The sequence below is a fragment of the Capnocytophaga canis genome, assembly GCF_043187445.1.
In the GTDB taxonomy this organism is placed as follows: domain Bacteria; phylum Bacteroidota; class Bacteroidia; order Flavobacteriales; family Flavobacteriaceae; genus Capnocytophaga; species Capnocytophaga canis.
The window spans coordinates 1-115343 of the sequence record NZ_CP171121.1; the positions used below are offsets into that span (position 1 = coordinate 1).

Consider the following 115343-nt stretch of genomic DNA (forward strand, 5'->3'; position numbering starts at 1 on the left):
AACTAAATTATTGAATTTAAACGCTTTGTAACTGAAAAACGTATCTCAGTATCGTGCTCAATATGAGTAATTTACTATCGGAAATGAAAAATAAAAACATTAAAACTTAAAAATAAATAATAGATGAATAAATATTTGTTAATCCTTTTAGTGGGGTTTGTACTTTTCCAAAGTTGTAAAAATAATTCGAATCCAAAGGAATTGATTGATGAAATCAAATCACGTGAGGTGTTTGAAAATAACAAAACAATCTCATTTTCAGACACTACAGAGGTTTCTTTTGAAAGAATAACTGTAAAAGATAAAGAAGTATTAGCGGAATTAAAAAGTTTTTATTCTCAAAATGGCTATAGTACACGTTGGCTTTACGAAAAAAAACCGACTAATTTGTTTTATGGCTATATGAAAGTATTGGAAAAATCAGAAAATTACGGATTGAATCCAGAAACGTACCGTTATAAATCTTTGCAGCATTTGGTAGACAGTCTCTATTCTAAAACAGTTGATTTTATGCAACTTGAACAAGCTGATAAAGAAATAACGGCTTCTTTTTTATTGTTAACGAAGCATTTAGGTAGCGGACGTGTATCTAAATTATCACATGGTCAACACGTTTGGAAGAAAATCAAACACAATCGAAACGATCTTGAAATTCTATTAAAATTAGAAGATACGGATGATTTGGTAACCGTGATTGATGCTTTACATCCCAACCATCTCCTGTACAAGCGAATGAGTGAAAAATACGCTGAATTGAGAGCTGATACTCAGCCGGATTCAATCATTAAAGTTGCTTTTGAGAATCCAAAGTTATTTGTTGAAGGGTATAAGCATTCGGCAGTGGAGGCTATGCGGCATAATTTAAAACAGAAAGGTTATGAAGTCACTCCGTTGGTTTCGACAAATGTGGTTGATACCGTTTTGTTAAATGCCCTCAAAAAGTTTCAGGAAACCAAAGGCATTACCCCTGACGGTGTTCCAGGGAAGACAACTCTCTATCACTTAAATATGACCAAGGCTCAAAAAGTGGAACTTCTAAAACTTAATATGGAGCGTATGCGTTGGTTAAACAATGATTTGGGTGATGATTATCTCATTGTGAATATTCCTGATTTTAAGTTATTTGTATATCATAAAGATTCAATGATTCATCAAATGAATGTGGTAGTAGGCAGGGAATATACCGCAACTCCTGTCTTTGTTGATTCGATTCGTTACGTAGAATTTCGACCTACTTGGACGGTGCCACAGAGCATTATTCACAATGAAATGATTCCACAAATGGTGTCGGAGAATGATGCCGAAAAATACCAAAAACGAGGCTATACCATTTATGAAAATGGTGAAAAGATTGATCCGAATAGTGTAGATTGGACAAATCCTGAAATCAGAAAGCGTAAATTTCGTTTTGTAGAAGCTCCATCGGCTCGGAACTCATTGGGGCTGGTGAAATTTATTTTAACCAACGATATGAGTATTTATCTACACGACACTCCTTCAACACGATTGTTTTCACGTGAAGAAAGAGCTTTTAGCCATGGTTGTGTGCGTGTGGAACAACCTGCCGAATTGGCGTATTTACTGCTTAAGAATCAAGATGAATGGACACGTGAGAAGGTAGACCAAGCAATGCAATCGGGGCCCAATCAAAATCGTATTACTCTAAAAAACAGATATTTAATCAGTTTGTTGTATATTACCGCTTGGGTTGATGAAAATAATCAGCTTATTATCAAAAATGATATTTATGGTTTTGACCAACAGCAACTTAAAGAGTTGAAAGTATATGAATAGACTTAAAATTTCGTAGTATGGCAATCCGATTTACAGTTATTCGAGAAAATATAAAAATTGCTTTAGAGTCAATCAAAAGCCAGTTGTTGCGTACAATTCTTACGGTGCTAATCATTGCTATCGGTATAACGGCATTAGTCGGGATTTTGAGTGTTATCACAGCACTCCGCAACACTTTGGAAGGTAACTTTTCAAAAATGGGATCCAATACATTTTCTATTACACGCTATCAGTATACCCAACGAGTTCAAGGCAGCGGAGCTAATGAGAAGATAAATCCGCCCATTAGTTACCAAAATGCAATAGCGTTCAGAGAACAATTACAAAATCCGTTTGCACAAATCAGTATTTCATTGTTTTCATCTGCTTCGGTTGAAGTTAAATACGAAAATCAAAAAACCGATCCTTCATCAAAAGTGATTGGAGTGGATGAGTTCTATATTAAAAATTCGGGCTTAGAACTTGACAGTGGTCGGGATTTCAGTAAGTTAGATATTGAGAATAATGCAGAAGTTTGTATTATTGGAGCTGATTTTACAAAAAAATTATTAAAAGATGTCAATCCTATTGGTAAGGTTATTTCTATTAAAGGACATAAATTTACAATTATTGGCGTATTGGAGTCAAAAGGTTCTACATTTGGAAATAATGAAGATATGCAAGTGTTGATTCCATTAGGGATTGCTCGTTCGGTTTTTACGCTCCAAAATCCGAATTTTGCAATAAAAGTAAAGGTAAATGATAAAGGTAAGCTAGATGTCGTTATGGATGATGCACTTATTGTTATGCGTAACATTCGAAGCCTTAGACCATTGGATGAAGATAATTTTGGTATGGAACGCAGTGATGATTTATTGCATCGTATTGAAAGTATCACACAAGGCATTGGAATTGCAGGGTTTGTGATTGGATTGATTACTATTTTAGGATCGTCGATTGCTTTGTTGAATATTATGCTCGTTTCTGTAACTGAACGTACCAAAGAAATTGGTATTCGCAAGGCTTTAGGAGCTCATCGTAAGGCAATTACAATGCAATTTTTCACTGAAACAGTTATCATTGCACAATTGGGAGCCATGGCAGGAATTGTTTTAGGCATAACATTAGGTTACTTCATTTCACTCGTAGCAGATTTTGATTTTATAATTCCATGGGGAGTCATTTTTGTGGCCATTTTGATAGCCTTTGTAGTAGCCATTATTTCAGGGTTATACCCTGCGATGAAGGCTTCCAAGTTAGATCCTGTTGAAGCTCTTCGTTATGAATAATTCTTTTTTGATTTTTGATGGTGATTGCCTTTTTTGTAATCGGATAGCTTATCATTTAGCAAAATCCGACAAGCGGGATAGTTTTAAATTTGTGTCAAGCACCTCTGAAACGGGACAGTATTTTATCGTGAAATATCAATTGCAAAAGTTTGTAGATAAAACAGTTATAGTTCGAGTAGGGGAGGTGTTTTATATGAAATCAAAAGCCATTTATATGTTTTTGAAGGAAAGCAATATGTATCCATTGCTTCGATTTCTTATTTGGATAACTCCTACATTTATAGCTGATTTTGTGTATGACATTATTGGAAAACATCGTAGGAAACTCATTAAAAAAGAATGCCCCATACTGCCTCCTGAAATTCGTAAAAAGTTTTTGAATTAATTTGGTTCAAGGCTCTACGAGTTGCGTGTTTTCGGTATTTTTCTCATTCTTAGAAAGAAACATTTTTCATCTTCTCGATATCTATTTAATAACGGGAGTAAAATAAAAGAAATTCCTCCGAAAAAGAGAGTCATAAAGAACTGTGCTGTCCATACAATCCAACCAAAAGCGGTACCTGACACTAAAGGTATGCCAAAAAGTAGTAAAATTTCTGCTATAAAAAAGGGATATGAACCAAAGCCACCATTAGTAAAAGCTATGGCAAAACTGCCTACTACAAAGGATGTTAGTACCGTTCCTATGCTAACGTAGGAGGTCTCAGGTAGAGCAAGAAACGGAAGATAGAACATCAAAACGTACATTGTCCAAATGAAAATTGTATGCAATAAAAAAGCTCCTCGTCGCCGTAGTTTAAGTATGGAAAAAATACCTTCTTTAAGTCCTGCTACAAAATTGCGTACCTTTAAAGCAATGAAATGTGTTGATTTATAGACCCATATAGAAAATAATACTCCAAGAACTAATACAATTCCTAAAAGAAAAATCAATTTTTGGAAAGGAATTATCGACAGTAAAAACTCGCTAATTAAATTAAATTGAAGTAGAAAAGCAGTCAACGTGAACGATAGTAATAGGATTAGATCAACTACTCGTTCCGAAATTATGGTTCCTATACTTTTGTCAAAAGGCACACCATCATAACGATTTACTACCAAAGCTCTTGATATTTCCCCAGATCTTGGGATAGTAACGTTTACTAAATATCCGATAAAAACTGCCATTATCCGATTATAGCTACGAGTTTTGTATCCCATAGGGTTGAGTAATAATTCCCATCGTAAGGCACGTGAGACATTGCTCAAAAAACCGAGTAAAACTGATAATATAATATAAAAATAATCCGCTTTTAAGAATTTTTCTTTGATTTCATTCAGCTGCTCATCAGTGAATTGGCTGTAGGCATACCAGCACAGAAAAACACCTAAAAATAGCGGAAGGATAGTTTTTATTAACTTCATTATCAGTATTTTATGTTTTATTTATTCTATTTTATTTGTCTTTTCATTGGGGAAAATAATCCAAGGTTTAAAGGTCTTAGCTTCCTCAAAATCTAAAATTCCGTAGGAAATGATGATAATGATATCGCCTCGCTGTACCTTCCGAGCTGCAGGCCCGTTAAGAATTACCTCTCCCGAACCTCGTTTTCCTTTAATAATATAGGTCTCTAAACGTTCACCATTGTTTACGTTTACGATTGCAACTTTCTCTCCTTCAATCATATTGGCCGCTTCCATCAAATCTTCATCGATTGTGATGCTTCCTACATAATTTAGGTCAGCTCCAGTAACTGTAACTCGGTGAATTTTAGATTTTAATACTTCTATTTGCATTTTGTAAATCATTAAAAATCGGGCAAAGATACTAAAAAAAGAAATAATTAAAGTTTTCCATAAAAATTTTATCACAAATTTGAATTCGTATGATTGTTATTCCTTTTAAAGAGTAGGGGACAGCGATTATTCTTGTTAGATAGAACCTCTTCGATGAAAAATACATTGGATAATACAACCTCAGCAAAAAAATATTGACCAAAATAAAAAATAAAAATCCGTTAATGGAAGTCGTTTTTTCAGGATTTATTTTATAAAGTTGACTGCGAATATATCTGTAAAATTTTACAGTTTAAATAATTGGTAATAAGTAATTTATATATCAATATATAAATAATAACTTTAATATATATAAAAATATATTTTTGAAGAAGTATTAATGTAATTCAAATATCTGTAAATCAATCATTTAAAAAGAAACATCAGAATAACTGCCAAAATGTCATATATTAATAAATTGTTACTAATATTAAAGTATTAATTTATAAATTAATATATAAGTGTTTTATAATCATTATTTTATATATAAAAAAAATTATTTCATTTTTTTATCTTATTTTATCAAGAAAAATAGTATATATTTCAAATGATTTTTATGAGGTAAAAAATAAACTTACGTTCGTAAAAACCATTTTTGGACGCTGAATTAGTATGGAAAATAACTTCTTACTATGTTATCTAGGAAAGAAAAAGCGAATAAAAAAAGGGAAGTAGATTTCTAATCTTGATATTTTCCTATTGTAGCAGTTCTGATGAGCAGACATCATCTGAGAATAGGAATTTTGTAAGATGAAACGTGAGGTGGTTATCACAGCATGACATATTTAGGAAAGTATAAAAAATTGATGTCAATGTCAAGTGTTTGACCTGATGTAATACCACCTACAATTTGTTTTTACATGTACAGACTTTAGTACCAATAACACGAGAGAAAAGAGGTAGCACAGTAAATTGTCACCATCCCAATGAATTTAAGTGCAAAAAAATAATTTGTTTACAAAAGTAAATTAATTTTCGAAAACCTCAAAGCTATTATCGTCATAAAAAAAGATAATCTTCTTCAATTGTTTTTTATTGTTTACTTTTGTAACAGGTGTATTTTCTACAACTTTGGAGATTGGTGAAATCTGTTGATAAGAAATTTCGCTTTCAGGTTCTTTTACTTTTGCTACGTTTTGAGGTGGGCTTTGTTTTCTTTTAGTAGTAGCAGATTGTTCGGGTTCATCACCAAAAAGATTTGTTTGCATAATAGACTTTTTTTCTTCAATTTTAGTTACAGAATTTTCTTTAGAAGGAAAATTACCTTTTCCTTGTGTTATCCAGTGAAAATTAACTTCAGGAAACTGCTCTATGAGCTTCATTATGAACTCTAAACTAGGTTTATTACGTTCAGACAATAAATGCGAAATACTTGATCGTTGTATGTCAAGTATATCAGCTAAAGAAGAAGCATTAAGGTCATAGTGTTCCATAATTTCTTGTAACCTTTTAACGAAATCAGGGGTGTTTATCATTGTAAAGTCTTTTTAAAATTAAAGATAGCACAAATGTAAACTATTTTTTTGAAACATACAAACATTAAAAGTAATGAACAAAGTTTATTGCAAGTACTCTAATTTACAATTGTAACGCAAAAACTGTGAATTATATTCATATACACAAATGTAAACACGAATTAGATTTATTTAGTAAGTACAATTTTGATAATTAATTTTCTCTCACAACTATCCTAAACTTTTTTCATAAAAATTGCCTGAGAATGCCTTATATTTGTAAAAATCTAACTCCCGTCCGAAAGTTTTTAATTTTGGGACGGGAGTATGTTTTTGTGTAAAATCTTTGCAAAATCCCAAAAAAAGGTGTACATTCGTCCGAAAAAATATAATGAAACAGATACATAAAAAAACTTTCGGAACATACGCAGGTAAAAACGTAACACTCATCACGTTAGAGAATAGTAAAGGTATGGAAGTCTCCATTATGAACTATGGAGGTATCATCACTTCTATAAAGTATCCTGTGAATGGAAAAAAAATAGAAACAGTCTTAGGATTTGATACTTTTGAAGAATACTTAAGTGAGGCTTATCGCAAGGAATATCCTTATTTCGGGGCTATTATTGGACGAAATGCAGGGCGTATTAAAGGAGGAAAAACAACGCTTAATGGTAAAGAACTTCAGTTGACGGTGAACCATGGAGCAGCTCAATTGCACGGTGGTTTTCAAGGATTCGATAGTAAAGTTTGGGAAATTGTTGAAGTTGGTGACAACCAGAATTTATTCGTAGTCTTAAAATACATTTCACCAGATGGAGAAGAAGGCTTTCCAGGCGAAGTCGTAGTAAACGTTACTTATTCACTCAACGATGATAATGAACTTCGTGTGGATTATCATGGAAAAACGGATAAACCAACTATTTTAAACCTGACACAACATACGTATTTTAACTTTAATAGTGATTCAAAAAATATATTGAACCATCTTTTACAGGTCAATGGCAATCGCTACTCGCCATTGAATCCCGACTACTCTCCAACTGGTGAATTGCTTCTTGTAGAAAATACACATTTAGATTATAGAAAACCGGTAACTGTACATCCAGATATAGACAATGCTTTTCCTCGTCAAGTATCTGAAAATGAAGTTGTAGGTTCGTTGATATGTGAAGAAAGTAACATCCGAATGGACGTAAGAACCAATCAGCCTGTACTGCATATTTATGGAGGATACTACGTGCCAGAGCTACATCCAGAAGGCAGAAAATCAACAGGACAAAACGCAGGAATATGCTTTGAATGTCAAGGATTTGCTGATGCTCTGAACTATCCGCAGTTTCCGTCAACGCAATTGAATCCTGAGGATGAATATTCCTATTTTGCAACATTCCACTTTTTTGAAAATAAATAGGTCAAAATGCTACCTATATTTTACATATTTTTAAAATGAATTTACAACAACGAGACGAACGCCATCTATGGCATCCTTACACTCAACATAAAACAGCCATGTATCCCATCGGTATTGTTAAAGGAAAAGATGCCTTACTTTGGGATGAAAACGGTAAACAATATATAGATGCTATCGCCAGTTGGTGGGTAAATGTATTCGGACATGCTAATCCTCATTTAGCCGAGGCAGCTTTCAAACAACTCTCGCAACTGGAACATGTGCTCTTTGGTGGATTTACTCACGAACCAGCTGTAAAACTCGCCGAAAAACTAATTGAATTATTGCCTGAAAATCAACAAAAAATATTCTTTTCTGATAATGGTTCAACGGCAGTAGAAGTAGCTATAAAGATGGCTATTCAATATTTTTTTAACAAAGGACAAAAAAAGCATGTTATTGTAGCCTTTGAAAACGCATTTCATGGTGACACCTTCGGAGCAATGGCAGCTTCAGGGATTTCTTTTTTTACCGAATCTTTTAAAAATCAGTTACTTGAAGTGGTTCGTATTCCAATTCCTGAAAAAGGAAAAGAACAGGATTCGGAGAGAAAATTAGCTGAAGTCATAAAGAAATACAATCCTGCGGCTTTCATTTTTGAACCTTTAGTGCAAGGAGCTGCGGGTATGCGAATGTATGCACCTGAAGCATTGGATAGATTAATTCAAATAGCTAAAAATGAAAAAGTTATCACAATAGCTGATGAAGTAATGACAGGATTTGGCAGAACAGGAAAAATATTTGCCTGTGATTATTTGAATGAAAAGCCAGATATCATTTGTTTGTCCAAAGCCTTAACAGGAGGTACGATTCCACTTGCAGTAACTTCAACTACTCAAGCTATTTTTGATGCTTTTTGTAGTGATGATGTTAATAAAGCATTTTTTCACGGGCATACCTATATGGCAAATCCTACAGGTTGTGCTATTGCTTTGGAAACCATTCGAATTTTGCAAACTAATGATTGTGGCCAAAACATACAGCGAATATCAGATTTGCATAAACAGTTTATAAATAAAATGAAAAGCAACTCAAAGACAAGCGGTTGGCGTAGTTTGGGAGTAATTTTAGCTTTTGAAGTGAATACTAATGCAGGAAATGAATACTATGGCAGTATACGCAATCAGCTATATGATTTTTTTATTTCTAAAGGAATTATCTTGCGTCCTGTTGGAAATACAGTATATGTATTTCCTTCCTATGTTATTACAAATCAGCAGTTAACGCAGGTCTACGATGCTATTGAAGAAGCCATTGAAAAATTTGGAATTGAATAAATAGGGAAATACATATTTAGCACTGTTTGAAACTATCAGTTTCGGTGGTTATTTTTCAATTTTCATTAATTTGTAATCACTCCCGTCCGAAAGTTTCTAATTTTCGGATAGATATTTTGCTATAATACTTTGATATTGTGCGTTTTATCTTCGGTAATATTGACCATTTCAGGCAGTCCAAATTGGTCGTTCTAAATGGGGAAATTTTGAGTTCGCCTAATGCTATATCCTTTATTTATCAATAAACCTTTGGTAAAGCCAAATATTCTTGTAAATTTGTGGCATATTATTTTTACGTAGAATATAAATTTCAATATATAACGACATGTATTTCAAGAAAATATTAATCGCTATTTCAATTATTGGTTTAATTATTTTAGGTTTCTTTTCCTACTCAATTTACAATCTTATTTTAGCTCCTAACACCAATTTTGAGGAGCGTGAAATTGAAATATTCATTCCAACAGGAGCTTATTTTAGCGATGTTACGCATGTGCTAAATCCATATTTATCTGATATAGAATCATTTATACAGGTAGCCAAGCAAAAAAAATATGTTGATAACATCAAGGCGGGTCGTTATATCATCAAAAAAGGAAGTAGTAATAATGACATAATCAATGTATTACGCAGTAAAAATAGACCTATAAAATTGACTTTCAACAACCAAGAGACGTTAGAAAATTTAGCAGGACGGGTTGCACAGCAAATTGAAGCGGATAGTATTTCGCTGTTGAATGCTTTCTTAGATCCCCAATTTTTGACTGAAAATGAATTTACATCGAAAGATGTGTTAGGAATGTACTTACCCAACACGTATGAATTTTTTTGGAATACTTCAGCTACGCAGTTTAGAGATCGTATGCTCAAGGAGTACCGTCGTTTTTGGAATTCAGACAGAATAGAAAAAGCTAAAAATCAAAATCTTACGCCAAAGCAAGTGAGTGTTTTAGCTTCGATTGTGCAAAAAGAAACAGCGCAAGTATCGGAACAGAGTAGGGTAGCGGGGGTTTATATCAACCGCTTAAGAAATAATATGCTCCTTCAAGCCGATCCTACGGTTATTTATGCCATCAAGGAACACACCGGTAAGCATGATACTATCATAAAAAGGGTGTTAAATCGTGATTTGACAATCGAATCTCCGTATAACACCTATAAGTACGCAGGACTGCCACCAGCTCCTATCGCCATGTCGGATATTTCAGCAATTGAAGCTGTATTAAGCCCTGAAAATCATGATTTTTTCTATTTCGTAGCAGATGTTGAAAAACCTGGGTTTCACAAGTTTGCGTCTACCTACTCGCAGCATCTGATTAACAGTCGAGCTTATCACGAGTGGATTAATGCACAAGGAATTAGAAGATAAACGGATGAAGCATACCTCAAATTCTTTGCTTATATCATAAAATTATATTACCTTTGAGGTCGCTATATTTTCAGAATTATGACACGAAAAAATAAAATACAAACAACAATTCATTTATCGAAAGAAGATATTTTAACAGACTATAGAACAGCAGTAATTAGCCGTGAATGTAGTCTTCTGGGTAGGAGAGAAGTCCTTACCGGAAAGGCCAAATTTGGTATTTTCGGAGACGGAAAAGAAGTACCTCAATTGGCAATGGCTAGAGCGTTCCAAGATGGTGATTTCAGAAGTGGTTACTACCGTGATCAAACTTTTATGATGGCCATTGGAGCATTTACTATTGAAAACTTCTTTGCAGGACTCTATGCTAATCCTGATATCGAAGCAGATCCAACCAGTGCAGGACGGCAAATGGGAGGGCATTTTGCCACTCACAGTTTGGACGAGAACGGCAATTGGAAAAATTTATTACAACAGAAAAATAGTAGTAGCGACATTTCTCCCACTGCTGGACAAATGCCACGTTTACTTGGATTAGCTCAGGCTTCAAAAATATTCAGGGAAGTACCCCAAACAGAAAAAGAAAAATTTTCAAACAACGGAAATGAAGTAGCTTGGGGAACTATCGGAAATGCCAGTACCAGTGAAGGTCATTTTTTTGAGACCCTCAACGCTGCAGGGGTGTTGCAAGTACCTATGGTAATTTCGGTTTGGGATGACAACTATGGAATTTCGGTACCTGCTAAATATCAAACTACTAAAGAGAATATTTCCGAAATATTGAAAGGATTCCAGCGTGATGAGAATAACAATGGTTATGAAATTTTCGTTGTGAACGGATGGGATTATCCTGCTTTGTTGGAAATTTTTGAAAAAGCTGGAAAAATTGCTCGTGAAGAACATGTCCCTGTACTGATTCACGTTCGGGAACTCACACAACCTCAAGGACATTCAACCTCTGGATCGCACGAACGTTACAAAAGTACTGAGCGACTGGAGTGGGAACGTGAATTTGACTGTAATCTGAAAATGCGTCAGTGGATTGTTGAGAGTGGCATTGCTACCGAAGAAGAAGTAGCATCCATTGATGCTGAGGCTAAGAAAATGGTTCGGGATGGGAAAAAACGAGCTTGGGAAGCTTATCAAAATCCTATTTTCAGGGAAAGAAACAGTTTAATTGAAATTATAGAATTATCTGTAAATGAATCATTTAAAAATTATAATGCTGTTCAAAGCATAAAAAACCATTTAGCCTCTATTTCTACCATTTCACGCCGAGATGTAGCAAGTGCCGCACGTAGAGTATTGCGATATGTTGCCACTGAAACGACAACTAACGCAGAAACCTTACGTAGTTGGATCAATGATTATTTTGCTGAAAATCAACCGAAATATAGCAGTCATTTGTATATTGAAAATGAAAAAAATCCAACATTGGTCACAGAGGTAAAACCTATCTACAAAGAAAATGCTGAACTGGTTGATGCTAGGGTAGTGCTACGCGAAAATTTTGACGGATTATTTGCTAAATATCCAAATTTACTCATTTTTGGGGAAGATACAGGAAACATCGGTGATGTAAATCAAGGATTGGAAGGTTTGCAAAAGAAATATGGAGAGCTGAGAGTTGCTGATACTGGTATTCGTGAAGCTACCATTATTGGACAGGGTATTGGTTTGGCTATGAGAGGGTTACGCCCAATTGCCGAGATTCAATACCTAGACTATATTTTATATGGATTACAAACGATGAGCGATGATTTAGCTACGGTACATTATCGAACCTTAGGTCGGCAGATGGCTCCGCTGATTGTCAGAACTCGTGGACACCGTTTGGAAGGAATTTGGCATGCAGGTTCGCATATGGGAGCTCTGTTGCATTTATTGCGTGGCGTACATATTCTGGTACCTCGAAATATGACCAAAGCGGCAGGTTTTTATAATACCTTATTAGAGTGTAACCAACCTGCAGTAGTCATCGAATGCCTGAATGGATATCGACTTAAAGAGCAGTTACCGAGTAACTTAACAGAATTTAAAACTCCTGTAGGAGTAGTAGAAACGGTACGTGAAGGAAAAGATATTACTATAGTTTCCTATGGTTCAACATTACGAATCGTCTGTCAGGTTGCTGAAGAGTTGTCTGAATTTGGAATTGACGCGGAAGTTATTGATATTCAGTCTTTATTGCCGTTTGATTTGAATCATGATATTGTAAAAAGCATAGCTAAAACGAATCGTTTGCTAATTATTGATGAAGACGTTCCAGGCGGAGCTTCGGCATACATCATGCAAAAAATATTAGAAGAGCAAAATGCGTATCAGTATTTGGATTCTGCACCTCAAACTCTTTGCTCAAAAGATCATCGACCTGCTTATGCTAGTGATGGAGATTATTTTTCAAAACCGAATGCAGAAGACATCTTCGAAAAAATTTATGAAATCATGAGAGAGTCAAATCCTGCAAAATTTCCAAAAATTCTTTAGTTCAGTAGGAAATTTAAAATAACGTTATTAAAATCTCCAAGGTTTATCATAAGGTAGAATTTAGGAGATTTTTCTTAATTTTAAAAATTCTATTTTACATAATGTAAATTATAATACAAAAATATGAAAAGAAAAAAATATTACAAAACAACGATAATCAGATAAAATTATATAAAATGAACTCGTCTTGACTTTTTATTTTGCTTAAATTACTATCTCAAAGTACCAAAAATATGAAAATCATTAAGTTAAATCTTCTTTTTATGGATTTTTAACGAAAGAATCATTACATTTACTTTTTAATGATTATTTTTTTCAAATAAGTCGAGATACCTTCAATGTTTAAAAAGAAATGTCACTTAAATTCCATTAGTAAGTGCAATTTTTTGGGATCGTTTTTCTCTTTTTTCTTTGGGCTGGCTCAAAGAGCAAAATTCTTCCAAAAACCTCAATCAATTTCAATGATTTTTATACGGAACTGCCGAGGAATCAGGTCTAAAATTTGTCCGATTACTGGTTTATTTGTACCTTTGCTTCGTTTGGATGGTACTATAATTGATAAAATTCGGCATTTTTTTAATATACAGTATTCTCAAGTAACTTTTATTTAGAAAGTTTCGGACGGTTATGAAAGTATTTATAAAAGAAAACATATACAAATGACAATCAATTGCAAAGGAATTTTAGTTTCATTAGAACGTCCGAAAGTGATGGGAATTTTGAATGCTACACCCGATTCATTCTATGAAAACAGTCGGATTACAGAAACAGAGGTGTTGAAAAAAGCTACGCAAATGTTGGTAGATGGTGCTGACTTTTTGGATGTTGGTGGATATAGCTCACGTCCAAATGCGGATGAAGTTTTAGAAATTACTGAATCACAACGCGTTGTTCCAATCATTCGTAGTCTAGTCAAAGAGTTTCCAAATTTGCCAATTTCCGTGGACACATTTCGTAGTGAAATCGCACGACAATGTTTGCTTGAAGGTGCGGCAATGGTAAATGACATTTCAGCAGGACAGTTGGATGAAAAGATGTGGGATGTTGTGGCTGAATTCCAAGTTCCCTACATTGCAATGCATTTGCGAGGTACTCCACAAACTATGAATCAATTTACTGATTATGAAAATATTGTCACTGAAATGATTCATTATTTTTCCAAAATAAAAGCTAAAGCACAGCTGTGGGGTATCAATGATTGCATCATTGATCCTGGTTTCGGTTTTTCAAAAACCTTAGATCAAAACTACGAAGTTTTACAAAAAATGGAATTATTCCAATCGTTGGACTCACCTATTCTGGTAGGATTTTCAAGAAAATCAATGCTATATAATCTTTTGGGAGTCGATTCTTCTAAGGCTCTGAATGCAACCACGGTAGTTAATACAATAGCTCTGATGAAAGGAGCTTCTATTTTGAGAGTTCACGATGTTAAGGAAGCGGTAGAATGTGTAAATATATTTAATAAAACATCTGAAAATGAATAGATTAATTATTTTAATACTTGCTCTTTTACTTTGGTCGTGTAACGAACGTAGCGTACAGTTACCCCAACTTTCACAGGCTCAACTTCCTACCGAGGTTACGGATTATTCACCCATCTATATCTTTTTTAATGAAAATTCTGGATTAGCCGACTTGAACAGAAAGAACATGATTTCAACAACCCATTGGGTATTTAACATTGATAAGCGATTACCTCTGTCTGAAGTAGGAAAAACAATGTTAACAATGCAGAAAAAACGGGCTACGATGAGTTTTCACAGTAATCCTGATGCAAAAAACTATTTCACTATAGCCGATATGCATGATCATAAGTATAAATTTTTAGAGTTTACTACTACCCAATTTGAGGTAATTACTGAAATACAAAATCAAGATAAAATATTAGAAATAAGTGATTTTAAAAACATAAAACACCTTATAGAAACACTAAAAGCTAATCCAAGTGAAACAATTTCCATGGATGGGAGTATATCGTTTCAAGATTTTGTTGTATTTTTACAGAAGATACAAGAAGTAGGTCTTTTTTTTAAGACAATAACCATTCTTGATATTGATAAAGTCAAATAAAGAAAGGTAAAAAAGGTTCTACTAAAAACCTAATCAGAAAGTAAAAAGGATATGAAATTATTTGAGATTTTAGATTTTTCAATAGCCGATGCTATTGATATTCTTTTAGTTGCGATGTTGCTTTACTATGTGTATCGGCTTATTCGTGGTACAGTGGCAATTAATATTTTTTTGGGAATTGTCATCATCTATTTAATTTGGAAAATAACGGAAGCCTTACAGATGCAATTGCTCAGTAGTATTTTAGGTCAATTCATTGGTGTGGGGGTTTTTGCTCTAATTGTTGTTTTTCAGCAAGAAATACGAAAATTCTTACTTACCATAGGTTCAACAAATATTACAGCACGAAACAAATTTCAAAAGTTTTTTGGCTTTTTGCGTCTGACAAAAAAAGAATCCGCATTGGATGTGAAAGGATTGATTGCCGTATGCCGAAAATTAGGGGCTAACAATACTGGAGCGTTAATTGTACTGGAACGGAACATGTCATTAGAATTCGTTCGAGAGACGGGCGATAAAATGAATATCGAATTTTCGCAACCCATAATTGAAAGTATCTTCTTTAAAAACAGTCCTTTACATGATGGTGCTATCATCATAAAGGGAAATTTTATAGTAGCAACCCGTGTCATTCTGCCTGTAGCAGGAGAAAATAAATTGCCTAAACATTTCGGATTACGACACCGAGCGGCTGTGTCTATTTCGGAAAAAACGGATGCTTCAGCATTAATCGTTTCAGAAGAAACAGGACGTATTTCGTACGTAAAAGGAGGAGATTTTATCAAATATAAAAATGATGAAGAACTCTTCCTTTTGATTAATAAGGACTTGGGATAAAATCAAAATTTTCAGATTTGATACTTTGAATTTTTGATAACTAACCTCTGAGGATTGAATCTCTACTCCTGTTACTTTAAATATTTAAAATAATATACTGATTTACAACAACTTAGATTCATGTTTTTATTAATCCATAATTTAGGTTAGGAATTACTTGGATTTTGTTAATTAAGATTGCTCTATGAAAGAAGATTTTTTGCAGTACCTTTGGAAACATAAAATAGTTCCTCAAGTTTCTACGCTCACTTCTGGTCAAAATCTTGTTATACATTCTTTTGGAACACCAAACAGACTTTCAGGGGCTGATTTTTTTAATGCTCAATTACAAATTGATGAACAACTATGGGCAGGAAATGTGGAGTTACACGTAAAATCATCCTATTGGTATGCCCATCGACATGAGCAAGATCCTGCTTATCAAAACGTTATCCTACATGTGGTTTGGGAACATGATGTGGAAGTTTTTGATTGCAATCAACGTCCTATCCCTACTTTAGAACTTCGACACGTTATTGATCAAAATATCGTAAAACGATACGAAATCTTATTTTCTAAATCTCATACATTCATAAATTGTGATAAAAACTATAAAAAAGTACAAGAATATATCTTTTTTTCATGGAATGAGCGTCTTTTTGTTGAAAGATTAGAGCAAAAATCCTTTTTAATTGATAAATTATTGACAGAATCACATTCAGATTGGGAGAAGGTATTGTTCTTAATGCTCCTAAAAAGTTTTGGAGGGACTGTTAATGGAGAAAATTTTCTAAATATTGGGAAAACAATTGACTTTTCCATTATTCGGAAAGAGAAAAATAACCCGCTGTATGTAGAAGCTCTACTTTTTGGACAAGGTCAATTACTTTCAAAACCTACTGAAGGTGCATATTTCCAAACACTATTGGCTAATTATGACTACCTAAAACGAAAATATAATCTGAAAAACAATAATTTGCATCTTGAATTTTCCAAACTCCGACCACAAGGTTTTCCAACCATTAGGCTTTCGCAATTGGGACAAGTATATGAAAAAAACGAAGGATTATTCTCAAAAATAATAGAAACTAAAGACATACAACAACTCAAAACTGTACTTACTGTCGAAACATCGCCTTTCTGGGAAACGCACTATACCTTTGGAAAAACGTCTAAAAAAGTAAAAAAGAAAATCAGCAATTCGTTGATTGAACTGATTTGGATAAACGTCATATTGCCTGTTAAATATATATACTTCAAATATTTAGGTAAAGACATTTCTGAAGAACTTATGGAAAGTCTACGGCAAATGAAACCTGAAAAAAATACGATTATTGACCATTTTGAAAATATAGGAGCATATCCAACTTCAGCATTTGATACTCAAATTTTATTACAACAATATAACCAATACTGCAAAGAGAAAAAATGCTTGAATTGTGCAGTAGGGATATCTTTATTAAAAGAAGAAAAATAGAGAATCTACTATTCTTCTGTTATAAAATTAATGATTGTCAATAAATATTTTACTAATATTTTTTATATCTTTGTAACTTTAAAACATAATAAATGAAACTAAAAGCAGGAGTTTTAGGAGCTGGACATTTAGGAAAAATACATCTACGATTGTTGAATCAATCTGAGAAATATGAATTAATGGGGTTTTATGACCCTGATAAAGAAAACGCTCAAAAGGTGAGTCAAGAGTTTGGTTATCACTGTTTTGATAGTATTGATTCGCTGATTGAATCTTGTGATATGGTCGATGTGGTTACCCCTACTTTGAATCATTTTGAATGTGCTGAGCGAATCATTACGAGGGGTAAGCACCTGTTTATAGAAAAACCAATAGCTAACACGGTTGAAGAAGCGGAACACATTATCGCTTTGGCAAAAAAACATAATGTTAAAGGTCAAGTCGGGCATGTAGAACGGTTCAATCCTGCTTTTTTAGCAGTGAAAAACAGCATTAACAATCCAATGTTTATTGAAGCTCATCGTTTAGCTGAATTTAACCCTCGTGGTACAGATGTTCCCGTTGTGTTGGATTTAATGATTCATGACATTGATGTAATTCTAAGCATTGTACAATCAAAAGTAAAACATATTTCTGCAAGTGGAGCTTTAGTTATCAGTCAATCACCAGACATAGCCAACGCTCGTATTGAATTTGAAAATGGTTGTGTTGCAAATCTTACGGCAAGTCGTATTTCAATGAAAAATATGCGAAAATCGCGATTTTTCCAGAAAGACGCCTATATATCAGTTGATTTTTTAGAGAAAAAGGTCGAAGTAGTCAAAATGAAAGACGCTCCCGAAATAGCAGGTGATTTCGATATGATTTTGCAAAATGCAGAGGGTGAAAAGAAACAAATATATTTTGAAGTCCCTGAAATTAAGGGAAATAATGCTATTCTAAACGAATTGGAAGTATTTGCCGATGCTATAAATAATAATACTACACCTGTTGTAACCCTAGAACAAGGTACGGAGGCTTTGCGAATAGCCAAACAAATCATCGAAAAATTGTAGATATGAATATTGCTGAGAATCTGAAAGGACTACAACAATCAATCCCTGAATGGGTTACGCTAGTTGCGGTCTCTAAATTCAAACCAATTGAAGATTTGCAAATAGCCTACGATGCTGGGCAGCGTATTTTTGGGGAAAGTAAAATTCAAGAAATGACCCAAAAAGAGGCTCTTATGCCAAAAGATGTACAATGGCATTTTATCGGGCATGTACAACGCAACAAAGTAAAATATATGGCACCTTATGTGAGCCTGATTCATGGTGTTGATAGCTTAAAACTGCTCGAAGAAATTAACAAACAAGCACTTAAACACAATAGAATTATTGATTGTCTGTTACAAATTCACATAGCTCAGGAGGAAAGTAAGTTTGGATTTGATCCTCAGGAAATTTTTAACCTTTTGGAAAATCCTACATTTGATAAATTACAAAATATACGTATAAAAGGTATCATGGGAATGGCTACCTTTACAGAAGATAAAAAACAAATAGCTTCTGAATTTCAATCACTTAAATCTGTTTTTGACTTACTAAAAAACAAACAACATCCTCTTTTGAATGTTGAAATTTTATCCATGGGGATGAGTGATGACTATCCAATAGCCATTGAGTGTGGGAGCACCATGATTCGTGTGGGGAGCAAAATTTTTGGATCTCGATAGAAAACTTTTACTCAGAAAATACTACTTCAGAAGTTACAAAATAGATTGATATATAAAAAACTGTCTACAGAAAATTTTCACTTCTATAGACAGTTTTTATTATTTTGTATTATATTGGATTATAAGTTTTTAACCAATAATTCTTTAATTTCAGGAGATGATGGTCTCGGTGCGTCTGCAGATATTATTTTACCTTCTTTATCTAATAGAATGAATCTTGGGATAGACGAAACGGAATAATCTTGTATAAAATTTTGCCCCTCTGTTGTCATTTCAGCATACAATTGGATACCTTGTAATTTGTTTTCTTTCATATATCCCAACCATTTATCTTTATCTTGGTCAATAGAAATGCTCACAAAAGCAATATCTTTCCCATGAAATTCTTTCTCAAGAGCTTGTAATGCAGGAATTTCATTGAGACAAGGCTTACACCAAGTTGCCCAAATATCAATATAGACTAATTTCCCCTTCAAATCATCCAATGAAGTCTTTCCTCCTTTAAAATTTTCGTATTCAAATTTTGGAGAAATAACTCCTGCTTTTAAACTTTTCAATTTTTCCAATTCGGCATAAAGTTGCTCAGCATGTTTCAAATAATCTTCTTTGGTAACATTATCTTTTATAACCTTGTAAATGAATTCATTAGTTTCAGAACCATTTTGTGGATTCAAGGTAAAAACCAATTGCTCAGCAAACACACTTCTAATTTTAGCTGGTTTCACAGCTTGAATTTCTTCAGCCATAGCTTTCCAATCAGGCTCTTGGTTCATGTATTTCCCGAAGAAATTTTCCATAACCAACGCTTTGTATGTTTCAAACAACTCAAAATCAGTTTCGTTGGTATAATCTACTTTATCTAATTCGGCTTTAAACTCAGCAGGCATCTCAATTTGTCTTCCGCTGAATTGAGACTTAACACGTGGGTACAATGCTTTCAATTGCAAGTCAAAATAATGGTTTGATTTCTCTTCCAACTTAACAAATTCTTTCGGAAGCCCTTTATAGTTTGCTAAAAATTCATCATTTTGTTTTTTGATATCAGCAACTGTCGTTTTGAATCCATCCAGCTCCTCACTCAAGATTGTTTCTAAATTTTGTCGAGTTTCATTTATTTTTTTGTTTTTCTCACGTAAAAAGACTTGTATGATGGTGTCTTTTCCTGAGAAAGTTACTTTTTCAAGACTGATATTAATCCCTAATTCGTCTCCTTTTTGCAAATACAAAGGAACCATAGCCGTTTGTTGAACCAACAAATTGTAGTAGTTCGTACTGATTGTTAAAGTATCGGCAAACGTTCCATCAGATTTTACATTCAACGTATGACGTTCTGTTCCACCGATAAGTTCTACTGGCATTCCCATATAGCCATCTATTTTTCCTGAGAGAATCACATGGTCAGCCTTCTTTCCACACGCTACAAATCCGAGAGTAGCGAATGATACAATAAATAATTTTTTCATTTTCTGTATGTTACAATTAATATTAAAAAATCGGTGCAAGATACAATATTTTTCCGATGTATCTTATTTCTTTCCTAAGAAATTTTACTCCGAATCCGTATTAGAAAAATAAGCATTAAGAAACTCATTACCATAGAAGAAATAAAAAGTTGATATACAACAACGGTTATTGCATTATGAGATTATAGCTTATTAATAGTTACCTTCCTCTAATCTCCCTAAAATTATTTCTTTTCCTGCTACAGATTCTGTAAAAATTAAATAACGATTACCTCCTTCTTTAATTTTGTATTTTTTCTTGATTTCTTCCACTGAAAGAGGATAATTTTTGGAGATAATATTATATTTAGCTCCTTTTTCGATATTTTTTGCAGAAATTACTTCTGATTTAAGCGTACGACCTGGAAAATTAGGTGTTTTTATATCAGATGTATATAGATGTGTATTTGGGTGTAGCTTTTCTAGTCCAAAATGAACAGCTATATGACTAAAAGCTCCCGATTTGAGCAAAGCATTATTCGGAATATAGATAAAATTCTTCACTTTTGAGAAAGCAACATTTTTTTCATACTTTTCATCGAAGAAAAATGTAAAAATGGGATCTTCATTGCCTAAGTTTATACATCTACACTCTGTTTTTGCTTCTATCTTATACCTATTTTGTATGATAAAAATTTCTTTAACTTCGTTTTTTACTGCAATAATATCTATTCGCTCCACGAAAGGAAGCGTTTGTATCAAATAGGTCAAGTCAATCAACGGGGAGAGCTTTACTAATATTTTATCGGAAATATTCCACAACTGTGGTTGCAACTCCAAAAGATTGGGAGAAAGATCTTCCAACAAAAATTTCTTCTTGTTATGAATATCTCGACGAGCGGGATCAATATAAATAACATCATATTTTTGTTGGTTTTCAGCCAGAAAATCAGTTGCATTTTGCAGATGAAAATTTGCATTCCTACCTAATATTTGCCAATTGTGTTTAACCAAGGACAGAAGTTCTGGATTTTGTTCTACCAAATGCACTTCTTCAAATCTTTTTGATAGGAAAAAGGCATCAATTCCCAGCCCACAGGTGAGGTCTAAAAATCGTTTTCCTCTAAGATTCAAGGATTTAAATTCGGCTGTTTGTTGCGATGAAGCTTGTTCCAAATTCAGCTGTGGAGGAAAAATAATATTCTCATGGAGCAAAAAAGTAAATTTTCGCGAAGCCACGTTTCGTCCCACTATTTGCTGAGCTAATTCTTTATTGGTAACAGATTCAAAGATAGGCTTTTTGAGTAGTAGTTCTGAGATATTTATATCCTGATTAGTAAGAATAAAATTTTGAACTTTAGGATCTAAAATATTCATATATAACAAATTATACACAAACTTTATCCGATTTAGGAATGTTCTATTTTTAGGTTAATAATACTGTCAAATACTATTGTTTCTAATCAGAGTTTCTGCATTTTAGTAGCTAATGTTTCAATAAATTTTGAAATCGGATTTTTGACCATCATTGCCATCATTGGATTAAAACTTCCTTCAAATAGTAATTGAACTTCACTTTGATTTTCAGCTATTTGAACAATGTTAGTAATCAGCGTAAAAGGTATTTTATCTCCTACAGCTCCCATAACAATTTGTGTATAAGGTGTTTTGCTTTTTTTCTGCAAAGCAATTTCAGGCATTCCTTTCAAAGCAAAAACAAATGAATTTTCATCAATAACTTCAAATTTACTGATAGATTCAGGCATTAATTTTTTAAAGTTACGAAGATCTTCCAACATCGTAAACAGTTCTTGAGGGTTTTTGGAAACCACTACTTTTGGGCTTTCTAAATTCATCTTATGACTTTTATAAATAGATATATATAAAGCAAGATTTACAATAAAAGTACTTTCATTGTAAATCTTATTATTACATTGAAAAACAATGTTTTACAAAAAAGTTTCTTAAGTAATATCTTACCTAAGTTTTTCATAATCCCAGAAAAACTTGCTCTATTTTTCTCTGTAAGATTTTACCGCCTCCACAAAAGCTTTTGCGTTTTCAACAGGAATGTTTGGCAGAATTCCGTGTCCTAAATTGACGATGTAGTTGTCTTTCCCAAAATCGTCAATCATTTGATGTACCATTCTTTTGATTTCCGAAGGCGGAGAGAGTAATCGTGAAGGGTCAAAATTTCCTTGCAACGTAATTTTACCTCCCGTAAGTTCTCGAGCTATTTTCGGAGTACACGTCCAATCCACACCAAGTGCAGAAGCTTTCGATTTTGCCATTTCAGCAAGGGCAAACCAACAGCCTTTTCCAAAAACAATCACTTTAGTAAGCGGTGCTAACGCTTCTACAATTTGATTGATATATTTCCAAGAAAATTCCTGATAATCAAGAGGTGAAAGCACTCCCCCCCAACTATCGAAAATTTGTACAGCATCAACTCCTGCTTTCACTTTTTCTTTTAGATACAAAATGGTCGTATCCGTAATTTTTTGCAACAATTTGTGTGCTGTTTGTGAATCTGTAAAACATAACTCCTTGGCAATGTTAAAGTCACGCGAACCTTTCCCTTCTACGGCATAACAGAAAATCGTCCACGGAGACCCCGCAAACCCAATAAGGGGCACACGATTGTCAAGCATTTGTTTGGTAAGTTTGATACCCTCCATCACGTATCCTAAAGTTTCGTGAATATCAGGAACTATCACATTTTCAACATCTTTAGCAGAACGAATCGGATTAGGAAGCCAAGGACCTACTCCTGATTTCATTTCCACTTCAATATTCATCGCCTGTGGAACAACCAAAATGTCTGAAAACAAAATAGCTGCATCAGTACCTACAATATCAATAGGTTGTACTGTGATTTCGGCAGCTAATTCAGGAACTCGGCAACGCGTAAAGAAATCATATTTATCGCGTAAAGCCCTAAATTCCGGCAAATATCTACCCGCTTGACGCATCATCCAAACTGGCGGACGCTCCACAGTTTCGCCATTCAAGGCTCTTAAAAATAAATCGTTTTGTAACATTTGTTAGTGCTTAGTGATTAGTAATCAGTGGTTAGTACAATTACTAAATAACTAACCACTAATCACTAACTGCTATGAATTAAATTCCGTTAATAATTGCGATAAAATCATCGGCTTTGAGTGATGCTCCTCCAATAAGTCCGCCATCAACGTCTGCTTTTGCAAAAATTTCTTTGGCATTATCAGGTTTTACGCTACCTCCGTAAAGAATTGAAACGCTGTCGGCTACTTCTTTTCCGTATTTATCAGCGAGTGTCTTACGAATAAATGCGTGCATTTCCTGAGCTTGTTCAGGTGAAGCGGTTTCACCCGTTCCGATTGCCCAAACAGGTTCGTAGGCTAAAACGATATTTTTCCACGCATCAGCAGACAAGTGGAACAATCCATTTTTAATCTGATTTTCAACTACTTTAAAATGATTATTTGCTTTTCTATCTGCCAATTCTTCTCCGATACAAAATACCATTCGGATATTGTGTTTCAAGGCTGTATCTGCTTTTTTAGCCAATGACTCGTCAGTTTCGTTAAAATAAGCACGACGCTCCGAATGTCCTAAAATTACAGTTTTTACGCCTATGCTTTTTAACATTTCAGCTGAAATTTCACCTGTGTAAGCTCCGTTTTCAGCAAAATGCATATTTTGAGCAATTACTTCAACTGCAGTTCCTTTTGCGGCTTCAGTTGCGGGAATTAAATTCACAAAAGTAGGAGCTACCATCACTTCTGCTTCTGTTTTAGGTAATTTTTTTAATAAATCAGCGATTAATTCTGTTGATTTTTTCAGGTCATTGTTCATTTTCCAATTTCCTGCTACAATTTTTTTTCTCATATCTTGTATTTTTACGATAAATAACTAATGCAAAACTAGCCACAAAAATACAATTTTTTATGAAATACATCAAGACATCCCGAAATTTATTTTAAAGCGAGAATGAATCGATATATTTGGAGAGAAATAAAAAGCTACCCTTTTTGGATAGCTTTATCTTATAGACGATTTTAGGTATTTAATCTTTCATACGTTCGACATACGTACCTTTTTCGGTCTCTACCTTAATGCGGTCACCCTCATTAATAAAAAGAGGTACGTTTACGATAGCTCCTGTTTCAACTGTAGCTGGTTTTGTCGCGTTTGTTGCTGTATTTCCCTTTACACCCGGTTCTACATGAGTCACTGTAAGAATTACGTTTGCAGGCATTTCTACTGACAATGGAGATTCATCCTCAGCATTAAAAATAATCATTACAATTTCACCTTCTTTCAACAAATCAGGGCTTTCTAACATGTCTTTTCGAATATGTACTTGGTTGTAATCTTCGGTGTTCATAAACACAAAATTATCTCCCTCCTCATACAGATATTGGAATGAACGTGTCTCAACACGTACATCTTCAATTTTGTGTCCTGCTGAAAAGGTGTTATCCAAAATTTTTCCCGTAGTAACGCTTTTCAATTTCGTACGAACAAAAGCTGGTCCTTTTCCAGGTTTAACATGTAAAAATTCAATGATTTTGTAAATGTCATGATTGAAACGAATGCACAATCCTTTTTTGATGTCTGCTGTTGTTGCCATTTATTTTAGTTCTTGTTTCTATAAATTTTTAATATTTTTTAAAGTGTTGATACTCCCATGTATCCTTTCATAATCCCTCGTGATGAATTTCGGATAAAATCTAAAATTTCATCTCGTTCAGGAGTAGCCTCCATTTCAGCTTCCACGATGGATAAGGCTTGTCCGATGTTGTATTTTTTTTGGAAGATAATTCGGTAAATATTTTGGATTTCACGTATTTTTTCAGCGGTAAATCCTCGTCTGTGTAGCCCTACTGAATTAATACCAACATAGGACAACGGTTCACGAGCTGCCTTCACGTATGGAGGTACATCCTTTCGAACTAACGACCCTCCTGTTACAAAAGCATGATTACCGATGTTTGCAAATTGTTGAACAGCTACCATACCTGCCAAAACCACAAAATCGCCAACAGTAGTGTGTCCGGCCAATGTTGTGTTATTTGAAAAAATGCAATGATTTCCTACAAAACAGTCATGAGCAATATGGCTGTATGCCATAATCCAACAATTTTCACCTACCACTGTTTTCATTTTATCAGAAGTTCCTCGATTGATAGTCACACATTCGCGGATGGTAGTCCCATCACCGATGATGGCTACAGTTTCTTCATTCTGAAATTTTTTATCTTGTGGGATGGCCGAAATTACAGCACCAGGAAAGATCGAACAGTTTTTTCCGATACGAGCTCCTTCCATAATGGTTACATTTGAACCTATCCAAGTACCTTCACCAATTTCTACGTTATTATGAATAGTCGTAAAAGGTTCTATAACAACATTTTGAGCTATTTTTGCCCCTGGATGTACGTATGCTAAGGGTTGATTCATCACTTTGAGATTAAGATTCTTTAACTTTAACAATTTGAGCCATCAGCTCTGCTTCGGTCGCTAATTTTCCATTTACATAAGCATATCCTTGCATATGACAAATACCTCTTCGGATTGGGGTAAGCAATTCCAACTTGAAAATTAAGGTATCTCCTGGCATTACTTGTATTTTGAACTTCACATTGTCAATTTTCATAAAATAAGTTAAGTAATTTTCAGGATCTGGCACAGTACTCAGAATTAAGACCCCTCCAGCTTGAGCCATTGCCTCAATTTGCAATACTCCTGGCATGACAGGAGCTCCAGGGAAATGCCCTACAAAAAAAGGTTCATTCATTGTTACATTTTTCAAACCAACTACGTGCTTATCTGAAAGTTCATAAATTTTATCGACCAATAAAAACGGAGGACGATGTGGTAATAATTTTGATATATCATTGATATTCAGTAAAGGAGGTTGGTTGATATCAATTGTAGGAACATTGTTTCTACGTTCATTTTTGATAATTTTGGACATTTTCTTTGCAAACTGTGTGTTCGTAAAGTGTCCTGGCTTAGTAGCTATAACTTTTCCTCGGATGCGTGTCCCAACCAAAGCTAAATCACCAATAACATCTAATAGTTTGTGACGTGCTGCTTCATTGGAATAGTGCAAGGTTAAATTGTTCAAGATTCCATTTGGAGTCACAGAAATGTCCTCTCTATTAAAAACCTTTTTCAACTTTTCGATGGTCTCTTCTGAAATCTCTTTGTCTACATACACAATGGCATTGTTCAAATCACCACCTTTGATAAGCCCGTGATCAATAAGCATCTCCAATTCGTGCAAGAAACTGAAAGTACGTGCATTAGCGATAGTATCTTTAAATTCAGACAATCGATACAAATAAGCGTTCTGGGTTCCTAAAATTTTTGTACCGAAATCAACCATGGTTGTAACCTGATATTCATCGGCAGGAATTAAGGTTATTTCACTTCCTGTTTCTTCATTTACGTATGAAATAACTTCTTTGACAATATATTCCTGGCGAGGAGCATCTTGAGCTTCAATACCCGCTTTTTCAATGGCTTCCACAAAAAGACGAGACGAGCCGTCCATAATAGGGGGTTCAGAAGCGTTTAGCTCAATGATAACATTATCCAAATCCATCCCTACTAAGGCTGCTAAAACGTGTTCACAGGTTTGAATGCGTACACCTTTTTTCTCTAAAACAGTACCTCTTTCGGTATTGGTTACGTAATTTACATCGGCTTCAATTACAGGATTTCCTTCCAAATCAACACGAACAAACGTAAATCCATTATCAATAGGAGCAGGTTTTAACGTCATTTTTACGTTTTGCCCTGTATGCAATCCAACTCCTTCTAAAAAAACTTCCTTAGATAAAGTATTTTGGTTTACCATACTTTCTTTATGTCTTATTTAATTTTACTTTCTAGTTGTTCTATTTTTTTTAAAATATCGGGGAGTTTTCGGAAAACCACGTACGCTTTATTGTACTCCGCATAGCTCAACGCGGGGGTTCCTTGTAAGGTTTCCTCATCCTTAACATTACGACCAATTCCTGTTTGAGCTTGAATTTTTACGTGATTTCCTATAGTCAAATGCCCAGCAATGCCCACTTGTCCGCCAATCATGCAACTCTCCCCTATCTTGGTTGAACCTGCTACCCCTGTTTGCGCGGCTATGACTGTGTTCTTTCCAATCTCAACATTATGAGCGATTTGCACTAAATTATCTATTTTTACTCCTTTTCCAATAACAGTAGATCCTAAAGTAGCTCTATCAACTGTTGCTCCTGCACCAATATCAACATAGTCTTTAATGATAACATTACCTATCTGTGGTACTTTGTTGTAGAATCCTTCTTGAACAGGGGCAAATCCGAATCCATCAGCACCCAAAACCACTCCGGCGTGTAGAGTGCAATGCTTTCCAATAACTGTTTCTGAGTAGATTTTACAACCAGCAAAAATAGTGGTATTATCATCAATAGTTACATTATCACCAATATAGGTGTTAGGATATATTTTTACATTGTTTCCAATTTGTACATTTTCCCCAATATAAACAAACGCACCTACATAAATATTTTCTCCCAAAGTTGCTGATGATGAAATGAATGAAGGATTTTCAATGCCCACTTTGTTAAGTTTAATTTGGTTGTAATATTCCAATAATTTTGAAAAAGCGGAATAGGCATCTTCTACTTTCACCAGCGTCACTTCAAGTGGACTATCTGGGTAAAATGATTTATTAACTATAGCAATAGATGCTTTGGTAGTATATATGTGGTGTTTGTATTTTGGATTTGCCAAAAAAGTGATACTCCCCTCCTCGCCTTCTTCAATTTTTGCAAGTTTATAAACTTCAACATTCGGATTTCCTTCAACCTCCCCGTTCAGTATATTGGCTATTTGTAAAGCTGTAAATTTCACCTTTATTTATATAATTAATTGACTATCAACTTTATATATAGAAAAAGAACCGAAGAATTAGGATTCTTCCTCTTTAAAACACACGGTTTTCGCAACAAAAGTATAAAAATTATTTAAAAAAACAGCGTTTTAAAGAAACTTATTTACAAGTTTTCTTCCCGAGTGAAAATAAAACTAATAGGCTTTATAGTATGGTTCTAAAAAATTTTCTTCTTTGTTATGAGGCGTAGTCATGTATTCAAAATTACGACTTCTTTTGTTCTAAATGTATATTTTTTTCTGAATATCTATTCAAAAATATTTTTTACTATATATTTTTTCCTTACCTTTGTGTTTAGTTTTTTCCTCAGTGGACAACCGAAAAGATAAATACTAACTTAAAATAATAAAAATAAAAGGATAATATGATGAAGATGGAAAACCAACTTCCGTTGGAATATGTGATGCGAGAGCCTTTGAAAAAAGCAAGACGTTCGCCTGTGATTTTTATGCTACATGGATACGGAAGCAATGAAAAAGATCTATTCTCTTTTGCAGATGAATTGCCTGAAGAATATGCAATCATTTCTATTCGAGCACCTTATGAGCTATCTACGTTTGGCTATGCTTGGTTTTCGCTTTATTTTGATATTGAAAATACCCCACATGCTGATAACGAAGAAGCGATAAAATCACGTGATTTAATAATGCATTTCATTGAAGAGGCATGTAAATTACATAAATTGGATGCGAAAAATGTAACTTTAATCGGATTTAGCCAAGGGAGTATTTTGAGTATGGCTATTGCAATTTCTTATCCCCGAAAAATACGCAATGTTATTGCATTGAGCGGTTATTTGAACATGGATATTCTCAAAGAAAGTTATAAAAAACAAAAGCATTTTCCAATAAATTTCTACGTATCACATGGAACTAGTGATCAGGTAATTCCAATTGATTGGGCGAGAAAAATCCCTGAGTTTTTAAAGAAAATCAAAGCTGATTTTGTGTATGAAGAATTTCCTGTGGGACATGGCGTGGCTCCACAAAATTTCTACTCATTCCGAGAATGGTTGAAAAAGCGAAGTGCTGCTGATAATTAACGGAATTAACTTACAAATAACATATTAAAACAAAAGATGCGAGGTGTTTTTAAATCTAAATACGACATTTTAAAGCAAAAAGCTTACGTAATTATCTACGGAACAAATACCCCTTTGGGGAAGCTTTTTGATATAGTACTGCTCATTCTCATTTTTTTGAGTGTGATCATGGTGATGTTGGAAAGTGTGAAAGATATTGACCATCAAGCACATGGAGTTTTAGTATTTTTGGAATGGGTAATCACCGTTTTTTTTACTTTGGAGTATATTTTACGAATCATTTCCAATAAAAAGCCTTTGCAATATATTTTTAGTTTTTATGGGATTATTGATTTGATTTCGATTCTCCCAATGTACTTGTCGTTTTTTATTCCAGGGTCAAAAGCACTTTCGGTAGTAAGGGCATTACGTTTGTTACGGGTGTTCCGTATTTTGGATCTGGTCAGCTTTACCAATCAGGGAAATGAGTTAAAAATGGCTTTGCGTACTAGTAGGAATAAGATTATTGTGTTTATTTATTTCGTATTAGTAATTTGTGTGTTATTAGGTTCAGTAATGTATGTTATTGAAAGTGAGGAAAGTGGTTTTACAAGTATCCCTAAAAGTATTTATTGGTGTATTGTAACTTTAACTACGGTAGGGTATGGCGACATTGCTCCTACCACCATTCTGGGACAAATGATAGCTTCGTTTGTAATGATTTTGGGGTATGGTGTCATTGCTGTTCCAACAGGGATTGTAACGGCTGAGTTTTCACGTACTAGGACTAAATTCAGAGCTACTATTTCTGAACAGAAAACCGATCAAGTTCAAAAAAAATGCCAATCTTGTGGACACACAAATCATCAGAGACAGGCGAAATTCTGTTGCCAATGTGGAACTTCGTTGAAAAATGCCGATGTTTAAAGAAAAGAAACTTATCACAGTTGTAGGGCCTACAGCCGTTGGAAAAACACGTTTAGCAATTACCTTGGCTAAACATTTTAACACTGAAATCATTTCGTGTGATTCTCGACAATTCTTCAAAGAGATGTCTATCGGGACGGCCGTTCCTAATTCATTTGAGTTGGAACAGGCTCCGCACCATTTCATCCAACATAAGAGTATCCACGAGCCTTATTCTGTAGGTGATTTTGAGCGTGATGCTATTGAACTACTCAATCAATTATTTGAAAAGCAAAATATTGTGATCATGGTTGGTGGCAGTGGCTTGTATGTCAATGCTGTTACACAAGGACTAGACGATTTTCCCGAAGTTTCGTCGACAATTCGTGAGGAACTCAATCAGAATTATGCACAGCAAGGAATTGGCTACTTGCAAGAGCTCCTTAAAAAATTAGACTTTCAGCAATATCAGAAAATGGATATTCAGAATCCACAACGAATGATACGTTCTCTAGAAGTTTGCTTGGCAAGTGGAAAACCATACTCTTCATTTTTGAAACAAACGGAAATAAAACGTAATTTTTCAGTCATCGAAATAGGGTTGACTGCCGACAGAGATATTGTTTATGATCGTATTAACCAACGCGTGGAATTAATGCTTGAACAAGGACTGCTATGTGAAGCTCAGAATTTATATCCGTACAAGCATCTAAACGCTTTGCAAACTGTAGGCTATCGTGAGTTGTTCGATTTTTTTGATCGTAAATGCTCTTTTGATTTTGCAGTTGAAGAGATTAAAAAAAATACCCGTCGATTTGCTAAACGACAATACACATGGTTTCGGAAAAATACAAATGTACAATGGTTTGATTATAAGGTAGATATAAGAGATGTTTTTGAATATTTACTTAACTATTAATTCAACAAATGTATTTTCAAAATTGCTGAAATTTTTAAATTTAAACGTTATTTTACTGTTTTTCAGATAGAAATGTGAAAACTAAAATCGTCAAGTTATTTCATATTTGAGTTTAAATAGAATAAAGAGCCGATGTACAATATGATAGCAAAATTTTTAAAAGAAAAAAATATAGAAATCAGCTTGAAACGCTATGGCATTGATGCTCTTAATGCTATGGCATTAGGGCTTTTTGGATCGTTAATTATTGGTTTAATTCTCAAAAATATAGGAACTTGGACAGGTTTTGATTGGTTAGTTGGTGCAGGAAATCAAGCACAATCAGCAATGGGAGCTGCTATTGGTGTTTGCGTAGCTCATAGGTTATCGGCTTCAATTTTAGTTATTGGAGCTACTGCTGTGGTCGGATTGTCAGCTGCTTCGTTAGGTGGCCCTATGGGATGTTTTGTAGCTGTACTTTTTGCAGTAGAATTCGGAAAATTAGTTGATAAAACAACTAAAATTGATATTATAGTTACGCCCCTCACTACGATATGTATAGGGTTGGGAATATCACAACTTATTGGAGAGCCTATACAGTTGGTAATGAATAAAATAGCAGAGTTCATCACATGGTCAGTAGCTTTACATCCTGTAATAATGGGAGTTATAATTTCGGTGGTTATGGGAGTAATTTTAACCTTACCGATTTCGAGTGCAGCAGTAGCTATTTCTTTATCTCTCAGTGGCTTAGCTGCAGGGGCTGCTACTGTAGGATGTTGTGCTCAAATGGTAGGATTCGCCGTGATGGGCTATAAAGAAAATCGAATGGGTGGATTATTGAGTATAGGATTGGGAACGAGTATGTTACAGATGCCTAATATTATTCGAAATTGGAAAATATGGCTTCCTCCCATCATAACAAGTGCCATTTTAGGCCCTGTTGCTATACTTGTTTTTGGTATGCAAAACGTACCCTCAGGTGCAGGGATGGGTACAAGTGGGTTGGTAGGACAAATTGGCACTTTTGATGCAATGGGAAGTGGTTGGCAAGTAATTTTAGCTGTAGTGTTACTGCATTTCCTATTTCCTGCTTTAATATGTTGGTTATTAAGTGTTTGGTTTCGTAAAAAAGGATGGATCAAAGAGGGAGATTTATTGTTAAGATAGGAAAAAGAGACTTTTGGGTTAATAATAAATATCCAAAAATCTCTCTTTTCTATTAAGAATATTCGTTTTTTTATGCCTGATGCGTTTTCTTAAGTAAATCGTTGACTGTTTTCACAGGGTTAAATGTGATAAGTGGTACTTCAACAAAAATAGTAATCCAATTTGCCATCGAACCATTCCATAATCCAGGGCGTTCAAGGGCTTTTAGTGGTTTCCCCATATAGGTTTTGTTTGTAATAAAAGCTTGTTTGGGGTCCACGAACTGATGTAAGTCGAACTTTTCTCCTTTAAAGTTTTTTGTGCCACAAACCAAATCTACTGGATTAAAATGCGTAGCTTGTTGGAAAATTTCTTTCTGTTGCGGATTATTCAGGTCAACTTGAGCTGATTCAATAATTTGTAAACTTAAATTTCCATCCGAATTTCTAACCCAGAAAGGGCCACCTCCTGGCTCACCTTCGTTTTTTACCATTCCACATACACGAATCGGTCGGTTGAGTTGCTCTTCTATAAATTCTAAAGCGTAATGACGTTTAAATTTATACAGATAATCAGGCACATAGATATTTATTTCCTTTAAGAAATTTAGAATTTTAGTTACTTCTTTCTTCTTAACTTTGTTATTTTCAATACGTTTTAGAATATGAAAGACATCGGATTGCACTTCCCGAAGTTTTCCTGCCAAAGCCTCTTTGTAGAAAACCGTTTCGTCTGTATATTTTTTAACTACCACATTGTCAATATTTTTAATGAAAATAACATCAGCATCTACCTCATTGAGGTTGTCTAGTAATGCTCCATGCCCTGATGGACGGAATAATAGGTTTCCATTTTCATCTCTGAAATATTCATTGCTTTCCGTTACAGAAACCGTGTCTGTACTTGGTTTTTGGTAAGAAAAATTGACATCAAATTTGATATTATAGCGTTCTTCTAAATTGGGTTTGATGTCGCTCAGTTCTTTATTGAAAGCATCGGTATGCTGTTCGGTAATTGTAAAGTGAAGATGAGCTAATTCCTCACCTGAAGCATACATCACAGATTCCCGAAAATGCTCCTCAAAGGCGGTAGCTATTTTTTCAGAATGTTTATGAAAAGGAAGTAATCCTTTTGGAAGATTACCATAGTTCAATCCGTTTTCTCCAAGTAAGGTTGAAACTAAAATATGTTTTTGATTATCTTCGTTTTGGGAATGAAATTCTGGGATATTTTTTGCAATATAATCCATCAGAATGGGATAAAATGCAAATTTTTCCAATCCATTGAAAAAAACTTCCATTTCTTTATCACCTTTTCTTTTGATGTAGGCTTTAAAAGATTCTTTTTCAGGATCAAAATTATCTTTAAATGCAAAAAGTGATTTAAACATTCGTGTAGCAGCTCCTGATGCGGGAACAAATTTTAAAATTGAAATACCTTTTTTCTTTTTTTGGTAAATAGCGGCATATTTAGCGGTTTCTTCCTTCGAAAAAGAGATAATTCCATTACCGATAGTGGCTGCAGATTCTAATTCAATTGGAGGAACACCCTCTTTAAAAAGTGCTATCTGTTTGTGAAGCATCTCCTCTGTAATTCCCTTTTGAGTTAATAGCTGTTGATCTTTTTGGGTAAGTTTGGTCATATTTTTAATTTTTTAATATTATTTTTTGTAAACGAATTATTTTATTTTTCTTTTTTCTGACAGAAGGATAAAAATAACCTCCTACAAAGTTACAAAAAATATTTAAAAATATTCAGAATCTGCTTGATTTTTTTTGAGAATTTACTCTTTGGGCAATGACAAAAAATACGTCAGATTATATATAATTTGTTGTAAATACAACCGTAGTTATAGTACTTCCACGGATTTTACTTTCTAAAGTTGAATTCTTACAATTAGCGATAAAGTGTTAAATTACCTCGATATAGCTCTGTTCCAAACCAATTGAGTCTCAGGATATACCAATAATCTCCTGAAGGCATTTTTTTTCCTTTGTAAGTACCATCCCAAATTTCATTTCTACGCAGAATTTTCAATGTTCGTCCGTGTCGATCAATTATGTCTAACCTAAGTTTAGGATATCCACTTGCATTGCGAACTCCCCAAGTGTCGTTCACTCCATCTCCGTCGGGGGTAAAATAGTTCGGAAGTTCTATGTCTACGAATAAAGCCTCAAATTGCGATTCGAAATAACATCCCAAATCGTCCTCTATTCGTACATTTACTTTTTTTATACTATTCCCGTTAGCATCCGTATATCCAATATCTGTGGATTTGAAATAGTAAATATGTTCATCGGAAGGAACTCCGTTGTAATATATGGTATGATTACCACTACCTCCATTCACATTAAACTCAATTGCCGAAAGTAATTTTGTAGGTTGTACTTGTGTAATATTTAAACTCGTAACTTTTTCAAAATCAATATTTTTAACTATCGAACATCCATCGTAATGTATCGTAATTTGTTGATTTGTTTCATTCGATAGATTTTTTTGGTGGATATATGCTCTGTTTTTTGAAAGCTTATCAAACGTTTGTGTGGCAATGCTTTCCCCAAGGCTGTAACTGAGTTTATTTACGTCTAAATTTGTCGAAACGAAATCTAATATTAAATAAGAAATACTTTCATTATCTTCACAGGCTTGTTCTTGTGAGACAATAAAGTCTAAATTTGCAGCAGCTGTTACTGTAAAACTACGGGTTACGACACACGAAAGAGCATCTGTGACACTCAACAAATAGTTTGCAGGGGCTAAATGATCAAATGTTATGACACCTTCGGTCATGACAGACCTATTTTCAGTGTTTCCTGTGTTTTGATTAGTTAAAATTATCGTGTAAGAGGCTGTTCCTCCTTTAATTTGGAATGAGAACGATGCATCATTCTGCTCAAAGCAGGTTTCATTTGTAACCTTTTCCGATTCCAAATTGAGGTTTACATCCTTTATTATTACATTTGGAACTTCGATTGTACAGTCGGATGCTAATCGTTCTTTTTTACGAATATATATAGTATAATTTCCGTTTTTGGTAATCTCGAATGATGGATTTTCTTGATAATTCGTAGGATTAGTTCCCGATAAGGCTACAGCAAATTCGTAATTATTTGAAATTCCTAATACATTGATTTTTCCTGGATTACAGGAAATATTTTCAGTACTAACTGTAGGATTTATGGGAGAGGTATGCACTCTAAAAAAGTAGGGAGCGGTACATCCGTTTGTGAAAGTTAGGAGTACTTTATAAATACCCTCTTCCTCAATGGCTATGCTTTTTCCAATATGTATTTGTTGCCAATCTGAGTCTGTTGGTGGACAATTTTCAGTAATTTTTAGAGTTTCTCCTGTGTGTTTTTGCCATTCGATACTTGTTACATTCGAAACGGTGTTTAAATCAAAAGTAATGGATGCCGTCGCCCCACAAATAAATACTTGCGGAAAAGATATCTTAGAGGTTTCGCACTTGAAATTAGTAGTGGTATATGGAACAATAGGGTTGTATTCCTGTCGAATAGTAGTATTCATATCATATATTTCCTTACGAGGGAGACATCCCTTTTTAGTTTTAGCGACGGTGTATTGTCCGCCTTGTGCAATGATTAGTTTTTGTGAATTGCTAACCACTTGTCCACTACCATTTGTCCATACATATGAATCGTAACCACTCTCAGCAGTTAGTGTTTTATTTTCACCACAGAATAATTCTGTTTGTTGCATAGGAGTACATCCGCTTATATCAACATAAAAAATAGTTTCTTCAGGCACACCGATATTGCATGGATTTATTTCTGAATAACTTCCTAAATCGTTAATGATTTCGCTATTTTTCATTCCTTTATAAATGGAATAGGCTTTATTAACGACAGTTTCTGAACAAATCGTAGAAAAATCATTACAATCATTGCTCAATTTCACCGCAAAACGTATCTTCTGTTTAGCACTTCCTTCGGTAACTAAAGCGTTAGGAACGGTGAATATGAGTTGAGTTTCTCCGTTAGTTGTTGTGGTTAAAGAATAAGTGACTCCCACAGGAATCTCTACAGGAATGGTCGTATCAAAGGTTACATTTTTGGGCAATATATCCGTAATAGAATAGTCAATAGCATCGTCATTCCCTACATTTTGAAACTCCAATCCATAGTAAACGGTTGTTCCTAAGGGAATTATTTGTTTGTTTAGCACATTTTGGGAAACGTCTTCCACGGTTTTAAGCAAATTCATCTTCGGTTCGATAACTTCTACCTCGAAAGCACTGAAAAATACGTCAAATTTATCTCCTGTGGTCGAAGCCTTGAAATTTGCGGAAGTTTGGTTGTTACCAATCACCGAATTATTTGAATTTTCAATAGAAAAAAGGTCAATATCCCAACCCAAACTATTAGTTGAAGCAGGGCGACGGTCGTTCATATAACTATTTTCATAGCTTATTGAACTATTAAAAAAATTATTTGTAGGATTAACATCATTGGACAATCCCATGTAAGAGCCATTTGGTCGTAAAATTGAGAGTCTATCACCCTTGATCTGTTTATCGCCTTCCAAAGCAGCTATTCCAAAACGAGCTTTTACGGGTAACGGAGCAGGTAAGGTTTTAAATCCAGAAAAGGTGAAGGTCATCTCCATAGGTATGTTGTTGTTGGTTTCTATACTTGCGTATCCATCAAAAGTTGAGATATTTTTAGTAGTTTGTGAAGGATCTTCGTAGATGATTACCAAAAGCCATCCTGCCGAAGTACCTCCAAATTTTTCTGTCAGCAAAGTTTCCGTAGCTCTGACGTTCGCTACTACGTACTCCCCTATCGGATTTTCATCTGTTAAAATGTGAGTAATGTCTTTGTAGCATACATAAGGATTGTAGGCGATGGTTTGTGTAGCCGTAAAACTGTCGTAGATATAAGTATCAGCCTCTAAATCAATGTATGTTTCTTTTGAAGGAATTTTGATTTTTATGTTATTTTTTGTGCTATCTTTCGTATCATACATTCCTCCCCAGTAAAGTCCCGCGTATTTCACCTTAGAGCAAGTGCTGGACAAATTCAAAGAAGCGGCACTCGAACTGAAAGTTGTAGCATCGTTATCCACATCAATATATGACATTCGTAATCTATCATTAGTTTCATCTCCATGATACGCCATATTTGAAGGTTGATTATTAACCACATTATTCCCTATCATGCGAAGCCCTCCTCTTAAGTTTTCTTGTTTACGCAACTTAAAAGGAATTATTTCTTGAGCAAAAATCGCTGAATTTATTGTTAATAATAACAGTAGTATGCCTCTCTTAATTGTCATTTTGTTATTTTACTCTGTATTAAATGTTTTGAAGTTAAGTACAAAGGTATAAAAAATATTAAATTATCTAAATATAAAGTTAGATGTTTTACATAAACTAAAAAACACCCTCACGAAAAAAGTGAAAGGTGTTTCCAAGAGTAATTTAAACAATATTTTTTTAGTACGCGAACAATGGTCTTTCTTCCATAAAATCATAAACGCGTTCGGCGATAGCTTCCAAAGCCTCATCGTTAGTGTGATTTGTAATTGCTTCATCAATGAAACCAGCGATTGTTTCCATATCGGCTTCTTTCAATCCACGAGTGGTGATTGCTGCTACTCCCACACGAATACCACTGGTAACAAAAGGAGAACGTGTATCAAAAGGCACCATATTTTTATTCACTGTGATGTCGGCTTTTCCAAGAGCCTCTTCCGCTTCCTTACCACTGATGTTTTTATTTCTTAAATCTATGAGCATCATGTGGTTATCAGTTCCCTTAGAGATAATATCATACCCTTTTTCAATCAAAAGAGAAGCTAATTTTTTCGCGTTTTTCTGAACTTGGATAGCATAATGTAGAAATTCATCGCTCAATGCTTCGCCAAAAGCAACCGCCTTAGCAGCGATTATATGTTCCAGTGGTCCTCCTTGATTTCCAGGGAAAACAGCGCTATCAATCAACGATGACATCATTCTTATCTCTCCTTTTGGAGTTTTCAATCCGAACGGATTCTCAAAATCTTTTCCCATTAGGATAAGTCCCCCACGAGGCCCACGCAAGGTCTTATGTGTAGTTGTTGTTACAATATGGCAGTGTGGTATCGGGTCGTTTAGTAATCCTTTGGCAATCAATCCTGCAGGATGTGAAATATCTGCAAAGAGAATAGCACCTACTTTATCGGCGATTTCACGAAATTTTTTGAAATCAATGTCTCGAGAGTAGGCGGATGCACCAGCAATGATGAGTCGTGGACGCTCTTTTTCTGCAATTTCAAGAATTTTGTCATAGTTTAGAAGCCCCGTTTCTTTTTCCACTCCATAGAACACAGGTGTGTACAATTTTCCTGAAAAGTTCACGGGTGATCCGTGTGTTAGATGTCCGCCATGTGAAAGGTCGAATCCTAAAATTTTATCTCCTGGTTTTAAGCAAGCTGCATATACCGCAGTATTAGCTTGTGAACCACTATGTGGTTGAACATTAGCATATTCAGCTCCGAAAAGAGTCTTTGCACGATCAATGGCTATTTGCTCAATTTCATCAACCACCTCACAACCACCGTAGTATCTACGTCCTGGGTAGCCTTCTGCATATTTATTCGTCAAAATGGATCCAGCAGCTTCTAATACTTGATCACTGACAAAATTTTCAGAGGCAATTAGCTCAATCCCATGGATTTGTCTTGCTTCCTCATCATCAATAAGGTCAAAAATTTCGTTATCACGTTGCATATTTCCTGTTGTTTTTAATTTTTCCCCAAATGTACATATTTTAAAAATATAAAGGAATCATCTGCTCAAAAAAGTTTTTAACATATGTATCTATCTGTTTGATTTATAAATAAATATAATGTTAATATCTATACCTTAAAAAATATTTTGAAAGAAAATTTTTATATCTATTTATAAAATAATACCTTTGTTAGCTGTTTTTAAATGCGTTATAAAGCCCATACAGATTATTTTCATCCCCTAAATGAAGGAAGTATAGGACGAAAAATTTGCTTACTTTACCCAATATTTAAAACAAATCGGCTTGTAACTGCATTTTCACATGTGTGTGCTAATAAGAACTAAAATTAAACTTAAATTAATTATCTGAATGATACAATCAATGACGGGCTTCGGCAAAAGTACCATTTCTCTTGCTGATAAACATATCAACATAGAAATTAAATCACTCAATAGCAAGAGTATAGATATCAGTACTCGCATTCCATTAGCTTATCGTGAGAAGGAGTTGGAGTTTCGTAAAATAATCGCCGAGCAACTGCAACGAGGCAAAGTTGATTTTAACATCTCTATGGAAAATACCAGTATGCAAACCTCAGTGAAAATCAATGAAAATGCAGTGAAAGCGTACATGGAACAGATGAAAAGTATCGTAGATGGCGATCCTGTGGAATTATTGAAAATGGCGGTTCGTATGCCTGATGCTTTACAAACGACTTCTGAGAGTATTTCGGAAGATGATTTTCAATTGATTGTCAATTTATTACATACAGCGATAGATGACTTACAGAAATTCAGAATAGAGGAAGGTAAAGTTTTAGAAGCGGATTTTATATTGCGAATCCATAATATTCAATCACTACTTCAAGAGGTGGAGAAGTTAGATCCTGAGCGGTTAATTTTAGTGCGTGAACGGTTAGAAAAAGCGGTGGCTGAAGTCCAAAATGTAGACGAAAATCGATTTGAACAGGAATTAATTTTTTATTTAGAAAAATTCGATATTACTGAAGAAAAAATACGTCTTAAAAACCACTTGGATTATTTTATAGAAACGCTAAACTCTTCTGAATCAAATGGACGAAAATTGAGTTTTATAGCACAAGAAATTGGTCGAGAAATCAACACTTTGGGATCGAAGGCTAATTTTTCTCCAATGCAACAAATAGTGGTGCAGATGAAAGATGAATTGGAAAAAATCAAAGAACAAGTATTAAACGTATTATAGTATTGGTAATGAATAAATTAATTATATTTTCAGCACCTTCCGGAAGTGGAAAAAGTACCATTGTTCGTCATTTATTGGGGAAGGAATCTCTCAACTTAGCTTTCTCAATATCAGCTACTTCAAGAGCTCCACGAGGAGAAGAACAACATGGTAAAGAATATTACTTCCTTTCGGTGGAAGAGTTCAGAAAACGCATTGAGAATAATGATTTTCTAGAATGGGAGGAGGTTTATGCAGGGAATTTTTATGGTACTCTAAAATCAGAAGTAGAACGATTGTGGGGGTTAGGCAAAACAGTTGTTTTTGATATTGATGTTGTTGGAGGATTGCGAATCAAAGAGCAGTTTCCGGAGCAAAGTTTAGCTATTTTTGTGAAACCGCCGAGTATTAAAGAACTGGAAAAACGTCTTCGAGCAAGACAAACAGAAACTGAAGAAAAGATTAAAATGCGATTAGGTAAGGCAGCTATTGAATTGGAAGCTGCTCCAAAATTTGATGTAATTATTGAGAATGACATATTAGAGAAAGCCCTACAAGATACTGAAAATGTGATTGTTAATTTCATAAATAAGCAATGATTGAGTTTTTGAGTTAAAAACTCAATCATTAAACGAATGCATTTCCTTTTACAAAGCCTTTTTTGTTAGATTATATGTGCGTTTAAAAACAAAAATATTGTTATTCTACATATATGCGTTTAATGCGTCGCGAAAGAGAGGTAATCAGTTCGTACGAAATCGTCTGTGCATTTTCTGCCAATATTTCGGCAGTATATTTTTCATCAAAGACAGTAACTTCTTCGCCTTCCTGACAGTCGATATCAGTGACATCAACCATTAGCATATCCATACAAACATTCCCCAAAATAGGAGCTTTTTTGCCCTTGATGTACACAAAACCAATCCCTTTTCCATAGATTCGATTCAATCCATCGGCGTGTCCTACGGCAATAGTTGCTGAACGTGTGACTTTATCTGCTTGAAAACCAAAATTATAACCAACATATCCTCCCACAGGAATTTCATTGATTTGTGAGATAAAACTCTTTAGAATGGTTATCGGACGAAAATCGGACTGATATTCACTATCATTAGCAAAACCATACATTCCAATACCACTTCGAACCATATCAAAATGAGCATGTGGATAATTTAATATTCCGGAAGTATTACAAGTGTGGAAAAGTATTTTATGAGAGAAGTGTTTTTTTATAACATTTTGAAATTCAATAAATAAACTTATTTGCTTTTCCATAAATTCAGAAGCATTTTTATCTTCCGAAGCGAATAAATGAGAAAATGCTGTCTTTACGAAAATTGTCTTTTGCCTACCCAAAATTTGACATACATCCGTTATTTGATCCAACAAAAAGCCCAAACGATTCATGCCAGAATTACATTTCAAATGTACGGGATATGCTGTTTTTCCTTTATTTTCAACAAACTCAATAAAATGAGATAAAATTCGTTTTGAGTACAGCGTAGGTTCTAATTCATACTTTATAATTTCCTCAAAATCTGATATTTGAGGATGAAGCACCAAAATAGGTTTTCTTATTCCTGCTTCACGTAATTCTACACCTTCGCTAACACAAGCAACTGCAAAGTAATCAACTAAATTTTTCTTTTGTAAAAAGGAAGCAATTTCACAGTGATTATTTCCATAAGAAAACGCTTTAACAACAGCCATAAACAAAGTGTTTTCATTCAGTTTACTTCTTAGAAAACGAACATTATGCTCCAAATTATCTAATCGAATTATCAGATGAGTCGAACCTATTTGAGATGTGTTATATGTCATTTTTATGTATTTACTGCAAAAGAAATACATTTCCATTTTTTGTGCAAATACTTTATTATTTAATTTCTTATGTTTTTTTTAAAGTATTGAATGATAATTATTTAATTCTATTTTCAAAGTGTACTTATCAAGAGTTTGCTTTGTTTTTTAAAATAACATAAGAATTACAAAGGGTTAAAGTTTTATTAAAAAGAAGTACATCACTTTTTTGTGATATAAATTTGACTACTTTTGCACGTGAAAAATATACTATTTTAATAACAAAAAATCAAAAGATTATGGGATTTTTAAAAGAATTTAAAGAATTTGCTGTAAAGGGCAATGTAGTTGATTTAGCAGTCGGTGTTATTATCGGGGGTGCTTTCGGAGCTATTGTAACTTCATTGGTATCTGATGTTATTACTCCTCTGTTATTGACTCCTGCACTAGAAGCCACTGGAGCTAAAAACTTGGAGGGATTAGTATGGAACGGGGTTGCCTATGGTAAGTTCTTAGCAGCTGTGATTAACTTTTTGTGTATTGCTTTTGTTTTGTTTATGTTGATCAAAGGTATTAACAAAATGAAAAAAGAAAAAACAGTTGAACCTGAAGCTCCTGCTACACCAGCTGGTCCAACACAAGAGGAATTACTTGCTGAAATCAGAGATTTATTAAAAAAATAAAAAAGTCTGTATAGCATCTTCGTGCTATGGTGTATTTCAATTAATAGATTTTAAAAATTAGTATAAAACTGCTTGAATATAATATTTTTCAAGCAGTTTTTTTATGTAGATAGCCCTACTTGTGATATACTGTAAGTGTCAAGGAGCTGTCCGAAAATATGGTACTTTTTTGTATATTTGCAAAAATAAAATGAAATGAATAACTTTCATGCGACCTCCTTCAAACAATGGAAGCAACAGGTTCAGTTTGAGTTAGAAGGAGCTGACTACAATAAAACTTTAGTGTTTAAAACGCTTCAAGAGGTGGATATATTACCTATCTACACTTCTGAAAATAATCACCTTTATTATGACATAAATGATAAAAAGACTGAAATTATGATTCCAGTGGAATGTTTTAGTGTCATTCCTGTAGTTAAAAAAATTAATTTCTTTAAAAAACATCATTTTTCAAATTTCTTTTTATCAATACATCCTCATATCGACATAGCTGATTTACTAAACACTTTACCCAAAGAGAATAGGTATTTCATTAATAATAAGCATATTACAGATGAAGTCATCAATAAACTGAAAAAATGCATTGAGGAATGTAAATTGGATATAGTCGTCTGTAACGACTACATTCATCGCTATATAGAAAAAGGCATGTGGTTTAGAAGTCAATATGATGATTTTGAGTGCTTTGCAAAAACATTCAATATTAAAAAGCCTGTTTTATTCGTGGATACAACACTCTACCAAAATGCAGGAGCTTCCATAATACAACAGATTGCTTATGGATTTTCTCATGCTTTGGAATACAGCAAACATATAGAAAAAACACTGAACATCAATAGATTAACAATCTACTTTAAAATAGCTGTTGGAAGTCATTTTCTGTTAGAAATAGCTAAATTGAGGGCTTTTCATCAAATCGCGATGAGTATTTTTGATGTATTTCCGTTTAAAATAGAGTGTATGTTTATGGTAGAGCCATCTGATAGGGAACTTTCTTTATCAACTTCGAATTACAATGAACAATACATTAAAATGGCACACGAAAGTGCTATTTTGGGAGGAGCTGATTTTTTATTTCCGAAATATCCTATCATATACCATAAAAAAAAGGAATATCAGCAAGAGTTTAAAAGTATCATGACGGCTTCTGATTCTTTAGGAAATAAAGCTTCTATCATAAATAAAAGTGACTGTTTTCAATCTTTATCGTATCAATTTGCTAAAAAATCATTATTATTATTACAAAATATTGAAAAAAATGGAGGATTATTGGAAGTATTCAAAAATGGTAGCTTACAAAAAAGTATTCGCGAAAAAGCCTTAGAAGAACAAGAGCAATTTGATGCTTTAGTTATCTCAAATAATATTGATTTTAAAGATATTGCTCAAAAAGAGCTATGGGAAACATATCCTTTTTTAAAACGAAACAATACCAAAACTTCTGTTGAACCATTAATACCCAAACGTTTATGGGAACATCTAGAAAAGAAACACCTAAGCAAGTAGCCACCAGATTTGATACTATTTCACTAAAAGGCTACTCCCCCACTCTCTCAAAGACAGAAATTATGCCAGGTTTCCCTCCGTACGTGCGAGGGTATCGTACTATGGGCAATATTGAGCAAAATCCTGTATACGAACCAATTATGTTCTGGGGTAGTTATGAAATTGATGAAATATTTAAACAAGAAATCATGTTTTTGTTTTATGATATTTCCGAATTAATCAAAGCTACTGATGTGAAAAAGAAATCACTTTTTATCTATAAAAAGTCTGATTTTGAATCTATTATGTCTCATCAGAAAGATATACAATACCTCTATGTGGTTTGCATAGGAAAGAATTATGAATTAAATAATTTGAATTTTTTAAACAATTTAGATAAAGAATTACTTGATAAAGTACGTTTTTTCTTCAATTTTAGTCAAACAAGTATGAAAGTAATTGAGAAAATAAGACAAATACGAGCTTTAAGTCATCTTTTCGTTAGTGAAAATAATTTAAACTTTTGTTTACCTATAGTTTGTTATGTAAACAGTGTAACAGAGCAAATCTATTCCTTATCTGCTCACTGTGATTATATTATTTATAACGCAAAAAATAATCAATTTAACACGAGTTACAATACGTTTCTGATTGAAAACTCAATGATTTCAAAAACAATAGACCCTTTTTGGAACAATGATGAGTCGATTCAATTTTGAGAATAAACTAAGCATTAGAACGGATAGTTGATACCTATGTTGAATATAATATTTTTGAAACTTACATCCGTAAACCAACGCTGTGACATTGCTTTTGCAGGATTGTAAATTTTGTTTCCTAAATCCAAGCGGAAAACAAAAAATCCGAAATCGTAACGAAGTCCAACTCCTGAACTCACTCCAACATCTTTTAGAGAAGAAATATCCTTGAATTTATTTTGTTCAAATGAGGTGTTATCAAGCACGTTCCAGATATTACCTGCATCGGCGAACAGAGCCCCTTTAAAAGCTCCTGAAATTGGAAATCGATACTCTAAATTGAGGGTTAATTTCATATTAGCTTCGTTAAAGTCCAATAAGGAACCGCTTTGTCCTGGGCCTAAGCTATATGCTCTCCAACCTCGATTGTCACTTGAACCTCCTGCAAAATAACTTTGGGTGAAAGGAATATTTTTAGAATTGCCATACGGAACTGCTAAACCAAAGAAACTTCTGAGAGCTAAATAGTTACCTCTTCCTAATGGAAAATGCTTAATATAATCTAATTCCATTTTTACGTACTGAGCAAACTCTACATCTAAGAATTTTGTACTCTTGTTATTTGAATCAACTACTTTATAGGCATTTGATAACAAACTTAAAAAACTACCCGCCGACTCTAATTTCACTCGAAATTGGTAAAAATCTTCTTGATTAAACTGAAAATTATTATTCAGTATAAAAGTGTAACTTGTTGATAGGATAAAGTCATCATATGTGAGTCGATTAGCTCTTTCTAACACACTGATAGTAGAACGCAAATCGGTTTCCGTAATGTTTGGAATTCCTCCCCAAAGAGCTAACCCCATAAATTGATTGGTTCCTTCTGGAATTGTTAAATCACCATTGTTATCTAATAATGAGCTATCTACTGAATATTTTTTAGATATTTCGTTCAATCGGCTGTAAGTGGAACGATAGACATTGAAAAAGTTGTCTACGTTCAAATTATGTATATATTGCAAATTGAACAAATCAAGTATAACGCGATTTTTTTTCGGATTCCAAGTATAGCGAAGAGCTCCCGAAAGAGTTTGTTTGTCTAATCCAATATTTTTTTGCTTACTAACACCAAACTGAAACATCGTCTGTGGTGTCATTGAGTAAGGTATGATGTTCGTGGTATTAAACAAAAACACAATCTCTGGAAAGATAAGACGAACATCGGCTCCTAATTCCGACATATTAAACCATGGTTCTCCTTGGTCTCTATCGAATTGAGAAGCAATAGTTCCTTGTAAATTCAATTCTAATACTTCACTTCTTCTGAACAGATTTCGTGCAGAAACTGAGGTTCCTAACGAAATACCAAATTGTTCAATTTCAGAGCGTTTTAATTCATTAGTAAGTCGCAATGAAAATTTGTCCATCGGCAAGAGATAGATATTAGCGTCCAATTTAGTTTGTAAAGAATCATTTTCAGCATATTTTAAGTCAATATTCGGATATTTGAATATACGTAAGTTATTGATTTGCTTGTAAGTAAGACTTCTATTTTCATCCGAATAAATAGCTCCTTTTTTAAAGGCTGTTGCCATCTCTAAAATACGAGGTCTGTAACGTAGTTTATTCTTGTAAAATACTGTTACATTCTTATAATCAATAGAATCTAATTCTGATTTATCACTTCCCATTTCATAATCGGTGAAAATACGAATTTTATTGAAACGATGTACTCGATAGGGTTTCACTGTTACTTCATCGCCATCACGCTCAATCAAATCGTCAATGACGGTAACCACATCCATTTTTTGGTCGTTATTAGTAGCTATGGTATCTCGTGTGATTTCAAAATTAATAGAACTCTGTTGAAAAGTATAGAAACCATTATTGCGAAACAAATTCGTTAAACGGCTACGTTCTGCATTAAAATCTGCTAATAAATATGGTTTTTGTGATTTCAGCAGACTCTCATGCCGATGTAAGTGATACACCGAATCAACTTGAGAAGAACTAATTGAGGTTTTCAAATCATCAATAAAATACTGCTCACCTGTTTTTATAATATAAGAAACATCTGCGAGTTGTTTTTTTCGTTTCGTATCCTTTAAAAATACACTATCTCGTACAGTGGCATTGAAATAACCGATACTTCTATAGTAAGCCTTCAAATAGTTTACGGTTGATTTTGTTTTTGAGTTATCTAAAATCACAGGAGCTTCACCAATTTTTTTCAATTGATTGTGAATTCCCGATACAAAAAAAGATTTTTGTAAGCGTCCCACTTGCTTTTGTGACAGTAATCTATCCAAGGTTTTATGTGTTCTGGGATGCTCTTCCAGCCAATCTACAAAATCTTGTTCAGGGTTTTCTTTGGCTAAGTTATAGATATACAATCCCAAAGGCATCCCTAACAAACTCCCATTTGGTTTTTGTAATATAAAATTGTCTATCTTTGCATCTTCAGTCTTTACATCATTGACTAAAACTTTAGTTTTATCCAGTAAATAGGCATTGTCAGGTACTCTCTTTGTAGCGTTACAAGCTGATAATAAAATTGTTATGCAAAAAATAGATGCTATTTTTAAAGTAATTAATCTCACGAAATATCTTTTTTAGGGTCAAAAATACATTTTTTTTATGGTAACTAAAAATCAAATTAAACTAATTCAGAGTTTACAACAAAAAAAATATCGTTCAAAATACCAAATGTTTGTTGTTGAAGGTCGGAAAAGCATCCTAGAGTTTTTGATACAAAACTTTCAAGTGGAATCCATTTTTGCTACGGATTATTTCTCAGAATTATTGCCAAAATCAAAAACCATACTGACTACCAAAGATGTCTTAGAAAAGATGAGTAGTTTTAAAAACCCAGACGAAGGAGTAGCTATCTTCAAAATACCACTCCCCCAACCTATTGTTGATGAAGGTATTATCGTCGCTACTGACGATATTCGCGACCCTGGAAATTTAGGTACCATTATCCGTCTGTGTGATTGGTTTGGAGTGCAGCATTTGGTATGTAGCTACCAAACGGTTGATTGCTACAATCCTAAAGTAGTACAAGCCTCCATGGGGTCATTAGGACGTGTAAATATACACTACGAAGATTTACATATTTTTCTAAAAAACAGTAAGTTACCAATTTTAGCAACTGCCATGGATGGTGAAAATATATACCAAACCTCATTTCCAAAAGAGGGAATTTTGGTTTTAGGAAACGAAGCTAATGGAATTTCTAAATTGAATTTGGAAATTGCTCATCAAATTTTAACAATTCCAAAATTTGGCAGTTTACAACAAGCAGAAAGTCTTAACGTAGCTACCGCTACCGCTATTTTATTAAGTGAATTGAAACGAAATTCTTAATTTTTTGTAAAATTTAAAAATATCTCCTATTTCGATTATGATTGAATCAAAAATAATAATTACATTTGCAGTATAAACAAAAAAAGAAAAAAATTATGGCAAATCAAACAGACAATACGCCTCCTATTTTTGTAGATCCAAATTCAACAGAAATGCCAAATAAAACAGAATCTTTTTATGGAGATGAAGGCGAAGAACCTAAAAAATCAAGTGGAATTGTCTCAAAAGTTATTATTGGAATTTTAGTGGTTTTGGCTGGTGGTTTAGGTTATTTTTCTTATAACTTGAATGAGGAAAAAAAGAGAAATGAAGCAGAACTTAATCAACAAAAAGAACAGATTATCAAAGAATTAAGTGTTCTCAAAACAAGTTATGATAAAGCGGTGGAGGACAATAAAGCGGTAAATCAAGATTTGGTAGATGCTCGTGACAAAATTACGCTTTATATTGATTCTTTACAAAAAATGAAAGTTTCTATATCTTCATTGGTAAAGTATAAAAACCAAGTAATTACCTTGAAAAAAGAGCGGGAGCGTTTGCTATCTATCAACGATTCACTACGTCGTTCTAATGCTTTAATGAAACAACAACGTGACAGTATTTCTGTAGCCTTGCAAAATGTGTCTTCTTATTTAGATTCACTTGTCCAGCAAAATACAAAACTCAAAGAAGTTGTTGAAAGTGGTGAAGATTTGCAAATCAGCAAATTAACTACTGAAGGAGTTAAAGTGCGTTCAAGTGGTAAGTTGGTTCAGACAGCTCGTGCAAGAGCCACTGACAGAATCAAAATATGTTTCACAGTCGTAGCTAATAAAATAGCAAAAAGTGGTGGCAGAACATTTTACGTTCAAGTGATTTCTCCTGACGGAGTTACTTTAGGAAAAAACAATACCGAGTCCAATGAACAAACTACCGTTAATTATAGCCTTGCAACCAAGTTTATCTATGATAATAGAAATATTGATGTTTGTGATTTCTTATCAGCTCCTAAAAATGATTTTGATAAGGGTAAGTACCGAGTGGTTGTTTTTGACGACAAGTTAAGTGCTGTTGGAGAAACAGAGTTCATATTGAAATAACATATTACTTATAAAATTTAAAATTAATATTTGAAAAAGGCTATTTCTTAAGGAAGTAGCCTTTTTTGTAAGAACTGTAATTCATGGAAATCTATAATGTCATCGGACTGATGTCTGGCACTTCGTTAGATGGATTAGATATTGCTTATTGTCAATTTTCGTACAACGGACAGTGGCGTTTTAAAATACTTAAAACCAAGCATGTAGTATATGAAGATAAACAAAAAAATGAATTAAAAGAGGCTGTAAAGCTATCTGCAATTGATTTATTAGCTTTACACCATTCCTATGGGCAATGGCTTGGCGAACAAGTCAAACAGTTCATAGATGATGAGCAATTAATCGTAGATTTTATCGCAAGTCATGGACATACGGTTCATCATCAACCACAGCGAGGTATTTCTTGTCAAATTGGTTGTGGACAATATCTGAGTAATATTTCTGGTTTACCTGTGGTCAATGATTTTCGTTCCGGAGATTTGGCTCTAGGTGGGCAAGGAGCCCCGTTGGTACCTATTGGGGACAGATATTTATTCGGGGAATACGATTTTTGCTTAAATTTGGGTGGTATTTCAAATATTTCATTCGAAGATAATGGTCTACGTATTGCTTACGACATTGGGATTGCGAATATGTTATTGAATTATCTTTCGCAAAAGATTGGCAAACCATATGATAAAAACGGAGAAATAGCTCGTCATGGAACCGTAAATAAAGTAATTTTTGAACAATTAAATTCGCTAGAATATTACAAATTAACTTATCCAAAATCAACAGGTTACGAATGGTTTCAAGCTAAAATATGTCCTGTAATAGAAAGTTCTGATGATAGTATTGAAAATCTACTATGTACCTCGGTTCATCATATCGCGTATTCTATATGCCAAGAGGTAACCTCTTATTCAAAAAACACTGATAATCAACGTTTATTAGTTACAGGAGGAGGTGCTCTAAACACCTTTTTGATAGAAACCATGCGTGACTATATGAACAAATCTGTTCTAATTGTGATTCCTGAACGTGCTATTATCGACTATAAAGAAGCTTTGATTTTTGGCTTTTTGGGAGTTCTAAGAAAACGACATGAAATTAACATTCTCCGTTCAGTAACAGGAGCTACAGATGATTCTTGTGGAGGCGTTTTCTACTTTCCAAATAAGAAATAAAATTTAACCCGTAAAGCCTTATCCCATTAAATAGAATATAATCATAACCACACCAGAAGCCCCTAATGCTAAAGGTAATATATTTTTACTATATTTAATATTTTTCCCTTTTTTCAAATATATCCAAAAACTTACAAGGATCATGGCTCCAAGTGCACTCATTTTATACTCCCAAGCTATTTGGCTTTTATAGATGAAAAAATAGTAAAATATCAACAAAATAAACGGAAATGAATTTAATAATTTTTTGTTTGCCATAACGTTGATTTTATGTCATCACAAAGATATTATTTTATTTTGGAAGTGTTGTAAAAAGTATGATACCTTTAATAAAATGGATATTTCTGTCAGGCTGAGCGTAGTCGAAGCCTCGTAATTACAGGGCTTCGACTACGCTCAGCCTGACAATCAAAACTACCATCATACTTTTTATAACACAACCTTTATTTTATATTCTCAAAATAAAACAAAACAACTCCGAACACAAAAAATGTATTCGGAGTTGTTTATTTTACTTATTTTTTAGCTTCTGAAAACGTTTATTTTCTTTCGTACATCGTTTTGCGAAGCTCTTGAATGTTTTTATCGTCCATATATTCGTCAAAAGTCATATAGCGGTCGATAACTCCGTTGGGAGTAAGCTCAATAATTCGGTTGGCAACGGTTTGAGCAAACTCGTGGTCGTGTGTGGTAAACAAAACATTCCCTTTAAAATTCTTCAACGAGTTGTTGAAAGCCGTGATACTCTCCAAATCCAAATGGTTCGTTGGTTCGTTAAGCATCAGTACGTTAGCACGAAGCATCATCATACGGCTAAGCATACAACGTACCTTTTCTCCTCCCGACAACACCGATGATTTTTTCAAGGCTTCCTCACCGCTGAACAGCATTTTGCCCAAAAATCCACGTATATAGACTTCTTCACGTTCCTCTTCCGTTTTTGCCCACTGACGAAGCCAATCCACCAGCGAATAATCGTTATTGAAATATTCCGAATTGTCCACAGGAAGATACGATTGCGATGTGGTTACTCCCCATTGGAATTTTCCGCTATCGGGTTGTTGTTTTTCATTCAGAATTTGATAAAAAGCCGTTGTAGCTCGTGAATCTTTTGAAATGACAGCCACTTTATCGTCTTTTGCCAAGTTAATATCCACTTTTTGGAACAAAATTTCACCATCGATAGACGCTGAGAGGTTTTCCACGTGCAAAATTTGGTCACCTGCTTCTCGTTCTTTGTCAAAAATAATAGCAGGATAACGACGCGATGAAGGTCGGATTTCTTCAATATTCAATTTTTCCAACATCTTTTTACGAGAAGTTGCCTGTTTTGACTTTGCCACGTTGGCACTAAAACGAGCGATAAATTCTTGCAACTCTTTGGCTTTTTCCTCTGCCTTTTTGTTTTGTTGTGCACGTTGACGGGCAGCTAACTGACTACTTTCGTACCAGAAAGTATAGTTTCCAGAATAGTGGTTAATCTTTCCGAAATCAATGTCAGAAATGTGCGTACACACCGCATCCAAGAAGTGACGGTCGTGCGAAACGACAATTACCGTGTTATCGTAATTTGCCAAGAAGTTTTCCAGCCAACCGATAGTTTCAAAATCGAGGTCGTTGGTAGGCTCGTCCATAATAAGCACGTCAGGATTTCCGAAAAGGGCTTGAGCCAAAAGTACACGAACCTTTAACTTTCCGTCCATTTCGCCCATCAAAGTGTAATGATCGCTTTCTGAAATACCAAGGTTAGAAAGTAAAGTAGCGGCATCACTTTCAGCGTTCCACCCATTCATTTCGTCAAATTGATGTTGCAACTCACCAATACGGTCGGCTTTTTCATCGGAATAATCGGCATAAAGCTCGTCCATTTCTTTTTTTATGGCAGAAAGCACTTTGTTCCCCATAATAACGGTTTCCAAAACCGTAAATTCATCATAAGCATAGTGGTCTTGCTCCAAAACGGACATTCGTTTGCCAGGTTCAAGGATAACACGCCCACTGGTAGGCTCTATTTTTCCAGAAAGGATTTTTAAAAAAGTAGATTTTCCTGCTCCGTTTGCTCCGATAATTCCGTAGCAATTGCCCTGTGTAAAGGTTACATTTACCTCATCGAACAAAACTCTTTTCCCAAACTGAACCGATAAATTTGAAACTGTTAGCATTGTCTTTAAAAATTAAATCGGGTGCAAAGATATTACTAAAAATTGAATCTTTACTTGAAAAATGATATAAAATTTCGTGTTTTTCCATCGTTGAGATATGGTGCTTCCTGCAAAAAAATAATTAGAATTTATAAAAAATAACCTACCAATATATCTTTCATATCCTAAATTCAAAATATATTCACAGCTTATATTTTTATTTTTTCTATAAAAACACAAAATGTATATTATTAAAGAGGAATTTATTGTGCAAAAATAGTAAATAAATTATCTCTTAACAAGTTTATTTTCTTTTGACTCAAAGAAGTCGTACGAAAACTATGAGTCGTGTTGTTTTCTTCGGTAATGTTTAATGTCCAAGCATTATTTGTGAAAATTTCTTTCAGATGTGGAGTTTCTAGTTCAAACGAAAAACGTGATTCAAATTTGTCTTTCTTTTTTTCGATAAACATAAATTCTTTATTTGTCAAAGAAAAATTATTTCCATTTACAACTATTTGACAATTAATGATTTTGTGTATAGGTTTATCAGTATGAAAGCTAATATTTACTCGAGTATTTCCCTCTAAAGTTTGTTTACTTTTGAATGTAAAATCCATGAAGGCTTTTTTTTCGTTTCCTGTTAATTCAATGGGTTTTATAAAGTATAAAATTCCTTGTTCAGCAAAGAAAGATGCGTACAAATTTTTCCCTCCTTTACCCAAAGAGGAACAGCTAACCATCAGAATTACAGAAAAAATGGCAAGAATGATTTTTTTTCTTTGCATAGCTTTATTGGTTTATGAGTATTTTTTTATCAATGTTATTTTTCTCGGCTTCTTTTCGAAAAGACTCTTCTTCTTGTCCCGACACGATAATACAAAAAGTATTATTTTGGAGTTTTCTCAAATAAATAGCTGTATAGGTTTTGTCACATCTGTAAGCAATGTATTTTACGTCTGTCGTTTCTTGAGTTTGCAGAATTTCACAATTTTCCGGAGTATCAATAAGTTTTTTTTCATCAAAAACAATTCCCGTAGGAATAGTTAAATATATTTTATTTGTACCAGATTCAATAGTTCGGAAAATAGGTAATTGTTCCTCTTTAAAATATGTTGAAAGCACTTGTCTATGTATTTCGTTATCAGGAACATTTTTAACGATGCGTTGATTGAATTCCAACGAATATTGAGCTATTCCAAAGAGATCGATAGATGATTTATTAGTTGATTTACAACCAATAAATATTAAAAATAAACCTACGAAAATCTTTTTCATTTCTTAAATAACTTTGAATTAATAAAAATAAAAAACTACCTGAAATCTTTCAGATAGTTTTAATGATTTTTTTTCGGCGATTACTCTCCTGTAACGATTGTTTCAAAAGTAACGATAAGCCCTAAAATGTTTTTTTGTTTAATATCAACAGTTGAAATTTTTGTGATACCTGCATTTTTAGCTGCTGTTTTGATACTTGCGTCAGCATCGAAGAAAAGTACTCCCAAATATCCAGTAGCTGTAGATGTTCCTGTTTTACTACCTACTGAATTACTTGTAGCGTTTACTGGTAATGTTAAAGAACAACTTGTTAAAGCTAATGCAAGTACTGAAGCTGCGATAAATTTTTTAAGCATAATTATTAAAATTTTAATAGTGAATCTTACTCTTTTGGATTTTCAGTTCCTCCCTGTTTTTAGTTTTCAGCTCTACGTGGGGGCAAATATATAAAAACAAATCAGAAACTTCAAAAAAAATTAACAAATTTAAGGTAATAACTTAACAAAGAATAGGATTATTAGTTAGTGTAAAATTTCACTACCCTACGAATGGCTCGTTCACAAACTGGACAAAATCCTTTAGGTACGTTTGATTTCATTCGGCAATCTTGTACTGGACTAAAAATTCCTTTAGAAACATAACCACCTCCCTCAAAAACGCCTATAACATCTCTATATTCAGCTGTTCGAGGTGTAGGAACAGGTGTTTTTTCGTGAACCATATCCTTCCATTTCTTATCAAAATTAATCATTGAAGTAATGTTTTCCTCCCACGGCTCTACATTGAGATTATAGTAGGAATCAAACGCTGTAGAAGTATAATATTCATCCGCTAAGCCTACTAATCCGTGTCCAAACTCGTGAACAAATACTTTATCAGACAAATCATGATCGGACGTAGCTAAATTCAAGTGATTGTAAAATCCACCTCCTCCGTAGGTTTTTGTATTTACCAAAATGTATATCTGATCATAGGGTACAAGTGAAGCCGCATCAGCTATAGCTGTCATATTATTGGTTGTTAAATATCGTTCCATATCAAATGTATAAAACGATGCATCGAAAGCCGTTTTTTTAAAAATATATTTCCCAGGAATGTCTGTTCCTGATTCTTGCGAAGGAACTCCTATCGCATAAACATTAAAATCTTTTTTGAGAACATCAAATGGCGGGATAGTAAACATATAATCGGTCATACGTTTTGCATCAGCATAGAATTTTTGCATTTCATCGGCTGTATATCCCTCTGCCAATATCACCAAATCAACTTTTTTAGATGGCTCACCGTTTTTGAGGATCTCTATCACAGGGTGTGTTGCTACTTTCTCTTTTTTGATGAAATAATCGGTACGTTTTATGGTTTTTTCAAGAATTTTATCAAAATTCCCTTCAGAATTTCGCTTATCAATATGTAATTTTAAGTTTTTTACAGGAAAAGGCACTTGAATAGCATGTGAGAATATTTTTTTTTCCGTTTTTGCAGCTTCTACGTGTAACCATTCACTAAAAAGGGAGTTAAACCCTTTTGAAAAAACTACTTTTTTAGTATCAATATCAATTAATTGTAATCGAAATGTTCCATAATTTGGGAATATTAGATTCTTTTTTGAGCCTCCCCAAAAAGGTTCTTGTTTGAGTTGCGTGACTATTACATCTAAGTTTTCTGCATCACCAATTAATTGAAAATCAATACGAAGACTTTTACTAAAGTCAAATACACTTTTGGATTGTGAATAGGATTGCACAAAAAATAAAAATCCGAAAATAAATAAAAAACGTCTCATCTAATAAAACTTTAATATATTTGTACCTCTATCTTTAGAAAAGAGCATGTCGAGATTTTTTAATGCGTTGTGCCACTCCTCTCTAAAGAGGAGCTGATAGTTCGCAGAAAAAAGATTTTTAAACAAACTCTTTTTTAAAGAAAACACCGTGTCAAATGTACTAATTAATTTCAAAAAAATCAAAAATATGACGAAACATATCGCTGTAATTCGAATGTCTGCTATGGGTGATGTTGCCATTAGTGTTCCTGTGCTTACTGCCTTTGCAGAGCAATATCCACAGATAGAACTTACCGTGGTTACGCGTCCTCTTTTTGCTCCGATATTTTCACATATACCTAATTGTAAGATATTTACTCCTGATCTGAAAGGAAAGCACAAAGGCGTTGTTGGTCTGTTTCGTCTGTACAAGGATTTAAAAAATCAAGGGATTAACGTTGTTGCAGACATACATAATGTATTAAGAACCAATATATTAAAATTATTCTTCTGCCTATCTGGAACTCCTTTTGAACAGATTAAAAAGGGTAGAAAAGAGAAGAAAAACTTAATACGAAGTAAAAACAAAATTTTTAAACAGTTAAAATCTTCTTATGAACGTTATGCAGACGTATTTGCAGCCTTAGGCATGCCCATTTCGTTAGAGAAAAAATATTTTGCTCCTCAACCTAAATTGTCAAATTCTGTAAAAAATATACTTTCTAATGGAAAAAGAATAGGAATAGCACCTTTTGCGGCTCATTTAGGAAAGCAATATCCATTTGAAAGAATGAAAAAAGTGATTTTTGAGTTATCACAAGGCTATCCAAATGGTAAAATATATGTTTTTGGTGGGGGAAATCATGAAAAAGAAAAAATAAATGAGCTTATCGAACTAAAAAATGTAGAAAATACAGTTGGAAAATATAATTTTTCAGAAGAATTACAACTAATCTCCCGACTTGATGTGATGGTTGCAATGGATAGTGGCAATGCACACCTGTCGGCTATGTACGGTGTACCCACCATTACACTTTGGGGTGTAACTCACCCTTATGCAGGATTTTATCCGTATCAACAACCAGTTGAAAATGCCCTTTTAGCAGATAGAAAACTCTATCCACTTCTCCCAACATCCATCTATGGGAATAAATATCCGAAAGGCTATGAAAACGCCATCACGACCATACAAATTGAAGATATTTTGAGAAAAGTAAAAGAGATTCTTGAGGAATAAAGGCTATATATTGGACTGATAAATATGGTTATATTCATTTGCTTACTCTGATATTTTTACTTTTATCAGTTCTGTATTTCCTTGATCGTCATCTGTAATAAGCACCAATTCAGAATCCTTTGCTGAAGTCGAAATGACCGCAACCGACTCTACTTTCAAGTTTTTTTCCAAGTTAGATATATTTCTAAATTTCAGCACTTTAGGTTTTTCAAAATCAGAAAAATCTAACAATCCGATAAGACTTCCCATGATTTCCCCATCATTGTAAGCATCATCCGTAGCTTCTACTGAAGCTGTGAAAACAAATGTTTGGTCTCTTAAAATAGTAGCTCCTGAAAAACCTGCTTCTACCCCTTCAATGTAAGGTAAAGGTACTCGTACGTAACTCAGATTTGGTTTTTCTTGAGTTTTTAAACTTTCCAAAAAATCCTGATAAAAGACTTTAATGATAACATTATTACTTCTGTTAAACAGGTACAAAAAACCATTAGCAAAGGCTGTAGCTTCGATGTTAAGTTCTTCATTTTTCAGTAAATCACTATTTCTAATAAGGTCATAAAAATCTGAAATTGAGTATTTTTCGACGATGATATTTTTATCTAAAAGCACTCGAAAAAACATATCACGCTGAGGAGACTTGGATCCCGAACCAAAAATTACTAATTCCTTTTCCGAAATTACTTCTAAAGTTTCGAAATCCATTTTTCTTTTCTTTTTAATACGATTTCCTTTGAAGTTTTCTTGATCTTCTTCATATAAAAGAATCTTTTTATCTAACTTAAAATCAGAATTAATAACGTATAAGTAGGGAGAGTCGTCACCTATGGCATATATTTTATTATTTATATATGCTACTCCCGAACCACTCGGGAAGTCAACTATTGTTTGGATGTTTTCTATGGAAATATTCATGTTTTTAGGTGTAAATGTACAGTTTATAAAAAAAAGAAATAAACTCAAAACAATTCGCATAATTCTAATTATTAATGTAAAACAAATCAATTTAAGGCTCTTAGGTTCTATTCCTAGATTCAGCTTACAAGAAGTAATGCTTTCGGAAATTACAAACAAGAATAGTTATCGATAGTATCAATTACTTTTTTCATCCGTTGCTCGTGGTTTCCTTCTAAAAGTATATACGATTTTTTATGTTGGTTGAGCATTTGTTTGAATTGCTGAAACATATATTCCCTTTCGTTGGGTTTGTCACGTAAATCATCGGGCAACCAAGGAACATCAATATAGGTTAGAAAAATGAAATCATATTGATTATCAATGGCATACTTCTCAATTAAAGGATCACATTTTCCGTAATAAATATAGGAATAGGTCATCAACTCAAACAAGTTAGTATCACAAAAAATAAATTCGTTTGCTTTTTTGATCAATTCATTTTCCATAACCATCTGTCCTTTTGCAATAGGAAGTAAATCCTCCCAATCACAAACTTCTCGTTTTTCGTCCCATTTTTGTTGTAAATATGTACGCATAAACTCAGGTACCCATTCCGTTTGGTACTTTTGAGCCAAAGCCTGACTGATAGTTGTTTTCCCCGTTGATTCAGGCCCTACGAATGTAACTCGACAGATGTTCGTTGCTGTTTGTTTAAGTTTTTTTTCCATTCAATGTATCCAAAAATAGCTATTACTGTGAATAATAAATACTGAAACGAAGTGAAAAACAGCCCTTTATATGCGTAAACAGGAACAGAAATTACATCGCCAATTATCCAAAAAATCCAGTTTTCTAACTTGCGTTTCGCCATGAGCCACATTCCTACTAAAAATATCGCCGTAGTAAAAATATCTACGCACTCTACCCAACTAAAATACTGAAAACCCATGACAATATTTTTTGTTGAAAATCCATTTTGGATATAGGGTTTTAGGTAATACACCGTTGTGACTAGTACGAAACTGAATAGAGCTAACAGAGAACAAACAAGTACATCATACCGAGTAGTTTTAGAAACATCCACATGAATGTGATCTTTACTGCTTTTTGTCCACAGTATCCATCCGTAAATACTCATTATGGTATAGTAAAAATTGATAAGCATATCTCCCCATAGAGTAAAAACAGCAAGTAAGTACGTGAATATCAATGTGCTAATAATCCCAGTAGGATATACCCAAATATTTCCTCTTTTGGCAAACCACACGCTGAGAAATCCAAAAATTACCCCAATAATCTCTAATACAATCAAATGGGTATCAATACCTTTATACTGAGAAAAAAACCAATCAAAAATGAGGTTCATAGTCATGTCTGTCGGTCTTAACTATTTTCATATACATCAGTCCTATATCTACGAGTTCCATCGCTTCTTTAATTTCTACCATAAGTACCCTCATCACCTGATCATAGTCTCCATAAACTTGTGTACTTAACGGATTTTCAAGTATTGTTAATCCTGAAGCTCGTAGTTTCTTGATAAAATGAATTATTGGTTGTTCAAAATCGTTCTGTAGTGGACTGAATGTTAGTTCTACTGATATTTTCATTTTTTTCTCTTCTGTTTATGACTTTGTTATATTATAAATCTTTCTGATTGCTAAATATTTTTTCACTTACTGAGACTCTCGGCTTCGTATAGTTTTCTCGTATAATTCTTCATAGATAGGTATAATTTTTCGTTCATCGAAACGAGAGGCTGATATCTTAGCTTGTTGTTTAAACCGTTGTAAGCGTTCTTCATCTTCCAAAATATAAATAGCGTTCTTACTCATATCATCGACATTACCAATTGGACTTAAGAATCCTGAAAAACCGTTTTCATTCACCTCATGTAACCCACCTGCATTGGAGGAAATTACAGGTACGCCCGATACCATTGCTTCTAATGCTGAAAGTCCAAAACTCTCTGATTCTGAGGGAAGTAAAAATAAATCGGACATACATAAAATACGGTCTATGTCAAGTGTGTTTCCTAAAAAAAGTACTTTGTCTTTAATTCCAAGTTGTTTACATTGATACTCCGCATGTTCCTTTTCAGGGCCGTCTCCCACCATGATAAGTTTGGCTGGTATTTTTCGCTGGATGCGATAGAAAACATTTACCACGTCCGAAATACGTTTCACAGGGCGAAAGTTGCTAATATGCGTGATGATACGCTCTTCTTTTTTTGCCATAATAGAGCGTTTACACGGGATAATATTAGTTTCTTTTTCTACACTAATAAAATTCGGAATCACAACTATATCTTTTTCTATCTCAAAAAGTCGTAATGTATCTTGCTTCAAACTTTCTGAAACTGAAGTTACTACATCCGAAGCATTAATACTAAATGTAACAGCGTGTTTATAGTTTGGATGATTTCCTACTAAGGTAATGTCTGTACCATGAAGCGTGGTGACCATCGGAATATCAATACCTTCTTTTTTAAGCATCTGCTTTGCCATATATCCTGCGTAAGCATGCGGAATAGCATAATGTACATGTAGAATATCTATATTATAATTTTTAATTACATAAGCCATTTTGCTTGACAATGCTAATTCGTACGGTTGATAAAGAAACAACGGATACTCCTCCACATGCACTTCGTGAAAGTGAATATTTGCCTCTAAAAAATCCAAACGCACAGGAGAACTGTACGTTATAAAATGCACTTGATGTCCTTTACGAGCCAATACTAATCCCAATTCAGTAGCTACTACCCCACTCCCTCCAAAGGTTGGGTAACATACGATTGCTATATTCATTTTGAATGTTTTTATTCCAAAGCGTAAAAGTAGAAAAAAATGTCGATATAGCAGAAATTTTTCTTAGTATTTTATTTTTCCGTATGGCTAAAAGCAAAGTATCTAGGTTTCTTATTAGTTTCTTCAAGTGTAATTTAAAAAATTAAATGTAAGTTTAGAAGTCTTGTCTTTCTTTCGAGAGTTTATGTTTTCATAATTCTAAATTCCATAAAATATTCAAAATTTCGGTAACCAAATGAATTTCAACCTTAGAAGTATTCAGTTGTTCTGTAGATAGAGATTTATAGAAAAATCCTGCTGTGAAAAAAAGAGCATGAGTTTTTTTGTTACACAAAAAAGGGATATTTTTGTCGCTCAATTTAATATAGTTTTAAGCAATGAAAAAGAATATTTTTTGTTTTATTTTAGGAGGAATGACTTTCTTCTTAGGGACGGCTCAAACTCAAAATCCTTCCCCTGATTTATACACAGCAAATAACAAAGGGAAATTTTTTATTTTTTGGGGAGGAAATCGCGGTTATTATTCCAAATCTGACATTCAATTTAAAGGAGAAAATTATGATTTCACAATTAAGGATGTAGCTGCCATTGACCGTCCAAAAGGTTGGCACATTGATTATATCAATCCACTTCGGATGACTATTCCTCAAACCAATGCTCGTATTGGGTACTTTATAAATAATAATTATGCCATTTCAGCAGGGGTTGACCACATGAAGTATGTTATGAAACAAGATCAAACTGTAAAAATGAATGGGTACATTAGAAACTCAGGTACAATTCATGACGGCGTTTATAACAATGTTGATAAACAACTTACAGAGGATTTTCTTACATTTGAACATACAGACGGACTGAATTATGTAACAATTGAAGCCTCTCGTGTTGATGATATTTCACGTTGGTTTGGTATTCGCAACACTGATTTTTTTCAAGCAAATCTGACCGAAGGAATTGGCATAGGAGCGTTGTACCCTCGTTCCAATACCAAATTGATGAACAAGGAGCGTTATGATCAATTCCATATTGCAGGGGTTGGAGTAAGTGCTAAAGCAGGATTACATTTAGTGTTTTTTAAACATTTTATGATTATTGGAGAGTTAAAAGGAGGATACATCAACATGTACGATATTCGAACAACTTATGATATAGCCGATAAAGCTAATCAGACCTTTTATTTCTTTGAAACAATCATTGCTTTTGGAGGAATATTCAGATTGTAGTTTCCCGAAAAGAAAAAAGTTGTCCGAAAAATAAGAATCATAAAGATTCTACTTTCGGACAACTTCAATTATTATAGCAGAAAATTACAAGGTGTTTACATTATTCAAATCCTCAAACGCTTTTTTCAAACGAGCTACAAACGTTTTTTCGCCTTCTCTAAGCCATACGCGTGGATCGTAATATTTTTTATTAGGTACTTCCTCACCTTCTGGATTTCCAATTTGGCTCATTAGATAATCCTTTTTAGCTAAAACGTAGTCTCTAACTCCTTCTGTAAAAGCATATTGCAAGTCAGTGTCAATATTCATTTTAATTACTCCGTAAGAAATTGCCTCACGAATTTCCTCTACTGATGAACCAGAACCTCCGTGGAAAACGAAATCAACTGTGTTGTGAGGAACATTATAATTTTTAGAGATGTATTCTTGAGAGTTTTTCAAAATTTTTGGTGTCAATTTTACGTTTCCTGGTTTGTAAACTCCATGAACATTTCCGAAAGCAGCTGCTATGGTAAACTGTGGGCTTACTTTCAATAACTCTTCGTAGGCAAAAGCTACCTCTTCAGGTTGCGTATAAAGTTTTGAAGATTCTACATCCGAGTTATCCACACCGTCCTCTTCACCACCTGTAATTCCTAATTCAATTTCCAATGTCATACCCATCTTACTCATTCTTTCAAGGTATTTTTTGCAAATTTCGATATTTTCATTCAGAGGCTCTTCCGAAAGATCAATCATATGCGAACTGAATAAAGGTTTACCCGTTTCTGCAAAGTGCTTTTCAGAAGCATCCAACAACCCATCAATCCAAGGGAGTAATTTTTTAGCACAATGGTCCGTGTGAAGAATAACGCTAACTCCGTAAATTTCCGCTAATTGGTGAATATGTTTTGCTCCTGCAACTGCACCAGCAATGGCTGCTTTTTGGTTTTCATTTGACAAACTTTTTCCTGCCATAAAAATAGCTCCTCCATTCGAAAACTGGATGATTACAGGTGCATTCATTTCTTTTGCTGTTTCCATTACAGCGTTAATTGTACTTGAGTTTACCACATTGACAGCTGGTAAAGCAAATCCTTTTTCTTTGGCATATTGAAAAACTTCTTGTACTTGTTTTCCAACGATTACGCCTGGTTTAATGTTATGTGCCATCTGTTATATAAAAAATTAATATTATAGTACTGTTTTCAAAAATCGTAACAAAGATATGAATTTTTGATTATATAATCAAACACAAATTCTATTTTCCTTTTTAAGCAGATTTATAAAAATAAACATGTCTAATTTTTTGTGTAAAATTCATTTTCTCTAACGTATTCAATACCAAAGGAATTTATAGAGCCTAGTATGCGTTTTGTACGCAAGTATCGGTTGGTATTAAAAGCGTCGTACAAAGGGTCATGTGGATAAAAACTTGCTATTTTGACATAATCCGAAGCATGTATGAATCTACCGTTTCCGAGATATATTCCTACGTGAGTTACACGCTCTTGAGGTTGTGACTCATCGGCTTTTGTTCCGAAAAATACCAAATCACCCACTTGAAGTTTAGAAAAATCACCCTTTTCATCGACCAATTTTCCTGTTTTTACTTGTTGTGATGAATCTCGTAAAAGGATTACCCCATGCATAAAGTAAATCAATTTGGTAAATCCACTACAGTCCAATCCTTTGGAAGAAGTACCTCCCCAAACATACGGAATACCCGCCATTTGTTGAGCTAATGACGCAATGCTTTGTTCTGTTAACTTTATATTATTCAGCCATTTATCAAAATGCACAGCATCATTCTTTTTGATGTATGCTTCTCTTCCATCAGGATATATTACTTTGAAAAAATTTCCTTTACGACCTTTCACTTCTAATATATTTCCCATCACTAAATCTGAAATAATAGCCGATTTCAATGAATTTTCTTTATAAGAATGGGTGTAGAGACTGGTAACGATAATTTTCCTCTTTTGATTATATTCTTTTAGTTCCGAGTGCGTCATTTCAACAATAGATTCTGAAATCCAACCTACATACCCCTCAGAGGTTTTGATTTTTCGCCAACCTTTATCTCTATTCAAAACCATTACTGGCATTCCTAATAGCACTTCAGTAACTATTTCGCTACGATGATTACTTTCAGCATGTATTTTCCCTACAGAATTATAGACTACACCCCATGTTTTCCCTTCAATAGGTTCGCAGTTTTCTGAAGAATTTTGTGCCGTAAGAAAATTAAATTTTATAGCACATATCATGCAGAATAGTATTATTTGTTTATTCATTTTCAGTTGTTTCGGATAATTGTCAAAATTACTGGTTAAAACCTACATTTTCAAAATATAGATAGGCATCGTATTCCCTAAAAAGGACATAGTATAGAAAATTTAATGTTTTATATAGCCTCTTCGTAGTTATTTTTTACTTTTTTGACTGTAATAAATTCGTCAGATGAGCAAACGTACTCATTGAATTATCTCCGTAATGAATTGCTTGTTTAAAAGCATATTCCGATGATTTTGAGTCATTTAAAATTACGCATATTTCACCCATACGCCTCCAATAATGAAAATTATCATCCTCAATCAGTAGCGCTTTGTTGATATATTTTAGAGCCTTTTCATAATTTTTCTGTTTATAGTAAAAATCTGATAACGTAACCCATGCCTTACTCAATTGAGGATCTTCGTGAACAGCTTTCAGATAATAGCGTTCTGCCATTGAACAATCATTCATCTTTTCATAGCAACGACCTATGTGCAAGTATGTCAAAGGCGAAGCATCATCCAAGGTAAGTGTAATTTTGTAATTTTCAATAGCTTGGGTGTAGTTTTGTATTTTTTCCAATACCTTAGCTTTTTCGAAATATGCTCCTGTAAAAGTGTCATCACTTGCGATAGCAAAATTGAAGCAATTTAAGGCTTCCGTAAAATTTTCTTTGATAAGATGTTGCTTTCCAAGATAATGCCAAGCTACTTCACAATATGGATTTCTGTCTAAGTAAGCATTTAAAAAAGAAATTGCTTCATCATTTTCTTCCAAGATATCATAGCAGAATAGCAGTTGCTGCAATGACATATAATCTTCAATATCCTCCGTTAAACATTTTCTAAAGTATTTTTTGGCCTTTTCATAATTTTCAATGAATAAGTATTCCATAGCTATTAAAGCATAAATATCCACCAAATCATCTGTCAGAGGCAAGGCGAATTTCAAGAGTTCAATAGCTTTTTCATGGTCATTAAGTTTGGAATAAAGATTCGCTTTCTGCACATAAACCTCTGAATTATAAGGTTCTACTGCTTCGAGTTCGGCAAGTAAATGCGATGCTTGTTGCAAATTATCTTCAAAAATCATTACTTCAATCTCAAAGAGTTTTAACGAACTTGCTGACGGGTGTTGATTTCGACCAATTTGCAAAGCATGTTTTGCCTTAGTCATCTTACCTAATTCTAAATAATATTCTACAATTTCTTCAAATTCATCAACATCAAAGAAAGAAATATGATTTTTTTTCAACATTGACTCGAATTTCGATACAGAATAGTTTTCTTCTTCTGAGAAATGATGCATAAAATACTGCTTTATTTTAAATTTTACGGGTAAAGGTAAGAAAGTTAGTCTGAATAGTCAATTTTTTAGAGAATTATTTATTAACAGAAGTTTACAGCGAGAATATACAACCAAGAGTTAATAATAATACATCTTGTGATTTACTAACATTAAATTCAAAAAGAGGTGCTTAAAAAGTTGGATTTTTGCTCTAACTTTCTAAGCACCTCGTGTTTACTAAGAATTTAAAATTCCGGATTATTATTTTTCTTTCGTTTCGTTACCTCCGATTGGCTTTGCATCTTCAGGATTTTCACCTTTCAAATAAGTAGGTAGATTCAACCCTGCCATATTAAACAAGTCATTTAAAGGAGGAACAGTTTTCATCATCCCTGATACGAAATTAGCTGTTGAATTAGCTCCATTTTCGTTATTACCTGAATCCCAAACGGTAATTTTATCAATTTTGATATTTTTAACCGCTTCCACTTGTGTTTTAACCAATTCAGGAAGTTTTTCAATTAATAGTAATTGGAAAGCTTTTGTAGGATCACCACCAGCAGCTCCAACCACATCTCTATATCCTTCAGCTTGTTTGGTTAAAATTTCGAACAAACCTTTAGCTTCGGCTTCCATTTTAGCATAAATCGCATCGGCTTCCCCTTTGGCTTTCTCACGAATGCGTTCAGCTTCAGCTTGAGCTTCTATAATAGCTTGTTGTTTAGCAATTTCCGTTGGAACGATGATATTTGCAATTTGCGTTGAGCGTTCTCTTTCCGAACGGGCTAACTCTGCTTTTTGTTCTGCTACATATGCTTCCTCTAAGGCTTTTGCTTGTTGCACTTTCTCTGCAGTAATTGCAATACGTAACGATTCAGCTTCTTTTTCACGTCGCAACGCTTCTGAGTTTGCAATGGCTATTTTAGCTTCATTTTCCCCTTTTATGGCTACCGCATTTGCTTCTGAAATTTTAATACGACTATCTCTTTGAGCTTCAGCTCTACCTATTGATTCAAACTTTTCAGCCTCGGCAATACCAATTGATTCATCTTTTTTGGCCTCTGCAATGCTGATTTCTTTATCTTTTTGGGTGATAGCGATTCTTACGTCTCTATCTCTGTGGGTTTCAGCAATTTGAGTATCTTTTTCTCGATCAGCGATTGCTTTTCCTGTTTCCCCTATTTTTTCTTGTTCAGCAACACTAATTTTTGCCTCGTTGATGGCTTTTGCAGCAGCTTCTTTCCCTAATGCTTCAATATATCCCGACTCATCTTTGATGTCCGTAACGTTTACGTTTATGAGCTTCAAACCTATCTTTTTAAGCTCACTATCAATGTTTTTAGAAATATTATCTAAGAATTTATCACGGTCTGAATTGATTTCTTCGATAGTCATGGTAGCAATTACCAAACGCAACTGACCAAATAAAATATCTTTTGCTAACTCTTGAATTTGCTCGGGCAACAATCCTAACAAACGTTCCGCAGCAGCATTCATATTTTCGGTTTCAGTTGAGATTGCAATCGTAAAACGACAAGGTACATCCACGCGAATATTCTGACGTGAAAGAGCGTTCGTTAAATTCGCTTCGATGGAAAGTGGACGTAAGTCTAAATACGCAAAGTCTTGAATTACAGGCCAAACGAAAGCTCCTCCTCCGTGGATACACTTGGCTGAACTACCTCCTGTTTTTCCATAAATCACGAGAATTTTATCAGACGGACAACGTTTGTAACGTGCCACTAATGACGAAATTGTCACGAAAATGACAATTGCAAAAATTACAATCAGCGTAATGGGAGTTAATGTTTCCATAATGGTATAGTTTATTTGTTCATTATTACGATTTTATGACTTCCATTTTTGTATTATCATTACTTTATTATAGCAAATTCAATATTTATTATCGATTTCAGCCGTGGGAGAATTCTTTACTATAAATTTTAAAATATTATTTTTCAGTATCTCCTTTTAGCTTTAAAAAATTCGCCATAAATAATAATAATCTCTAAAAAAGAGATTATTAAATCTTGAATGACATCAAAAAATATCACATTCTTACATAATCTCATATTTTATTGCGAAAACGAAAAGTCGAAAGCCGAAAATCAAATACTTTTGATATTTTAAATTGAAAAATCTTCATGGGTCCGATTCTTCTAAGCCTTCTTTTAATTTGCTTAGTAAGGGCTATTTTCAAGCCCTTACCTCATAAACTATTTATTATCAGTTATTCTATAGCGAAAAATGTTTTGAATGTGAGATAACTTTTGGAAAATCAATTATTTATTGTTTAATACTTTCGAATAAAGCATTCATTTTTTCTTTTTCCTCTTCGGCGAGAGCTGCATCTACTAAAATGCGCCCGCTATGTTCATCGGTAATGATTTTTTTACGCGTAGCAATCTCAACCTGCACTTGTGGTGGAATCGTAAAGAACGACCCTCCCGAAGCTCCACGCTCCACAGGAACTACGGCCAAGCGGTTTACTACGCTACCACGAATGCGTTGGTATGCTTTCAACAAACGCTCTTCAATTTGCTCAGCAAACTCAACGGCCTTTTCACGCAAAATAGCTTCTTCTTTTTCCGTCTCAGCTAAAATGGAATTCAATTCCTCTTTTTTGTGTTTCAGGTGAGTTTCTCGTTGTGATTTTTTATTTTCGATTTGTTTGATACTTTCTTTTTTCAAGTCCACTTGAGCTTTGAACTCTTTGATACGTTTTTCTGCCAATTGAATTTCTAACTCTTGATATTCAATTTCTTTGGTGATTGAGTTGTACTCACGGTTGTTACGTACGTTTTTCTGTTGAGCAACATATTTTTTTATCAAAATTTTAGCCTCTTCAATTACATTTTTCTTTTGGGTAATGCCCGATTGTAATTGCTCTAACTCTTCTTTGAATTTTACTAAGCGACTTTTGAGTCCTTCCACTTCGTCTTCCAAATCGGAAACTTCCAACGGAAGTTGTCCACGAACGTTCTGTAACTCATCAATTTGTGAGTCAATTAGTTGTAAATCATACAACATTCTTAGTTTTTCTTCTACTGTAATCTCAGCTTTTTTTGTCATATCTATTTAGTAATACTTGATGGGATTTGTGTTTATCTTGGATAAAATGATGGCAAAGTTAGGAATTTTTTTTGTAAGATAATCAAATAAAAGTAATTTTGTGTATTGTTCACTTTCAAAATGTCCTATATCGGCCAGTAATAGTTGTTTTTCTGCTTTGAAGAAATCGTGATATTTGAAATCGGCACTTACAAAAGCATCAACTTTTGCAGCTTTTGCAGCATCGATGGCAAACGCTCCGCTACCTCCTAAAACGGCTACTTTTTGAATCATTTTGCCCGTTAGTTCGCTATAGCGTACACAACTTGTTTGCATTTTATCTTTTAAGTGGTAAAGAAAATCGTTTTCGGTCATCGGTTTTGAAAACTCGCCAACAACTCCCAATCCAATATGTTGATGAGCATTTTCCAATACATATACTTCATAGGCAATTTCCTCGTACGGATGGCTTTCACGCAAAGCATTTAGCACCTTGCTTTGTAGATGTTTTGGGAAGATAACCCCAATTTGGGTTTCATCTTCTTTGTGTAGTATATTTCGCTCTCCAACAGTCGGGTTTGAGGAATCATTGCCTTGAAACGTACCTTTTCCTTCTAAATTGAAACTACAATGACTGTAATTTCCAATATTTCCAGCACCTGCGTCAAATAAAGCTTCTCGCACGATATCGGATTGATTTTTAGGAACATATGTTATTAATTTACGTATTGTATGCTTCTGTGGAATCAATATACGAGTGTTTCGTAGTCCTAAAGCTTCACAAATAGCTTCATTTACTCCAAAAAGAGTATTATCCAAAGCTGTGTGCATACTATAAATGGCAATATTATGTTGAATAGCTTTGATGACCACACGTTCAACATACGTTTTTCCTGTCAAACTTTTTAGCCCATTAAAAATGATTGGATGAAAGCTAACTATAAAGTTACATTCTCTGCTAATAGCTTCATCAACAACCTCTTCGGTAGTATCTAAGGTTATCAAAACCCCTGTAACATTCATTTCAGCATCCCCTACCAATAATCCGACATTGTCAAAATTTTCGGCATAGTCAAGAGGGGCTAACTGTTCCAACCGTTGGATGATATGCTTTACTTTCATAATTTTTATATAGATAATAGGACTGTCCAAAAAATTAATACTGAATATAAATCAGATTTTACCAACTTATTTTTATTATGTTATAAAAGACTGATAAAATCTGACTTTTCGGACAGATTTTAGACATGTTTAAAAATTTCACACATTGTATAAAGGCGAAGTTTTAAAGGTAAGAAACAATGTCTTTCATAAATTTACAAATTGTCACATAGAAACTTAGGAAAAGTTCTCTACTATCAGAAGTCAAACACCTTAGTATGAGTAACTATACGTTGAAACGGAAATGCATTATGTCTCCATCTTTAACGATGTATTCTTTTCCTTCTACACGCATTTTTCCTGCTTCTTTGACCTTACTTTCGCTTCCATAATGTATAAAATCATCGTAGGCAATTACTTCAGCACGAATAAATCCGCGTTCAAAATCAGAGTGAATCACACCCGCTGCCTGTGGAGCAGTATCCCCTTTATGGATAGTCCACGCTCTTACTTCTTTCACTCCTGCCGTGAAATAGGTTTGTAAATTTAGTAATTTGTATGCTGCACGGATAAGTTTTGACGCTCCTGGTTCGTCCAATCCTAAATCTTCCAAAAACATTTGACGCTCTTCATAACTTTCTAGCTCTGTGATATCAGCTTCAGTAGCCACTGCTAATACGATTACTTCTGCATTTTCGTTTTTAATAGCATCACGAACCTGTTCCACATATGCATTTCCAGATTTAGCAGAGGCTTCATCTACATTACATACGTATAGTATTGGTTTGGCAGTCAAAAGCTGAAACGAATCCATCAGTTCTCGTTCATCATCAGATACCTGTACAGCACGAGCTGAATTTCCAGATTCTAATGTTGTTTTGATACGATTTAACAATTCTTGTTCTTTGGCAGCTTTTTTGTCACCGGCTTTAGCGGCTCGGTTTACTTTATCAAGGCGTTTTTCTACAGTTTCTAAATCTTTGAGTTGTAGCTCTACATCAATGGTGCCTTTATCGCGGATTGGATTTACACTTCCATCTACGTGAACGATGTTGTCGTTCTCAAAGCAACGCAACACGTGAATGATAGCATTACACTCACGAATATTTCCTAAAAACTGGTTTCCTAAGCCCTCGCCTTTACTAGCTCCTTTCACTAACCCTGCAATATCTACAATTTCAACTGTAGCGGGTTGCACACGCTCAGGATTTACGAGTTCTTCCAATTTCTGCAAACGTGGGTCGGGAACATTCACCACACCTAAGTTAGGTTCGATGGTGCAAAATGGAAAATTTGCACTCTGTGCTTTTGCATTTGATAAACAATTAAATAAGGTGGATTTGCCTACGTTTGGTAATCCTACAATTCCTGCTTTCATCTGTGTTATATTTAATTAGGGGTAAGTGAATAGTTAATGTTTCTATACACTGCTACTAAACGCTTTTTTTCAAGTTTGCAAAAGTAATAAAAAATATGGTACAACAAAACAATAAAATTTTAACATTTTATATACGTGTGAATCAAGGGAATATAAAAGACAAAAAAATTACTCTTTCAGTAATTCAAATGAAATATTGACATTAGCTCTAATTTCAATCACACCAACAGCTATTGTACTGTTCATAACATCGTTTTTTGCAAACATAGCAACGTTTTCAAAACGCGGTGCATTGGAATTCAATTCGCTTATAAACAACGCTTTACCAATGTTTTGTTCTAAACTAACGGCATAAAATAACGCTTTTTGACGTGCATTGTAAATTGCTAATGATTGTGCTTCACGTATGAATTTTTCTCTATCTTTAACATCAAACGTTACGCTGTTTATTTCATTAACTCCTGCTTCAAATAAACATTCCATCAACCATTCGTACTTAGAAATATCTTCCAATTTAATATTTATGCCTTGGGAGATGTAATATTTATTTATATGTTTCTCATAATTATAATGTTTTCTCAAGGATACATGACTAGTTTGGAAGTTAGATTTGGGTAATTCATCGGCTAAAGTGTGTAGAACTTTGGCTACGGCTTCTTCGTTTACTTTTTTTAGATGTTTTACATTATCTCCTTCATTTTCAACGTTTAAAGATATATATACAATATCAGGAGATACAGTCACAACACCTTCACCCACAACGGTTACGCTTGGAACAGATTGTGCTATCATAGTCAAAGGAATAAAAAATAATATTAGCAAAAATGATTTCATATTTGTATGTTTCAAATTATTTGTTTCACGTAAGAAATATTCCATTTTGATACGGATTGTATTTGTTACATCAATCGTTTTCTAAACACGAACAATAAGACGATAGGCACTAACATACCTATAATCAATAGAGGTTGAGTTGTAATCAAATGAGGTTTGAGTATTAATGCATAAAGTAATCCACCAACAGCGCCTCCAAAATGAGCCGAATGACCGATGTTTCCTGACCTTGTTTTCATACCATAGATGGAATAAAGCAAATACCCAATTCCAAAAATATAGGCAGGCATTGGGATGAAAAACACAAAAATCAACATATTGGGAGCAAACAAGATGGAGGCATACAAAATTCCCGTAACCGCTCCACTGGCACCAACGGCAGAGTAATAAGGTTCATTTTTATGAAAATACAAAGTAAAAATATTACCCAAGAGTAGCGCGAGAAGATATGTTATCACAAATGACAATACTCCCACATTGTAAATAACTACATTGGCAAAGAAAAAAAGTGTTAGCATATTGAAAATCAAATGTTGCCAATCGGCATGTAGGAATCCACTGGAAAACATCCGAACATATTCTCCTCGTTGAACATCACGGACATTGAATTTGTATTTTTCAAAAAGAGTATAGTTCTTAAACCCTTGCATTGAGAAGAGGGCGTTTGCTCCTATGATAATAAGAGTGATTAAATGTAAATCTCGCATATTGATTTTGATTTTTTCGGTCAAATATAACTATATTTGCGGAAATTTCCACATCTGATGAATTTATTGATATTTATTTTGGCATTTCCCTTAATATGGTTAGTCTCTGTTTTGCCATTCCGATTATTGTACGTTTTGTCTGATTTTTTTTACATTGTTATATATAAAATTCTGAAATTCAGGGTTAAAGTAGTTCGTAAGAATTTATCCATTGCCTTTCCTTTTAAGAGCGAATCGGAACGATTATCCATAGAAAAAAAATTCTACAAACATTTCTGTGATATATTTTTAGAAATGGTAAAATCTTACGGAATGTCGGAAAAAGAGATGAAAAAACGGATGATTTATTCCAATCTGGAAATTCTCAAAAAATACGAAACTGAAAATCGAAGCATTATTTTCATATGTGGGCATTATGCGAGTTACGAGTGGTTGTTGTCGTTGGCGTATTCTTTAAAACATACGTCATATGCGCTTTATAGTCCGTTGAGCAACAAGTACTTCGATAAACTAATCCAGAAAATCCGCATGAAACATAAAAGTTTTTTGATGTCGCGTTACAAGGCTTCTGCGGAAATGAAACGACATAAAGACGAAGGGCTTATTTGCTGTTACGGATTTGCCGCTGACCAGGTTCCTAACAGTTCCAAAAGCTATCGTCGTCCGTTTTTAGGATTACGAGTACCAGTCTTTACAGGAGCGGAACGCATTAGTAAACAGTTAAATACGGTAGTCGTATTCGCTAACATTGAGAAAATAAAACGAGGGTACTATCGGACTACTTTTGAAGTTCTTTCCGAAAATCCGATCGAAATGCCTGATTATCAAATTACAGATATGTTTTTTGAACGTCTCAACCAACAGATTTATTCACAACCTGAATACTATCTGTGGACTCATAACCGTTTTAAACGCATGTAAAATTGTTCTCGAATCATCCCTTTATAGCAAAAGAAAACATCTTTTTATCACCCAAAAAACCTTCTAAAATATCGTTTGCAAGTACTTGTCCTACGTTAGCAGGGGTTCCCGTAAAAATCAAATCCCCTTTGCGTAGCGTGAAATACTTTGAACATTCGGAAACTATTTGGTCAAAGTTCCATAGCATTTGATTTGAACTACCCTGTTGTACCGTTTGTCCGTTTTTCTCTAATCGAAATGAAATGTTAGTCAAATCCAATGTTGATTTTTGTACAAAATCTCCTATAATAGCAGAACCGTCAAAAGATTTGGCTTTTTCCCAGGATAGTCCGTCCTTTTTTAGAGATGATTGTATGTCTCGAGCCGTAAAATCAATCCCCAAACCAATTTCATCATAGTACTTGTGAGCGAATTTTTCGGAAATAAATTTACCATTCTGATTAATTTTCAATATCAACTCTACTTCGTGATGCAAATTAGAGGTGAACTCAGGAATATAATAGGGTAATTCGGTGTTATGAATCGCCGTGTCGGGTTTCATAAACAATACTATTGATTCGGGATGTTTTCCGTCAAATTCTTTAATATGGTCAATATAGTTTTTACCTACACAAATGATTTTCATAATTTTATGTATATTTAATTGTTTTCAAGTATTCGTAAATCTGTTGTGTTTTCAATGGGCTTATCGTTATAAACTACCGTCCAACCGACCGAGCGTGTCAAGAAAATAATGTTTGATAGTTCGGATATTAATCGGTTTTTCGCGTTGCTTTTCAGCGTTGAATTTGCTACTTTTTTCTCTAATTCAGTTTGTATTTTTTTCTGAATTTTGTTTACATCATCTGCATTAAAAGGATTTACTTGACTTTGACTTATGTCGTAATATTTTAAATTTGGATATATTTTTATTTCCTCTTCAGGAATATATTTGATATTCACTATCTTATTTACTTCATCGATGTCGTAAGTAATTTTTGTAAGATCATATGCTACTGTTACATCGGCATTGACTACAATTAGTATTTTTTTGTCGAATGAAAATAAATCTAAAAAATATTTCTGACTATCTGTATATGAAATTACCTCTGAAAAATGACCTTCAGTAACGATAAGTTTGCTGACATTCGCAATTTGGGTCTGAATTAATGCTGTGTCGGCTTCCAAAACTGCCTTTTCTTCTTTTTTATCGAAAATGTATTTCAATCCTAAAAGAAGTACTACCGCAGTGAGCATACCTATGAAAAATCGTTTCATCCTATGAATTAAATTTACGTAACTTAATGGCTGTCAGTACTTTTTTAGTGTATAAAGGAAAATCAGCATTTAGAATCCATCCGAAATAGCCAGGTTCTTCGGCTAAAATATCTTCCACACGTCGCCCTTTGTGTTTTCCAAATGAAAAAATTTCTTCATTTTTATCGTTCATCACGATAAAACCTGCAAAATCAACACTTTGCTTACGTGTTGTAAATTCACTGATTTTTTTAATATCGGTTCCCAAATCATCATATCGTTCAAGTTGGGATTTGAAAATCTCGTACGTAGCATTAGTATCGGCTTCTGCTGAGTGGGCATCATCTAAAATTTTATCACAGTAAAACTTATAGGCGGCACTCAAGGTTCGTTGTTCCATTTTGTGAAAAATGGTTTGTACATCGACTGTAACGCGGTTTCCTAAATCAAAATCTATTTCGGCACGTAACATTTCTTCTGCCAGAAGAGGAATATCGAATCGATCTGAATTAAATCCGGCTAAATCAGAATCTTTAATCATGTTGTGGATTGTTTTCGCTAACTCTTTGAAAGTAGGTTCATTAGCAACTCTCTCATCGGTAATTCCATGGATATCACTTGCTTCTTTTGGAATAGGCACTGTCGGATTTACCAACCAGGTTTTACTTTCTTTATTCCCGTTTGGAAAAACTTTTAAAATAGAAATCTCTACGATACGATCTTTGGTAATATCTGTTCCTGTGGTTTCTAAATCAAAAAAACAAATAGGTTTTGATAATTTTAATTTCATATTCTTTTATTTGATGTGTCTTATGTTATTATAAAGTTTCAAACAGTTGAATTACATTGCATTATATATTTTAATGCAAATTTCCTGTTTTGAATGCTCGACAAAGATACGACAGAAAAACAAATTATGATTCATTTAATCAAAATAAAACAGATTTTGCCTCAAATTAGTCTTCATGATTTTTTTGTATGACTTACGCTTATAATAGAATTACAGAAAAACTTTTTTTCAATATTTTTTATATCTTTGTGGAATTATTAATCAATTTTTTTTCATATTATGACAAAAAAAATAAATCAAAAAAAATTCGCTATTGTTGCCGTTTCGCTTATTTTTGCAACTTCTTGTAAAAATAATACCGAAACGATGAAAAAGACAGAATATCCAGATATTCAGCCACCTGTGGCGAAGAAAGTTCCTCACAAATTGGAAAAATTTGGTGATGTGCGTACCGATGATTATTTTTGGTTGAATCAACGTGAAAACCAGGAAGTTATCGACTATCTGAATGCCGAAAATGAGTATTACCAAAAAATGACGGCTCACACTAAGGATTTTCAAAATTCGCTTTTCGAGGAAATGAAATCTCGAATTAAAGAAGATGATTCGTCTGTGCCATATTTCCGAAATGGATATTGGTACATTACCCGTTACGAAACAGGAAAAGATTACCCGATTTATGCACGTAAAAAAGGAACTTTGGACGCTCCCGAAGAAATTATGTTCGATTGTAACGAAATGGCAAGAGGACACGCCTATTTCCAACTTGCGGGAATTTCTGTAAGTGATGATAATAAATGGGCAGCTTTTGGTGTGGATACCGTTTCTCGTCGTCAATACGTGTTGCAAATCAAGAACTTAGAAACGGGTGAAATTCTTTCTGAAAAAATTGAAAACACCACAGGTTCAGCAGCTTGGGCAAGTGATAACAAAACGCTATTTTATACCCAAAAAGATCCACAAACGCTTCGTTCCGATAAAATTTATCGTCACGAATTGGGTACGGATACCAAAAAAGACGTACTTGTTTTCCACGAAAAAGACGATACTTTCTATACCTATGTATATCGTGAAAAATCAAGAAAATACATCGTTATTGGTTCAGGAAGTACGCTTACATCGGAATATCAAATCTTAAAAGCAGACAATCCGACGGGCGATTTTAAAGTATTTCAGAAACGTACACGAGGTTTGGAATATGATATTTCACACTATGGTGATGCTTTCTACATCGTTACCAATAAAGACAATGCAACGAACTTCAAGTTGATGAAAACCGCTGAAAATGTGACTTCTGCCGAGAATTGGAAAGAACTTATTCCGCATCGTGAAGACGTATTTTTAGAAGGAATCGAAATTTTCAAGAATTTCTTAGTGGTGGAAGAAACGTTCAATGGTTTAAACAGAATTGAAATTCGTCCTTGGAGTGGTGGGCAGTCGTATTATTTGCCTTTCGAAAGTGAAACTTATACGGCATATGCTACACAAAATGTTGATTTTGATACAGATGTATTGCGTTACGGATATCAGTCGATGGCAACACCTGCTTCGGTGATTGACTTTAATATGGTTACCAAAGCAAAAACGGTGCTAAAAGAGCAACAAGTTTTGGGTGGAAATTTCGACAAAAATAACTACGTAGAAGAACGAATTTGGGCAACGGCACAAGATGGAACAAAAATTCCGATGTCGATGGTTTATCGTAAGGGAATGAAAAAGGACGGCAAAAATCCGTTGTTGTTGTACGCTTATGGTTCGTATGGACATACAGTAAGTCCGTATTTTTCCTCTTCTCGATTGAGTTTGCTTGATAGAGGTTTCATTTATGTGATTGCTCACATTCGTGGAGGGCAATATTTGGGCAGAAAATGGTACGAAAACGGCAAAATGCTACACAAAAAGAATACATTTACCGATTTTGTTGATTGTTCTAAACACTTGATAGCTGAAAAATACACTTCAAACGAGCATTTGTATGCCGAAGGAGGTTCTGCAGGAGGTTTATTGATGGGAGCTGTGGTAAATATGGCTCCAGAGCTTTATAACGGTGTGATTGCAGCAGTTCCGTTTGTTGATGTGATAACCACGATGCTTGATGATACAATCCCTTTAACAACAGGAGAATATGATGAGTGGGGAAATCCGAATGAAAAAGAGTATTATGATTATATGCTTTCTTATTCGCCTTATGACCAAGTAAAAGCACAGAATTATCCGAATATGTATGTTTCTACAGGATTGCACGATTCGCAAGTACAATACTGGGAACCAGCTAAATGGGTGGCTAAATTACGTCAGATGAAAACCAATAATAATTTGCTGTTCCTCGACACGAATATGGATGCAGGGCACGGCGGAGCCTCTGGTCGTTTTGAAGCCCTGAAAGAAACCGCCAAAGAATACGCTTTTATGCTGGATTTAGAAGGAATAACTAAATAATCTTATAAAAGAAAAGGCTATCAGAGAAGGACAGCCTCTTCTGAATAAATTTTCCTTAGAAGAGCATCTTCCAAAAATAAGTAACAAAAAAGCCGAAAGTATTATACTTTCGGCTTTTATGTTAATCTAAAACGTTGTTTCTTAGGGCTTAGGTAATAAGCTTATCCCATTAGTAGCTAAATCTTTCCAGCCCTCTGCATTTTGATAAGCACTTAAACTACTTGCAGGTACATAAATGGTTTTTACCTTAGTAAGTTTAGGAGTACTATTATAGTTATTTTCATCATATTGGTCAACAAAAAGCCCAATATAATCTATTAGTTGCGGAGGCGTAGTTGCCTCTAAGGTAACCGAAGTTAAACCACTCTCAAAAAAAGCCCCCTTTTCAATGGTAGTTATATTGGCAGGTATGGTAAGGGCGGTAAGGGCTTTGCAATTGTAAAATGTAGCATTTTGATTATAGTAACCCTCTACTACTCCTTTAATTATAGTCATTTGATTGGAAAGCGTAACGGAAGTTAATTTTTCACAATTAGCAAAAGTAGCTCTCTCCAATTCAGTTACACTATTGGGCAATACTACTGATACCAGCCCTGAACTAGCAAAAGTGCTGTATCCTATATGGGTTACACTATTGGGGATATTTATGGTACTAAGAGATTTACAGTTTTCAAAAGTCCCTTGACTAAAACTACTAGAATAAGGTTTAACTACTTTTCCTATTTCAGTGATTGTACTAGGAAGAGTTACAGATGTCAGCCTTTCACAATCTGCAAAAGCACCTTTTAAACTAGTCACACTATTAGGAATAACAACTGACGTTAAACTTTTACATTGTATAAATGCCTCATCTATATTTATAACCCCATTTTCTATAATAACACTTTCCAATTCTAAACAAGACGTAAAAGCTCGTTGCATATATTTTACATTTGAAGGAATGGTAATTGTTTTTAAGCTTTTACAAATACTAAATACACCACCTCCTTGATAATAATTACTACCTCCTCTCCAAGCATAATCGGAAGAAATATCTTCTACTCCTTTGCCTAAAACAACACTTTTTAAGCGAATAAGTTCTTCAAAGGTCTGTTTTTCAATTTTCTTTACACTATTAGAAATGATAATGGAATTTAAAGCATTACAGTTTTCGAAAGCCCCTTGTTGAATTGTGGTTACCTGACTTAAATTGGGGTCAGCATTCATATCAATATTTCGAGTATTAAGGTTCATCCATAATACCAAAGTTTTGCCATCAGCACTCAATTTATAGTCAGAGGCAGAAATACCCTCGGAGTTTCCTCCACTTAATGAGATACCACTCCCCCAACCTTGTTCGGTTTTTGCACCATATAATTTTCTGTTTTGGGTGTCAATATACCAATCGCCTACTTTACCAAGGTCAGCAGTAGGGGCAGTTATACCTGACAGAAATTTATTTCCGTCAGTACCATTAGCTCCAGTACTCCCCGTGGCTCCCGTATCACCTTTGTCGCCTTTCTCTCCTTGCAAACCTTTCAGATTTGTAGGCGTTCCCCAACTTTGGGCAGTTTTTGCTCCGTATAAGTCGGAAGTGGTTCGGTCAAAATAATAATCGCCTACATTTCCCAATTCAACATTAGGAACTCCGTTACCCGTGATAATAATACTTCCATTTTTCCCGTCTTTCCCGTCACGTCCGTCTTTTCCATCGATACCATCTTTTCCTGCGGGACCTTCTTTGGTGCAACCGCCTATAACCACTGCTATAAGCAGAGTCATTACATACATTATAATTTTCTTCATTCTTCTATAAAATTTTAAATTATTAAAAACTAATTTATTAAAAAACAATACAAACCATCCATTTTATATGTTTCAATAAAGGACTAAATAGGTTTTCAACATCAAAAAATACTTCTCAGAAACGTATAAAATACCCTTCGGAAATGTATTTTATACACTGAAACAACGTATTTAATACTATTTGAAAGCCTATTAAATACATTGATAAAAAGCATTCAATACCCTGATGATATCTATTAAGTATGGTTATAAAACCTATTTAATAGGTTGTTTGATTTTTTACATCCCCCTCCCCCCTTTAAAGGGGGATTTTTTAAAAATCTTTTTTCAAAAGGAATTTTATACATCCGCTTTCTTCCGTCCTCCTTTAAAAAATTGCTTCAGTTGCTCATATAGGGTTTTAATTCCTGGAACGTTTTGTCCGCTTAAAAATTTGACATTTCGGTAAAAGGTTATCGAATTGAAATAATTGTCATTGTCGAGCAATACTTTAGTATCCGAAAGTTGTTCTGTAATAGTTTTAAGACGAATAAGGCGAGTTTCAATTTGCTGACGAGCTTGATAATCGCGGTCAAACTCCTCCTTATCCAAAAAAGAAGGCACAAACTGAGGATACTGCTCCATAAGTTCCTTACATTTATTGACAAAAAGTTTGTTTTGCTCAGCGATGCTTCCGTACTGTTTGCGTTCATCAGGAGTAAGATTAAATGTTTTTCCTTTTAGCACATTTTCAATGTTTTGTAAGGCTTCATCTAACTTTTGTAATTCTTCAGTAGTAAAAACTACACTGGCTAAATTTTTATCTGTCATAATATTAAAGTTTTATAAATTAAATTTCTAACATCGTTATCTTATGTACAAACCATAAAAAAACCGATTACGAGCATAATGCCCACAATCGGTCTGTTTGCTATATATTGTTAGCAAATTTGTATTATGTTGTAAAAAATAAGTTATGAAATGTTGTATATGTGCAGAAAAAGTATATACACACGCGAAGGAGCTTTTAGTTAAAGCATAAGAAAGGCGTTGCGTTGCGTTGCGTTGCGTTGCGTTGCGTTGCGTTGCGTTGCGTTGCGTTGCGTTGCGTTGCGTTGCGTTGCGTTGCGTTGCGTTGCGTTGCGTTGCGTTGCGTTGCGTTTTCCATATCAATTTGCAATGCAAATATACAGAAATTCAATGAGTTATGCAAGTATTTTGTAATGAAATTCATAAAGTTTTGAGTAGTTAAATGCTTTGTATCAGGTTGCAAATATATGCTAATTTTTCATATCTGAATAGATTTAAATGTTAAAATATTTTGTGATTTTCACATAACACCTAAATAAGTATTTTTTTAAGTTTAATAAAAGTCAATTCATTGTACAAAGGTGAAAAGATAAAAAAAAAAAAACTACCATACAAAAAAAGTTGCCCAATATTGTGGACAACTTTCTTTAACTTCGTTTGAGACAATCAATGACTACTCTCCTAATAAAGATTTAATTCTTTGGAAATTGCTGTGATCCCCCAAGGCACCATAGATACTTTTCAATTGCTCTAAAATATCCTTAGTATTACCTTGTTTTTTTACATAATCTTCCAAAACATCTGCTCCTTTTTTGAAGAAATCATCTTTTTTCACTCTCAATTCTTCGTATTTTTTAACATCTGCTTTTGAGTTACCCAAAGCATTCATCTCCTCAATCAAGGCATTACCCTGAGTAATGTATGATGTTGAGATGTTTAACGCAGCTGCTGCATAGTCTGGTTTTAGTCTTAATGCTTCCTCAAATGATTTACGAGCTTCAACTACATTATTTTGTTGTAAATTGATTACTCCTATATTGTAATGCAAATCAGGATTATTAGGTTCAATTCTGATAGCTTCTTGCATCAATTCTTTAAATTTATCTTTATTATCCAATTGGAAATAAATCATCGCCTCTTGTACCACGATGTTGGCATCGTTTGGAAATCTCTTACGAGCTTCTTCAAAAGCTTGTAATGCTTCATCGTTTTTGCCTTGCTCTACATAAATGTAAGCGATATTTTTTACGATTTCAGCGCGTTTTGATGGGGTTTTCTCGGTTCTTGGATTCGTGTGCGTTCCTCCTTTAACCATCAAATCTCGTTGATTTTTGCTTCCAAATAACTGTTCCTCTCCTGACTGCTTGTCTTTTGCGTAGTAAAGAACCTCTGAACCATCGTAGTTCATATCTTTTAACTCTTTGTAATATTGCAAAGCCAAATCATAATCTTTATCTTGAACAGCCATTGAAGCAGCATAGTATAGATTGACCGTATCCTTTGGGCTGAAGCGGTATACCTGTTCAAAAGCTGTAGTAGCTGTTTTGAAATCTTGCTTTGTGTACGCTTCTTGCCCTTTATTCGATGCAATTTTAGCGGCTACTTCACTTAAAGCAGGTAGTTGAGCTGTAAATTTCCCTTTTCCTCCCTCTATTTCTCTCACTTTGGCAAATGCTTGTGAAGCATCTTTCAATGAGGCAAGTAAATTAGCATTTTTCTTTGCATTTTCCAAACCTACTGTCCCTTCCAAAAAATAGTATTGAGCCGCAAAATCACCACTTGAGGCTATGCTTTTCACCTGAGAAAGCATCGTTTTTGCTCCTGCTAAATCTCCTTTTTTGATTAGCTTTTCAACTTCTCTGAGTTCTTTTTTCTGTCCAAATGCAGTTGCTGAAACTAATAAAGCAGCTGCTATCACTAATGGTTTTTTCATTTGTTTCTGGTAATTAATTCTACAATATTTTTTTGTTTCTATTCTGTACTCTCAATTTCTGTACCATTTTCTTGATTTTCATCCGTTGAAGATTCCTGCTCATCCTCCTTCATAACTTTCGCAACAGCTGCTATAGAGTCATTTCCTTTAATATTGATGAGCCTAACCCCTTGTGTTGCACGTCCCATAATTCGTAAATCGTCTATTGGTAAACGGATAGCTATTCCAGATTTGTTAATAATCATCAAATCTTCACCACTAAGTACACTCTTAATAGCCACTAAGTTACCTGTTTTTTCAGTGATTGAAATGGTTTTTACTCCTTTTCCTCCTCGATTGGTAATTCGGTAAACTGCTTCTCCAGTTTCAGGTTCATCAATGTAAGAACGTTTTCCGTAGCCGTTTTCTGAAACCACCAAAACGGTTTCTTCCTGCGGATTTTCAATAGCGATCATTCCAACTACTTCGTCTGTTTCCACGTCCAAATCAATACCTCGAACCCCTTGTGAGTTACGTCCTACTGCACGTACTTTTTCCTCTTCGAAACGAATAGCTCGTCCTGATTTCACTGCCAACATTAGTTGACTTTTTCCTGAAGTAAGTTTTGCTTCTAACAACTCATCACCATCTTTAATGGTAATAGCGTTTATTCCATTTTGACGTGGACGGGAGTACTCCTCCAATAACGTTTTCTTGACGATTCCTTGTTTTGTAGCCATAATCAAAAAGTTGTTATTGATGTATTCCTCATCTTTCAAATCTTTTACGCTTATAAAGGCTTTAACCTTATCATCTTGTTCAATATTGATAAGATTTTGAATGGCTCTTCCTTTCGATGTTTTTGTTCCTTCAGGAATCTCATACACGCGCATCCAAAAACATTTTCCTTTTTGGGTAAAGAACAACATGTATTGGTGATTCGAGCTTACGAACAGATGTTCTAAGAAATCTTGGTCACGCGTATTGGACGCTTTCTGCCCCACACCTCCCCTATTCTGGGTTTTGTATTCGTTCAACGATGTACGTTTAATGTATCCAGCATGTGTAATTGTGATGACCATTGTTTCATCAGGAATCATATCCTCAACACTAAACTCTCCTCCTGCATATTCAATTTGTGAACGACGTTCATCACCATATTTTGCCTTCACCTCAAGCAATTCTTCTTTGATAATTTCAGTACGACGCTCTTTCCGTGCGATGATGTCTTCCAAATCTTTAATAAGAGCCATAACCTCCTCATATTCAATACGCAACTTATCTTGCTCCAGACCTGTTAGCTGACGCAAACGCATCTCAACAATGGCTCGTGATTGAATCTCAGATAATTCAAAACGCTCCATCAATCTGGTACGAGCTTCGTTCGCATTTTCCGACGAACGGATAATGGCAATTACCTCGTCAATGTTATCAGAAGCAATGATTAATCCTTCTAAAATATGTGCTCTTTCCTGTGCTTTTTTCAGTTCGAACTGAGTTCTGCGATAAACCACATCATAGCGGTGTTCCACAAAATAGTGAATTAAATCCTTCAAATTTAACAATTGTGGACGACCGTCAACTAAAGCAATGTTATTTACACTGAACGATGTTTGTAGAGCAGTATGTTTGAATAAATTATTTAATACTACATTAGCTACAGCATCTCGTTTCAAAACATAAACAACACGCATTCCTCCTCTTCCAGACGATTCGTCTCGCACCTCAGAAATTCCTTCAATTCTCTTCTCATTGATCAAATCCACCGTCTTTTTAATCATTTCAGCTTTATTGACCTGATATGGAATTTCGGTAACTATGATGCATTCCTTTCCATTTACTTCTTCGATATTAGTTTTCGCACGTACAACAACTCGACCACGTCCCGTTTTGAATGCCTCTCGAACGCCTTCATAACCATAAATGATACCTCCTGTAGGGAAATCAGGAGCTTTGACATATTTTATTAGCTCTTCAATATCTATTTCAGGATTTTCAATGTAGGCTACCGTTCCATCAATGACTTCCGTCAAATTATGAGGAGCCATATTAGTTGCCATACCTACAGCAATTCCCGAAGATCCATTAACTAATAAACTGGGGATACGCGTTGGCAAAACCTTGGGTTCCAACAAAGTATCATCGAAGTTATACTGATGGTCGACCGTGTCTTTGTCAATATCAACCAACATATCTTCGGAAATTTTACGCATACGAGCCTCTGTGTAACGCATTGCCGCAGGAGGATCGCCATCAACCGAACCGTAGTTTCCTTTTCCATCAACAAGCATGTAACGTAAGCTCCAATCTTGAGCCATACGTACCATAGTATCATATACTGAGGAATCTCCATGGGGGTGGTACTTACCAAGAACTTCTCCCACAATCCTTGCTGATTTTTTGTGTTGACTATTGCTAAAAACTCCTAATTCATTCATCCCGAACAACACCCTACGATGCACTGGCTTCAAACCATCACGCACATCGGGCAATGCTCGCGAAACAATTACCGACATTGAGTAGTCAATGTAAGCGGATTTCATCTCATCACCAATGTCCACTGGAATGAGTTTTTCTCCTTCTGCCATATTATTTCTTACTATTTTTTATGTTTTGTATTCAATTAACGTGCTAATGTACGAAGAATATTTGTACTGGGCTAATAAAAAAAGATTTTTTTTGTTATATGAAAAATGTACATAAATTAAACAACTTATAATCAATCATATATAAAATATATTTTTTGACATCTTTTTTAGAAAACAAGATGTTAAAAAATAATATTAGCTTTCAATTCTGTTTTTTTGAAATGAAACTTTCTTTTTTTCCACTTTTTGTTGTACCTTTGTTACCTTGTAACTTTGTGAACAAAAAGAATGAGTAAAATAGAATCTTTTAAGGAGCATATCCTTTCGGGATATACCTGTAAGGGCGACTACATTACATTAGGAGGTGCGATATTCGATAGAGAACCCATTGAAAATCTGTTAGTTAATTTACCTCTAAAAACTTTGAATCGTCATGGACTCATCGCAGGTGCGACTGGTACAGGAAAAACCAAAACTTTGCAAGTCATTGCAGAGAATTTATCCAAAAATGGTGTTCCTGTACTTTTAATGGACTTGAAGGGTGATTTAAGCGGATTGGCAGAAGCAGGTGAAGAAAAATCTTTCATTACAGAACGTCATAGAAAGATAGGGCTTCCTTTTGAAAATCAATCGTTCCCTGTGGAGCTTTTAACCATTTCAGAACAAAAAGGGGTTCGTTTACGTGCTACAGTTTCTGAGTTCGGGTCGGTATTACTTTCCCGTATTTTAGATTTGAGCGATGTACAAGAAGGCGTGTTAGCTGTTATCTTTAAGTATTGTGATGATCACAATTACCCGCTGTTGGACTTAAAAGATTTGAAAAAAATACTCCAATTTGCTACAGAAGAAGGTAAAACTGATTTTGAAAAAGAATACGGAGCTATAGCTAAAACATCAACAAGTGCTATTCTCCGAAAAATAGTGGAATTGGAACACCAAGGAGGAGAATTATTCTTCGGCGAACGTAGTTTTGAACCCTCTGATTTACTAAGAACTAACAATAAAGGTGAAGGGTATGTAAATATTATCCGATTGACAGACATTCAAGATCGTCCAAAGATGTTTTCTACTTTCATGCTCAGTTTGTTAGCAGAAATCTACTCAACTTTCCCAGAGGAAGGAGACCTTAAAAAACCTAAATTGGTGATTTTTATTGATGAAGCTCACTTAATTTTCAGTGAAGCATCAAAAACCTTGTTGAATCAATTAGAAAATATCGTTAAATTAATCCGTTCCAAAGGCGTCGGTTTGATTTTCTGCACACAAAATCCAACAGATGTACCTGATGCTGTACTTTCGCAATTAGGAATGAAAGTGCAACACGCTCTGAGAGCCTTCACTGCCAAAGATCGAAAAGCCATCAAACTAACAGCTGAAAATTACCCAATCACAGAATACTACAACACTGCAGAAGTACTGACCTCTTTAGGAACAGGAGAAGCTTTCGTGACAGTTTTGAACGAAAAAGGAATCCCTACCCCATTGGTTGCTACCATGCTTAGAGCCCCGATGAGTCGTATGGATATTCTTTCTGATACCGAAATAAATAGTTTAGTAAATCGGTCGGAATTAGCTAAAAAATACAACGAAACCATTGACCGAGAAAGTGCTTACGAGTTATTAAACAAAAAAATAGCTGAAATTCAAGCCAGTGCAACCAAAGAAAAAGAACGTGAGTTAGCTGAAAAACAGCAATCGCGTCAATCACAATCCCCTACAACACGCAAAACATCTCGAACAACTCGCTCAACCGCTCAAAATCCGCTGTTGAAAATGGTGACAAGTGCTACTTTTGTGCGTGGAGTGTTGGGAATACTAAATAAAGTTATTAAAAAATAAATATATAAAATCAATAGTTAGAACATGAGAAAAATAATTGGATTAACATTTTTGGCTTTATCAATAATAGCTTGTAATTCTGAGAATAAAACCTATTTAATAACCAAAGAAAGCGTAGGTGTATTACAAAAAAATGTAGCTGTACAGAAATTAGATTCTATTTATGCTAAGGATTCGTTAGTGAACAGTACCTATGAAGGAGAACTCCGATATGCGAACACTGAGCGTATTCTAATCTTTGAAAAAGGAGGAAAAGAATTACTGGAAATTACACCTGCTATTAGTGGAAAAACAAATGAAAAAGTCGTGGAAAGCGTACGTATATTAGATCCGCGTTTTACTACAGAAAAAGGAATCTCTTTGGCAAGTACTTACAAAGATATTAAATCAAAATACACTGATTTTGAAATAGAACAGACCTTTAAAAGTATTTTAATTACCCCGAAAGGTGAAAACGTTTATTTTACGTTTGATAAATCGGCTTTAAAAAATAAAAATTTTGGACTTTCATCTGATGTAACCAAAGATGACATCGAGGAAGATGCTAAAATCGACCGAATGGTGGTAGATTGGAGCATATATTAATATAAAAATCGATGAAAAAAACATTGACGATTACAGTTATTGGAGGAGGAAACGTAGCTTTTCATTTGGTTGATACTTTCCTGAAATTAACAGATGTGGAAGTGAAGCAACTTTACAATAGAAGTTGCTTCACTTCTGATTTTGATAAATTTGAAATTAAGAAAACGACTCATATCGCCGAATTAAAACCCACTGATTTGACCATCATTGCTGTGAAAGACGATGCGATTGCTGATGTTTCAGCACGGTTGCCTTACACCAACTCATTAGTGGTTCATACTTCAGGAAATACGGACATTGACTTACTGAATGACAAAAATAGAAAAGGTGTTTTTTATCCATTGCAATCGTTTTCAAAAGCTAAACCCGTAGATTTTAGGAAAATTCCATTATGCTTAGAAGCTAAAAGAGCAGAAGATTTGAACATTTTACGCCATTTAGCTGAATCTATTTCTGAAAATATCTATGAAATTAATAGTTTTCAACGAAAAATACTCCATATTTCAGCAGTTTTTGTAAATAATTTTACTAACCATCTGGTAGGGATTGGTCAAAAACTATGCGATGAACATAAAATTCCTTTCGAAATACTCAAACCTTTATTAACCGAGACCTTTGAAAAGTTACAAAATATTTCAGCCATAGAAGCCCAAACGGGACCTGCCCGACGCGATGACCAACAAACAATCAAAAATCACATGGCTATGCTAAATGGAGTTGAAAAAGAGATATACAAAACAATTACAAATTCAATATTAACCACATATGGAAAAGAAAAGTTATAAAGAATTTTTAAAAGACGTAACCACATTTGTTTTTGATGTGGATGGCGTACTAACCAATGCTCAAGTATTAGTAACCAATGAAGGAGAATTACTTCGAAGCATGAGCGTTAAGGATGGTTTCGTAATGAAATACGCTATTGAAAAAGGATATAACATTTGCATCATTACGGGCGGAAATAACCAAGGAACTAAAAAACGTTTTGAAGATTTGGGAATTACGGATGTATTCATGAAAAGACACCAAAAATTAGATACTTTTCTTGAATACCAAAAAAATAAAGGCTTAAAAAAGGAACAAATTCTTTATATGGGAGACGATTTACCGGACATTCCTCCAATGAAACACGCTGGATTAGCTACCTGTCCACAAGATGCTGCTCCTGAAGTAAAAGCTGTAGCCGACTATATTTCCCACTTGGAAGGGGGTAAAGGTTGTGTTCGGGATGTAATCACACAGGTACTCAAAGTACGCGGTGATTGGGAGTTTTAAGATTTTCAATATTTTCTTATATTTGCACCCGTTTTCAAAAACGGGTTGCAATACTGGTAAGGAACGATTTCCATTACAATCATTGTATGTAATAAAAAACTAAACCTAAAAATACGCATCTTAATACATCCTATTTCAGGGTCAAGTTATTTGAATATAGCGTTGAGAAAAAAAAATGTACATATCCGCGTTTTGAACTTTTTGCTACTCGTTAGCATGCTTAAAGTTGCTTTTCCTGTGGCGGAATTTTTTCATGAACATCATGAGCATCATTCGGCGGAAGAAATCTGTACACACGCTACCAACAAAAAGTGTCAGCATGAAGCTCACTTCTCGGACTCGCACCAGCATCCAATCGACTGTATTTTCTTTCAATTGCACAACTTTTTTGTGCAACCTTACTTTATTTATACGTTACTTGAACAAAACAATTCTACACGTTTTGTAGATCAAGAAAAAAACTACATAGCGTATCATTTATACACTTCAACCAGAGCTCCACCGAGTGTTGTACTCTCTTAAAATGAACATCTTTTTCGAAGATGTATTCTAAATAATGTTCTGAGGAAGAATTCTTCCTTACAGAATCATTACACTATTTTTTCAAACAAACATATCAAAAGATTTATATGCGAAATATTCTTTATCTTTTGACTTTCAGCTGTATGGCTATTGGTTTCGGACAAGAAAAATTACATCTGAAAGTTGAAGATAGTAAAGAAAAACAACCTTTGGTAGGTGCTGTAATTCATTTTTTAGGAAAACATTACGTCACTAACCTTGAAGGAGAAGTTGCTATACTTAACTTAAAAAAAGGAACATTCCCTATTAGAGTTACGTATTTAGGATTTGAGGAGTATCAAGGTAAAGTGACCTTTCCTACAACTAATTCGCTAGTGGTTATATCCATGATAGAAAGCCTGAATGAACTCTCGGAGGTTATCATATCTTCCTCTTATCAGAGAGTACATCGCAATACAGTCACGGGAGTATTGACCAAGAATGATTTAGAGAAACAATCTGGAGAGTCACTTGCCAAAATGCTCAGTTCTGTGCAAGGTGTTTCGATGATACAAAGCGGAGCTACCATCGCAAAACCCGTAATCCATGGGCTACATAGCAATCGCGTACTGATACTTAATAATGGTATTCGGCAAGAAGGACAGCAATGGGGAGCAGATCATGCTCCTGAAATTGATCCTTCAATGGCAAATCGGATAACTGTTGTTAAGGGTGCGGATGCTGTTCGTTATGGTTCGGATGCTTTGGGAGGAGTTATTTTGCTATCCTCAAGTAAACTTCCGTATGGAGATAATCTGCATGGAGAAGTATCTCCTTCGTTTTCATCTAACGGACGACGAACAACAACTTCTGCAAAGTTAGAAGGAACTGTTCCAAAGGTTCCGCTATGGGCGTGGCGAGTACAGGGAACATTAAAACGTGCTGGGGATATTAAAACCGCTGATTATTATCTTAATAATACAGGAGTTCGTGAAGAAAATTTTTCTCTGGAAACAGGATGGGAGAAGGAACTATGGGGAATAGAGGCTTTTTATAGTCAATATAATAATGAGTCTGGTGTATTCTATGGTTCTCACATTGGAAACTTAGAAGATTTACAAACGCGTTTTCAAGTGGGTCGTCCTTTGACTACTTATCCATTTTCCTATGAGGTAAATGCTCCAAAACAAAAGGTAAGACATCATTTGGCAAAGGCAAAAGCTTATGTTTTTCTTCCTTTTGGAGGTAAATTAACAGCTCAGTATGCTTTCCAAGATAATATCCGACATGAATACAGTGTCCGGCGATTGGAACGCAGTCGTATTCCTGCTTTGGACATGCACTTAGCAACTCACTCGCTTGATATTTCTTGGGAAAATATGTACGGGAAGTGGAAAAGTCAGTTAGGATTAACTGCTTTAAGTCAAGAGAATTATAACAAACCAGGTACGGGAATTACCCCCGTCATTCCTAATTTTGCTTCTGTTGGATATGGAGCTTTTGCTATTCAAAAGTATGTTGAAAAGCGTTGGGAAGCAGAAACAGGAGTTCGGTATGATTATAAAACATTGAATGCTGATGGTTACGGATTGTTCGGACAACGTTATGGAGGGAATCGTACATTTAATAACTTGACGTATCTTATAGGAGGAAGTTATAAACCAACTGACTTTTGGTCTGTAACATCTAATATAGGAGTTGCTTGGCGTTCCCCTCATGTTAGTGAGCTTTACAGTAATGGGCTTCATCACGGAGCAGGAACTTTTGATATTGGAGATGGTTCACTTACATCCGAAAGAGGTGGAAAGTGGATTACTTCGGTAAAATATCAAAAAGAAAAATTCTCTGCCGAAGTTGATTTGTTTGTTCAGTTAATTCAAAATTACATCTATGATGCTCCAACGGGAAAAACACGAACTTTATTTTCGGGAGTATTTCCTATCTTTCAATATCAGCAATCCGATGCTTTTTTCAGAGGAGCTGATTTGGAAATTGGATACCAATTTTTACCTTCATGGAAATATCGTTTAAAGGCTTCGGTAGTTTACGCTAATGAAATTAAAACAGGCCGATACTTTCCGTTTATTCCTTCAGAGCGTTTTTCACAAGAAGTTTCATTTGAGTTACCTGACACAGGCATTTGGAAAAATGTATATTTTTCTGCAAAACATCAATTTGTTAATAAACAAACTCGTTTTGACTCATCACAAGAATTGGTAAGCTCTACGCCTGATGCTTATAACCTATTTGATATTGGTTTTGGCGTTAAACTACCTTTAGGAAATCAATCGCTTGATGTACATATGTCTGCTGAAAATATATTGAACCAACTATATAAAGAATACACGAATAGATTTCGATACTATGCACATGATTTAGGTAGAAATATTCAATTACGTATAGTATATTCTTTTTAGTAAGATATAACTAAAAGCAAAAAATGTACAAGAGAAAATTTATTATATGAAATAAATTATTTCCCTAAAGGGATGAAACATTTCCCCAAAGAGATGAAACATTTCCCTAAAGGGATGAAGTATTTCCCTAAAGGGATGAAGCATTTCCCTAAAGGGATGAAGCATTTCCCTAAAGGGACAAAGCATTTCCCTAAAGGGACGAAACATTTCCCTAAAGGGATGAAACATTTCCCTAAAGGGACGAAGTATTTATATAATGATTTAATATGTTTTATATATTGAAAAAATAAAATTTCATATAGATAACAGTTTATTTAAAGTAAAAAGACAAAAAAATAATTTAATAACAAATAAAAAAAAGATTAAATGATGAAAAATATATTTAGAATAAGTTTTTTAGCAACTATTTTAATTATTATGTCATCTTGTACAAAAGATGAACAACTTCAAAAACCTGATTTAGAAAAAGAGTTTGATATAACGGAACATTTCATAGCAGGTACCATTGGTGATAAGAATAAATCGGTATATGTGATAAACTTTTTAGAAAAAGGGAAAGCCGTATTTTTAAATTCCTCACAAGAGTTAATTGGTAATTACACTCTCACAAAAGACAGTCTTATTTTTGAGATAAAAAGTGATTCAAATTATCGAATTGCAAAATTTGCTCTGAATGATAAGAAACAAGTTACTTCAGCATACTATCGAGCTTTGAAAAAAGTCTACCCTGCTACTGCAACTTTAGTTTCTATTCCTGAAGAAAACCAATTGGTCGGAAAAGTTTTTAAAGGAGAAGAGTATAAGTTTGGGGAATCTTTCCGTCCTGTTTTTCATTACAAGTTTGATGAAAAAGGTACTCATTATGGTTCCGGAGTTGATGTAAATGCTGTTACACCTAATAAGAAACTAGAACTTATTAATAATTGTGTTTTCCGATTTAAAGATACAGGAATTTCAGAAATAGGATATTTTGTAGGAAATACTCTTACAGTTTTCAGATATCAAGGACTATACTATTTCGGAGAATATGAACTACAAAAATAATTATTTATTAACCCTAAAAATCAATTTAAAATGAAGAAAATAAAAAATATACTATCAGTAACAACTTTAATTGCTTTACAAATACTTTTTGTTAGTTGCCAAAAAGACAATAAAGATTTACCTGTGGAGGAACCAAAAGTAGAAAACCTTGAAATAGGTTACGAAAATGGTAAGAAAGCATATACAGAAAGTGATCTACATTTGGAAGCTAACATCACAGCTGAAGGAACAATTAAAAGTGTTCGAGTACAAATCACTCCAAAAGAAGCAGGAGGTTCTTGGTTTGTAGACAGAACTTATACAAAAGGATTTACAGGAAATAAAGAAGCAAATTTACACGAACATTATGATGTTCCTAAAAGAGCAAAAGAAGGAATATATGATGTAGTTATCATCGTAACGGATGCAAAAGGAAATAAAACCGTTGTAGAAGATGTTTTGACCATCGAACGTGATCCTTCTTTGCCGATAGTTACTGAAAAAAGTAGTTCATATGATAATGACGTGCTGAATATTAAGGCAAAGGTTTCTGCACCTAATAAATTAGCCAGTATTCATGTACGAGTGAGAGGTATTGAAGAAACCTACACAGATGAAGATTTGGTAGGAAAGACTTCGTATGATCTTAATAAGGATATTAATGTATCATCACTTGCCAAAGGTCACTATCACTTTTTTGTAACTATTACTGATCAAGTAGGAAAAAAGTTTACATACGAAGGTCATTTTGATAAAAAATAGTCACATTTTAAAAACTTCGTCAAAATACGCTGAAAGTTTTGGCGAAGTTTTACAAACAAAAAGAGAAAAGATATTCAATTAGAAATATCTTGAAAAAAGAAAATAACATAATATAATACAAAAATAATGAAACACTTTTTAAAGTTTAGCATAGCATCGTTTCTGGTTATAGTAGGAACGTCTTGCTCAAAAAATGCCCCAGAACCTCATCCAGAAGGAGAACACGAGGCAACAGCTAAGATGGAAGTTATTTTTACTGAAGGACACACCCATCATGGAAATAAATTTTATGGAGATGAAGAAATAAAGGAGCTGAAATATCTAAAAAAAATACAAAAGATAACCTTTATCCTTGAGGAAAATAAATTGAATATGGAAGGAGCGCCAGTACGATTAAAAAAAGGAAAACACTATGGCGTTGAAATAATACATTACAATGCTGAAGGAAAACGTATCAACAGTGAATTTATTTCGGATACAGAAGCTCGTATCCATCAACATTTTTTTATGATGGAAGAAGCTAAAACTACAGATGGACGCCCTACTCCAACAATGAATCAGGTGTTAGAATATACTTATCGTGACACTAATCCTGAAGACAAATACATCAATGAAAAGGGAGTAAAACTATTGAAAAGAACGTGGGACGCTAAAAATCCAACAGAAAATGATCCAATAGGTTTAAAGGGATTTTTTTATGTTAAGGAAAACTACATGACTTTTATGTTGAGAATCACGTTAGCTCATTTCACGGGCATTGGTAAAACAAAACTCAAAGAGGATGGAAGCTTGTATGCTTTTAATGAATTACCGAGCGGTAGTCGATTCTATGAAGCGGACGTAAATGTAAGAATTCCTGTCCGTATTTACACCGAAGAACAGTCTCCTGATTCAGTTTTCAAGGCAGATGCTGCCAAAGAATTTGGCGTTACGGAAGATGAAATTCAGAAAGATTTAGACCATATTGCAAGGCACAAACACGAAGAGGGGCATTCCCACCGAGGAATTCACTTATAAAAAAATGGTTTTAAACAGATAAAAAATAGGCTGTCCTTTTCGGACAGCCTATTTGCTTTGTTTATATCTTCTTCAATTGTTGTTGCATCATTTTGATCTGCTCCGTCATCATGTTTTGCTTGTCGAGCTTTTTAGCCTCGGTTAGTAATTCTTGAGCTTCTCGTTTTCTGCGTTTCTGCATCATAATTCCCGCCAAACTTAATTTTGCCATGGCTACATCATAACTCATATTCAATCCTAATTGTAAGGCTTTTCGGAAATATTTTTCAGCCTGAGAAAGATTGATTTGGGAGTAAATAATCCCATGTAAATAATGGTAGTAACCTTGTTGTTTTCTGATTAAAGCTGTCTCAGGGTCTACAATCTTGCTTAGCCATTTTTGAGTTCCTTGAAAGTCTTGCTTACGCAATCTAAAAAACGCCAATAGTAAAAACTCATTACGGAAGTAGAGCAACACAGGAATTGCAGCTAAAAAAATTAAAGCGATACCATTCCCAATATTTCCTTGCGTAAACTGATAGATAGCATAAGCGAAAATTAATACGGCCAAAATTATTTTGACATATCTATGTTGTATGTATTTCATTATAAATATTTTTTTAAGGTTTGCAAAAGTAGTAATTTATTGTGGTATAATAAAATTTATTTCCCATCTCTATCGACTTTGATTCGCTCCGAACGATTTGCCAGTTCCCATGCCAAGGCAAAAATGAGTTTGGTTCGTTGAGTCATTGCAGGAAAGTCAATTTTATCAACGGTATCTGTAGGTTGATGATAATCAGGATGTACACCATTGAAAAAGAAGACAGAAGGGATTCCGTTTTTAGCAAAATTGTAGTGATCAGAGCGATAGTAAATCTGCCAAGGGTCGTTACGGTCATCGTACTTATAATCTAAGTTCAATTGAGTGTATTTTTTGTTTACAGCCTCATTAATTTTATGTAAATCAGAGCTAAGTCTGTCAGCACCGATTACATAAATGTAATTGTTATCGGTATGCAAATCATCGACACGTCCAATCATATCAATATTAATATTAGCCACAGTATTTTCAAGCGGATACAATGGATTTTTAGCGTAATAGCTTGAACCAAAAAGCCCAATTTCTTCGGCAGTAACTAACAAAAAGAGTATGGAACGTTTGGGAGCGTGTCCTTTTTTCTTAGCCTCATTAAATACCCTTGCAATTTCCATCACAGCAACCGTTCCAGAACCATTGTCGTCAGCTCCGTTAAAAATATTACCTTTTTGTGTTCCTATGTGGTCATAATGTGCTGATACAACGATGATTTCTTCAGGTTTTTCGCTTCCTTCAATGAATGCCCAAATGTTATCGGAATCCCCAAAACGATTTTTAATAAATGATTTCGGTACGGTTTGAAACCATCCTTTTGCTTTGGGTGGATAGTTAATACCTTCTTTTTCAAAGTATTTTACAATATAGTCGGCAGCCTTCTTCTGCCCCTCACTACCCGTCATACGCCCTTCCATTTCATCAGAAGCAATGACTTCCAAGGTTTCACGTAAGCGTCGTTCTGAGATTTCATTGATTTGACTGTCAATTGATAATTTGCTCAAATTATTCGAAATTTCCTTTTGAGCAGTACACCCGAATGCTAAAATCGAAATAAATGCGATGCACGTTTTTTTCATTTTTTATAGATTTTTTTGTAAGGGACAAAAGTAACGATTCTTATGCTGAAAATCAAACTTTTTGTTTATGAACGAAAAAATAGTAATTTTGTGGGTTGAACCTACAGTTGAGCAATAACGTTTCGATATCAAAATGAAATCAAGAATTATTTTTAAAATTATATCAGGATACGTACTGTTAATCAGTGTTTCGTTCATCACGGGATACATTATTTACAATCAAATTCAAAAGCTAACTTTTTTGGAAGAAGAAGGCATTTATGAACGACGTAAAGTTCTAAAAATAAGCAAAATACTCACTTTAATGAACGAAACTGAAAGTGCTGGAAAAATTGCTATCCGAACCGATGATGAAGAGGCTTTGAACTTTTTTTTAGACCGAAATTATGCCTTGCAAGACTCCATCATAAAATTTAAAAAAGAAGTTAAAAACAGTTCGTATGTTTCTTTGTTTGATTCAGTGCAAATTTTATTGGAATTAAAAAGCGAAAATTTGCAAGAACTTAAAATTTTACAAAGCAGTGATAGTTCATCCGTAATCATCCGCAATGCTATTGAAAAATTATCAAGTTTGGAACCCACATTGGGATATTTCCTATTGAACGACAATGCAATAGCCAAAAAAAAACGGACAGCATCGAAGTCACAACAAACCTTATCAACAGGAACCTCTTACGCCTCTATCATTCAGAAATATAAAAACATTAAAATTCCTCCAACACGCAGTCAGCAAAAATTTGACAACACGGTGTTAGAAACCTTACAGTTACTCAACAAAGTACATGAAGAAACCATCAAATATAAAGATCAACAAAGTGAAAAAATTCATACACTTTGGCATACTGACAATCTTTTATCGGATAAATTACATCAGTTACTTTCTGATATTGAAGATAATATACTCAAAAGTGCTCAAGAGTTCAACGAACAACGACAGGCTGTTTTTGAAAAAAGCCGTTCTTTTTTAACAATATCATACGTTATAGCTCTTTTACTAATGGTGGTATTTTCATTCATCGTTATCAATGATTTTTGGAAAATACAACGTATACGTCAGAAATTAGAGGTAGCAAACTTAAAAAATAAACGACTTTTAAAAAGCCGCGAACAACTCATCTCAATGGTAAGTCATGATCTTCGTACTCCGTTGAGTTCCATTATAGGATACACTGAATTACTTGATAATCAAAGTACAAATGAAAAAACAAAAAATTATCTGTCAAATATCAAACATGCCTCTGATTATATCACTAAATTGGTAGATGAATTATTAGACTATTCCAAAATTGAAGCAGGGAAAATTAGCTTAGAAAAAGTCCCGTTGAACGTTTCAGAACTCATTGAAGAAGTTGCGACAAATATATATTCCATCCATAAATCGAAGCCTGTTGAACTAATATTTAATTTTTCTGAAAACGTTCAATATCAATGGTTTTCAAGCGACCCTTATCGTATTAAACAAATCCTTTACAACTTGATTTCAAATGCTTTCAAATTTACTGATAAAGGACAAATACGCATTACAACCACTGAAAAACAGATAGATAACAGCAAATTCGAAATTTCAATTTCAGTATCGGATACAGGAATAGGTATCAAAAAAGAACAACAAGCACATATTTTCGACGAATTTACACAAGCCAATCAAGAGGTATCAAAACAATATGGCGGATCTGGTTTAGGATTACATATTTCTCAAAAATTGGCACAACTCTTAAAAGGAAATATCACGCTCGAAAGTCAAGAAAACAAAGGAAGTACATTCACATTGACGTTCGTTACCAGTAAAATTTCAGAACAATCTTTACAAGCAGACACTGTTGTTGAAATGTCTGAAAAAGCAATTGATGATATCAACATTGTTATTATTGACGATGACACGAATATTTTGTCACTTATGAAAGAACTTTGCAAACAGAAAAATATTGGGGTTTTTGTGTTTGACAACAGTAAAGACGCCATTACTAACATGGAAACCCTAAATTTTGACTTGGTGATTACAGATATTCAATTACCAGAAATGAATGGGTTTCACTTTGTTACACTTTTCAATGAAAAGTACGGTAAGAGCATCCCTGTACTTGCCATTACAGGACGTAAAGATGTGCCAAATGACTTCTATGTACAAAGTGGATTCTCAGGAGTGTTACACAAACCTTTTTCACCTACCCAGTTCTACGAAAAGCTGCAAGAGTTCTTTCCAAGGATAAACACACAAACATCTCCATCTATCCTTACAAATGATAAAACATACAAAATCAATTCATTAGAAGATTTTATGGGAGATGATAAAGAGCAAATTATTACCATCTACAAAAATTTTTGTAAGGATACTTTTGAAAATATAGCGACTCTAAAATCTTGTTCCGATACTCAGGATTACGAAAAAATACGAGCCATTGCTCACAAAATGTTGACTATGTTCGGACAAATCCAAGCGACTCGCGAGGTGATATTGCTACGACAATTGGAAGAAATTTTCGAAGAAAATCCTGCAGAAATAAATCTCAAAATACAGGAAATAGAACGTTTATTTATTCATGATTGTAAACCTGCTATTGACCAATATTGCGAACAGTTGTTGCAAGATTCATAAAAAGATAAAAGCATAATTGTATAATTCGAGCCAAAATTTTATTTTTGCACATCGAACATCCAGATATTCCCTACAAGGAATGAAGTTAATACGCATATCGAAATGAATATTTTACTAAAATCAGCCGTTGTCATTGACCCAAAGAGTGTTTTTCACCAAAAAACAAATGATATCCTAATTACTAACGGAGTTATTACCCGAATAGCTCCTAACTTATCTACTGAAAAAGTGGATACTGTCATCGAAAATGTATATGTTTCATCGGGATGGGCAGACAGCAGTGTTTGTTTTGGAGAGCCAGGATATGAGGAGCGTGAAACTTTAACAAACGGAATGCAAACAGCTGCAAAAAGTGGTTTTACACATGTGCTAATAAACCCTGCAACAAATCCTATAACCGATACAAAGTCAGCTGTTTTATATCTGAAAAATGAAACAAAAAACGAGTTAACTACAGCACATCCCATCGGTGCTTTAACACAAGGAAGCAAAGGAGAAGTACTCGCCGAATTGTTCGATATGAAAAACGGAGGGGCGGTAGCATTTGGGGACTACAAAAAAGCTATTAGTAATAACAATCTATTGAAAATAGCGTTGCAATACACACAAGTCTTTGACGGAATTGTAATTTCATTTCCGAATGACAGCAAAATAATGGGAAAAGGTGTTGTGAATGAACACATTTCAGCCACTAAACTTGGTTTAAAAGGCATTCCTGCATTGGCAGAGGAATTATGTGTGGCTCGTGACTTAGCAGTATTAGAGTATGCGGGTGGAAAATTACATATACCGACGATATCATCCAAAAAATCAGTGGTAATGATTCGGGAAGCTAAGTCCAAAGGATTAGACGTAACTTGCAGTGTAGCAATTCATAACATTCATTTTGATGATAGTGTACTGACGAGTTTTGACACGAACTTTAAGGTGTTACCTCCATTGCGAGATATGGAAACGGTAGTCGCTTTGCGAGAAGCTCTCAACGATGGAACTATTGATTTTATAACCTCAGACCATTTTCCATTAGACATTGAATGTAAATTTAAAGAGTTTGATCATGCTTCCTATGGAACAATTGGCTTGGAGACGATTTTCGGAATTTTAAATCAATACGTCCCTTTAGAAAAAGCTGTTGAACTACTTACCGCTGCTCGTCAACGATTTGGAATTGAAACCCATCCCATTGCAGAAAACCAACAAGCTGACATCACAATATTTAGAACAGATGAAACTTATCTATTTGAAAATAAGCATATTTTATCAAGTTCTCATAATTCCGCTTTCTTAGGAGAAACCCTTCAAGGAAAAGTTATTGGATGTATTGCTAATGGCAAAGCAGTGATCAACGAGGTTAATTAGATTCCTTATTGTTACAATAATGACCTAAATTAGCATGAACAATCCAGAAGTTTTACATACACCCATTGCTTATCTGAAAGGAGTTGGTTCACAACGAGCTGATTTATTGTCAAGTGAACTAGGAATATTTCAATTTCAGGATTTACTTAATTTATTTCCTTATCGGTATATAGACCGTACTAAATTCTACAAAATCAACGAACTTTACGTTAATAATACTACTGAAGTACAAATAATTGGAAAAATTGTACATATAAAAACAGTAAGCTCAAACGCCTCAAAAAATGCAGATCGTTTGGTGGCAACCTTTGTGGACGACACAGGAAGCATTGAATTAGTTTGGTTCAAGGGTGTAAAATGGATTCGGGACTCCCTGAAAATCAATGAGCCTTACGTAATTTTCGGGAAAACAAATGTTTTCAATGGAGCGTTTTCGATGCCACATCCTGAAATGGATTTGGTAACCGATTATAACAAAACTATGGGAAACAGTATTCAACCTGTCTACCCTTCTACCGAAAAATTAGTAAAGCGAGGCATAACAAACAAGGTCATCCGTCAGCTGATTTTACATATTTTTGAACAAGTAGGTGATGTTTTTTACGAAAATTTACCCGAAAATATCCTTAACTCCTTGAATTTAATATCCAAAAAAGAGGCTCTACACAATATTCACTTTCCAAAAAACCAAGAATTACTAAGTAGGGCTACCTTACGACTCAAGTTTGAAGAACTATTTTATATTCAAATACAACTGGTTCAGAAAAATTTTCTACATAAACAAAAAATAAAAGGATTTCCATTTGAAAAAGTAGGAAAATATTTTATGGACTTCTATAATAACCATCTACCATTTCCTCTCACCAACGCACAGAAGAGAGTTTTAAAAGAAATTCGAAAAGATATGGGTTCCTACTCACAGATGAATAGACTGTTGCAAGGTGATGTAGGATCAGGAAAAACCATTGTTGCCCTAATGTCAATGTTGTTAGCTGTGGATAATGGTTTTCAAGCGTGTTTAGTAGCTCCAACTGAAATTTTAGCAAATCAACACTATCTGGGAATCAGCGAATTATTAAAGAAAACGAACATTAAAGTAGCTCTATTGACAGGTTCGTCCAAAACTTCAGAGCGTAAAACCATCACCGAAACATTGAGAAACGGCGAACTCTCTATATTAATAGGTACACATGCTATTTTTGAAGATAAGGTAATTTTCAATAACTTAGGATTAGCAATCATCGATGAGCAACATCGTTTTGGAGTGGCACAACGTTCCAAAGTATGGCAAAAAAATTACATACCTCCTCATATTTTGGTAATGACAGCTACTCCAATTCCACGTACATTAGCTATGAGTGTATATGGTGATTTAGACATATCCGTAATTGATGAACTCCCACCAGGACGAAAGCCGATTAAAACTATACACTACTATGAAAATAAACGGGCTGAAGTGTACGAATTCATCAAAAAGGAAATCGATAAAGGACGACAGGTTTACATTGTTTATCCTCTTATTGAAGAATCAGAATCTGTTGATTTTAAAAATCTTACAGAAGGATATGAACTAATTTCATCCATATTTCCTTTACCAAAATACAAAGTTTCTATCGTCCATGGAAAATTGAAGCCTTCTGAAAAGGATGCAGAAATGGAGCGTTTCGTTCGAGGTGAAACTCAATTAATGGTAGCAACAACAGTAATCGAAGTGGGGGTAAATGTACCAAACGCTTCCGTAATGGTCATTGAAAGTGCGGAGCGTTTTGGACTATCGCAGTTACATCAGCTACGTGGACGTGTCGGACGTGGTAGCGAACATAGTTTTTGTATCTTAATGACAGGAGAAAAGTTAAGTAGTGATTCTAAAACACGTATGCAAACGATGGTGAACACCAATGATGGATTTGAAATTGCCGAAGTAGATCTACGATTACGAGGGCCAGGTGATTTGATGGGGACTCAACAAAGTGGTGTACTTAACCTAAAAATCGCAGACATTGTAAAGGATCAATCCATCTTGAAAGCTTCTCGTTATCAAGCAATCGATTTACTCAGGAGCGACCCTTACATTCAAAAAAACGAAAATAGAATGGTAGCATACACGCTGACACAATTACACAAGTACAAAAATATTTGGACGCATATCAGTTAGAATAATAGTTTTAAAATAGACAATGTGATGAAAGTCAATGTGGTAAAAAAGCAGTATTTTTTACCACATTGACTTTTTTTAAGAATATCCAATCTTGAAGATATAACAAAAAAAGGAGAACTTCTCTTTGAAATTCTCCTTTTTTCGAATAATATGAACACTTACTTGGAAGTCAAACGAACATCTACACGTCTGTTTTTTGCTTTACACTCAGGTGTGTCATTTTCAGGACAAATAGGATGTTCTGAACCATAACCTGCAGAACTAAGTTGTGAAGGATTTACCCCCAAAGCTATCAATTTAGCTTTTACAACCTCAGCTCTTTTAGCTGATAATTCTATATTTTTTTCATTATTTCCTGAATTGTCAGTGTACCCACCTATACGAAGTCCTGCTTTATGGAAAGTATTGAAAATCATAGCGATATTTTTCAATTGCTCTTCCGATTCTTCGATAAGTTCATCACTTCCTGATTTAAAAAAAACACGATCCAACGTAATCCAGTTTTGTTTTGAGTCTCTTTCTACATCGAAATTTTCATCCAATAAAAGATTTACTATTTTTCTTTCTGAAGAATTTATTCCTACATTTATTGCTGAAATTTCAGACAACTGCAAAGGAGTGATTTCCCCTACGTTGTATTTGTAATTTCCGTAAGCATCTAACAAGCCTTCGTCCAAATTACTTGTAGTAACATCTTGCTTATTTTCGATTTCAGTTACAGGAACATTTTTTTCCATAACTTTATTTTCAGCTACCACAGTAGTAGTGTGTCCCCCGAGTATAGGAGCAATAACCAAACCTACCAGACAGGTTAGTTTTATTAAAATATTCATCGAAGGTCCTGAGGTATCTTTGAAAGGGTCTCCTACAGTATCTCCCGTAACGGCTGCTTTATGAGCATCTGAACCTTTTTTCTCAATTTTCCCATTGATTTCAACACCTGCTTCGAATGATTTTTTAGCGTTATCCCAAGCTCCTCCAGCATTATTTTGGAAAATAGCCCAAAGCACCCCTGAAACAGCTACTCCTGCCATATATGCCCCTAAGGCCTCTGCCCCCATTACAAATCCTATAACGATAGGCGTGATAATTGTAATAGCTCCAGGAAGCATCATTTCACGAAGAGCTGCTTTGGTTGATATATCCACGCATTTTCCGTATTCAGGTGTTCCTGTTCCTTCCATAATTCCTGGAATTTCACGGAACTGACGGCGAACTTCTTGTACCATATCCATTGCAGCCTTTCCTACTGATTGCATAGCTAAAGCGGAGAATACTACTGGAATCATACCTCCAATAAACAAAGCTGCCAATACATCTGCCTTAAATATATTAATTCCGTCGATTCCTGTAAAAGTTACGTAAGCTGCAAACAACGCCAATGCCGTAAGTGCAGCTGAAGCAATAGCAAATCCTTTACCAACCGCAGCTGTAGTATTTCCTACTGAGTCTAAAATATCAGTGCGTTGGCGTACTTCTTTTGGTAATTCACTCATTTCTGCAATACCTCCTGCATTGTCTGCAATAGGCCCAAAAGCATCAATAGCCAACTGCATAGCCGTAGTAGCCATCATTGCTGAGGCTGCAATCGCAACACCATAGAAACCAGCTAATTCATATGACCCCCAAATTGCCACAGCAAACAATAGCACTGATGAAAAAGTAGATTTCATACCCGTGGCCAAACCTGCGATGATGTTGGTAGCCGCTCCAGTTGAAGAGTTTTGAACTATATTCAAAACAGGTTTTTTACCTAATGCCGTAAAATGTTCAGTAAAGGCAGAAATCAACAATCCTACAGCCAAACCTACTACGGTTGCAAAAAACACATTACTACTTGCAATTTCCTTAACCCCTTCTCCAAAGAATTTCATTTGAATAGTATCTGGAAGCATTATATCAATCAAAAACCAACAAGATATGAGGGTCAATGCTAATGCTACATAGTTCCCCATGTTCAACGATTGCTGTACTTGTTTTTCTTTCGCCTCATTATTTTTAATACTTACGAAGAATGTTCCAATGATAGAAGCTATGATTCCAACTCCTGCAATCACAAGAGGGAGTAAAATAGGCCCTAATCCATTGAAATTATCAGTATAAGCTATGCCAGTAGCTTCTGAAATATCCTTGATAATGTAGTTACCAAGTACCATTGAAGCCAAAACAGTTGCAACATAGGAACCAAAGAGGTCAGCTCCCATACCTGCCACATCACCTACGTTATCACCTACGTTATCAGCAATAGTAGCTGGGTTTCGAGGATCATCTTCGGGAATTCCAGCTTCTACTTTACCCACAAGGTCAGCCCCTACGTCCGCCGCTTTAGTGTAGATACCTCCACCCACACGAGCAAATAACGCAATAGACTCAGCTCCTAATGAAAATCCAGCTAAAGCCTCTAAAACGATAGTCATTTCATTGTAGAAATTACCTCCTTCGGTGATGAATATGTTTATAAAAATCAAGAAGAACAAACTAAGCCCCAAAACAGCTAAACCTGCTACTCCTAAGCCCATTACTGTTCCTCCGCCGAAAGAAATTTTTAATGCTTTTGGCAAACTGGTACGAGCAGCTTCTGTAGTGCGTACGTTGGATTTAGTAGCTATTCGCATACCTATGTTTCCCGCTAAAGCAGAAAATAACGCTCCAAAAACAAAAGCAACCACAATGAGCCAGTGCGAAGTTTCAACCATCCGGGAAACCACAAAAAGAGCTACAGATGCAATGATAACGAAAATAGCCAAAATACGATACTCCGCATTCAAGAAAGCCATTGCTCCTTCTTGAATTTTTTCAGAAATACTTTTCATTCGTTCCGTGCCTGTGGTTTGCTTGTTAATCCACAATGACTTGGAAATCATAAACAACAGCCCTACAATTGCCAGAGCTAAAGGAAGATAAATTATGTATTTTTCCATATAAAAATAAATTACTAAAAAATTGATTGTTTATGGGGGTAAAAATACTATTTTAAAATCAAATTGAAAAGAAAATCTTAAATTTTAACATTATCTCGAAAGTATATGGAAAGCATTTCAGAATCTTTTATCTAACATCTACCAGTGTAAATCTTATCTAATAATTTGATTATTAATAAATTCTTATTTTAATTTTCAATAAAATATATTCACTTATATTAGCAAAAAGACATGAAAATAGAAGGTTATAAAGCAAAGATTGGAAAATAATTTTCAAAAAAAACATACATTCATTTTGAAATTTTCATTATGTAACTTTATACAAGCTATTATAAAAATACAAATATCAAATAATTCTATGAAATGAAAGTAAATAAAGAAAAGGCTATTAGGAAAAAACCTAACAACCTTTTCGTTCAATGAGTATGGATAATTTTAATTTGCTGCAAACAAACGAGCGAAGAAACTTTTACGTTTCGATAGTTCACCTCGTTCTTCACTGAAAATATCATCAGAAATTTCTTCAGTGGTAATGCTCTTATCGCCTCCTTCATGTTCAAAACGAATGTCTTTATTATTTTCATCCATGATGTCCATAATAAATTCTATGTATGATTTGCCATGCTTTTCTAGGAATCCTTTGAAGTAACGGTTACTCAATTCCATACCTCCGATCTTCTCTAACTTTAATAAAGTCTGATAAAGAGGCTCTATATGTTCCTTAATCACATGTTCAGGTACAGATCTTCGTCTTGCCATGATGCTAACAACCTCACCTAAGATATTTCTTCCTACCTCAAAATCTGTAATCACCCAATAGTATTTTCCTGTTTTGGTCAAATTTTTGATAATAGCGTGAAAATTTCTACCCGCATTAATATTATCCCAAGTGATTTTAAAAATGATTTTAGGCATATCAGGATGGCGAATAATGTTGTGTGGTTTACCCAACAGCTCAGAAGGAGTATATTCGCAAACATCCAAAAACGTTTGATTCACATCGGTAATAGTACCGAATTTATCAGTGGTGCTGACAATCGTCCTTGTTTTATCCCAAGCAATCTCCTCATTAACAGGAGTTGGTCTATTTACTTGCTCTGACATAATTTTTTCTTTTATAATCCGATACAAATGTACAAAAATATATTCAGAATATAAAAAATTAAATTACTAAAAAACGAAAGAGAAAAATATTTTTTTGTTGCAACATATTTTTTTGAATTATTCAACTGATTATCAGTAAACAAAAAAAACTATCTAAAAAGTTTTTTTAGATAGTTTTTATAATTTTACGCATTGATGTAAGCTCTTAACATCCAAATCGTTTTCTCTTGCTCAGGAATAAATCCACCTACCAAACCTATGGTTCCTTCATCTTCTGCTTCATTACAAGTTTCTAACAAACCTCGTTCAAACTTCAATAATTCAGCTAAGTTATTGATAACCAATTTAACTGCCTCAACATCATCGGAAACATCTTTTCCAACAGTAATTGTTGAATGTTTAACGTATGCCTCCAATGTATGTAAAGGTGTAAATCCTAAGGTTAAAATGCGCTCTGCAATCTCATCGATTTGGGATTGCACTCCATCATAGAGTTCCTCAAATTTCTCGTGAAGTACAAAAAAATTCTTTCCTTTGATATTCCAATGCAAACCTCTCAAATTTTGATAATAAGTTTGGAAATTTGCTAATAAAACGTTCAATTCATTGGCTACTTTTTCTGCTTTTGACTTTTCAAGTCCTAATACATTATAATTCATAATCCTTTTTATTTACATTTTGATTTCTGTTGCAAAGGTAGTGTTATTTATTTTTGAAAACATACTTTCTCTATTGATTTTTTTTATATTGATATAGAGGAACCCATATTAGATAATATGTGATTTGATTGTTTCTATTGCTTTTTGTACTCCTGAAGATGCTTTCTGTGCTATTACTGTCAGCTGTTTATTAGACTGAATCTGTGGAAATGGATCTACATAGTACACGGGAGTTTTTGGTTGCGTATAGTGTATCAATCCTGCGGCGGGATAGACTTGCAGTGAGGTTCCTACAATCAGGAAAATATCAGCAGTTTCCACCTGCTCAATCGCTTTTGTTATTAAAGGAACATCTTCTCCAAACCAAACAATATGCGGACGCAATTGCACTCCCGATGGACTCAAATCTCCGAGAAGAATATCGTCCTGACAGTCGAAAATCTCTGCATCATTATCTACGCCTCTTGATTTTAATAGTTCTCCATGGAGATGTATGACATTGGAACTTCCTGCTCGTTCGTGCAAATCATCTACGTTTTGTGTAATAATTACAACATCATACTCATTTTCTAACTGAACTAACAACTGATGTGCTTTGTTAGGTTTAACTTCTTTAAGCTGTCGTCTACGTTGGTTATAAAACTCCAATACCAATGAAGGATTTTTAGAAAAACCCTCGGGAGATGCTACTTCCATCACATCATGTCCTTCCCATAAACCATTGGCATCACGAAACGTTCTGATACCGCTTTCCTCGCTGATACCTGCTCCTGTGAGTACGACAATTTTCTTCTTCATTATAAAGATTACTGATTTTTTTCTTTTACCTTATTGATGTATTCCTTCAATTCCTTGCCGTATTTTGCGGCTGTAATCTCTGGGGTAAGTGCATTATATACTGAATCTAAGTATTTTACGTTCGTATCAGGCACATCTGTCAGTACAATATAGGGAGCGACGTGTGAGTCGCCATGGGTTATCGCAAAATTCAACGCATACAAATGTCTTCTTAACTGATTCTTTTCTATGATTTTAGCTAATGAATCTGCCTTTGGTTGATATCCCTCCTTAATTGATTTTAATTGTATCTCCAACAATTCCAAGTTGCGTATATTAAATTTACGAATGTTCTTTGAATACTCTTCCCATAATTTTTGACTTTCCGAACCTTCAATTTTAGCATGAATGTCAAAAAGTTCATGTTTACTATTAATTGTAATGGTAGTTGGTTCTCCAAAAAAGGCCAAACGATCACCAAAAGTCTGGTCTTGGTTTTTTCCTAAATCTAAAAAAATATAAAATATTTCAGGAGATAATATTTCTTTTTTAAATGTAAATTCTCCGCTTCCTTTGGCTTCGACAGAATCTATATTTACGAGTTTCTCACCATCAAATTGTTGTAAGAAAATTGTTCCCTTTTTGAGTCCTTCAACATTTCCTTGAACAATCATTGTTTTCTCGTTACCTCCTGAATTTGAGCAACCTATGGCTAACAGCACACCAATTAAAAAGATTATTTTTTTCATATACATATAAAAATTTAAACACTTATTATCAACTCATAACACCTTGTGTAACAGACACATACTCCATCAAGAAAGCAGAAAGCATTGCAGCGTACGTCCCTACAATATATCCTAAAACAGCTAAAAGTACGCCTACCGTTGCCAACGAAGGATGAAATGCTGATGCCACTACAGGAGCCGAAGCAGCCCCTCCTATATTTGCTTTACTTCCCACAGCCAAGAAAAAAAGTGGAGCTCGAATAATTTTCGCTACAATGAACATCAACCCTACATGAACCGCCATCCAAATTATTCCAACAAGAAGCAATCCTAAGTTATCAAAAATTTTAGTCAGATCCATTTTCATACCGATGGTTGCCACCAGAATATAGATGAATACGCTACCTAACTTACTTGCTCCTGCTCCTTCGTAATTCTTTGCTTTTGTGAAAGATAATGCTAAACCAATTAAAGTAGCAAAGGTTATCATCCAAAAGAATTTATCTCCAAAAAAAGAAAGAGCACTGGTTTTATCTCCAATCACATGAAATTTATTTTTTAAAAAATCGGTAAGAAAATCAGCTCCAAAATGCGAAAGACCTACTCCTCCAAAAGTAATTCCTAACATGATTTTGTAGTCAGTCAACATTGGTATTTTCTTTGTCTTCTCACTAAAAGTGATTACTTTTTGTTTTAACTCTTCAATAGACGAATTATCGGCCTTGAGCCATTTATCTATTTTTTGAGAACGAGCAATGAAAAACAATAGAAAAGCCATCCAAATGTTAGCCACTACAATATCCACAAGCACCATAGCTCCGTATTTTTCAGGATTATATTGGTATATTTCAAGCATAGCAGCCTGATTAGCACCACCGCCAATCCAACTCCCTGCCAAGGTGGACAATCCTCTCCAAACAGCATCAAAACCCGCACCACCAACAGCCTCGGGCATGATCAATGACACTATCAAAATAGCGATAGGCCCTCCAATAACAACTCCTATCGTTCCTGCAAAAAACATAACGAGAGCCTTAGATCCCAAACGAAAAACTGATTTTAAATCAACACTTAGGGTCATCAAGATTAAAGTCGCAGGTAACAGATATCGACTTGAAACAAAATAAAGATTCGAATTCTTGCTGGAAATGATTCCTACAGAATTAACTATAGCGGGAAGCATGTAACACATCAATAAGGCTGGAAAAATAGTATAAAATATTTTCCAAAACCTTGTTTTTAAAGAAGATGTGTAAAAAACTATTCCCAAACATACCATTAGCACACCTAAAACAATAGCATCATTTTGAAAAGGTAATTCCATCGGCTTTTTATTTTTGTGGCGAAGATACCATTTTTTTGGTTTTTGACAAACTTTCTCACAACTATCCAGAAGTAAAGTCTCTTTTACGATGTTTTTTGAGCAAAATCCTGTAAAAACTGAGCTGTAAAACTTTTCGTATCTTTAGCTACTTCTTCGGGAGTTCCAAAGGCTACTAATTGACCGCCACCTTTACCACCCTCATAACCAATATCAATGATATAATCAACTTTCTTGATAACATCTATGTTGTGTTCAATAACCAAAACGGTATTTCCTTTATCAACCAATTTATCAAGAACTTGCAAAAGCACGTTTACATCCTCAAAATGCAATCCTGTGGTAGGTTCATCTAATATATAGAAGGTGTTTCCAGTATCTTTTTTGGATAGTTCGGTTGCTAATTTTACTCGCTGAGCCTCACCTCCGGAGAGGGTAGTTGATTGCTGTCCTAAGGTGATATATCCCAAGCCAACCTCTTCAATGGTTTTTAGTTTTCGGTAAATTTTGGGAATATTTTCAAAGAAAATGACAGCTTCGGCAATGGTCATATCCAATACATCAGCTATGGATTTCCCTTTGTAACGTACTTCTAAAGTTTCGCGATTGAAACGCTTTCCTTTACAAGTCTCGCACTCAACATATACGTCGGGAAGAAAATTCATTTCAATAACTTTAAGTCCTGATCCTTCACAGGTTTCACAACGTCCTCCTTTAACGTTAAAACTAAAACGCCCTGGTTTATAACCACGAATCATCGCTTCGGGGGTTTGTGTGAAGAGAGTACGTATTTCACTAAAAACTCCTGTGTAAGTCGCTGGATTGGAACGAGGTGTGCGTCCAATGGGCGACTGATCAATGGCAATTACCTTATCGATATGTTCCAAGCCTTCTATTTTTTTGTAAGGCATCGGTTTTTTTACGGCATTGAAAAAATGAGCGTTCAAAATCGGGTAAAGTGTTTCATTAATTAGGGTTGATTTACCACTTCCCGAAACTCCTGTAACACCAATCATCATCCCCAAAGGAAAAGTTACCGTAATATTTTTTAAGTTATTCCCTGAACATTCACTTAAAATCAATGACTTGCCATTTCCTTTACGTCGTTTTTCTGGGATATGAATTTGTTTTCGGCGACTGATATAATCGGCAGTGGTGGTTTTGGCATCCATCATCTGCTGAGGAGTTCCTTCAAAAATGATCTGTCCGCCGTCTTTTCCTGCTTTTGGCCCAATATCAACCACATAGTCGGCTTCTAAAATCATCTCTTCGTCATGCTCAACCACAATGACTGAGTTTCCAATGTCGCGTAGAGATTTTAATGAATTAATTAGCCGCTGATTATCTCGCTGATGTAGGCCGATGCTTGGCTCGTCCAAAATGTACAAAACTCCCGTAAGTTGCGACCCTATTTGTGTTGCTAAACGAATGCGTTGCGATTCTCCTCCTGACAAGGATTTGGAACTGCGATTGAGCGACAAATAGGTCAAACCGACATCTACTAAAAACTGTAACCTATTTGAAATTTCCTTAATGATTTCTGAGGCTATCTGCAACTGCCTTTTAGTTAATTTTTTAGGAAGATTCTCGAACCATGCCAACAACTCTAAAATGTCCATTGCGGACAGTTCAGCTATGTTTTTTTCGTTCACTTTAAAGAATAAAGCCTCCTTTCGGATACGCGTTCCGTTACACTCTCCACAGGGGAGTGTATCCATAAATTCAAATGCCCAACGTTTAATCGAAACGGAATCTGAATTTTCATACTGATCGGCGATGAATTTCACAATCCCCTCAAAATCAAACTCAAACTCACGAGTGATCCCCAACACATCTGACTTTATAGCATATTTATCCTTTCCACCATTAAGGATAATATCCATCGCCTCTTGAGGTAAACTCTCGACAGCATCGGACATTTTCGCTCCAAATTTCTGTAAAATGAGTTCTAACTGCTTAAAAATCCACGTATTTTTTTGTTCCCCAATAGCGACAATAGCTCCATTTTTTATGGATATTTTTGGATCGGGGATAATTTTTCGTTGATTTACCTCATGCACTTCACCCAAACCATTGCAATGTGGACACATTCCCTTAGGAGAATTGAACGAAAAAGTATTCGGCTCGGGCATGGGATAGGAAACTCCCGTTGTAGGACACATCAAATTACGGCTAAAGTACTGTATTTTATTATCTTGATGTTCTAAAACCATCAATACGCCATCTCCGTAGTGCATGGCAGTCTTTATGGTTTCTTGGAGTCTTTTCTCGGTAGTTTCATCATTGCTTATGGAAAGCCTATCTATCACGATTTCAATATCATGAGTTTTGTAACGATCAAGTTTCATTCCCTTTTGAAGGTCAAGAATCTCGCCATTAACACGCACCTTTACGAATCCTTGTTTGGCGATTTGCTCAAAAAGTTCACGATAATGCCCTTTTCGGGATTGTACCACAGGAGATAAAATACTGATTTTGTTTCCTTTATAATGTTCAATAATCAGTTCCTGAATCTGAGCGTCGCTGTAGCTGACCATTTTTTCACCCGTAGCATAGCTATACGCATCAGAAGCTCTGGCGAAAAGTAATCGCAAAAAATCATATATCTCAGTGATTGTTCCAACAGTGGAACGTGGTGATTTTGAAGTAGTTTTCTGTTCAATGGCAATCACAGGCGAAAGTCCATCAATCTTATCAACATCGGGACGTTCCAACCCTCCCAAAAACTGACGCGCATATGCAGAAAAGGTTTCGATATACCTACGTTGTCCCTCCGCATAAATAGTATCAAACGCCAATGAGGATTTCCCACTACCTGAAAGCCCTGTAATGACAACTAATTGCTCACGAGGAATGCTGATGTCTATATTTTTAAGGTTATGCACCCTCGCTCCTTTTACTTCTATTTTATCTTCCATTCACCGAAAAAGTTAAGGGGACAAAGATAGTGATTTTTTCTGTTATGACAGATGGTAAAATTCTTAATATTTGGCTGTTTTTTTTCATATACAACTCTTAGATTATAAATGTATAAAAACATTTTTTGGAAACTATTCGGAAAGTTAAAAGCATAAAGCAGTCATTGATTTTCTATATTAAACACCTTTTTTAACACAAATTTTAACATATTATTTTTGTTTAATAGAAATAAACAATTAACTTTGCATTAATTATCAAAATAAATATTACCATGAAGTTTTTAAAATTTTGCTTATTAGCTATTGGGATGATAGCTCTAAGCGGTTACGGTATTGTGAAATACGTCAAATCTGATGTAAGATTTACTAATTTTTTATCCGACACAGAGGTGTCAGCAACTCCAATTATTTTTGATTTGTGCCATTGTGATGGAGATAAATGTAAGAAAAGAACACCTAATCAGAATTATATCGAATGTGGAATATCTGATTGTGATGAAGGGTGTGCTGAATTTGAAAAAGCAACGGGAAAATGTGCTAATTCAGGAGGAGGAGATACCGTAAGTTCAGAAATTAATTAACATTTACCAAGAGGAGCTGATTATTTACTTGAATCATCGTAAACTATATGTTTTGAAAATTCACAATTTTCATCTCCTCTTTTTTGGAAAAACACAATGAGTATGAGATATTTACTATTCCTATCCCTTTTATTATTATTCGGTTGCCAATCAACATCGGAGGGCAATGAACCTAATTCACGAGAATTTTATAATACGGTGGATATTTCAAAGAAAGAAGATATTCAATATCATTCTTTTACGTTAGACACACTGAAGATGAACCCCGAAGGAACATCCTATGTCGGAAAATTTTTGATGTGGAAAGATACACTCTATTTCGTAGACGAACGCTTTTCCTATATTTTTCAATTTACGAATGAAGGGGAATTTGTACAGCGACACGCAGGAAAAGGAAGAGGACCTAATGAAGTATTTTACATCGATTATCTGACATTTGGTGAAGACGAATTCGCTACGATGAATGGAAACAATTGGGCAATTGACATATTCGACACTCAATTTCAAAAAAAGAAATTTTTTAGGATAGACAACAACAGTACAAGAACCTACGAAGAATTATGGCACGAACCTATGGTTACATTGGCAGATTCGTACAGTTTTGACTGCGTTAGACCTAATACCTTCAAACGATGGGATGAGGACAGAGTGGTTTGTTCTATTTTTTCAAAACACGCATTCTTGAATGGATACAGCACATCAGAAAAGTCAGAATTATACTATAACTACGCACGTTGTTTCGGAATCATAAATTTAAGAACAGGAAAGTTTGAGAAAATTTTAGGTAGACACTCTCCCGTATATTTATCTCAACAAAACATCCCTAATTTTCAATATTTAAACTATGATACCTATGAAAAAATAGATGATGTATATATCAATTTTTGGCCTGATCCTGACATTTATCTTTACAGTAAACAAGAGGATAAAATCAAAGGAAAATTTGGAAAGGCAGGACGGGACATGAAAACAGATTATCGCCGTACCAACACCTCTGAGGAAGGTCATAAGAATTGGAAAAGCGATTATGCAACGTATGGTTACTACACGTTTTTAAAATATTTCCCTGAAAAACAGCTGATTTTCAGAGGTTATTCTAAAGGTAAAGGTGCAACAAACCATGGATTGCAAATTTACAAAAACCATCAATTGATAGCAGATTTAGACGTACCTAAAGGATTTGAAATTATAGGATATTCCAACGGTATGTTCTACGGCGTCACGCCACAAGACCCTGATATAGATTTTTTAATAGTTTATAAAGTTAAATTTTCGTAATGAGATACATATATTTCTTTATTGTCTTATTTTTATTAATCTCCTGCCAAGAGAAAAAAACAAAAACAGGCTCTGTAAAACAGGCTTCAAACTCTGTTGAATATGAGGTATCGGCGGGTGTTTTAGAACCCAAAAGAAATCGCATTAAAATTCAAAACGTTAAAAAAGGAGAGCGTTTGGTTCAAAGATTCATTCTTTCAAACACGGGAACTGAAATGGTTCGCATTTTAGGAAATGACGCTTCATGCAATTGTACAGAAGTGCTAATTTCCAAAAAAGAAATTCAACCAACTGATACGATTTCTGTTCAAATGATTGTTGAAACCTCTGACAAAGAAGTAGGTAACCACAATGTTAATACGGTTTTAACTACCAACGGAAAGCAGAAATTCTATAATTTAGAAATTGATTTTACTGTCGTAACCAATGATTAATATGAAACTTATTTTTATTATTTTACTTTTTTCTTCTCCTCTATTCTCTCAGAGTAAATATGAAGGACATGTATTGGATGCTAAAACCAATGCCCCGATTTATGGGGTGTATATTTCCGTGAATGATAAGGTAGTAGCCTCTACCGATGACGATGGTTTTTTCAGTTTTGAAGGAGATGAAATCACTACCAACGACCGCATTTGTTTCAGTCATATTTCCTACAAAACACTATGCCTTTTTGGAAATGAAATTGGTCATCAATACCATTTGGAACTTGGAGTGAATGAACTAAGTGAAGTAAATATTTATCAGGGAGGCGAAAAAGTTTGGAATGTGTTGGAAAAAGTTAAGGACTTTGAAAAGAAAAAATCCTACTACGTAACTCCCGATTTTTGGGCAAAATCACATGGAACAGCCCGATTTTACAACAAAAAAGGTACGCTTGTGGGGTATTCTGAAATTG

100 protein-coding genes (1 of these 100 running past the window's edge) are annotated in these 115343 nt (G+C 34.4%); 46 read left to right on the forward strand and 54 right to left on the reverse strand.

What is annotated here, in order from left to right:
- The first annotated feature begins 123 nt into the window (after positions 1-123).
- From ACF3OB_RS00005 to ACF3OB_RS00015, 3 genes are read left to right on the forward strand one after another with little or no spacing between them, the layout of a single operon-like run.
- Positions 124-1794, forward strand: a complete 1671-nt coding sequence (locus ACF3OB_RS00005) for a murein L,D-transpeptidase (RefSeq protein ID WP_392447789.1) — start codon at positions 124-126, stop codon at positions 1792-1794.
- 17 nt (positions 1795-1811) lie between these two features.
- Positions 1812-3062, forward strand: a complete 1251-nt coding sequence (locus tag ACF3OB_RS00010) for an ABC transporter permease (RefSeq protein WP_042345271.1) — start codon at positions 1812-1814, stop codon at positions 3060-3062.
- The gene (locus tag ACF3OB_RS00015; protein WP_095911636.1) at positions 3055-3447 is read left to right on the forward strand and encodes a thiol-disulfide oxidoreductase DCC family protein; all 393 of its coding nucleotides are present in this window, start codon (positions 3055-3057) and stop codon (positions 3445-3447) included. The genes ACF3OB_RS00010 and ACF3OB_RS00015 overlap by 8 nt, the downstream gene beginning before the upstream one ends.
- Positions 3448-3461: 14 nt before the next feature.
- Here ACF3OB_RS00015 and ACF3OB_RS00020 read toward each other — a convergent pair whose 3' ends face one another.
- From ACF3OB_RS00020 to ACF3OB_RS00030, 3 genes are all read right to left on the reverse strand, one after another.
- Positions 3462-4469 carry a lysylphosphatidylglycerol synthase transmembrane domain-containing protein gene (locus ACF3OB_RS00020; protein WP_095893150.1) on the reverse strand — a complete coding sequence of 336 codons (1008 nt, stop codon included), beginning with the start codon at positions 4467-4469 and terminating at the stop codon, positions 3462-3464.
- 18 nt (positions 4470-4487) lie between these two features.
- Positions 4488-4838, reverse strand: coding sequence for an aspartate 1-decarboxylase (gene panD, locus ACF3OB_RS00025; RefSeq protein ID WP_042006632.1), 351 nt, complete (start codon positions 4836-4838; stop codon positions 4488-4490).
- A gap of 1007 nt (positions 4839-5845) precedes the next feature.
- Positions 5846-6352, reverse strand: a complete 507-nt coding sequence (locus ACF3OB_RS00030) for a helix-turn-helix domain-containing protein (protein ID WP_392447792.1) — start codon at positions 6350-6352, stop codon at positions 5846-5848.
- 367 nt (positions 6353-6719) lie between these two features.
- On the opposite strand from ACF3OB_RS00030, the gene ACF3OB_RS00035 reads away from it, so the two are divergent.
- From ACF3OB_RS00035 to ACF3OB_RS00080, 10 genes are all read left to right on the forward strand, one after another.
- Positions 6720-7745, forward strand: coding sequence for an aldose epimerase family protein (locus tag ACF3OB_RS00035; RefSeq protein WP_392448787.1), 1026 nt, complete (start codon positions 6720-6722; stop codon positions 7743-7745).
- A gap of 35 nt (positions 7746-7780) precedes the next feature.
- Complete coding sequence (gene bioA, locus ACF3OB_RS00040; protein ID WP_392447793.1) at positions 7781-9061, forward strand: adenosylmethionine--8-amino-7-oxononanoate transaminase; 1281 nt, start codon at positions 7781-7783, stop codon at positions 9059-9061.
- A 325-nt stretch (positions 9062-9386) separates the two neighbouring features.
- Positions 9387-10430 (forward strand): endolytic transglycosylase MltG, encoded by a 1044-nt coding sequence (gene mltG, locus ACF3OB_RS00045; protein ID WP_392447795.1) that lies wholly within the window; start codon positions 9387-9389, stop codon positions 10428-10430.
- 78 nt (positions 10431-10508) lie between these two features.
- Complete coding sequence (locus ACF3OB_RS00050; protein ID WP_392447797.1) at positions 10509-12917, forward strand: thiamine pyrophosphate-dependent enzyme; 2409 nt, start codon at positions 10509-10511, stop codon at positions 12915-12917.
- Between the two features lie 659 nt (positions 12918-13576).
- Complete coding sequence (folP, locus tag ACF3OB_RS00055) at positions 13577-14404, forward strand: dihydropteroate synthase (RefSeq protein WP_042347908.1); 828 nt, start codon at positions 13577-13579, stop codon at positions 14402-14404.
- Positions 14397-14990 carry a hypothetical protein gene (locus ACF3OB_RS00060; RefSeq protein ID WP_095893144.1) on the forward strand — a complete coding sequence of 198 codons (594 nt, stop codon included), beginning with the start codon at positions 14397-14399 and terminating at the stop codon, positions 14988-14990. Before folP ends, ACF3OB_RS00060 begins: the two co-directional genes overlap by 8 nt.
- Before the next feature lie 51 nt (positions 14991-15041).
- Positions 15042-15827, forward strand: coding sequence for a diadenylate cyclase (locus ACF3OB_RS00065; RefSeq protein WP_042006574.1), 786 nt, complete (start codon positions 15042-15044; stop codon positions 15825-15827).
- A 184-nt stretch (positions 15828-16011) separates the two neighbouring features.
- Positions 16012-17283: a DUF2851 family protein gene (locus tag ACF3OB_RS00070; protein WP_392447800.1), complete on the forward strand. Its 1272-nt coding sequence runs from the start codon at positions 16012-16014 to the stop codon at positions 17281-17283.
- Between the two features lie 92 nt (positions 17284-17375).
- On the forward strand, positions 17376-18338 hold the full coding sequence (locus ACF3OB_RS00075; protein WP_042006576.1) for a Gfo/Idh/MocA family protein: 963 nt from the start codon (positions 17376-17378) through the stop codon (positions 18336-18338).
- A gap of 2 nt (positions 18339-18340) precedes the next feature.
- Positions 18341-19000 (forward strand): YggS family pyridoxal phosphate-dependent enzyme, encoded by a 660-nt coding sequence (locus tag ACF3OB_RS00080; protein ID WP_095893142.1) that lies wholly within the window; start codon positions 18341-18343, stop codon positions 18998-19000.
- 119 nt (positions 19001-19119) lie between these two features.
- On the opposite strand, the gene ACF3OB_RS00085 is transcribed toward ACF3OB_RS00080, so the two are convergent.
- The 9 genes from ACF3OB_RS00085 to lpxD form a co-directional block, all read right to left on the reverse strand.
- Positions 19120-20463 carry a TlpA family protein disulfide reductase gene (locus ACF3OB_RS00085; protein ID WP_392447802.1) on the reverse strand — a complete coding sequence of 448 codons (1344 nt, stop codon included), beginning with the start codon at positions 20461-20463 and terminating at the stop codon, positions 19120-19122.
- Positions 20464-20655: 192 nt separating this feature from the next.
- Positions 20656-21819, reverse strand: coding sequence for a class I SAM-dependent methyltransferase (locus ACF3OB_RS00090; protein ID WP_392447804.1), 1164 nt, complete (start codon positions 21817-21819; stop codon positions 20656-20658).
- A gap of 86 nt (positions 21820-21905) precedes the next feature.
- Positions 21906-22298: an SRPBCC family protein gene (locus ACF3OB_RS00095; protein ID WP_392447806.1), complete on the reverse strand. Its 393-nt coding sequence runs from the start codon at positions 22296-22298 to the stop codon at positions 21906-21908.
- A 156-nt stretch (positions 22299-22454) separates the two neighbouring features.
- Positions 22455-23483 carry a uroporphyrinogen decarboxylase gene (hemE, locus tag ACF3OB_RS00100; RefSeq protein WP_392447808.1) on the reverse strand — a complete coding sequence of 343 codons (1029 nt, stop codon included), beginning with the start codon at positions 23481-23483 and terminating at the stop codon, positions 22455-22457.
- Positions 23484-23562: 79 nt separating this feature from the next.
- Positions 23563-24312 carry a triose-phosphate isomerase gene (tpiA, locus tag ACF3OB_RS00105; protein ID WP_013998166.1) on the reverse strand — a complete coding sequence of 250 codons (750 nt, stop codon included), beginning with the start codon at positions 24310-24312 and terminating at the stop codon, positions 23563-23565.
- Positions 24313-24490: 178 nt separating this feature from the next.
- Positions 24491-25057 (reverse strand): elongation factor P, encoded by a 567-nt coding sequence (efp, locus tag ACF3OB_RS00110; protein ID WP_042006589.1) that lies wholly within the window; start codon positions 25055-25057, stop codon positions 24491-24493.
- A gap of 38 nt (positions 25058-25095) precedes the next feature.
- Complete coding sequence (lpxA, locus tag ACF3OB_RS00115; RefSeq protein ID WP_042006642.1) at positions 25096-25887, reverse strand: acyl-ACP--UDP-N-acetylglucosamine O-acyltransferase; 792 nt, start codon at positions 25885-25887, stop codon at positions 25096-25098.
- Positions 25888-25897: 10 nt separating this feature from the next.
- Positions 25898-27292, reverse strand: coding sequence for a bifunctional UDP-3-O-[3-hydroxymyristoyl] N-acetylglucosamine deacetylase/3-hydroxyacyl-ACP dehydratase (locus tag ACF3OB_RS00120; RefSeq protein WP_119652394.1), 1395 nt, complete (start codon positions 27290-27292; stop codon positions 25898-25900).
- A gap of 14 nt (positions 27293-27306) precedes the next feature.
- Positions 27307-28326, reverse strand: coding sequence for a UDP-3-O-(3-hydroxymyristoyl)glucosamine N-acyltransferase (gene lpxD / locus ACF3OB_RS00125; RefSeq protein WP_095911624.1), 1020 nt, complete (start codon positions 28324-28326; stop codon positions 27307-27309).
- Positions 28327-28733: 407 nt separating this feature from the next.
- Between lpxD and ACF3OB_RS00130 the strand changes: the two genes are divergently transcribed.
- The 4 genes from ACF3OB_RS00130 (at position 28734) to ACF3OB_RS00145 (ending at position 32361) form a co-directional block, all read left to right on the forward strand.
- Positions 28734-29408, forward strand: coding sequence for an alpha/beta hydrolase (locus ACF3OB_RS00130; RefSeq protein ID WP_042006644.1), 675 nt, complete (start codon positions 28734-28736; stop codon positions 29406-29408).
- A gap of 36 nt (positions 29409-29444) precedes the next feature.
- Entirely contained in the window at positions 29445-30314 is an 870-nt protein-coding gene (locus ACF3OB_RS00135) for an ion transporter (protein ID WP_042006594.1), read from the forward strand.
- A complete protein-coding gene (gene miaA / locus ACF3OB_RS00140) occupies positions 30307-31212 on the forward strand; it encodes a tRNA (adenosine(37)-N6)-dimethylallyltransferase MiaA (RefSeq protein WP_392448789.1) in 906 nt (301 codons plus the stop codon). The genes ACF3OB_RS00135 and miaA overlap by 8 nt, the downstream gene beginning before the upstream one ends.
- A gap of 141 nt (positions 31213-31353) precedes the next feature.
- Positions 31354-32361 (forward strand): PTS transporter subunit IIC, encoded by a 1008-nt coding sequence (locus ACF3OB_RS00145; protein WP_206675634.1) that lies wholly within the window; start codon positions 31354-31356, stop codon positions 32359-32361.
- A 70-nt stretch (positions 32362-32431) separates the two neighbouring features.
- On the opposite strand, the gene ACF3OB_RS00150 is transcribed toward ACF3OB_RS00145, so the two are convergent.
- From ACF3OB_RS00150 to glyA, 3 genes are all read right to left on the reverse strand, one after another.
- A complete protein-coding gene (locus ACF3OB_RS00150; protein ID WP_042006601.1) occupies positions 32432-33982 on the reverse strand; it encodes a DUF4301 family protein in 1551 nt (516 codons plus the stop codon).
- Positions 33983-34236: 254 nt separating this feature from the next.
- Positions 34237-37635 (reverse strand): T9SS type B sorting domain-containing protein, encoded by a 3399-nt coding sequence (locus tag ACF3OB_RS00155; RefSeq protein WP_392447810.1) that lies wholly within the window; start codon positions 37633-37635, stop codon positions 34237-34239.
- 160 nt (positions 37636-37795) lie between these two features.
- On the reverse strand, positions 37796-39070 hold the full coding sequence (gene glyA, locus ACF3OB_RS00160; protein ID WP_095893132.1) for a serine hydroxymethyltransferase: 1275 nt from the start codon (positions 39068-39070) through the stop codon (positions 37796-37798).
- Between the two features lie 370 nt (positions 39071-39440).
- On the opposite strand from glyA, the gene ACF3OB_RS00165 reads away from it, so the two are divergent.
- Positions 39441-40295 (forward strand): YicC/YloC family endoribonuclease, encoded by an 855-nt coding sequence (locus ACF3OB_RS00165; protein WP_172914341.1) that lies wholly within the window; start codon positions 39441-39443, stop codon positions 40293-40295.
- 8 nt (positions 40296-40303) lie between these two features.
- Positions 40304-40873, forward strand: a complete 570-nt coding sequence (gmk, locus tag ACF3OB_RS00170) for a guanylate kinase (RefSeq protein ID WP_042006607.1) — start codon at positions 40304-40306, stop codon at positions 40871-40873.
- Between the two features lie 100 nt (positions 40874-40973).
- On the opposite strand, the gene alr is transcribed toward gmk, so the two are convergent.
- Positions 40974-42095 carry an alanine racemase gene (alr, locus tag ACF3OB_RS00175; RefSeq protein WP_042345232.1) on the reverse strand — a complete coding sequence of 374 codons (1122 nt, stop codon included), beginning with the start codon at positions 42093-42095 and terminating at the stop codon, positions 40974-40976.
- 278 nt (positions 42096-42373) lie between these two features.
- On the opposite strand from alr, the gene mscL reads away from it, so the two are divergent.
- The 3 genes from mscL to ACF3OB_RS00190 all read left to right on the forward strand — a co-directional run bounded on the left by mscL (position 42374) and on the right by ACF3OB_RS00190 (position 44961).
- Positions 42374-42757 carry a large conductance mechanosensitive channel protein MscL gene (gene mscL, locus ACF3OB_RS00180; RefSeq protein WP_392447813.1) on the forward strand — a complete coding sequence of 128 codons (384 nt, stop codon included), beginning with the start codon at positions 42374-42376 and terminating at the stop codon, positions 42755-42757.
- Between the two features lie 195 nt (positions 42758-42952).
- Positions 42953-44263 (forward strand): methylmalonyl-CoA mutase family protein, encoded by a 1311-nt coding sequence (locus ACF3OB_RS00185; protein ID WP_172919048.1) that lies wholly within the window; start codon positions 42953-42955, stop codon positions 44261-44263.
- Positions 44227-44961, forward strand: a complete 735-nt coding sequence (locus tag ACF3OB_RS00190; protein WP_392447816.1) for a hypothetical protein — start codon at positions 44227-44229, stop codon at positions 44959-44961. The genes ACF3OB_RS00185 and ACF3OB_RS00190 overlap by 37 nt, the downstream gene beginning before the upstream one ends.
- Positions 44962-44975: 14 nt before the next feature.
- Here the strand turns inward: ACF3OB_RS00190 and ACF3OB_RS00195 are convergent, their stop codons facing one another.
- Positions 44976-47543 carry a BamA/TamA family outer membrane protein gene (locus ACF3OB_RS00195; RefSeq protein WP_392447819.1) on the reverse strand — a complete coding sequence of 856 codons (2568 nt, stop codon included), beginning with the start codon at positions 47541-47543 and terminating at the stop codon, positions 44976-44978.
- 37 nt (positions 47544-47580) lie between these two features.
- On the opposite strand from ACF3OB_RS00195, the gene ACF3OB_RS00200 reads away from it, so the two are divergent.
- The 3 genes from ACF3OB_RS00200 to ACF3OB_RS00210 all read left to right on the forward strand — a co-directional run bounded on the left by ACF3OB_RS00200 (position 47581) and on the right by ACF3OB_RS00210 (position 50554).
- Positions 47581-48309: an RNA methyltransferase gene (locus tag ACF3OB_RS00200; protein WP_172919049.1), complete on the forward strand. Its 729-nt coding sequence runs from the start codon at positions 47581-47583 to the stop codon at positions 48307-48309.
- 95 nt (positions 48310-48404) lie between these two features.
- Positions 48405-49388 carry a hypothetical protein gene (locus ACF3OB_RS00205; protein WP_095893127.1) on the forward strand — a complete coding sequence of 328 codons (984 nt, stop codon included), beginning with the start codon at positions 48405-48407 and terminating at the stop codon, positions 49386-49388.
- An 83-nt stretch (positions 49389-49471) separates the two neighbouring features.
- Positions 49472-50554: an anhydro-N-acetylmuramic acid kinase gene (locus ACF3OB_RS00210; RefSeq protein ID WP_392447822.1), complete on the forward strand. Its 1083-nt coding sequence runs from the start codon at positions 49472-49474 to the stop codon at positions 50552-50554.
- Positions 50555-50572: 18 nt separating this feature from the next.
- Here the strand turns inward: ACF3OB_RS00210 and ACF3OB_RS00215 are convergent, their stop codons facing one another.
- The 6 genes from ACF3OB_RS00215 to ACF3OB_RS00240 all read right to left on the reverse strand — a co-directional run bounded on the left by ACF3OB_RS00215 (position 50573) and on the right by ACF3OB_RS00240 (position 55756).
- Complete coding sequence (locus ACF3OB_RS00215; protein WP_042345219.1) at positions 50573-50812, reverse strand: hypothetical protein; 240 nt, start codon at positions 50810-50812, stop codon at positions 50573-50575.
- 281 nt (positions 50813-51093) lie between these two features.
- On the reverse strand, positions 51094-52716 hold the full coding sequence (locus ACF3OB_RS00220) for an ABC-F family ATP-binding cassette domain-containing protein (protein WP_392447824.1): 1623 nt from the start codon (positions 52714-52716) through the stop codon (positions 51094-51096).
- Positions 52717-52958: 242 nt separating this feature from the next.
- Positions 52959-53483 carry a hypothetical protein gene (locus ACF3OB_RS00225; RefSeq protein WP_392447826.1) on the reverse strand — a complete coding sequence of 175 codons (525 nt, stop codon included), beginning with the start codon at positions 53481-53483 and terminating at the stop codon, positions 52959-52961.
- A gap of 4 nt (positions 53484-53487) precedes the next feature.
- Entirely contained in the window at positions 53488-53973 is a 486-nt protein-coding gene (locus ACF3OB_RS00230) for a hypothetical protein (protein ID WP_042345215.1), read from the reverse strand.
- Positions 53974-54053: 80 nt separating this feature from the next.
- Positions 54054-54329, reverse strand: a complete 276-nt coding sequence (locus tag ACF3OB_RS00235) for a TRL-like family protein (RefSeq protein WP_042006629.1) — start codon at positions 54327-54329, stop codon at positions 54054-54056.
- A 161-nt stretch (positions 54330-54490) separates the two neighbouring features.
- Entirely contained in the window at positions 54491-55756 is a 1266-nt protein-coding gene (locus tag ACF3OB_RS00240; RefSeq protein ID WP_212895481.1) for a M64 family metallopeptidase, read from the reverse strand.
- 187 nt (positions 55757-55943) lie between these two features.
- On the opposite strand from ACF3OB_RS00240, the gene ACF3OB_RS00245 reads away from it, so the two are divergent.
- Complete coding sequence (locus ACF3OB_RS00245) at positions 55944-56972, forward strand: glycosyltransferase family 9 protein (protein WP_392447828.1); 1029 nt, start codon at positions 55944-55946, stop codon at positions 56970-56972.
- A gap of 42 nt (positions 56973-57014) precedes the next feature.
- On the opposite strand, the gene ACF3OB_RS00250 is transcribed toward ACF3OB_RS00245, so the two are convergent.
- From ACF3OB_RS00250 to bshA, 5 genes are all read right to left on the reverse strand, one after another.
- Positions 57015-57884, reverse strand: coding sequence for a DUF6929 family protein (locus ACF3OB_RS00250; protein ID WP_392447830.1), 870 nt, complete (start codon positions 57882-57884; stop codon positions 57015-57017).
- Positions 57885-58033: 149 nt separating this feature from the next.
- A complete protein-coding gene (locus ACF3OB_RS00255) occupies positions 58034-58594 on the reverse strand; it encodes an AAA family ATPase (protein ID WP_042009460.1) in 561 nt (186 codons plus the stop codon).
- Positions 58540-59232 (reverse strand): nicotinamide riboside transporter PnuC, encoded by a 693-nt coding sequence (gene pnuC, locus ACF3OB_RS00260; protein WP_042345205.1) that lies wholly within the window; start codon positions 59230-59232, stop codon positions 58540-58542. Before pnuC ends, ACF3OB_RS00255 begins: the two co-directional genes overlap by 55 nt.
- On the reverse strand, positions 59216-59476 hold the full coding sequence (locus tag ACF3OB_RS00265; RefSeq protein ID WP_042009463.1) for a hypothetical protein: 261 nt from the start codon (positions 59474-59476) through the stop codon (positions 59216-59218). Before ACF3OB_RS00265 ends, pnuC begins: the two co-directional genes overlap by 17 nt.
- Before the next feature lie 66 nt (positions 59477-59542).
- Positions 59543-60676 carry an N-acetyl-alpha-D-glucosaminyl L-malate synthase BshA gene (bshA, locus tag ACF3OB_RS00270; protein WP_095911611.1) on the reverse strand — a complete coding sequence of 378 codons (1134 nt, stop codon included), beginning with the start codon at positions 60674-60676 and terminating at the stop codon, positions 59543-59545.
- A gap of 377 nt (positions 60677-61053) precedes the next feature.
- On the opposite strand from bshA, the gene ACF3OB_RS00275 reads away from it, so the two are divergent.
- Entirely contained in the window at positions 61054-61899 is an 846-nt protein-coding gene (locus ACF3OB_RS00275) for a hypothetical protein (protein WP_042009465.1), read from the forward strand.
- 84 nt (positions 61900-61983) lie between these two features.
- On the opposite strand, the gene fbaA is transcribed toward ACF3OB_RS00275, so the two are convergent.
- The 9 genes from fbaA to ACF3OB_RS00320 form a co-directional block, all read right to left on the reverse strand.
- Positions 61984-63051: a class II fructose-bisphosphate aldolase gene (gene fbaA / locus ACF3OB_RS00280; RefSeq protein WP_042009466.1), complete on the reverse strand. Its 1068-nt coding sequence runs from the start codon at positions 63049-63051 to the stop codon at positions 61984-61986.
- Positions 63052-63179: 128 nt separating this feature from the next.
- A complete protein-coding gene (locus ACF3OB_RS00285; protein ID WP_392447832.1) occupies positions 63180-64175 on the reverse strand; it encodes an NlpC/P60 family protein in 996 nt (331 codons plus the stop codon).
- A gap of 136 nt (positions 64176-64311) precedes the next feature.
- Positions 64312-65463 carry a tetratricopeptide repeat protein gene (locus ACF3OB_RS00290; RefSeq protein ID WP_042009485.1) on the reverse strand — a complete coding sequence of 384 codons (1152 nt, stop codon included), beginning with the start codon at positions 65461-65463 and terminating at the stop codon, positions 64312-64314.
- Positions 65464-65703: 240 nt separating this feature from the next.
- Positions 65704-67257 carry a flotillin family protein gene (locus tag ACF3OB_RS00295; RefSeq protein WP_042009467.1) on the reverse strand — a complete coding sequence of 518 codons (1554 nt, stop codon included), beginning with the start codon at positions 67255-67257 and terminating at the stop codon, positions 65704-65706.
- A 471-nt stretch (positions 67258-67728) separates the two neighbouring features.
- Positions 67729-68514, reverse strand: a complete 786-nt coding sequence (locus ACF3OB_RS00300) for a zinc ribbon domain-containing protein (protein WP_392447834.1) — start codon at positions 68512-68514, stop codon at positions 67729-67731.
- Positions 68515-68520: 6 nt separating this feature from the next.
- Positions 68521-69615 carry a Nif3-like dinuclear metal center hexameric protein gene (locus ACF3OB_RS00305; RefSeq protein ID WP_095893116.1) on the reverse strand — a complete coding sequence of 365 codons (1095 nt, stop codon included), beginning with the start codon at positions 69613-69615 and terminating at the stop codon, positions 68521-68523.
- A gap of 265 nt (positions 69616-69880) precedes the next feature.
- Positions 69881-70972, reverse strand: a complete 1092-nt coding sequence (ychF, locus tag ACF3OB_RS00310; RefSeq protein ID WP_095893115.1) for a redox-regulated ATPase YchF — start codon at positions 70970-70972, stop codon at positions 69881-69883.
- 168 nt (positions 70973-71140) lie between these two features.
- The gene (locus ACF3OB_RS00315; protein ID WP_392447838.1) at positions 71141-71851 is read right to left on the reverse strand and encodes an SIMPL domain-containing protein; all 711 of its coding nucleotides are present in this window, start codon (positions 71849-71851) and stop codon (positions 71141-71143) included.
- A 20-nt stretch (positions 71852-71871) separates the two neighbouring features.
- Positions 71872-72513 carry a rhomboid family intramembrane serine protease gene (locus tag ACF3OB_RS00320; RefSeq protein ID WP_119653060.1) on the reverse strand — a complete coding sequence of 214 codons (642 nt, stop codon included), beginning with the start codon at positions 72511-72513 and terminating at the stop codon, positions 71872-71874.
- A gap of 57 nt (positions 72514-72570) precedes the next feature.
- Here ACF3OB_RS00320 and ACF3OB_RS00325 point away from each other — a divergent pair, with 57 nt between their 5' ends.
- Positions 72571-73434, forward strand: a complete 864-nt coding sequence (locus ACF3OB_RS00325) for a lysophospholipid acyltransferase family protein (RefSeq protein WP_042009476.1) — start codon at positions 72571-72573, stop codon at positions 73432-73434.
- Between the two features lie 13 nt (positions 73435-73447).
- On the opposite strand, the gene ACF3OB_RS00330 is transcribed toward ACF3OB_RS00325, so the two are convergent.
- Genes ACF3OB_RS00330 through ACF3OB_RS00340 form a run of 3 tightly spaced genes read right to left on the reverse strand, consistent with a single transcriptional unit; the run spans position 73448 to position 75460 of the window.
- Entirely contained in the window at positions 73448-74059 is a 612-nt protein-coding gene (locus ACF3OB_RS00330) for a fumarylacetoacetate hydrolase family protein (protein WP_095911604.1), read from the reverse strand.
- Between the two features lie 14 nt (positions 74060-74073).
- Positions 74074-74691, reverse strand: coding sequence for a DUF4230 domain-containing protein (locus tag ACF3OB_RS00335; RefSeq protein ID WP_042009479.1), 618 nt, complete (start codon positions 74689-74691; stop codon positions 74074-74076).
- 1 nt (position 74692) lies between these two features.
- Positions 74693-75460, reverse strand: a complete 768-nt coding sequence (locus ACF3OB_RS00340; protein ID WP_042009481.1) for a 3'-5' exonuclease — start codon at positions 75458-75460, stop codon at positions 74693-74695.
- A 279-nt stretch (positions 75461-75739) separates the two neighbouring features.
- Here ACF3OB_RS00340 and ACF3OB_RS00345 point away from each other — a divergent pair, with 279 nt between their 5' ends.
- On the forward strand, positions 75740-77899 hold the full coding sequence (locus tag ACF3OB_RS00345; RefSeq protein ID WP_392447840.1) for a S9 family peptidase: 2160 nt from the start codon (positions 75740-75742) through the stop codon (positions 77897-77899).
- 141 nt (positions 77900-78040) lie between these two features.
- Here ACF3OB_RS00345 and ACF3OB_RS00350 read toward each other — a convergent pair whose 3' ends face one another.
- From ACF3OB_RS00350 to gyrA, 5 genes are all read right to left on the reverse strand, one after another.
- Complete coding sequence (locus ACF3OB_RS00350; RefSeq protein ID WP_392420479.1) at positions 78041-79684, reverse strand: leucine-rich repeat protein; 1644 nt, start codon at positions 79682-79684, stop codon at positions 78041-78043.
- 339 nt (positions 79685-80023) lie between these two features.
- Complete coding sequence (locus tag ACF3OB_RS00355; protein ID WP_119653055.1) at positions 80024-80494, reverse strand: hypothetical protein; 471 nt, start codon at positions 80492-80494, stop codon at positions 80024-80026.
- 196 nt (positions 80495-80690) lie between these two features.
- Positions 80691-80897: a hypothetical protein gene (locus ACF3OB_RS00360; protein WP_392447842.1), complete on the reverse strand. Its 207-nt coding sequence runs from the start codon at positions 80895-80897 to the stop codon at positions 80691-80693.
- A 249-nt stretch (positions 80898-81146) separates the two neighbouring features.
- The gene (locus ACF3OB_RS00365) at positions 81147-82406 is read right to left on the reverse strand and encodes a lipopolysaccharide assembly protein LapB (protein ID WP_172914704.1); all 1260 of its coding nucleotides are present in this window, start codon (positions 82404-82406) and stop codon (positions 81147-81149) included.
- A 38-nt stretch (positions 82407-82444) separates the two neighbouring features.
- Positions 82445-84973: a DNA gyrase subunit A gene (gene gyrA / locus ACF3OB_RS00370; RefSeq protein ID WP_042009187.1), complete on the reverse strand. Its 2529-nt coding sequence runs from the start codon at positions 84971-84973 to the stop codon at positions 82445-82447.
- A 288-nt stretch (positions 84974-85261) separates the two neighbouring features.
- Here gyrA and ACF3OB_RS00375 point away from each other — a divergent pair, with 288 nt between their 5' ends.
- The 10 genes from ACF3OB_RS00375 to ACF3OB_RS00420 all read left to right on the forward strand — a co-directional run bounded on the left by ACF3OB_RS00375 (position 85262) and on the right by ACF3OB_RS00420 (position 94392).
- Positions 85262-86812 (forward strand): helicase HerA-like domain-containing protein, encoded by a 1551-nt coding sequence (locus tag ACF3OB_RS00375; RefSeq protein WP_392447845.1) that lies wholly within the window; start codon positions 85262-85264, stop codon positions 86810-86812.
- Between the two features lie 24 nt (positions 86813-86836).
- Positions 86837-87397 carry a hypothetical protein gene (locus tag ACF3OB_RS00380; RefSeq protein WP_392447847.1) on the forward strand — a complete coding sequence of 187 codons (561 nt, stop codon included), beginning with the start codon at positions 86837-86839 and terminating at the stop codon, positions 87395-87397.
- 11 nt (positions 87398-87408) lie between these two features.
- On the forward strand, positions 87409-88182 hold the full coding sequence (locus ACF3OB_RS00385) for a Rossmann-like and DUF2520 domain-containing protein (RefSeq protein ID WP_042009194.1): 774 nt from the start codon (positions 87409-87411) through the stop codon (positions 88180-88182).
- Entirely contained in the window at positions 88163-88672 is a 510-nt protein-coding gene (locus ACF3OB_RS00390; protein WP_095893107.1) for a KdsC family phosphatase, read from the forward strand. The genes ACF3OB_RS00385 and ACF3OB_RS00390 overlap by 20 nt, the downstream gene beginning before the upstream one ends.
- A gap of 216 nt (positions 88673-88888) precedes the next feature.
- Positions 88889-89194, forward strand: a complete 306-nt coding sequence (locus ACF3OB_RS00395) for a hypothetical protein (RefSeq protein WP_392447850.1) — start codon at positions 88889-88891, stop codon at positions 89192-89194.
- A 107-nt stretch (positions 89195-89301) separates the two neighbouring features.
- Entirely contained in the window at positions 89302-91590 is a 2289-nt protein-coding gene (locus tag ACF3OB_RS00400) for a TonB-dependent receptor (protein WP_392447851.1), read from the forward strand.
- A gap of 72 nt (positions 91591-91662) precedes the next feature.
- Positions 91663-91872, forward strand: a complete 210-nt coding sequence (locus tag ACF3OB_RS00405) for a hypothetical protein (RefSeq protein ID WP_392447852.1) — start codon at positions 91663-91665, stop codon at positions 91870-91872.
- An 84-nt stretch (positions 91873-91956) separates the two neighbouring features.
- Entirely contained in the window at positions 91957-92634 is a 678-nt protein-coding gene (locus tag ACF3OB_RS00410; protein ID WP_392447854.1) for a hypothetical protein, read from the forward strand.
- A 30-nt stretch (positions 92635-92664) separates the two neighbouring features.
- On the forward strand, positions 92665-93375 hold the full coding sequence (locus tag ACF3OB_RS00415) for a DUF4625 domain-containing protein (RefSeq protein ID WP_392447857.1): 711 nt from the start codon (positions 92665-92667) through the stop codon (positions 93373-93375).
- A 126-nt stretch (positions 93376-93501) separates the two neighbouring features.
- The gene (locus ACF3OB_RS00420; RefSeq protein WP_095893103.1) at positions 93502-94392 is read left to right on the forward strand and encodes a hypothetical protein; all 891 of its coding nucleotides are present in this window, start codon (positions 93502-93504) and stop codon (positions 94390-94392) included.
- 61 nt (positions 94393-94453) lie between these two features.
- Here ACF3OB_RS00420 and ACF3OB_RS00425 read toward each other — a convergent pair whose 3' ends face one another.
- Together ACF3OB_RS00425 and ACF3OB_RS00430 are read right to left on the reverse strand one after the other, a co-directional pair.
- Positions 94454-94978, reverse strand: a complete 525-nt coding sequence (locus ACF3OB_RS00425; protein WP_042009213.1) for a hypothetical protein — start codon at positions 94976-94978, stop codon at positions 94454-94456.
- A 56-nt stretch (positions 94979-95034) separates the two neighbouring features.
- A complete protein-coding gene (locus tag ACF3OB_RS00430; protein WP_042343145.1) occupies positions 95035-96045 on the reverse strand; it encodes a M28 family metallopeptidase in 1011 nt (336 codons plus the stop codon).
- Positions 96046-96178: 133 nt separating this feature from the next.
- On the opposite strand from ACF3OB_RS00430, the gene ACF3OB_RS00435 reads away from it, so the two are divergent.
- From ACF3OB_RS00435 to recG, 3 genes are all read left to right on the forward strand, one after another.
- Positions 96179-98641 (forward strand): hybrid sensor histidine kinase/response regulator, encoded by a 2463-nt coding sequence (locus ACF3OB_RS00435; RefSeq protein WP_392447860.1) that lies wholly within the window; start codon positions 96179-96181, stop codon positions 98639-98641.
- A gap of 102 nt (positions 98642-98743) precedes the next feature.
- Positions 98744-100000, forward strand: coding sequence for a dihydroorotase family protein (locus tag ACF3OB_RS00440; protein WP_212895467.1), 1257 nt, complete (start codon positions 98744-98746; stop codon positions 99998-100000).
- A gap of 34 nt (positions 100001-100034) precedes the next feature.
- A complete protein-coding gene (gene recG / locus ACF3OB_RS00445; RefSeq protein ID WP_042009222.1) occupies positions 100035-102155 on the forward strand; it encodes an ATP-dependent DNA helicase RecG in 2121 nt (706 codons plus the stop codon).
- Positions 102156-102316: 161 nt separating this feature from the next.
- On the opposite strand, the gene ACF3OB_RS00450 is transcribed toward recG, so the two are convergent.
- From ACF3OB_RS00450 to uvrA, 7 genes are all read right to left on the reverse strand, one after another.
- Entirely contained in the window at positions 102317-105079 is a 2763-nt protein-coding gene (locus ACF3OB_RS00450; RefSeq protein ID WP_095893099.1) for a sodium-translocating pyrophosphatase, read from the reverse strand.
- A gap of 435 nt (positions 105080-105514) precedes the next feature.
- A complete protein-coding gene (locus ACF3OB_RS00455; RefSeq protein ID WP_042005977.1) occupies positions 105515-106183 on the reverse strand; it encodes a PAS domain-containing protein in 669 nt (222 codons plus the stop codon).
- A 185-nt stretch (positions 106184-106368) separates the two neighbouring features.
- Positions 106369-106842, reverse strand: coding sequence for a Dps family protein (locus ACF3OB_RS00460; protein WP_042005975.1), 474 nt, complete (start codon positions 106840-106842; stop codon positions 106369-106371).
- A gap of 108 nt (positions 106843-106950) precedes the next feature.
- Positions 106951-107643 carry an SIR2 family NAD-dependent protein deacylase gene (locus ACF3OB_RS00465; protein WP_095893098.1) on the reverse strand — a complete coding sequence of 231 codons (693 nt, stop codon included), beginning with the start codon at positions 107641-107643 and terminating at the stop codon, positions 106951-106953.
- A gap of 5 nt (positions 107644-107648) precedes the next feature.
- Positions 107649-108368 carry a DUF4369 domain-containing protein gene (locus ACF3OB_RS00470; protein WP_042343159.1) on the reverse strand — a complete coding sequence of 240 codons (720 nt, stop codon included), beginning with the start codon at positions 108366-108368 and terminating at the stop codon, positions 107649-107651.
- 28 nt (positions 108369-108396) lie between these two features.
- Positions 108397-109671: a DUF819 domain-containing protein gene (locus ACF3OB_RS00475; protein WP_392447863.1), complete on the reverse strand. Its 1275-nt coding sequence runs from the start codon at positions 109669-109671 to the stop codon at positions 108397-108399.
- A gap of 83 nt (positions 109672-109754) precedes the next feature.
- Entirely contained in the window at positions 109755-112586 is a 2832-nt protein-coding gene (uvrA, locus tag ACF3OB_RS00480; protein WP_095893096.1) for an excinuclease ABC subunit UvrA, read from the reverse strand.
- Positions 112587-112858: 272 nt separating this feature from the next.
- Here uvrA and ACF3OB_RS00485 point away from each other — a divergent pair, with 272 nt between their 5' ends.
- From ACF3OB_RS00485 to ACF3OB_RS00500, 4 genes are all read left to right on the forward strand, one after another.
- Positions 112859-113167, forward strand: coding sequence for a hypothetical protein (locus ACF3OB_RS00485; RefSeq protein WP_392447866.1), 309 nt, complete (start codon positions 112859-112861; stop codon positions 113165-113167).
- A gap of 102 nt (positions 113168-113269) precedes the next feature.
- Positions 113270-114445 (forward strand): hypothetical protein, encoded by a 1176-nt coding sequence (locus ACF3OB_RS00490; RefSeq protein WP_392447869.1) that lies wholly within the window; start codon positions 113270-113272, stop codon positions 114443-114445.
- Entirely contained in the window at positions 114445-114879 is a 435-nt protein-coding gene (locus tag ACF3OB_RS00495) for a DUF1573 domain-containing protein (protein ID WP_392447870.1), read from the forward strand. Before ACF3OB_RS00490 ends, ACF3OB_RS00495 begins: the two co-directional genes overlap by 1 nt.
- A 1-nt stretch (position 114880) precedes the next feature.
- Positions 114881-115343: the 5' portion of a hypothetical protein gene (locus tag ACF3OB_RS00500; protein ID WP_392447872.1), read on the forward strand. The gene runs 827 nt beyond the window's last position; the window shows 463 of its 1290 coding nt (coding positions 1-463); the start codon lies at positions 114881-114883; the stop codon falls past the right edge of the window.

What these genes read in the sequence shown, in the direction of transcription:
- ACF3OB_RS00005 (WP_392447789.1), top strand. Translation starts at nt 124, where the DNA reads ATGAATAAATATTTGTTAATCCTTTTAGTGGGGTTTGTACTTTTCCAA.
- ACF3OB_RS00010 (WP_042345271.1), top strand. Translation starts at nt 1,812, where the DNA reads ATGGCAATCCGATTTACAGTTATTCGAGAAAATATAAAAATTGCTTTA.
- ACF3OB_RS00015 (WP_095911636.1), top strand. Translation starts at nt 3,055, where the DNA reads ATGAATAATTCTTTTTTGATTTTTGATGGTGATTGCCTTTTTTGTAAT.
- panD (WP_042006632.1), bottom strand. Translation starts at nt 4,838, where the DNA reads ATGCAAATAGAAGTATTAAAATCTAAAATTCACCGAGTTACAGTTACT.
- ACF3OB_RS00030 (WP_392447792.1), bottom strand. Translation starts at nt 6,352, where the DNA reads ATGATAAACACCCCTGATTTCGTTAAAAGGTTACAAGAAATTATGGAA.
- bioA (WP_392447793.1), top strand. Translation starts at nt 7,781, where the DNA reads ATGAATTTACAACAACGAGACGAACGCCATCTATGGCATCCTTACACT.
- mltG (WP_392447795.1), top strand. Translation starts at nt 9,387, where the DNA reads ATGTATTTCAAGAAAATATTAATCGCTATTTCAATTATTGGTTTAATT.
- ACF3OB_RS00050 (WP_392447797.1), top strand. Translation starts at nt 10,509, where the DNA reads ATGACACGAAAAAATAAAATACAAACAACAATTCATTTATCGAAAGAA.
- folP (WP_042347908.1), top strand. Translation starts at nt 13,577, where the DNA reads ATGACAATCAATTGCAAAGGAATTTTAGTTTCATTAGAACGTCCGAAA.
- ACF3OB_RS00060 (WP_095893144.1), top strand. Translation starts at nt 14,397, where the DNA reads ATGAATAGATTAATTATTTTAATACTTGCTCTTTTACTTTGGTCGTGT.
- ACF3OB_RS00065 (WP_042006574.1), top strand. Translation starts at nt 15,042, where the DNA reads ATGAAATTATTTGAGATTTTAGATTTTTCAATAGCCGATGCTATTGAT.
- ACF3OB_RS00070 (WP_392447800.1), top strand. Translation starts at nt 16,012, where the DNA reads ATGAAAGAAGATTTTTTGCAGTACCTTTGGAAACATAAAATAGTTCCT.
- ACF3OB_RS00075 (WP_042006576.1), top strand. Translation starts at nt 17,376, where the DNA reads ATGAAACTAAAAGCAGGAGTTTTAGGAGCTGGACATTTAGGAAAAATA.
- ACF3OB_RS00080 (WP_095893142.1), top strand. Translation starts at nt 18,341, where the DNA reads ATGAATATTGCTGAGAATCTGAAAGGACTACAACAATCAATCCCTGAA.
- ACF3OB_RS00085 (WP_392447802.1), bottom strand. Translation starts at nt 20,463, where the DNA reads ATGAAAAAATTATTTATTGTATCATTCGCTACTCTCGGATTTGTAGCG.
- ACF3OB_RS00090 (WP_392447804.1), bottom strand. Translation starts at nt 21,819, where the DNA reads ATGAATATTTTAGATCCTAAAGTTCAAAATTTTATTCTTACTAATCAG.
- ACF3OB_RS00095 (WP_392447806.1), bottom strand. Translation starts at nt 22,298, where the DNA reads ATGAATTTAGAAAGCCCAAAAGTAGTGGTTTCCAAAAACCCTCAAGAA.
- hemE (WP_392447808.1), bottom strand. Translation starts at nt 23,483, where the DNA reads ATGTTACAAAACGATTTATTTTTAAGAGCCTTGAATGGCGAAACTGTG.
- tpiA (WP_013998166.1), bottom strand. Translation starts at nt 24,312, where the DNA reads ATGAGAAAAAAAATTGTAGCAGGAAATTGGAAAATGAACAATGACCTG.
- efp (WP_042006589.1), bottom strand. Translation starts at nt 25,057, where the DNA reads ATGGCAACAACAGCAGACATCAAAAAAGGATTGTGCATTCGTTTCAAT.
- lpxA (WP_042006642.1), bottom strand. Translation starts at nt 25,887, where the DNA reads ATGAATCAACCCTTAGCATACGTACATCCAGGGGCAAAAATAGCTCAA.
- ACF3OB_RS00120 (WP_119652394.1), bottom strand. Translation starts at nt 27,292, where the DNA reads ATGGTAAACCAAAATACTTTATCTAAGGAAGTTTTTTTAGAAGGAGTT.
- ACF3OB_RS00130 (WP_042006644.1), top strand. Translation starts at nt 28,734, where the DNA reads ATGAAGATGGAAAACCAACTTCCGTTGGAATATGTGATGCGAGAGCCT.
- ACF3OB_RS00135 (WP_042006594.1), top strand. Translation starts at nt 29,445, where the DNA reads ATGCGAGGTGTTTTTAAATCTAAATACGACATTTTAAAGCAAAAAGCT.
- miaA (WP_392448789.1), top strand. Translation starts at nt 30,307, where the DNA reads ATGTTTAAAGAAAAGAAACTTATCACAGTTGTAGGGCCTACAGCCGTT.
- ACF3OB_RS00145 (WP_206675634.1), top strand. Translation starts at nt 31,354, where the DNA reads ATGATAGCAAAATTTTTAAAAGAAAAAAATATAGAAATCAGCTTGAAA.
- ACF3OB_RS00150 (WP_042006601.1), bottom strand. Translation starts at nt 33,982, where the DNA reads ATGACCAAACTTACCCAAAAAGATCAACAGCTATTAACTCAAAAGGGA.
- ACF3OB_RS00155 (WP_392447810.1), bottom strand. Translation starts at nt 37,635, where the DNA reads ATGACAATTAAGAGAGGCATACTACTGTTATTATTAACAATAAATTCA.
- glyA (WP_095893132.1), bottom strand. Translation starts at nt 39,070, where the DNA reads ATGCAACGTGATAACGAAATTTTTGACCTTATTGATGATGAGGAAGCA.
- ACF3OB_RS00165 (WP_172914341.1), top strand. Translation starts at nt 39,441, where the DNA reads ATGATACAATCAATGACGGGCTTCGGCAAAAGTACCATTTCTCTTGCT.
- gmk (WP_042006607.1), top strand. Translation starts at nt 40,304, where the DNA reads ATGAATAAATTAATTATATTTTCAGCACCTTCCGGAAGTGGAAAAAGT.
- alr (WP_042345232.1), bottom strand. Translation starts at nt 42,095, where the DNA reads ATGACATATAACACATCTCAAATAGGTTCGACTCATCTGATAATTCGA.
- mscL (WP_392447813.1), top strand. Translation starts at nt 42,374, where the DNA reads ATGGGATTTTTAAAAGAATTTAAAGAATTTGCTGTAAAGGGCAATGTA.
- ACF3OB_RS00185 (WP_172919048.1), top strand. Translation starts at nt 42,953, where the DNA reads ATGAATAACTTTCATGCGACCTCCTTCAAACAATGGAAGCAACAGGTT.
- ACF3OB_RS00190 (WP_392447816.1), top strand. Translation starts at nt 44,227, where the DNA reads ATGGGAACATCTAGAAAAGAAACACCTAAGCAAGTAGCCACCAGATTT.
- ACF3OB_RS00200 (WP_172919049.1), top strand. Translation starts at nt 47,581, where the DNA reads ATGGTAACTAAAAATCAAATTAAACTAATTCAGAGTTTACAACAAAAA.
- ACF3OB_RS00205 (WP_095893127.1), top strand. Translation starts at nt 48,405, where the DNA reads ATGGCAAATCAAACAGACAATACGCCTCCTATTTTTGTAGATCCAAAT.
- ACF3OB_RS00210 (WP_392447822.1), top strand. Translation starts at nt 49,472, where the DNA reads ATGGAAATCTATAATGTCATCGGACTGATGTCTGGCACTTCGTTAGAT.
- ACF3OB_RS00215 (WP_042345219.1), bottom strand. Translation starts at nt 50,812, where the DNA reads ATGGCAAACAAAAAATTATTAAATTCATTTCCGTTTATTTTGTTGATA.
- ACF3OB_RS00220 (WP_392447824.1), bottom strand. Translation starts at nt 52,716, where the DNA reads ATGCTAACAGTTTCAAATTTATCGGTTCAGTTTGGGAAAAGAGTTTTG.
- ACF3OB_RS00225 (WP_392447826.1), bottom strand. Translation starts at nt 53,483, where the DNA reads ATGCAAAGAAAAAAAATCATTCTTGCCATTTTTTCTGTAATTCTGATG.
- ACF3OB_RS00230 (WP_042345215.1), bottom strand. Translation starts at nt 53,973, where the DNA reads ATGAAAAAGATTTTCGTAGGTTTATTTTTAATATTTATTGGTTGTAAA.
- ACF3OB_RS00235 (WP_042006629.1), bottom strand. Translation starts at nt 54,329, where the DNA reads ATGCTTAAAAAATTTATCGCAGCTTCAGTACTTGCATTAGCTTTAACA.
- ACF3OB_RS00240 (WP_212895481.1), bottom strand. Translation starts at nt 55,756, where the DNA reads ATGAGACGTTTTTTATTTATTTTCGGATTTTTATTTTTTGTGCAATCC.
- ACF3OB_RS00245 (WP_392447828.1), top strand. Translation starts at nt 55,944, where the DNA reads ATGACGAAACATATCGCTGTAATTCGAATGTCTGCTATGGGTGATGTT.
- ACF3OB_RS00250 (WP_392447830.1), bottom strand. Translation starts at nt 57,884, where the DNA reads ATGAATATTTCCATAGAAAACATCCAAACAATAGTTGACTTCCCGAGT.
- ACF3OB_RS00255 (WP_042009460.1), bottom strand. Translation starts at nt 58,594, where the DNA reads ATGGAAAAAAAACTTAAACAAACAGCAACGAACATCTGTCGAGTTACA.
- pnuC (WP_042345205.1), bottom strand. Translation starts at nt 59,232, where the DNA reads ATGAACCTCATTTTTGATTGGTTTTTTTCTCAGTATAAAGGTATTGAT.
- ACF3OB_RS00265 (WP_042009463.1), bottom strand. Translation starts at nt 59,476, where the DNA reads ATGAAAATATCAGTAGAACTAACATTCAGTCCACTACAGAACGATTTT.
- bshA (WP_095911611.1), bottom strand. Translation starts at nt 60,676, where the DNA reads ATGAATATAGCAATCGTATGTTACCCAACCTTTGGAGGGAGTGGGGTA.
- ACF3OB_RS00275 (WP_042009465.1), top strand. Translation starts at nt 61,054, where the DNA reads ATGAAAAAGAATATTTTTTGTTTTATTTTAGGAGGAATGACTTTCTTC.
- fbaA (WP_042009466.1), bottom strand. Translation starts at nt 63,051, where the DNA reads ATGGCACATAACATTAAACCAGGCGTAATCGTTGGAAAACAAGTACAA.
- ACF3OB_RS00285 (WP_392447832.1), bottom strand. Translation starts at nt 64,175, where the DNA reads ATGAATAAACAAATAATACTATTCTGCATGATATGTGCTATAAAATTT.
- ACF3OB_RS00290 (WP_042009485.1), bottom strand. Translation starts at nt 65,463, where the DNA reads ATGCATCATTTCTCAGAAGAAGAAAACTATTCTGTATCGAAATTCGAG.
- ACF3OB_RS00295 (WP_042009467.1), bottom strand. Translation starts at nt 67,257, where the DNA reads ATGGAAACATTAACTCCCATTACGCTGATTGTAATTTTTGCAATTGTC.
- ACF3OB_RS00300 (WP_392447834.1), bottom strand. Translation starts at nt 68,514, where the DNA reads ATGACAAAAAAAGCTGAGATTACAGTAGAAGAAAAACTAAGAATGTTG.
- ACF3OB_RS00305 (WP_095893116.1), bottom strand. Translation starts at nt 69,615, where the DNA reads ATGAAAGTAAAGCATATCATCCAACGGTTGGAACAGTTAGCCCCTCTT.
- ychF (WP_095893115.1), bottom strand. Translation starts at nt 70,972, where the DNA reads ATGAAAGCAGGAATTGTAGGATTACCAAACGTAGGCAAATCCACCTTA.
- ACF3OB_RS00315 (WP_392447838.1), bottom strand. Translation starts at nt 71,851, where the DNA reads ATGGAATATTTCTTACGTGAAACAAATAATTTGAAACATACAAATATG.
- ACF3OB_RS00320 (WP_119653060.1), bottom strand. Translation starts at nt 72,513, where the DNA reads ATGCGAGATTTACATTTAATCACTCTTATTATCATAGGAGCAAACGCC.
- ACF3OB_RS00325 (WP_042009476.1), top strand. Translation starts at nt 72,571, where the DNA reads ATGAATTTATTGATATTTATTTTGGCATTTCCCTTAATATGGTTAGTC.
- ACF3OB_RS00330 (WP_095911604.1), bottom strand. Translation starts at nt 74,059, where the DNA reads ATGAAAATCATTTGTGTAGGTAAAAACTATATTGACCATATTAAAGAA.
- ACF3OB_RS00335 (WP_042009479.1), bottom strand. Translation starts at nt 74,691, where the DNA reads ATGAAACGATTTTTCATAGGTATGCTCACTGCGGTAGTACTTCTTTTA.
- ACF3OB_RS00340 (WP_042009481.1), bottom strand. Translation starts at nt 75,460, where the DNA reads ATGAAATTAAAATTATCAAAACCTATTTGTTTTTTTGATTTAGAAACC.
- ACF3OB_RS00345 (WP_392447840.1), top strand. Translation starts at nt 75,740, where the DNA reads ATGACAAAAAAAATAAATCAAAAAAAATTCGCTATTGTTGCCGTTTCG.
- ACF3OB_RS00350 (WP_392420479.1), bottom strand. Translation starts at nt 79,684, where the DNA reads ATGAAGAAAATTATAATGTATGTAATGACTCTGCTTATAGCAGTGGTT.
- ACF3OB_RS00355 (WP_119653055.1), bottom strand. Translation starts at nt 80,494, where the DNA reads ATGACAGATAAAAATTTAGCCAGTGTAGTTTTTACTACTGAAGAATTA.
- ACF3OB_RS00360 (WP_392447842.1), bottom strand. Translation starts at nt 80,897, where the DNA reads ATGAATTTCATTACAAAATACTTGCATAACTCATTGAATTTCTGTATA.
- ACF3OB_RS00365 (WP_172914704.1), bottom strand. Translation starts at nt 82,406, where the DNA reads ATGAAAAAACCATTAGTGATAGCAGCTGCTTTATTAGTTTCAGCAACT.
- gyrA (WP_042009187.1), bottom strand. Translation starts at nt 84,973, where the DNA reads ATGGCAGAAGGAGAAAAACTCATTCCAGTGGACATTGGTGATGAGATG.
- ACF3OB_RS00375 (WP_392447845.1), top strand. Translation starts at nt 85,262, where the DNA reads ATGAGTAAAATAGAATCTTTTAAGGAGCATATCCTTTCGGGATATACC.
- ACF3OB_RS00380 (WP_392447847.1), top strand. Translation starts at nt 86,837, where the DNA reads ATGAGAAAAATAATTGGATTAACATTTTTGGCTTTATCAATAATAGCT.
- ACF3OB_RS00385 (WP_042009194.1), top strand. Translation starts at nt 87,409, where the DNA reads ATGAAAAAAACATTGACGATTACAGTTATTGGAGGAGGAAACGTAGCT.
- ACF3OB_RS00390 (WP_095893107.1), top strand. Translation starts at nt 88,163, where the DNA reads ATGGAAAAGAAAAGTTATAAAGAATTTTTAAAAGACGTAACCACATTT.
- ACF3OB_RS00395 (WP_392447850.1), top strand. Translation starts at nt 88,889, where the DNA reads ATGCTTAAAGTTGCTTTTCCTGTGGCGGAATTTTTTCATGAACATCAT.
- ACF3OB_RS00400 (WP_392447851.1), top strand. Translation starts at nt 89,302, where the DNA reads ATGCGAAATATTCTTTATCTTTTGACTTTCAGCTGTATGGCTATTGGT.
- ACF3OB_RS00405 (WP_392447852.1), top strand. Translation starts at nt 91,663, where the DNA reads ATGAAACATTTCCCCAAAGAGATGAAACATTTCCCTAAAGGGATGAAG.
- ACF3OB_RS00410 (WP_392447854.1), top strand. Translation starts at nt 91,957, where the DNA reads ATGATGAAAAATATATTTAGAATAAGTTTTTTAGCAACTATTTTAATT.
- ACF3OB_RS00415 (WP_392447857.1), top strand. Translation starts at nt 92,665, where the DNA reads ATGAAGAAAATAAAAAATATACTATCAGTAACAACTTTAATTGCTTTA.
- ACF3OB_RS00420 (WP_095893103.1), top strand. Translation starts at nt 93,502, where the DNA reads ATGAAACACTTTTTAAAGTTTAGCATAGCATCGTTTCTGGTTATAGTA.
- ACF3OB_RS00425 (WP_042009213.1), bottom strand. Translation starts at nt 94,978, where the DNA reads ATGAAATACATACAACATAGATATGTCAAAATAATTTTGGCCGTATTA.
- ACF3OB_RS00430 (WP_042343145.1), bottom strand. Translation starts at nt 96,045, where the DNA reads ATGAAAAAAACGTGCATCGCATTTATTTCGATTTTAGCATTCGGGTGT.
- ACF3OB_RS00435 (WP_392447860.1), top strand. Translation starts at nt 96,179, where the DNA reads ATGAAATCAAGAATTATTTTTAAAATTATATCAGGATACGTACTGTTA.
- ACF3OB_RS00440 (WP_212895467.1), top strand. Translation starts at nt 98,744, where the DNA reads ATGAATATTTTACTAAAATCAGCCGTTGTCATTGACCCAAAGAGTGTT.
- recG (WP_042009222.1), top strand. Translation starts at nt 100,035, where the DNA reads ATGAACAATCCAGAAGTTTTACATACACCCATTGCTTATCTGAAAGGA.
- ACF3OB_RS00450 (WP_095893099.1), bottom strand. Translation starts at nt 105,079, where the DNA reads ATGGAAAAATACATAATTTATCTTCCTTTAGCTCTGGCAATTGTAGGG.
- ACF3OB_RS00455 (WP_042005977.1), bottom strand. Translation starts at nt 106,183, where the DNA reads ATGTCAGAGCAAGTAAATAGACCAACTCCTGTTAATGAGGAGATTGCT.
- ACF3OB_RS00460 (WP_042005975.1), bottom strand. Translation starts at nt 106,842, where the DNA reads ATGAATTATAATGTATTAGGACTTGAAAAGTCAAAAGCAGAAAAAGTA.
- ACF3OB_RS00470 (WP_042343159.1), bottom strand. Translation starts at nt 108,368, where the DNA reads ATGAAAAAAATAATCTTTTTAATTGGTGTGCTGTTAGCCATAGGTTGC.
- ACF3OB_RS00475 (WP_392447863.1), bottom strand. Translation starts at nt 109,671, where the DNA reads ATGGAATTACCTTTTCAAAATGATGCTATTGTTTTAGGTGTGCTAATG.
- uvrA (WP_095893096.1), bottom strand. Translation starts at nt 112,586, where the DNA reads ATGGAAGATAAAATAGAAGTAAAAGGAGCGAGGGTGCATAACCTTAAA.
- ACF3OB_RS00485 (WP_392447866.1), top strand. Translation starts at nt 112,859, where the DNA reads ATGAAGTTTTTAAAATTTTGCTTATTAGCTATTGGGATGATAGCTCTA.
- ACF3OB_RS00490 (WP_392447869.1), top strand. Translation starts at nt 113,270, where the DNA reads ATGAGATATTTACTATTCCTATCCCTTTTATTATTATTCGGTTGCCAA.
- ACF3OB_RS00495 (WP_392447870.1), top strand. Translation starts at nt 114,445, where the DNA reads ATGAGATACATATATTTCTTTATTGTCTTATTTTTATTAATCTCCTGC.